Origin of the sequence: Paenibacillus tyrphae (assembly GCF_000722545.1) — a bacterium.
GTDB classification, from domain to species: Bacteria; Bacillota; Bacilli; order Paenibacillales; family NBRC-103111; genus Paenibacillus_G; species Paenibacillus_G tyrfis.
Genome location: NZ_JNVM01000031.1, coordinates 57672 through 148440, shown reverse-complemented (window position 1 = coordinate 148440; position 90769 = coordinate 57672). Strand labels below are relative to the sequence as shown.

The 90769-nt window shown below is 51.6% G+C and carries 117 protein-coding genes and 1 pseudogene (1 of these 118 running past the window's edge); 19 read left to right on the top strand and 99 right to left on the bottom strand.

Translation table 11 applies throughout. The features are described from left to right. Positions 1 to 50: 50 nt before the first annotated feature. From ET33_RS29090 to ET33_RS29075, 4 genes are read right to left on the bottom strand one after another with little or no spacing between them, the layout of a single operon-like run. Positions 51 to 989 (bottom strand): hypothetical protein, encoded by a 939-nt coding sequence (locus tag ET33_RS29090; protein WP_161783577.1) that lies wholly within the window; start codon positions 987 to 989, stop codon positions 51 to 53. Next, positions 959 to 1657, bottom strand: a complete 699-nt coding sequence (locus ET33_RS29085; protein WP_036690298.1) for a glycosyltransferase family 2 protein — start codon at positions 1655 to 1657, stop codon at positions 959 to 961. Before ET33_RS29085 ends, ET33_RS29090 begins: the two co-directional genes overlap by 31 nt. Before the next feature lie 19 nt (positions 1658 to 1676). Then, positions 1677 to 2747 carry a putative cytokinetic ring protein SteA gene (gene steA, locus ET33_RS29080; protein WP_235206845.1) on the bottom strand — a complete coding sequence of 357 codons (1071 nt, stop codon included), beginning with the start codon at positions 2745 to 2747 and terminating at the stop codon, positions 1677 to 1679. Positions 2748 to 2761: 14 nt separating this feature from the next. Beyond that, positions 2762 to 3106 carry a carboxymuconolactone decarboxylase family protein gene (locus ET33_RS29075; RefSeq protein ID WP_036690296.1) on the bottom strand — a complete coding sequence of 115 codons (345 nt, stop codon included), beginning with the start codon at positions 3104 to 3106 and terminating at the stop codon, positions 2762 to 2764. Between the two features lie 181 nt (positions 3107 to 3287). Between ET33_RS29075 and ET33_RS29070 the strand changes: the two genes are divergently transcribed. Together ET33_RS29070 and ET33_RS29065 are read left to right on the top strand one after the other, a co-directional pair. Continuing rightward, positions 3288 to 3608, top strand: a complete 321-nt coding sequence (locus tag ET33_RS29070) for a hypothetical protein (protein WP_036690293.1) — start codon at positions 3288 to 3290, stop codon at positions 3606 to 3608. Between the two features lie 81 nt (positions 3609 to 3689). After that, positions 3690 to 3869 (top strand): hypothetical protein, encoded by a 180-nt coding sequence (locus ET33_RS29065; RefSeq protein WP_036690290.1) that lies wholly within the window; start codon positions 3690 to 3692, stop codon positions 3867 to 3869. A gap of 73 nt (positions 3870 to 3942) precedes the next feature. Here the strand turns inward: ET33_RS29065 and ET33_RS29060 are convergent, their stop codons facing one another. After that, on the bottom strand, positions 3943 to 4257 hold the full coding sequence (locus ET33_RS29060) for a hypothetical protein (RefSeq protein ID WP_036690288.1): 315 nt from the start codon (positions 4255 to 4257) through the stop codon (positions 3943 to 3945). Between the two features lie 198 nt (positions 4258 to 4455). Here ET33_RS29060 and ET33_RS40475 point away from each other — a divergent pair, with 198 nt between their 5' ends. Continuing rightward, positions 4456 to 4815 (top strand): helix-turn-helix domain-containing protein, encoded by a 360-nt coding sequence (locus ET33_RS40475; protein ID WP_327204071.1) that lies wholly within the window; start codon positions 4456 to 4458, stop codon positions 4813 to 4815. A gap of 70 nt (positions 4816 to 4885) precedes the next feature. Here the strand turns inward: ET33_RS40475 and ET33_RS36755 are convergent, their stop codons facing one another. The 21 genes from ET33_RS36755 to ET33_RS28955 form a co-directional block, all read right to left on the bottom strand. Next, on the bottom strand, positions 4886 to 5836 hold the full coding sequence (locus ET33_RS36755; protein WP_051775779.1) for a copper amine oxidase N-terminal domain-containing protein: 951 nt from the start codon (positions 5834 to 5836) through the stop codon (positions 4886 to 4888). A gap of 2 nt (positions 5837 to 5838) precedes the next feature. Beyond that, a complete protein-coding gene (locus ET33_RS39055) occupies positions 5839 to 5997 on the bottom strand; it encodes a hypothetical protein (RefSeq protein ID WP_161783576.1) in 159 nt (52 codons plus the stop codon). A gap of 141 nt (positions 5998 to 6138) precedes the next feature. Continuing rightward, complete coding sequence (spo0A, locus tag ET33_RS29045) at positions 6139 to 6939, bottom strand: sporulation transcription factor Spo0A (protein WP_036690284.1); 801 nt, start codon at positions 6937 to 6939, stop codon at positions 6139 to 6141. A gap of 255 nt (positions 6940 to 7194) precedes the next feature. Further along, positions 7195 to 8532 carry a SpoIVB peptidase gene (spoIVB, locus tag ET33_RS29040; protein ID WP_179223834.1) on the bottom strand — a complete coding sequence of 446 codons (1338 nt, stop codon included), beginning with the start codon at positions 8530 to 8532 and terminating at the stop codon, positions 7195 to 7197. Positions 8533 to 8672: 140 nt separating this feature from the next. After that, positions 8673 to 10373: a DNA repair protein RecN gene (gene recN / locus ET33_RS29035; protein ID WP_036690279.1), complete on the bottom strand. Its 1701-nt coding sequence runs from the start codon at positions 10371 to 10373 to the stop codon at positions 8673 to 8675. Positions 10374 to 10392: 19 nt separating this feature from the next. Further along, positions 10393 to 10842 carry a transcriptional regulator AhrC/ArgR gene (gene ahrC / locus ET33_RS29030; protein WP_036690275.1) on the bottom strand — a complete coding sequence of 150 codons (450 nt, stop codon included), beginning with the start codon at positions 10840 to 10842 and terminating at the stop codon, positions 10393 to 10395. A gap of 14 nt (positions 10843 to 10856) precedes the next feature. Next, the gene (locus ET33_RS29025; protein ID WP_036690272.1) at positions 10857 to 11342 is read right to left on the bottom strand and encodes a hypothetical protein; all 486 of its coding nucleotides are present in this window, start codon (positions 11340 to 11342) and stop codon (positions 10857 to 10859) included. Between the two features lie 70 nt (positions 11343 to 11412). After that, a complete protein-coding gene (locus tag ET33_RS29020) occupies positions 11413 to 12249 on the bottom strand; it encodes a TlyA family RNA methyltransferase (RefSeq protein WP_036690270.1) in 837 nt (278 codons plus the stop codon). A 22-nt stretch (positions 12250 to 12271) separates the two neighbouring features. Then, on the bottom strand, positions 12272 to 14179 hold the full coding sequence (dxs, locus tag ET33_RS29015) for a 1-deoxy-D-xylulose-5-phosphate synthase (protein ID WP_200879242.1): 1908 nt from the start codon (positions 14177 to 14179) through the stop codon (positions 12272 to 12274). A 171-nt stretch (positions 14180 to 14350) separates the two neighbouring features. Beyond that, a complete protein-coding gene (locus tag ET33_RS29010) occupies positions 14351 to 15217 on the bottom strand; it encodes a polyprenyl synthetase family protein (RefSeq protein ID WP_235206848.1) in 867 nt (288 codons plus the stop codon). A 35-nt stretch (positions 15218 to 15252) separates the two neighbouring features. After that, a complete protein-coding gene (xseB, locus tag ET33_RS29005; protein ID WP_036690264.1) occupies positions 15253 to 15510 on the bottom strand; it encodes an exodeoxyribonuclease VII small subunit in 258 nt (85 codons plus the stop codon). Continuing rightward, positions 15485 to 16873: an exodeoxyribonuclease VII large subunit gene (gene xseA, locus ET33_RS29000; protein ID WP_036690262.1), complete on the bottom strand. Its 1389-nt coding sequence runs from the start codon at positions 16871 to 16873 to the stop codon at positions 15485 to 15487. Before xseA ends, xseB begins: the two co-directional genes overlap by 26 nt. Before the next feature lie 17 nt (positions 16874 to 16890). Next, positions 16891 to 17751, bottom strand: coding sequence for a bifunctional methylenetetrahydrofolate dehydrogenase/methenyltetrahydrofolate cyclohydrolase FolD (gene folD / locus ET33_RS28995; protein ID WP_036690259.1), 861 nt, complete (start codon positions 17749 to 17751; stop codon positions 16891 to 16893). Between the two features lie 29 nt (positions 17752 to 17780). Beyond that, entirely contained in the window at positions 17781 to 18239 is a 459-nt protein-coding gene (nusB, locus tag ET33_RS28990) for a transcription antitermination factor NusB (RefSeq protein ID WP_036690257.1), read from the bottom strand. Between the two features lie 128 nt (positions 18240 to 18367). Next, positions 18368 to 18607, bottom strand: a complete 240-nt coding sequence (locus ET33_RS28985; protein WP_036690255.1) for a DUF2273 domain-containing protein — start codon at positions 18605 to 18607, stop codon at positions 18368 to 18370. Between the two features lie 14 nt (positions 18608 to 18621). Further along, on the bottom strand, positions 18622 to 19182 hold the full coding sequence (gene amaP, locus ET33_RS28980) for an alkaline shock response membrane anchor protein AmaP (protein ID WP_036690253.1): 561 nt from the start codon (positions 19180 to 19182) through the stop codon (positions 18622 to 18624). 76 nt (positions 19183 to 19258) lie between these two features. Continuing rightward, on the bottom strand, positions 19259 to 19669 hold the full coding sequence (locus ET33_RS28975; protein ID WP_036690251.1) for an Asp23/Gls24 family envelope stress response protein: 411 nt from the start codon (positions 19667 to 19669) through the stop codon (positions 19259 to 19261). Between the two features lie 95 nt (positions 19670 to 19764). Next, positions 19765 to 21123 carry an acetyl-CoA carboxylase biotin carboxylase subunit gene (accC, locus tag ET33_RS28970; RefSeq protein ID WP_036690249.1) on the bottom strand — a complete coding sequence of 453 codons (1359 nt, stop codon included), beginning with the start codon at positions 21121 to 21123 and terminating at the stop codon, positions 19765 to 19767. Positions 21124 to 21143: 20 nt separating this feature from the next. Further along, on the bottom strand, positions 21144 to 21635 hold the full coding sequence (accB, locus tag ET33_RS28965; protein ID WP_036690372.1) for an acetyl-CoA carboxylase biotin carboxyl carrier protein: 492 nt from the start codon (positions 21633 to 21635) through the stop codon (positions 21144 to 21146). Positions 21636 to 22171: 536 nt separating this feature from the next. Next, positions 22172 to 22429 (bottom strand): LexA family transcriptional regulator, encoded by a 258-nt coding sequence (locus tag ET33_RS28960; RefSeq protein WP_051775777.1) that lies wholly within the window; start codon positions 22427 to 22429, stop codon positions 22172 to 22174. Next, positions 22419 to 22625 (bottom strand): hypothetical protein, encoded by a 207-nt coding sequence (locus tag ET33_RS28955; protein WP_081890555.1) that lies wholly within the window; start codon positions 22623 to 22625, stop codon positions 22419 to 22421. The genes ET33_RS28960 and ET33_RS28955 overlap by 11 nt, the downstream gene beginning before the upstream one ends. Positions 22626 to 22781: 156 nt before the next feature. Between ET33_RS28955 and ET33_RS28950 the strand changes: the two genes are divergently transcribed. Next, entirely contained in the window at positions 22782 to 23336 is a 555-nt protein-coding gene (locus ET33_RS28950; protein WP_051775775.1) for a hypothetical protein, read from the top strand. Between the two features lie 95 nt (positions 23337 to 23431). On the opposite strand, the gene ET33_RS40330 is transcribed toward ET33_RS28950, so the two are convergent. Then, entirely contained in the window at positions 23432 to 23557 is a 126-nt protein-coding gene (locus ET33_RS40330) for a hypothetical protein (RefSeq protein ID WP_255320196.1), read from the bottom strand. Further along, the gene (locus ET33_RS28945) at positions 23554 to 24597 is read right to left on the bottom strand and encodes a DNA-binding protein (RefSeq protein ID WP_235206844.1); all 1044 of its coding nucleotides are present in this window, start codon (positions 24595 to 24597) and stop codon (positions 23554 to 23556) included. Before ET33_RS28945 ends, ET33_RS40330 begins: the two co-directional genes overlap by 4 nt. A 473-nt stretch (positions 24598 to 25070) precedes the next feature. Between ET33_RS28945 and ET33_RS28940 the strand changes: the two genes are divergently transcribed. Next, positions 25071 to 25595, top strand: coding sequence for a hypothetical protein (locus ET33_RS28940; RefSeq protein ID WP_036690245.1), 525 nt, complete (start codon positions 25071 to 25073; stop codon positions 25593 to 25595). Positions 25596 to 25713: 118 nt separating this feature from the next. Then, positions 25714 to 25896 (top strand): hypothetical protein, encoded by a 183-nt coding sequence (locus ET33_RS28935; RefSeq protein ID WP_036690243.1) that lies wholly within the window; start codon positions 25714 to 25716, stop codon positions 25894 to 25896. Positions 25897 to 26026: 130 nt separating this feature from the next. On the opposite strand, the gene ET33_RS28930 is transcribed toward ET33_RS28935, so the two are convergent. From ET33_RS28930 to ET33_RS28700, 48 genes and pseudogenes are all read right to left on the bottom strand, one after another. Next, a complete protein-coding gene (locus ET33_RS28930) occupies positions 26027 to 26665 on the bottom strand; it encodes a M23 family metallopeptidase (protein ID WP_051775773.1) in 639 nt (212 codons plus the stop codon). Positions 26666 to 26680: 15 nt separating this feature from the next. After that, the gene (locus ET33_RS28920) at positions 26681 to 27307 is read right to left on the bottom strand and encodes a glycoside hydrolase family 73 protein (protein WP_051775771.1); all 627 of its coding nucleotides are present in this window, start codon (positions 27305 to 27307) and stop codon (positions 26681 to 26683) included. Continuing rightward, a complete protein-coding gene (locus tag ET33_RS28915; RefSeq protein WP_407668120.1) occupies positions 27304 to 27585 on the bottom strand; it encodes a phage holin family protein in 282 nt (93 codons plus the stop codon). Before ET33_RS28915 ends, ET33_RS28920 begins: the two co-directional genes overlap by 4 nt. 12 nt (positions 27586 to 27597) lie before the next feature. Beyond that, a complete protein-coding gene (locus ET33_RS28910) occupies positions 27598 to 27873 on the bottom strand; it encodes a hemolysin XhlA family protein (protein WP_036690241.1) in 276 nt (91 codons plus the stop codon). 150 nt (positions 27874 to 28023) lie between these two features. Continuing rightward, positions 28024 to 30333 (bottom strand): GBS Bsp-like repeat-containing protein, encoded by a 2310-nt coding sequence (locus tag ET33_RS28905; RefSeq protein WP_036690239.1) that lies wholly within the window; start codon positions 30331 to 30333, stop codon positions 28024 to 28026. A gap of 13 nt (positions 30334 to 30346) precedes the next feature. Then, positions 30347 to 30688 carry a hypothetical protein gene (locus ET33_RS28900; protein ID WP_036690237.1) on the bottom strand — a complete coding sequence of 114 codons (342 nt, stop codon included), beginning with the start codon at positions 30686 to 30688 and terminating at the stop codon, positions 30347 to 30349. Positions 30689 to 30699: 11 nt separating this feature from the next. Then, positions 30700 to 31344 (bottom strand): hypothetical protein, encoded by a 645-nt coding sequence (locus ET33_RS28895; RefSeq protein ID WP_036690235.1) that lies wholly within the window; start codon positions 31342 to 31344, stop codon positions 30700 to 30702. Then, on the bottom strand, positions 31341 to 32513 hold the full coding sequence (locus tag ET33_RS28890; protein WP_036690231.1) for a baseplate J/gp47 family protein: 1173 nt from the start codon (positions 32511 to 32513) through the stop codon (positions 31341 to 31343). Before ET33_RS28890 ends, ET33_RS28895 begins: the two co-directional genes overlap by 4 nt. Further along, entirely contained in the window at positions 32503 to 32862 is a 360-nt protein-coding gene (locus tag ET33_RS28885) for a contractile injection system sheath initiator (RefSeq protein WP_036690229.1), read from the bottom strand. Before ET33_RS28885 ends, ET33_RS28890 begins: the two co-directional genes overlap by 11 nt. Then, positions 32841 to 33227, bottom strand: a complete 387-nt coding sequence (locus ET33_RS28880; RefSeq protein WP_036690227.1) for a hypothetical protein — start codon at positions 33225 to 33227, stop codon at positions 32841 to 32843. The genes ET33_RS28885 and ET33_RS28880 overlap by 22 nt, the downstream gene beginning before the upstream one ends. Continuing rightward, positions 33224 to 34015: a phage protein gene (locus tag ET33_RS28875; protein WP_036690224.1), complete on the bottom strand. Its 792-nt coding sequence runs from the start codon at positions 34013 to 34015 to the stop codon at positions 33224 to 33226. Before ET33_RS28875 ends, ET33_RS28880 begins: the two co-directional genes overlap by 4 nt. Further along, positions 34008 to 34325, bottom strand: a complete 318-nt coding sequence (locus tag ET33_RS28870; protein ID WP_036690221.1) for a phage baseplate plug family protein — start codon at positions 34323 to 34325, stop codon at positions 34008 to 34010. Before ET33_RS28870 ends, ET33_RS28875 begins: the two co-directional genes overlap by 8 nt. Positions 34326 to 34332: 7 nt before the next feature. Next, the gene (locus ET33_RS28865) at positions 34333 to 34830 is read right to left on the bottom strand and encodes a phage baseplate protein (RefSeq protein WP_036690218.1); all 498 of its coding nucleotides are present in this window, start codon (positions 34828 to 34830) and stop codon (positions 34333 to 34335) included. Next, entirely contained in the window at positions 34817 to 36979 is a 2163-nt protein-coding gene (locus ET33_RS36750; protein ID WP_051775769.1) for a phage tail tape measure protein, read from the bottom strand. Before ET33_RS36750 ends, ET33_RS28865 begins: the two co-directional genes overlap by 14 nt. 43 nt (positions 36980 to 37022) lie before the next feature. Further along, a complete protein-coding gene (locus ET33_RS39380; RefSeq protein ID WP_036690216.1) occupies positions 37023 to 37208 on the bottom strand; it encodes a hypothetical protein in 186 nt (61 codons plus the stop codon). Further along, positions 37183 to 37473: a hypothetical protein gene (locus ET33_RS28850; protein ID WP_036690214.1), complete on the bottom strand. Its 291-nt coding sequence runs from the start codon at positions 37471 to 37473 to the stop codon at positions 37183 to 37185. Before ET33_RS28850 ends, ET33_RS39380 begins: the two co-directional genes overlap by 26 nt. A 23-nt stretch (positions 37474 to 37496) precedes the next feature. Next, entirely contained in the window at positions 37497 to 37889 is a 393-nt protein-coding gene (locus tag ET33_RS28845) for a phage structural protein (protein WP_051775767.1), read from the bottom strand. Positions 37890 to 37902: 13 nt separating this feature from the next. Then, positions 37903 to 38904 (bottom strand): DUF3383 family protein, encoded by a 1002-nt coding sequence (locus ET33_RS28840; RefSeq protein WP_036690210.1) that lies wholly within the window; start codon positions 38902 to 38904, stop codon positions 37903 to 37905. Further along, positions 38901 to 39398 (bottom strand): phage neck terminator protein, encoded by a 498-nt coding sequence (locus tag ET33_RS28835; protein ID WP_036690208.1) that lies wholly within the window; start codon positions 39396 to 39398, stop codon positions 38901 to 38903. The genes ET33_RS28840 and ET33_RS28835 overlap by 4 nt, the downstream gene beginning before the upstream one ends. Then, the gene (locus ET33_RS28830; RefSeq protein WP_036690205.1) at positions 39385 to 39732 is read right to left on the bottom strand and encodes a hypothetical protein; all 348 of its coding nucleotides are present in this window, start codon (positions 39730 to 39732) and stop codon (positions 39385 to 39387) included. The genes ET33_RS28835 and ET33_RS28830 overlap by 14 nt, the downstream gene beginning before the upstream one ends. Further along, positions 39729 to 40211, bottom strand: coding sequence for a phage virion morphogenesis protein (locus ET33_RS28825; protein WP_036690201.1), 483 nt, complete (start codon positions 40209 to 40211; stop codon positions 39729 to 39731). The genes ET33_RS28830 and ET33_RS28825 overlap by 4 nt, the downstream gene beginning before the upstream one ends. Beyond that, positions 40208 to 40420 (bottom strand): head-tail connector protein, encoded by a 213-nt coding sequence (locus ET33_RS39985; protein ID WP_235206850.1) that lies wholly within the window; start codon positions 40418 to 40420, stop codon positions 40208 to 40210. Before ET33_RS39985 ends, ET33_RS28825 begins: the two co-directional genes overlap by 4 nt. Positions 40421 to 40489: 69 nt before the next feature. Next, positions 40490 to 40762 (bottom strand): annotated as a pseudogene (locus tag ET33_RS40325) (phage head-tail connector protein); the annotation flags it as partial. A 2-nt stretch (positions 40763 to 40764) separates the two neighbouring features. Continuing rightward, entirely contained in the window at positions 40765 to 40947 is a 183-nt protein-coding gene (locus tag ET33_RS28815; RefSeq protein ID WP_036690195.1) for a hypothetical protein, read from the bottom strand. A gap of 44 nt (positions 40948 to 40991) precedes the next feature. After that, positions 40992 to 42218, bottom strand: coding sequence for a phage major capsid protein (locus tag ET33_RS28810; RefSeq protein ID WP_036690193.1), 1227 nt, complete (start codon positions 42216 to 42218; stop codon positions 40992 to 40994). 15 nt (positions 42219 to 42233) lie between these two features. Next, the gene (locus ET33_RS28805; protein ID WP_051775765.1) at positions 42234 to 42857 is read right to left on the bottom strand and encodes an HK97 family phage prohead protease; all 624 of its coding nucleotides are present in this window, start codon (positions 42855 to 42857) and stop codon (positions 42234 to 42236) included. Beyond that, positions 42772 to 44097 (bottom strand): phage portal protein, encoded by a 1326-nt coding sequence (locus ET33_RS28800; RefSeq protein WP_051775764.1) that lies wholly within the window; start codon positions 44095 to 44097, stop codon positions 42772 to 42774. The genes ET33_RS28805 and ET33_RS28800 overlap by 86 nt, the downstream gene beginning before the upstream one ends. A gap of 27 nt (positions 44098 to 44124) precedes the next feature. Next, positions 44125 to 45822, bottom strand: a complete 1698-nt coding sequence (locus tag ET33_RS28795) for a terminase large subunit (protein WP_235206843.1) — start codon at positions 45820 to 45822, stop codon at positions 44125 to 44127. A 70-nt stretch (positions 45823 to 45892) separates the two neighbouring features. After that, a complete protein-coding gene (locus ET33_RS28790; RefSeq protein ID WP_036690189.1) occupies positions 45893 to 46387 on the bottom strand; it encodes a phage terminase small subunit P27 family in 495 nt (164 codons plus the stop codon). Between the two features lie 370 nt (positions 46388 to 46757). Further along, complete coding sequence (locus tag ET33_RS28780) at positions 46758 to 47114, bottom strand: HNH endonuclease (RefSeq protein ID WP_036690183.1); 357 nt, start codon at positions 47112 to 47114, stop codon at positions 46758 to 46760. Between the two features lie 179 nt (positions 47115 to 47293). Beyond that, positions 47294 to 47836, bottom strand: a complete 543-nt coding sequence (locus ET33_RS28775; protein ID WP_036690180.1) for a site-specific integrase — start codon at positions 47834 to 47836, stop codon at positions 47294 to 47296. Positions 47837 to 48408: 572 nt separating this feature from the next. Beyond that, a complete protein-coding gene (locus ET33_RS28770) occupies positions 48409 to 48768 on the bottom strand; it encodes a hypothetical protein (protein ID WP_235206847.1) in 360 nt (119 codons plus the stop codon). A gap of 112 nt (positions 48769 to 48880) precedes the next feature. Continuing rightward, a complete protein-coding gene (locus ET33_RS39050) occupies positions 48881 to 49045 on the bottom strand; it encodes a hypothetical protein (RefSeq protein WP_161783575.1) in 165 nt (54 codons plus the stop codon). 13 nt (positions 49046 to 49058) lie between these two features. Then, entirely contained in the window at positions 49059 to 49334 is a 276-nt protein-coding gene (locus tag ET33_RS28765; RefSeq protein WP_036690175.1) for a hypothetical protein, read from the bottom strand. Between the two features lie 94 nt (positions 49335 to 49428). Beyond that, complete coding sequence (locus ET33_RS39045; RefSeq protein ID WP_161783574.1) at positions 49429 to 49596, bottom strand: hypothetical protein; 168 nt, start codon at positions 49594 to 49596, stop codon at positions 49429 to 49431. An 89-nt stretch (positions 49597 to 49685) separates the two neighbouring features. Beyond that, the gene (locus ET33_RS28760; protein ID WP_036690173.1) at positions 49686 to 50201 is read right to left on the bottom strand and encodes a hypothetical protein; all 516 of its coding nucleotides are present in this window, start codon (positions 50199 to 50201) and stop codon (positions 49686 to 49688) included. Between the two features lie 62 nt (positions 50202 to 50263). After that, positions 50264 to 51232 carry a DUF3102 domain-containing protein gene (locus ET33_RS28755; protein ID WP_036690171.1) on the bottom strand — a complete coding sequence of 323 codons (969 nt, stop codon included), beginning with the start codon at positions 51230 to 51232 and terminating at the stop codon, positions 50264 to 50266. Continuing rightward, positions 51229 to 52833, bottom strand: coding sequence for a PcfJ domain-containing protein (locus ET33_RS28750; RefSeq protein WP_036690167.1), 1605 nt, complete (start codon positions 52831 to 52833; stop codon positions 51229 to 51231). The genes ET33_RS28755 and ET33_RS28750 overlap by 4 nt, the downstream gene beginning before the upstream one ends. A gap of 12 nt (positions 52834 to 52845) precedes the next feature. Beyond that, positions 52846 to 53193 (bottom strand): hypothetical protein, encoded by a 348-nt coding sequence (locus tag ET33_RS28745; protein ID WP_036690164.1) that lies wholly within the window; start codon positions 53191 to 53193, stop codon positions 52846 to 52848. A gap of 12 nt (positions 53194 to 53205) precedes the next feature. Next, a complete protein-coding gene (locus ET33_RS28740) occupies positions 53206 to 53472 on the bottom strand; it encodes a hypothetical protein (protein WP_036690161.1) in 267 nt (88 codons plus the stop codon). Beyond that, complete coding sequence (dnaB, locus tag ET33_RS28735) at positions 53469 to 54860, bottom strand: replicative DNA helicase (protein ID WP_051775762.1); 1392 nt, start codon at positions 54858 to 54860, stop codon at positions 53469 to 53471. The genes ET33_RS28740 and dnaB overlap by 4 nt, the downstream gene beginning before the upstream one ends. Continuing rightward, complete coding sequence (locus tag ET33_RS28730) at positions 54823 to 55188, bottom strand: replicative helicase loader/inhibitor (protein WP_036690158.1); 366 nt, start codon at positions 55186 to 55188, stop codon at positions 54823 to 54825. Before ET33_RS28730 ends, dnaB begins: the two co-directional genes overlap by 38 nt. Beyond that, positions 55166 to 56164: a hypothetical protein gene (locus tag ET33_RS36745; protein ID WP_051775760.1), complete on the bottom strand. Its 999-nt coding sequence runs from the start codon at positions 56162 to 56164 to the stop codon at positions 55166 to 55168. The genes ET33_RS28730 and ET33_RS36745 overlap by 23 nt, the downstream gene beginning before the upstream one ends. A gap of 39 nt (positions 56165 to 56203) precedes the next feature. Next, complete coding sequence (locus ET33_RS28720; protein WP_036690156.1) at positions 56204 to 56479, bottom strand: hypothetical protein; 276 nt, start codon at positions 56477 to 56479, stop codon at positions 56204 to 56206. Further along, positions 56461 to 56736: a hypothetical protein gene (locus ET33_RS28715; protein ID WP_036690153.1), complete on the bottom strand. Its 276-nt coding sequence runs from the start codon at positions 56734 to 56736 to the stop codon at positions 56461 to 56463. The genes ET33_RS28720 and ET33_RS28715 overlap by 19 nt, the downstream gene beginning before the upstream one ends. Beyond that, positions 56729 to 56959 (bottom strand): helix-turn-helix domain-containing protein, encoded by a 231-nt coding sequence (locus ET33_RS28710; RefSeq protein ID WP_235206842.1) that lies wholly within the window; start codon positions 56957 to 56959, stop codon positions 56729 to 56731. Before ET33_RS28710 ends, ET33_RS28715 begins: the two co-directional genes overlap by 8 nt. A gap of 179 nt (positions 56960 to 57138) precedes the next feature. Beyond that, complete coding sequence (locus ET33_RS28705) at positions 57139 to 57417, bottom strand: hypothetical protein (protein ID WP_036690148.1); 279 nt, start codon at positions 57415 to 57417, stop codon at positions 57139 to 57141. Positions 57418 to 57432: 15 nt separating this feature from the next. After that, positions 57433 to 57660, bottom strand: coding sequence for a helix-turn-helix transcriptional regulator (locus tag ET33_RS28700; RefSeq protein WP_036690145.1), 228 nt, complete (start codon positions 57658 to 57660; stop codon positions 57433 to 57435). A gap of 197 nt (positions 57661 to 57857) precedes the next feature. Between ET33_RS28700 and ET33_RS28695 the strand changes: the two genes are divergently transcribed. The 4 genes from ET33_RS28695 to ET33_RS28680 all read left to right on the top strand — a co-directional run bounded on the left by ET33_RS28695 (position 57858) and on the right by ET33_RS28680 (position 60412). Continuing rightward, positions 57858 to 58220 (top strand): helix-turn-helix domain-containing protein, encoded by a 363-nt coding sequence (locus ET33_RS28695; protein WP_036690143.1) that lies wholly within the window; start codon positions 57858 to 57860, stop codon positions 58218 to 58220. Between the two features lie 113 nt (positions 58221 to 58333). Continuing rightward, complete coding sequence (locus ET33_RS28690; protein ID WP_036690141.1) at positions 58334 to 58942, top strand: ImmA/IrrE family metallo-endopeptidase; 609 nt, start codon at positions 58334 to 58336, stop codon at positions 58940 to 58942. Positions 58943 to 58945: 3 nt separating this feature from the next. After that, complete coding sequence (locus tag ET33_RS28685) at positions 58946 to 59314, top strand: hypothetical protein (protein ID WP_051775758.1); 369 nt, start codon at positions 58946 to 58948, stop codon at positions 59312 to 59314. 18 nt (positions 59315 to 59332) lie between these two features. Then, positions 59333 to 60412 (top strand): tyrosine-type recombinase/integrase, encoded by a 1080-nt coding sequence (locus ET33_RS28680; protein WP_036690137.1) that lies wholly within the window; start codon positions 59333 to 59335, stop codon positions 60410 to 60412. 288 nt (positions 60413 to 60700) lie between these two features. Here the strand turns inward: ET33_RS28680 and ET33_RS28675 are convergent, their stop codons facing one another. The 9 genes from ET33_RS28675 to ET33_RS28635 all read right to left on the bottom strand — a co-directional run bounded on the left by ET33_RS28675 (position 60701) and on the right by ET33_RS28635 (position 66977). Further along, entirely contained in the window at positions 60701 to 61681 is a 981-nt protein-coding gene (locus ET33_RS28675) for a SpoIIIAH-like family protein (RefSeq protein ID WP_036690136.1), read from the bottom strand. A 64-nt stretch (positions 61682 to 61745) separates the two neighbouring features. Further along, positions 61746 to 62378 (bottom strand): stage III sporulation protein AG, encoded by a 633-nt coding sequence (gene spoIIIAG / locus ET33_RS28670; RefSeq protein WP_036690135.1) that lies wholly within the window; start codon positions 62376 to 62378, stop codon positions 61746 to 61748. A 5-nt stretch (positions 62379 to 62383) separates the two neighbouring features. Beyond that, positions 62384 to 63127, bottom strand: a complete 744-nt coding sequence (gene spoIIIAF, locus ET33_RS28665) for a stage III sporulation protein AF (RefSeq protein WP_036690133.1) — start codon at positions 63125 to 63127, stop codon at positions 62384 to 62386. Positions 63128 to 63156: 29 nt separating this feature from the next. Continuing rightward, positions 63157 to 64317: a stage III sporulation protein AE gene (gene spoIIIAE / locus ET33_RS28660; RefSeq protein WP_235206846.1), complete on the bottom strand. Its 1161-nt coding sequence runs from the start codon at positions 64315 to 64317 to the stop codon at positions 63157 to 63159. A gap of 135 nt (positions 64318 to 64452) precedes the next feature. Next, positions 64453 to 64842, bottom strand: a complete 390-nt coding sequence (gene spoIIIAD, locus ET33_RS28655) for a stage III sporulation protein AD (protein ID WP_010499064.1) — start codon at positions 64840 to 64842, stop codon at positions 64453 to 64455. Between the two features lie 15 nt (positions 64843 to 64857). Beyond that, entirely contained in the window at positions 64858 to 65061 is a 204-nt protein-coding gene (gene spoIIIAC, locus ET33_RS28650; RefSeq protein WP_010499062.1) for a stage III sporulation protein AC, read from the bottom strand. A gap of 34 nt (positions 65062 to 65095) precedes the next feature. Continuing rightward, entirely contained in the window at positions 65096 to 65614 is a 519-nt protein-coding gene (spoIIIAB, locus tag ET33_RS28645) for a stage III sporulation protein SpoIIIAB (protein WP_036690129.1), read from the bottom strand. A gap of 34 nt (positions 65615 to 65648) precedes the next feature. Continuing rightward, complete coding sequence (spoIIIAA, locus tag ET33_RS28640; RefSeq protein ID WP_036690125.1) at positions 65649 to 66635, bottom strand: stage III sporulation protein AA; 987 nt, start codon at positions 66633 to 66635, stop codon at positions 65649 to 65651. Between the two features lie 69 nt (positions 66636 to 66704). Next, complete coding sequence (locus tag ET33_RS28635) at positions 66705 to 66977, bottom strand: YqhV family protein (protein WP_036690123.1); 273 nt, start codon at positions 66975 to 66977, stop codon at positions 66705 to 66707. A gap of 137 nt (positions 66978 to 67114) precedes the next feature. On the opposite strand from ET33_RS28635, the gene comA reads away from it, so the two are divergent. Genes comA through ET33_RS28620 form a run of 3 tightly spaced genes read left to right on the top strand, consistent with a single transcriptional unit; the run spans position 67115 to position 69250 of the window. After that, positions 67115 to 67954: a phosphosulfolactate synthase gene (comA, locus tag ET33_RS28630; protein WP_036690120.1), complete on the top strand. Its 840-nt coding sequence runs from the start codon at positions 67115 to 67117 to the stop codon at positions 67952 to 67954. A 21-nt stretch (positions 67955 to 67975) separates the two neighbouring features. Then, positions 67976 to 68725: a 2-phosphosulfolactate phosphatase gene (locus tag ET33_RS28625; protein ID WP_036690117.1), complete on the top strand. Its 750-nt coding sequence runs from the start codon at positions 67976 to 67978 to the stop codon at positions 68723 to 68725. A gap of 60 nt (positions 68726 to 68785) precedes the next feature. Then, positions 68786 to 69250: a DUF441 domain-containing protein gene (locus ET33_RS28620; protein WP_010499056.1), complete on the top strand. Its 465-nt coding sequence runs from the start codon at positions 68786 to 68788 to the stop codon at positions 69248 to 69250. Between the two features lies 1 nt (position 69251). Here ET33_RS28620 and ET33_RS28615 read toward each other — a convergent pair whose 3' ends face one another. From ET33_RS28615 to ET33_RS28600, 4 genes are all read right to left on the bottom strand, one after another. Then, complete coding sequence (locus ET33_RS28615; RefSeq protein WP_036690114.1) at positions 69252 to 70508, bottom strand: aspartate kinase; 1257 nt, start codon at positions 70506 to 70508, stop codon at positions 69252 to 69254. 83 nt (positions 70509 to 70591) lie between these two features. Continuing rightward, positions 70592 to 71191, bottom strand: coding sequence for a histidine phosphatase family protein (locus tag ET33_RS28610; RefSeq protein WP_235206840.1), 600 nt, complete (start codon positions 71189 to 71191; stop codon positions 70592 to 70594). Positions 71192 to 71293: 102 nt separating this feature from the next. Beyond that, on the bottom strand, positions 71294 to 71578 hold the full coding sequence (locus ET33_RS28605; RefSeq protein WP_036690112.1) for a hypothetical protein: 285 nt from the start codon (positions 71576 to 71578) through the stop codon (positions 71294 to 71296). A 26-nt stretch (positions 71579 to 71604) separates the two neighbouring features. Next, a complete protein-coding gene (locus ET33_RS28600) occupies positions 71605 to 72108 on the bottom strand; it encodes a GNAT family N-acetyltransferase (protein ID WP_036690109.1) in 504 nt (167 codons plus the stop codon). Between the two features lie 107 nt (positions 72109 to 72215). On the opposite strand from ET33_RS28600, the gene ET33_RS28595 reads away from it, so the two are divergent. Both ET33_RS28595 and trxA read left to right on the top strand, forming a co-directional pair. After that, positions 72216 to 72605: a MerR family transcriptional regulator gene (locus ET33_RS28595; protein WP_036690336.1), complete on the top strand. Its 390-nt coding sequence runs from the start codon at positions 72216 to 72218 to the stop codon at positions 72603 to 72605. Then, positions 72595 to 72927: a thioredoxin gene (gene trxA, locus ET33_RS28590; protein ID WP_036690107.1), complete on the top strand. Its 333-nt coding sequence runs from the start codon at positions 72595 to 72597 to the stop codon at positions 72925 to 72927. Before ET33_RS28595 ends, trxA begins: the two co-directional genes overlap by 11 nt. 134 nt (positions 72928 to 73061) lie before the next feature. Here the strand turns inward: trxA and ET33_RS28585 are convergent, their stop codons facing one another. Further along, the gene (locus ET33_RS28585) at positions 73062 to 75683 is read right to left on the bottom strand and encodes a glycosyltransferase (protein ID WP_036690105.1); all 2622 of its coding nucleotides are present in this window, start codon (positions 75681 to 75683) and stop codon (positions 73062 to 73064) included. 181 nt (positions 75684 to 75864) lie between these two features. Between ET33_RS28585 and ET33_RS28580 the strand changes: the two genes are divergently transcribed. Together ET33_RS28580 and ET33_RS28575 are read left to right on the top strand one after the other, a co-directional pair. Beyond that, complete coding sequence (locus ET33_RS28580; RefSeq protein ID WP_152570721.1) at positions 75865 to 76377, top strand: hypothetical protein; 513 nt, start codon at positions 75865 to 75867, stop codon at positions 76375 to 76377. 18 nt (positions 76378 to 76395) lie between these two features. After that, positions 76396 to 76599: a hypothetical protein gene (locus ET33_RS28575; protein ID WP_036690101.1), complete on the top strand. Its 204-nt coding sequence runs from the start codon at positions 76396 to 76398 to the stop codon at positions 76597 to 76599. On the opposite strand, the gene ET33_RS28570 is transcribed toward ET33_RS28575, so the two are convergent. Beyond that, complete coding sequence (locus ET33_RS28570) at positions 76596 to 77894, bottom strand: glycosyltransferase family 2 protein (protein ID WP_051775757.1); 1299 nt, start codon at positions 77892 to 77894, stop codon at positions 76596 to 76598. The genes ET33_RS28575 and ET33_RS28570 overlap by 4 nt on opposite strands. A gap of 102 nt (positions 77895 to 77996) precedes the next feature. On the opposite strand from ET33_RS28570, the gene ET33_RS28565 reads away from it, so the two are divergent. Further along, on the top strand, positions 77997 to 79049 hold the full coding sequence (locus tag ET33_RS28565; protein ID WP_051775755.1) for a glycosyltransferase: 1053 nt from the start codon (positions 77997 to 77999) through the stop codon (positions 79047 to 79049). Positions 79050 to 79282: 233 nt separating this feature from the next. After that, positions 79283 to 80602: a hypothetical protein gene (locus ET33_RS28560; protein WP_036690099.1), complete on the top strand. Its 1320-nt coding sequence runs from the start codon at positions 79283 to 79285 to the stop codon at positions 80600 to 80602. 14 nt (positions 80603 to 80616) lie between these two features. On the opposite strand, the gene ET33_RS28555 is transcribed toward ET33_RS28560, so the two are convergent. The 8 genes from ET33_RS28555 to ET33_RS28520 form a co-directional block, all read right to left on the bottom strand. Further along, positions 80617 to 81477: a sugar phosphate isomerase/epimerase family protein gene (locus tag ET33_RS28555; protein ID WP_036690097.1), complete on the bottom strand. Its 861-nt coding sequence runs from the start codon at positions 81475 to 81477 to the stop codon at positions 80617 to 80619. A gap of 31 nt (positions 81478 to 81508) precedes the next feature. Then, positions 81509 to 82321, bottom strand: coding sequence for a carbohydrate ABC transporter permease (locus ET33_RS28550; RefSeq protein WP_036690095.1), 813 nt, complete (start codon positions 82319 to 82321; stop codon positions 81509 to 81511). 36 nt (positions 82322 to 82357) lie between these two features. After that, the gene (locus tag ET33_RS28545; RefSeq protein ID WP_036690092.1) at positions 82358 to 83251 is read right to left on the bottom strand and encodes a carbohydrate ABC transporter permease; all 894 of its coding nucleotides are present in this window, start codon (positions 83249 to 83251) and stop codon (positions 82358 to 82360) included. A gap of 94 nt (positions 83252 to 83345) precedes the next feature. Continuing rightward, positions 83346 to 84668, bottom strand: coding sequence for an ABC transporter substrate-binding protein (locus ET33_RS28540; RefSeq protein ID WP_036690090.1), 1323 nt, complete (start codon positions 84666 to 84668; stop codon positions 83346 to 83348). A 112-nt stretch (positions 84669 to 84780) separates the two neighbouring features. Further along, on the bottom strand, positions 84781 to 85578 hold the full coding sequence (locus tag ET33_RS28535) for an HAD-IIA family hydrolase (protein WP_081890554.1): 798 nt from the start codon (positions 85576 to 85578) through the stop codon (positions 84781 to 84783). Between the two features lie 172 nt (positions 85579 to 85750). Then, the gene (locus ET33_RS28530; protein ID WP_051775753.1) at positions 85751 to 86386 is read right to left on the bottom strand and encodes a glycerol-3-phosphate responsive antiterminator; all 636 of its coding nucleotides are present in this window, start codon (positions 86384 to 86386) and stop codon (positions 85751 to 85753) included. A gap of 595 nt (positions 86387 to 86981) precedes the next feature. Beyond that, complete coding sequence (locus ET33_RS28525; RefSeq protein ID WP_036690088.1) at positions 86982 to 90089, bottom strand: glycoside hydrolase family 2 TIM barrel-domain containing protein; 3108 nt, start codon at positions 90087 to 90089, stop codon at positions 86982 to 86984. A 104-nt stretch (positions 90090 to 90193) separates the two neighbouring features. Beyond that, positions 90194 to 90769, bottom strand: the 3' portion of a protein-coding gene (locus ET33_RS28520) for a carbohydrate ABC transporter permease (RefSeq protein ID WP_036690086.1). The gene runs 234 nt beyond the window's last position; the window shows 576 of its 810 coding nt (coding positions 235-810); the start codon falls outside the window, past its right edge — the gene reads right to left on this strand; it ends in the stop codon at positions 90194 to 90196.

Genomic DNA, 90769 nt, shown 5'->3' with positions numbered 1-90769 from the left:
CTCACGTTACGGGCTCAGTCCCAATCGCAGCCTGTCCCTTTTTTTGTCATTCAGCCTCGTCCGCGGCCGGCTTGATCCAGCCAGCGGAGCAGCGCGTGACGCTCGATGATGACGCTGAGCGATCGACGCCAGGTGATCGCGTGTAGTCCGACAAGCACGGCCAATGCGGCAGCTTGCACCGGAACGGGTGTCAGCACCGAGAACCCGACGCCGAGCGCAAACCCCAGCACATTCGCTCCGGCATCGCCCAGCATGGCTTTGCCACGCAGGTCCGCGCCTGCGAACACTCCCGCTCCGATCGTAAGCGGAACCAGCAGGCGCCATACGTTCCAACCGGCTTCCGTTCCACTCTCCCTCCAAGAGGCAAGCCATACGAGCAAAAGCAGCGAAACAAAAAAGCCCTTCAAGGCCCGTCCGGGCCGAACATCAAGCAGATTGACCGCATTGGTGGCAAGCAGAATAAGAAGCAGCTTGAAGGGCAAATACCACAGCATATGGCTATCCGCCGCGAAGGTTGCCCCGGTCCCGCTTCGAAACATGTCCGCTTCCGGCAGCAGGATAAGCATTCCAGCCACCAAGGTTGTTCCCGCTTTGACGATCCCGGTCGTTATCCTCCGCTGTTCGATCAAAGCCTTCCAATGATTGCACAGCCCCTTAACCTCCCGCTCCCCGAGCAGATCGTCAAGCAGTCCCGCAAAACCGACCATCGTGACCGCCAGCATCCATCGGTCTGTATTGGGCCAAGTGGAAGGCGCTACGCACGCCTCGTACAGATACCACAGCAGAAGCAGCAGCCAAAGAAGCACGCCTCCGGCTGTCGGAACAATACGTCCACAGTAGTTCGTTTCCGAGAGCCCGTGCTCCTGCAAAAAACGCATCGTTCCGGGCAGCAAAACGGCTCCTACAGCGATCAGCAAGCCCGATGGGACCGCCCATGCCCACAACCAACCGGTCACGGTCAGCATGCCGGTTTCCGCCAGCACTGCCACAAGGTGAGCCCAACCTCGCAGAGCTGCTTGCCGCGATGGAGCCATCCCTGCCAAGTCCGCCCGGTCTCCCGGTGCCGGAAAGGAACCTCCAGCTCGACGATCCGAAAGCCGAGCCTGACGGCATCAACCATCATGCCGACCTCGGCGCCAAATCCTTGGTACTTCCTTTCACAGCGCCGCAGCACCTCGCTTCGCATCGCCCGTTGCCCGGATAACGGGGCTCCCGAGGCGTACCCGCTAAGCAGACGAACGCCGCGGCCGGCCAAGCCTCTGACCAGCCCGAAGCCTCCCGGGATGCTTGCCGGCGGAAGCTTCGCCACGGCCAAATCCGCTTCCCCCCGCAGCACAGGCTCAAGAAGCAGAGGGAACTTTTCGGCGGTGCTGCCGAGATCGGCGTCCAGAAATACGACAATCTCCCCTGATGCCGCTTGCCAGCCCGCGAACATCGCCGCTCCTTTGCCCGAATTCACGGGAAAACGCAATACGACGTCAGCCCACGCGCAAGCGACGTCTCCCGTGCCGTCGCGGCTTCCGTCATCCACCACAATGAGCTGCATATCGAATGAAAAATCCGCTGACGCGTGCGCCTTCGAGACCGCTTCCAGCGTCGAAGCCAGCAACCGGGACTCGTTCCACGCAGGAATAATGACGGATATAAGAGGAACCATTGGCGTTCTCTCCCTTCTCTCAGTGCAAAAAACGGACAAAGGATAACCATGCTGCCCCCGGGCTTGCCAGCTTACGCCGTTCGGTTGCCGGGTATAAGCGGCTGATCCCCCGTGCATCGACAAGCCTGCTCCCGATCTTCATCCGCACCAGCCATGTGCTGCCCATGCCTTTGCGTCCTTTTTCCATAAAATCCTGCATATGGCTGTGCAGCCCAACGGTGACAATCTGCTTGCAGCCTTGTTCGTACGCCAGCAGGAGCGCCGCATCCTCGCTCGTTCCTCCCGTCGGCAGCGAAACCGCTGCAAGCCCGAGCCGCCGAAGGCGCTCCATCCCCGGAGCCGCTCCGTTCCGATAGCTATGTACGATGAGTTCAGCCCCGCTGAATAAAGCAAGATCCGATACGCTGTCCATATCCCCTATAATGATATCGGGCTTGTACCCCGCTTCCAAAATAGCGTCAGCCCCTCCGTCCACACCGATCAGCACCGGACGAACTCTCCGTATGTAACGTTTCAGAGCGGCGAAATCTTCCCGGTACCCGCTTCCACGCACCACCACCAGCGCATGCCTTCCGGGCAGCTCGGTCCGCAGCGAAACGGGCGGAAACGGTTCAAGCAGCTGCTCCTTTTCCTCGGCAGCGTATTTCAGTGTATTCTCGATAAACCTGGCGAGCTGCTTCGGCTCGGAAGCTTGTGCGGCCCGGTATCCGGCGAGCCAGCTTTGCCGGGTAAACCGGCGGCAAGGCACCCACGACGTTCCCATATCGATCCCGTGATCGGTCACGGTAACGGTCCGGGAGGTGTTCAGCAGCTCAAAGGCATCCGGAGACGTCTCCACAAGCGGCGTACCCGCCTCCAGAAGCTCCAAAACCGCCCGGGAGGCAATCGTCCCGGTCATCGTCCGGCCCGTGTTCACGACGGCGGACACACGGGCCTGGAGCAAGCCGCGCACAGCCAACTCGTCCATATCATCGTGCGCCAGCACGGCGATACGCCCCGGTCCCAATCGTTGAAGCAGCCGCTTAGTGCTTCGGTCGCTTTCCGTTATGCCGGTAATGGGCAAAAGTCCCGTTTTCGATTTCCATCTCATAGCTTCATCCCCAATCACGTCAAGGAATCCAGCGCCTGCTCCACCCTCGTTACCCCTTGAGACATCGCATGTCCGCTGGTCACTGCCGACGCCATAGCCGTCGCCTCGAGAATTTCTTGCCGGGATGCTTCCTTAGCCAACGCTTCTTGAACGTGATACAGCGTACACACCTCGTTATTCGCAAACAAGCCGATGCCAAGGGCAATCAACTGCTTTTGCTTTTCATTCAGTGCTCCGGGGGCAAAACAAGCGACTGTAAAATGATGGTATGCTTCCACCATCGTCGGCATAAGCTCTTTCATGTGGCCGACACCGACCTTATAAGAGTCGACTTTTTGCAAGCTGTTCGCTTGATGCATCGCGGCGCCTCCTTCCGGTTTTCCTTGGTTTAGCTTCCCCTCGTTCCAAAGGCATATGCAAAAAGAACAAATTCGTGTCCAAAAAAAATCAAAAAATACCGAAACCACTTACAATATTCTACAAAAATCGATTTTATCGTATGGTATAATTAGTTTTATCCTAGGGTAAGGAGTAGATTCAATGCAAAAAACATGTCAGAAAATTGTTCGTGTTCAGAATGGTCTGATTACGGAAATTTATGATGGCTTGGTTTACCGAGACTTCAGTGACAATGAAAGCGCATTGAAGGAATTGCTGATGGACGATATCGGTCTGGATTTTGATTCCGTACTCCATACTTACGAGCAGCTCATTTACGAGTTGGCCTGCTCCAGTTCGGAACTCCGCTCCTCCATCATGAAGCGTCTGCCCGAAGGCTGGCTAGATTGGGCACACGATTTGTATTCCGACAATAACGCCGAAAATAAGGCCATGCTGCCCATCACGCAGTCGATCCTATAATTGCCTGACGTCAGCCGCATACTTGGTTAAGCACGTCCCATACTAAGCTTAAACTCATTTAGGCGGAGGTGCTTCTTTGAAATGGTTGACAATCTCGAAAGCAATTACGACTGCTCCAATGCAGGCGGCGATCTTCAAGAGCTGCAGCAGCAACTGGCCGGGATTCAAAACACCGAGCTGGACGAACAAGCCCAGCAAACGGTCAACCGTCTGGAGAATCAGATTCGGTTCATCAAGAACAAGTGCGATATTCGCCCTTGATCTGAGCTTTTGAAGAGAAAAGCCAGCCCTTCGGATATCCATCCACGGCTGGCTTGCTTGCATTTGTGGGATTTTAGTTTTCGCATAGCAGCCCAATGTCGCTAACATTATGAATGACATGGAAGTTCAATAGTTGATAGGCCGTCATCGCGTTTAGTTTTTCGTGTAAATCGTAAATCGCGACATCACCGCGTGTAGTTTCGCCCAGTTTGATCGACACATGGCATTCCACATAGACAGGTTCAACTTGTGTGCGAGCGGCCATCGTATAGTTGACGATACCATCGGAAACAAAGTAGGCATGGTTCTTATCGGGCGTCAGAAAAGCGTCAACGATTTCGAAGTCACCGTTACCCGAATCAATGACGAGCTTGATTCTTTTTAACACGGTTGCAGCCCCTTTCTTTTTTAAATTCCTCTTCACAAATTCATCTAGTCAACGCACGGCACCGTTTAGGTGACCAGTAGAGTCTAGTTTCAGCAATATAACATACAAAATTTAGATGATAACTCAGAATTAAGAAATGGTGAATGTAACGGCTTTGTTTGTAGGAATGAAGCCCCCCCTATTCGTGAATTGAAAGAGATGAAACTTTTTGTTAAGATGTACTTAAATCATGAAGTCAATATTTCGATATGTCAACATGTTGTGCATGAAATTATAATACTTCTTACTACCCAAAATGTCAACATGTTGTGCAAATATTTTAGGAGGATCCTCATGTCGGTTCGGTGTAAACTTGGAGACATTATGAAGCAGCGCAGGCTTTCAAATAAAGATGTCGTTGCGTTAACAGGAGTTAGCCGGAACACCATTACTTCGTTGGCTGCTAATGCCACAAAGAGAATTGATTACGATACCCTAGAGGGACTTTGCCGTGGACTTGGTGTCACGCCAGGAGATTTGATTGAATATGTACCCGACGATAACACAAAGACCCCGTAGCAGCGATATGCTGCTATGGGATCTTTGTTACGATCACGATATTTCGGAAATCATTAAATTTCATGAAACGTCATACTATCAAGAATCTCTTGAAATTGTTTGCTAGAGCTTTCATAAGTATCCTCGTAGGAGGATTTAGAATGGTATAAAAATGGGAGTCCGACTCAAATACTAGTAGGGTATCTATCCTTTTATCCCAGTCATTCCTATTTACATATTTGATCTGAAGAGCGTCGAAGCCCAGTATCTTTGTCTGCTTTTCCTCGATAATTTCCTTTTTGGCAATATTCCTTCCTTTCTTAACATGTTCCAGATATTCAGATAGCTTCAGATTTTTAATACTATTATCAGCTTTTGAATCCGAATACATAAGTAGCAATGTATATTTGAAATACCGGATAGCAAGCTGAGCACCGGATACGTCCATTTGTCCGGTATCGACTGATTTGGTTATGTCAGCGATATTTTCCCATAGGCCATACACAGTAAAATGGAACTTCCCGTCTTTGCTTGCAAATTGTCTTTTACTCTCGATGATAACTGTACGGCTTTTTTCATCCCAATCGACTTTTGCATCGACGGATTCGGAGATAAAACGAATAGGAACAAATGTATTGCCGTCAACGATAGTTGGGGCAACAGGCAGAACGATTGCTTTGCCGTTTACAATTGCATCAGGGTTGCCAATTTGCAGTTGGATTTTTGTCTCTTCCTTTTGTCCAATTATAGTTTGGTTTTGCTCATCCCAGCGGATTTGAAGTCCCAATCGCTCAAAGATAGGTCTGAATTGGACAAGTGTCGTCGAATTTGTAATCACTGGCGGAGCACTAAAAGAAACCAGATTGGCATCAAGGATTACTTTAATCTCAGTTGCTTCAGATTTGTCTCCTCTTGCTAACAGATTGTTTTCGAAATGAAACAAGATTTCGTTGGCTTTCACGTTCTCCGGAGCAATGAGCAGCATGAGAAAAACGAGGAGGATTAAAATAGGATTAAAAAATGCTACTAGTATAGGTTTCACTTCTACACTCCTTTTAATTGTGCGGTATTTAAATCAAACAGCCAGTCTGCAGGAGTGCTTGATTCATTTGCCGGCGCGACTGCTTCCTTAGCAGTCGCCGCTCCCCAACCACTGATCACAATAATCATAAGCGCCACGATGAAAGTCAGTAAATGTTTCACGCTACTTTTCCAGTATATACCGTAATTCTACACTGGGAATCCGCGGCATACTAGGGAATGTTCGTTCGCATAAGGATAGCACTCCACGAAAAATAAAAACGCCGAGCCCATTAGGGCCCGACGTAGGAAAGCTCACTTATTTCACGATACCTTATGCTCAATCCGCAGCTTATCAGCAACCATCGCGATAAATTCGCTATTCGTCGGCTTCGCCTTGCTGATATTAATCGTATAGCCGAACAAATGCGAGATGCTGTCGATATTGCCTCGTGTCCAAGCGACTTCGATCGCATGGCGGATTGCCCGCTCGACGCGGCTTGGCGTTGTTTTGTACTTTTCGGCAATCGCCGGATACAGCGTCTTCGTAATCGCACCGAGAATTTCGATGTTGTTGTATACCATCGTGATCGCTTCACGCAAATATTGGTAACCTTTAATATGAGCAGGCACGCCGATTTCGTGAATGATGGTTGTGATGTTGGCATCCAGATTTTTGCCTTTCGGCAATTGAACGACGTTCGCTTTCTGCGACGACGAAGAGGACACAGGCACAGCTGGGCTTGTGCCGATCAACTGCCGAATCCGGTTCGTCAAAATTTCCATATCGAACGGTTTCAAAATGTAATACGAGGCGCCAAGCTGAACAGCTTTTTGGGTAATGTTTTCTTGACCGAAAGCGGTGAGCATGATGATTTTCGGCTGCGGATTCAAATCCATCTCCCGCAGCTTCTCAAGCACGCCAAGACCGTCCAGATGAGGCATAATAATGTCCAAAATCAATACGTCCGGCACTCGGGGGCCTTGCTCGATTAGACGAAGCACATCATTTCCATTGTAAGCAACACCGCTCACTTGCATATCGGCCTGATCATCGATGAATTCGGAAAGAAGATTAGTAAACTCTCGGTTGTCGTCTGCTAAAAGAACTTCAATGGTTTGCAACGGTAAGCGCCTCCTTCATTTGCGGCAATTCGCTTTAGCATTATTTACCTGTAATACAATTTCGACATGCACTTTAAAATTCCTTCTGTCGAATATTATTTTTCTGGATTTTTTCTGATTTTTATTTTATAATTAATAATTTACTTCACCATTATACATCATTCGACAAAGAGCGATTAAATGCTACATAACGTATCTACAATCTAAAAAGCGGAGCAAACATTTACGTACTTCACACAAAAAAACCGAAGGCCATTAACTGGCCTTCGGTTCTGTTGTCCCCGTATTGGAAGGACGAAGCATAATGCCTGCATCCTGCAGCATCCATTCGATAAAGCATCCGTAGCCGCTCGTCGGGTCATTGACGAAGACGTGAGTAACTGCTCCGATCACTTTGCCATTCTGGATAATCGGGCTTCCGCTCATGCCCTGCACGATGCCTCCGGTCTTGTCCAACAAGCGGGAGTCGGTAATTTTGATTACCATCCCTTTGGTAGCCGGATATTCCTGCTTCGCCACATGAACGACCTCGATATCGAATTTCTCGACCTTCTGGCCGTTAACCACCGTATAAATCTGCGCAGGACCTTCCTTCACCTCTTCGGCGAAAGCGACGGGCAATGCCTTCTCGCTGTAGCTATGCCCTGGCGTATCAAACATTTTACCGAAAATGCCGAACTGCGTATTTTTCTCAATATTACCAATGGCTCTGCTTTCCTTGGAGAACTGGGCGCGCTTCTCCCCCGGCTCACCATTCTGGCTCTTCGATATCGAAGTGACGTTCGAATGCACGATTTCTCCGTTGCCTACCATGATCGGCACTTGGGTGTCCATATCGGTTATGACGTGGCCCAGCGCTCCGTATACGCGTTGATCGGGGGCATAGAAAGTCAGCGTTCCGACCCCGGCGGCCGAATCGCGAATATACAGCCCAAGCCTGTACGCCTTGTCCACGGTATCATACGCTGGAGTGATCGGAATGTCGAGCGTTTCGTTTCCTCGGCGGATCGTCAGCATAATCGGCTTTTTGTCCTCTCCCGCCGTTTTGACGAGATCCGCTACCCGGCTTACGTCGCTTACGGTTTTACCGTTCATTTTGACGATGAGATCGCCGAGCTGCACCTTGGCCTCTTCGCCCGGAGACGTTTTGCGGTCATCCGCGATCGCAACCAAATGATGCCCGACAATCATAATCCCGGCCGATTTCAGCTTCACGCCGATCGTCTGACCGCCGGGAATCACTTTTAAATCAGGGACGACATTGACTTTCACCGTCTTGAAAGGAATTTTACCGAATAGCTTCAGCTTCATTTCAGCTTGTCCGGCTTGATAAGATTCAAGTGCAATAGGATGATGAAGATCCACTTGGAATGAGTGCCTTGCCGAGCCGTTGACCTTGAGCACTTCCGGATGGTTGACCGTTACCTGCGCGCTGACGGGCATCGCCAGCTTCAATTGGGTTTGCTGTCCGGTGAAAAGCCGGAGCTCCTCGGGGAATGAGGCAAAACTGCGGAAAGGGGTGGTGAGGCTACCCAAACAAACGAAGAGGACGAGCAGTAATCCAATCAATCTTTTTCTATGGTTGGAACCCAATTCGCTCACGCTCCCTTGCTTCCTTTGCTTAGCGGCACGCGGCTTGCGACTTCCGGCTTCAAAGCTGGCTGCACCGCCGTTTGTGTACCTTTAAGGTAACCCCCGCCCTTTTCTTTTATAACTCCAAAATGCTCCCTTGGCTAGCTCATTTTCGCTTTCATGTTATCGGCAAGCGCGATCATTTCCTGCGCGTGCTGGAGCGTTTTGTCAGTCACTTCGACGCCTCCCAGCATCCGGGCCAGCTCGTGAATGCGTTCTTCCGTATTCAAGTCGTCAATATTCGTATAAGTGCGGTCTCCATCCGTCGTTTTATGAATGCGGTAATGCACGTCCGCCATGCAGGCAACCTGCGGCAGATGCGTAATGGAAAAGATTTGACAGCTCCGGGATAGCCTGGACATTTTCTCGGCTATCGCTTGTGCCGCGCGCCCGCTTACTCCGGTATCCACTTCATCGAAGACCATTACCGGAATGCTGTCCACCCGGGCAAAAATCGATTTCAGCGCCAGCATGACGCGGGAGATTTCCCCACCGGAAGCGATTTTGCTGAGCGCACGCATCGGCTCTCCGGGATTGGCCGAAATGAGAAACTCGACCTGATCAGCGCCTTCGCGCGTCAGCTTCTTCTCCCCATCCACGGCAAAATGGACCCGGAACTGCGTCCGCTCCATCTGCAGCTCGCGAAGCTCCGCCACAATTTCCGCCGCGAGCTTGTCCGCTACGATCATACGTTGCTCGGTCAGAACCGAAGCCAGCCGCTGTACCTGTTCGAGGGCCACCGCTTCTTCTTTTTGCAGCTGCTGAAGCTTTTCGTCCTTGTTCTCGATCAGGTCCAGTTCCTTTTCAATCTTTTCAACATAAGCAAGAATATCCGAAACTGATTCTCCATATTTTCTGCGAAGCGACGAAATCGTATCCAGCCTTTGCTCGATAAAATCGAGTCTGGAAGGGTTAAACTCCACTTCGTCGCGGTAATCGCGTACCTGATAAGCCGCGTCTTCCAGCTGATAAAAGGCTCCTTGCACTTGCTCCAGCAGCGGCTGAAGCTTGGCGGGATCGAGTGCGGCGATATCCTGAAGCTTCTGGACGGCGCGGCCGACGGCATCCAATCCCTTGCTTCCCCCATACAGCAGATCGTAAGCGTCGGAGGCGTTCTGGAACAGCCGTTCCGCATTGACCAGCTTTCGTTTCTCATCGGCCAGCGCCTCGTCTTCTCCCGCTTTCAGCTTGGCCGAACGGATCTCCTCCACCTGAAACCGGTACAAATCCATCATTTGCAGCGCTTGTTTGCTTGTTTCCTGCAGCTCCTTAAGCTGCTTGCGGATTCCCTGGTATACATCGTACGCTTCCTGATAAGCAAGCTTGGCAGGCAAAATCTGCGGCTCACCGAACATGTCGAGCCACCGGATATGCTCCTCCACCCGGAACAACGATTGATGCTCGTGCTGTCCGTGAATATTGACCAGATAATCGCCCATTTCCCTAAGCACTGCGCGGTTGACCAATTGTCCGTTCACGCGGCTGGTACTCTTGCCTTGAGCCGTTATTTCTCTGCGAATAATAAGATGCTCCTCCGGGTCGGCTTCTATTCCCACGCCGGACAAAATATTCCAAACGGGATGATCCTTCCCGATCTGATACAGCGCTTCGATCGACGCTTTATCGCTTCCGTAGCGAACCAGATCCGAAGAACTTCGGCCCCCGGCAATCAGACCGAGCGCGTCAATGATAATCGATTTGCCCGCCCCCGTTTCCCCCGTCAAGACGTGGAATCCGGTTTTGCAATGCAATTCGACATGTTCGATAACCGCCAGATGGCGAATGGATAGTTCCAGCAGCATAAGCTACACCTCTCTGACATTAGCTGAGCATTCCCAAGACTTGATTAACGATATGTGAACTGTGATCCTTGGTTCGGCAAATGATCAGAATCGTGTCGTCGCCGCTGATCGTACCCATAATCTCATTCCATTCCAGACTGTCAATGAGCGCCGCAATCGCATTTGCCGTCCCCGGCAAGCTTTTGATCACGACGAGATTCTCGGTATGGTCAATATGCACAAAATGGTCGTTGAGCGCCCGCCGCAAACGCTGCAGTGGATTGTAGCGCTGATCGGCCGGCATGGAATATTTATACCTTCCGTCGTCTAATGGCACTTTGATCAGATGCATTTCCTTTATATCTCTGGAAATGGTCGCCTGCGTGACATGAAAGCCCGCTTTGCGAAGCTGCTCGACTAGCTCATCCTGCGTTTCGATTTCGTTGTTGGTGATGATTTCTCGTATTCTAACATGTCGTTGGCCTTTCATGGCTTCCTCCCTGGTTATGGGGTATCGGTATCGTCGTCATCTTCGGCTTGCAGTTCGAACACATAGCAGTCCACCGTTTGTTCAGGCACATTTACATATAATACTCCTGCCGTTTTCGGGTATAGCAGTTGATACACGAGCAGATGGTCGCGGACGCCGCTTCCGGTCCTCTCCATCAGTTTACGCTCTTTTGCTGTCTTGACGATGTAATACCGGCCGTTTTTCTCCACTGTGTAATCAACGAACAGCCGGCTTTGAAGCGTTTCGCTGCGGTTGACTTTGATGTGTACGGGAATGCGTTTCTTACCGCTAAGGACCGAATAGCCGCGCGCCTCAAGAAGCTCCGTCGCTTCATCCTCCGGCACCTTCGTGTCGGCGAGAAATTCGAACGGAGGCTCGTCCTCCACGGCTTCCTTCAGCTTGCTCCGGGCGTAAAAATACACCCATGCCCCCAGTGCCAGCGCCACCAAAAACACGATCAAGCCGTCCCCGCTTTGCATGGAATCACCTCGAAGGAATATTCGAGAAACCGCATCCAAATTCCTGTATAAAGGCAAAAAAACTCATCCGTCAAGATGAGCTCTGCATGCTTTGCGACTCTTGGGTGACCTCTCGGATCAACCGGTCCAGTTCGGGACCGGACAACCCGGGCTCGTCCGTATGGAGAAGATGTACTAAAAATTCAATGTTGCCCTCGCCGCCCTTGATCGGGGAGTAGGTCAACCCCCGAATGGCATAACCGATATCCTGGGCAAATCGGAGGATGTCTTCCAACACCTCTTGATGGACCCGGGGGTCACGGACGACGCCGGATTTGCCTACCTTCTCCCGGCCCGCCTCGAATTGCGGCTTAATTAAAGCAACGACTTGTCCTTGCGGCGCAAGCAGCTGCTTCAGCGGCGGCAAAATAAGCTTCAAAGAAATGAAGGACACGTCGATCGAAGCAAATGCCGGCTCCGGTCCCTTCAAGTCGCCCGGCTGCATGTAGCGGAAATTGGTCCGCTCCATGACGCTAACCCTAGGGTCCTTGCGCAGCGACCAATCCAGCTGGTTGTAGCCGACATCGACCGCATAGACGTGAACCACCCCGTTCTGCAGCGCGCAATCGGTAAATCCCCCGGTCGAAGCGCCGATATCCAGCATCGTGACGCCTTGCAGATCGATGCCGAACACGTTGAGCGCCTTCTCCAGCTTCAGCCCGCCGCGGCTGACGTAAGGATGCACCGCACCCTTGACAATCAGCCGGGACGTGCGGGCAATCTTCGTCCCGGCCTTGTCGACCGGAACGTCGTCAACCAGCACCAATCCGGCCATAATGGCCGCCTTGGCTTTTTCTCTTGTTTCATAGTAACCCTGCTCGACGAGCAGGACATCGAGTCGTTCTTTTTCCGCTTTATCCCCAGCCATGAATTGCTCCTACTCCATATTGTTAGGCCCGCTGCCGTCTGCGCGGAACGAGCGCCTGCAGTTCCGATACGAGCCGCTCGGCTGTGAATCCGACCTCTTTACGCTGTTCCTTGACGGAGCCGTGCTCGACGAAATAATCCGGCACGCCGATAATTTTGATTCGCAGGCCGTATACATTTTGCTGCGAGTAATGCTCCAGCACGCCGCTGCCGAAGCCTCCGAGCTCCGCCCCTTCTTCCAGGGTCAGGATCGGGATGTCTTCTTTCGCGAGCTGGAGAAGCATTGCCTCGTCCATCGGCTTGATAAACCGCGCGTTGATGACGCGAACTTGAACGCCTTCCTTGCTCATCGCCTCGGCCGCTTCCAGAGCAAGCGGAATCATCGGGCCGACAGCCAGAATCGCCGCATCGCTTCCCGGACGGAGCACTTCCCAGGTGCCGATCGGAATCGGCTGGAGCGTCTCGTCCATCGGCACCCCGAGTCCGCTAATCCGGGGGTAACGGTAAGCAATCGGGCCTTCGTTATACTCAAAAGCCGTCTTCATCATATGACGCAGCTCGTTCTCGTCCTTCGGCATCATCAGTACCATATTCGGGATACTGCGCAAGTACGCCATATCGTATACCCCTTGATGCGTCTCGCCGTCCGGACCGACGAAACCCGCGCGGTCAATCGCGAACACAACGTTCAGGTTGGCGCGGCAAATATCGTGTACGACCTGGTCGTAAGCTCGCTGCAGGAAGGTCGAGTAAACGGCAAATACCGGCTTCAACCCTTCCTCAGCCAGACCGGCGGAAAACGTAGCGGCATGCTGCTCCGCAATCCCTACGTCGAACATCCGGCCGGGAAATTCCTTGGCAAAGCCGAGCAGACCCGAACCGCCGGGCATTGCCGGGGTAATCGCCACAATGCGCTCGTCCTGCTTCGCCAGCTCAATCAGCGTGCTTCCGAACACTTCCGTATACATCGGAGGGCCAACCGTCTTGAGGACTTGGCCGGATTCGATTTTGTATGGGCTGATGCCGTGCCATGTGTGGGAATCCGCCTCGGCCGGCGAATAGCCCTTGCCTTTGGTTGTGATCACATGTACAAGGACAGGCCCGTTTACTTTATCCGCTTGCTTCATGGTTTCAAGCAGCAGCGGCAAGTTGTGGCCGTCCACAGGCCCCAGATACGTAAAGCCGAGCTCTTCGAACCAAACGCCGGGGACAACCAAATATTTGAACGAATCCTTCACCCGTTCCGCCGTCTTCGCCAAGGTACCGCCGATGGCCGGAATCTTTTTGATCAGGTGCTCGAATTCTTCCTTTACCTTCACATAGTGCCGGTCCGAACGAATGCGCGCCAAATAGTGGCTGAGCGCTCCGACGTTGGGGGCGATGGACATTTCGTTGTCGTTCAGAATGACCATCAGCTTCCGCTTCTCGTGGCCGATATGATTCAGAGCTTCCAGAGCCATACCGCCGGTAAGCGCTCCGTCACCGATCATGGCAACGATCCGGTTCTTCTCGCCCTTCAAATCGCGGGCCACAGCCATCCCCATCGCTGCGGACAGCGAAGTGCTGCTGTGGCCGGCTTCCCAGACGTCATGCTCGCTTTCGGAACGTTTCACGAAACCGCACAGGCCTTTATATTTGCGCAATGTATCGAACTTGTCTTTTCGACCGGTCAGAATCTTGTGAACATACGACTGGTGACCGACATCGAAAATAAATTTATCCTTCGGACTGTCGAACAAATAGTGCATAGCAATCGTTAACTCGACAACGCCAAGGTTGGGCGCGAGGTGACCGCCGGTGACCGAAAGCTTCTCGACAAGAAAATGTCTCGTTTCCGCAGCCACTTGCTCCAGCTGTTCCACAGTCAGACGTTTCAAGTCCTCAGGCTGATGAATGTGATCGAGCAGCACGCTTGTTCCCTCGCTTTCCATAGTTGGAGTATGCCTAACGAATGGCAGGTATGAGTCGGTAACGATCCGCTTCATTGCATAGGCTATGTAATGTGTTTGAATACGATGCCATTATAGCACAGGACCGTCACGCGCTCAAACGGGACCGGCGCAAAAGCAGCTGCGCTAAGGGCGGCTGAACCGGTCCAAGCGCTAATGGTCGCGCTTCATTAAATAATCCGCAAGCTCCAGCAGCCGCTCCGGGCGCGGGAAATCCGCCGTCAGGATCGCTTGCTTCGCCTCGCGCGTCAGCTCCCCGGCCTTCGCAATCGACGCTTCAATCCCGATAAAATAAGGGTAGGTCACTTTCTGCTGTTTGACGTCGCTCTGCACGGGCTTGCCAAGCTTGCTTTCGTCCCCGATCAGATCGAGCACGTCGTCCTGGATTTGAAACGCCAGCCCGATGCACGTGCCGAACCGCTCCAATGCGGCAAGCTGGGTTTCAGTCGCCCCGGCGATCCGGCCGCCGGCCTTCAAGGAAAAGACGATCAAGTCGCTCGTCTTGTGCAGATGGATATACTCCAGCTCTTCCAGCTTCGTGACTCCCTGCTCTCCCAGCATGTCCGCCGCTTGACCTCCAACCATGCCGGGGGCACCGGAAAGCCGGGACAGCTCTTCGACGATGTCGACCACACGGTCGGCCGGAATGTTATGCTTCTTTGCAGATTGAACGACCGAATAGAACGCATGGGTCAGCAAAGCGTCCCCGGCCAGAATCGCCATCGCTTCGCCGTAAACCTTATGGTTCGTCGGTTTGCCCCGCCGAAAATCGTCGTTGTCCATGGCGGGAAGATCGTCATGAATAAGCGAATACGTGTGGATCATCTCAACGGCCAGCGCTGCGGGAACAGCCGCTTCCGGGCTGCCGCCCAGCGATTCTGCCGCTGCCAGCACCAGAATCGGCCGCAGCCGCTTGCCGCCGGCCATTAAGGAGTACATCATCGACTCGCGAAGCGGGGCGGGAATCGCCCACGGCGACGGAATCGACAGCTGCAGCTCCCGCTCTATGAGCGAAGCCATGTCTCGAATGTATTCTCGGATGCCGGATGACTCGTTCATCGGTTATCCCCTTTATCGGTTTCCTGTGGCTGAAACGGTTTTTTCGTCAGACCGCCCTCTTCTTCCAGCAAAATTTCAATTTTGCGTTCCACCTGTTCCAGCTTCTGCCCACACAATTGAGACAGCTTCATGCCTTCTTGAAACAGCTCTATCGCCTGCTCAAGCGGAATATCGCCGCTTTCGAGCTGGGCCACAATGCGCTCAAGCTGGTCCATCGCCTGCTCGAAGCTAGGCGTCGCTTCCTGATTTGACATCGCTTTTCTCCTCCGTCTTCTCCTCCATAGACCAAACATGACAATCGATCCGTCCGTCCATCAGGCGCAGCTTCAAAATATCCCCAATCTGCACCTGTTGGATCGATTTCACGAGCTGTTTCTCTTTCTCGTCGTATACGAGGCCGTACCCCCGCTGCATGATCTTCAGCGGGCTGAGCGCATCCAGCTGGCGCATGGACGATACGAGCTCCTGCTGCTTGCGCCTCAGCACCGCCTGCATCGTCTGGCGAAGCAAACGGGCGGACGAGTCCAGCCGTTTCCGGGAGTAAACGACCTGCTCCTTCGGATTAAACGAAGCGAGCTGCCGGTCGGCCTTCATCAGCCGCTCGTGACTTTTCGTCAGGCGGCTGCGCATCTTGTAGCCGAGCTGCTCGCGCATGCGGTCGAGACGTTCCGCGGGCTGCAAAAGCAGCTGCCTGCGGGGATTCGTAAGGTATGGCGAGCGCTGGAGGCGCTTCAACCGTTCTTTGCTTCGTTCAAGCTGCTGAGTTAACCCGCCGTACAATTGCTGGCGCAAGTAACCGATCTGCTGCTTCAGCTCCTGATGATGCGGAACGGCCAGCTCAGCAGCCGCCGTCGGCGTCGGAGCGCGCAGGTCAGCGACGAAATCTGCGATCGTGAAATCCGTTTCATGGCCGACCGCCGAAATGATCGGCAGGCTCGAAGCGAAGATCGCCCGGGCCACGACCTCTTCGTTGAAGGCCCACAACTCCTCAAGCGATCCGCCCCCGCGGCCGACGATCAGCACATCGACTTCGTTTCTTGCATTCATTTCCTCGATCGCTCTCACAATCGAAGGAGCCGCCTGTTTGCCCTGCACAAGCGCAGGATACAGCAAGATGGGAACAGTCGGATGACGGCGCTGCAGCGTGATGATAATATCGCGAACCGCCGCGCCCGTCGGCGACGTAATGACCCCGATTGCGCGCGGGAAACGCGGAATCGGCTTTTTTCTCGCCGGAGCGAACAACCCTTCGGATTCCAGCTTTTTCTTCAACTGCTCGAACGCCAGATACAAGCTCCCGATGCCGTCCGGCTGCATTTGCGTGACATAGAATTGATACTGTCCGTCCCGTTCGTACACCGAGATGTTTCCGCAGGCGATCACCTTCGTTCCTTCCCGAGGAATGAACGGAAGCCGCTGGTTGTAGGAGGCGAACATAATGCTTTTTAACCGGCTGTCCGCATCTTTTAACGTAAAATACATATGTCCGCTGGAGTGATGGGTAAAATTAGAAATTTCACCTCGCACCCAAACGTCCTGCAGCCGGTCCGTGCCCTCAAGCAGCATTTTAATGTATCGATTCAGCTCTTTGATCGATAAAATTTGTTTTTCCTTCATAACTACGCCCGTTACCGCTAATTGGTTGCAGAAGCCGCACGCTGTGCCGCTTCAAGCGTATTGCGAAGCAGGATCGTAATCGTCATCGGACCGACGCAGCCCGGCACCGGCGTTACATAGCTTGCCGTCTCCAGAACGTCGTCAAAATCGACGTCTCCCGCCAGCTTGCCGGTATCGAGCCGGTTGATGCCTACGTCGACGACAACGGCTCCCGGCTTGATGTGGCTGCGGTTGATCATCTTCGCTTTGCCGACCGCCGCGATCAAAATATCTGCCTGCCGCGTAATTTGTTCCATATTTTTCGTGCGCGAGTGGCACACCGTAACGGTCGCATTCTCGCGAAGCAGCAAAATGGCCATCGGCTTGCCGACGATGTTGCTGCGACCGATCACGACGGCATGCTTGCCGGCGATTTCGACGCCGACTTTCTTGAGAATCTCAATGACGCCCGCTGGCGTGCAGGGAGCCGGTCCTTCCTTGCCGATCATCAGGTTGCCCACATTGACCGGATGGAAGCAGTCGACGTCCTTTTCGATCGCGATCGCTTCGACTACCCGTTCCTCCGAAATATGTCCCGGCAGCGGCGACTGAACAAGAATGCCGTGAATCGCCTCATCGCCGTTCAGCTTGGAGATGAGCGCCAGCACATCGGCCTCCGGCGTATTTTCCGGAAGCTTGTACACTTCGGAATGCATGCCCGCTTCTTCACAGGCTTTCGCTTTATTGCGCACGTAGACGTGCGAAGCCGGGTCGTCTCCGACGATGACCACCGCAAGTCCTGGCTGTACCCCTTGCTGCTTCAACTGCTCGACTTGCTGCTTAATATCGGCGCGGTAAGCGCTGACGATTTCTTTGCCGTTAATGATTTGCGCGGACATGCTTGTTTTCCCCTTTCGCTAGGTCGCTTCTACGCTTCGGACGAACGGCTGCGGATCGTCTCCAGGTCTTTGATCATTTTGCCGAGTACGCCGTTGACGAATTTCCCCGATTCCTCCGTGCCAAAATTTTTGGCCATTTCGATCGCTTCGTTCACAACGACCTTCGGCGGCACATCTTCCCGAAACACCATTTCATACGTGGCCAGCCGCATAATTTCTCGGTCTACCTTGGACAGCCTGTCCATCTGCCAGCCCTTCAAATAATCGGAAAGCAGGCCGTCGATTTGCCGCTTGTGCTGCATCGTGCCTTCTACGAGCTCAACCACCTCATGAGGCGCAATCTGATCGCGCTCCCTCGTAAGCTGCGCCTCGTCCTCCGTCCGCGCTTCTTCAATTACGTGCGCGATGGCATCGGCCGCTGTCGCTTCGTTCATTTCGATCTGATATAAGCTTTGCACCGCAAGCTCCCTTGCCAATCTTCGTCTCATCCGATCAAATCCTCCTGTGGGTTTGCACTTGCTTCACCGGAATAAACCGGCTGCGTCTTCCTTGTCTTAAGGTGAAGACTTATAAATTTTTATTAACCGAAAAAATCCTTGGGCGTCATCCAAGGATTTTAGCGGAACAGTCTCCATTTGTCCATTAGCCGGCGCCAAGTGTCTTCTGCGGGAAACACCGACTCGTTCCGGTCCAACCTTTTCCCTATGTAGTATCCAGTATATACGATCAGGATAAAGATTAACATACGCCAGAAGCCGAAGAACAAATAAATGAGGCCAAGGGCACTCCCGGCCAGGACGCCGACCGTCTTACCCCTGTGCTGTTCCCACAGTTGCTCCCAAATTCGCATCCACATCCGGGGGCTCACCTCTATTCCACTCGACTTTTGAAGGTCGGGGACGATTGTTGAATATTCGCGATAAATACCGTGACGAAAGCTACGGGAATCCCCGTAATTTCCTCAATATGCCGCTTCACGTTCGCCTGCATCTCTTCGGTCATCGCCGGAATGGAATTTTCGCCGTCCACGATGGCGCGAATGACGATTTCGAGTCCGGATTGATTCACTTTGACACGGGCGCGCAAATCTTGAACCCCGCGCGTTCGGCCTGCCGCTTTCAACGACAAATTCTCCACCGTATCGAGCGAAATGCGGATGTCCCCGAATTCGGTACGCTGATCGATCGATGGCGACGAAGATTTGCCGCGCCTTACGGACAAATACAGGAAGCGAAGGCTTAACAGAGCCGCCACCGCCGTGGAGCTGATGAAAATAATCGCCGTTCTTAAATCGTAATACACGTCGTGAACGAAGTTACCCGCCGTGTTGAAGGAAATCAGGCCGAATGCAGCGCAGAGCAGAATTAATGTTGCGATCAGCATGGCCAAGCTGAAAATAAAGAGCAGCAGTCTGTCGAGAACTTTTACCACGAATCCTGACTCCTTCCTAAGATGGAGGAAACCCCCAAACGGTGAAGGATGGGGGTTCAACCGGGGTATTTATTAATTATTTTACGCGCTGAGCGGGCGTTTCCGGCTCTTCGACTTTGTCCGCACCTTTGAAAATAACGTCATGAATGTGAACGTTCACTTGAACGACGCTAAGTCCGGTCATCGATTCGATGGCCTGCTTGACATTATGCTGAACCGCGCTTGCAACCTCCGGAATCCGCGTACCGAATTCGATGACGACAGACACGTCAATTGCCGCTTCGCGCTGACCCACTTCGACTTTTACGCCTTTGGACATATTTTTGCGTCCGAGAAACTCGGCGATATCTCCGGCAAATCCGCCGCTCATGCCTGCAACGCCAGGCACTTCCACGGTTGCCATACCGGCGATGATCTCGATCACCTCCGGAGCGATCTGAATCGTGCCCATCTCGGTCTTCTCATAATCCGCTGCCAGTGTACTCATGGTCAGGACCTCCTAAACATTTGGCTTGCCCATACCTAGACTTATTGTATACTATACCATTCCCTTAAAAAGATGACAACGAAGCGAACGGGCTCTTAAGAGTCCGGATCATTCACGTCATGCTCTTCCAAAAACTTGATATCGAAGTCGCCGGCCAAAAACTTTTTATGCTCCAACAGCTTCAGATGGAATGGAATCGTCGAATGAATGCCTTCGATCGTAAATTCGGCCAAAGCGCGCTTCATTCGCTGGATCGCATCGTTGCGGTTTTCTCCCCACACGATCAGCTTCGCAATCATCGAATCGTAGTGAGGCGGAATCGTGTAGCCCGGGTATGCGGCGCTGTCGACACGGACGCCGAAGCCGCCGGGCGGCAAATAAAATTTGATTTGACCCGCGGACGGCATGAAGTTGCGCTCCGGGTCTTCCGCGTTAATCCGGCATTCGATCGCCCAGCCGTTGATGCGGACCTCGTCCTGAGTGAACGAAAGCGGCTCGCCTTCCGCGACACGGATCATTTCTTTAATTATATCGATGCCCGTGATGAGCTCCGTAACCGGATGCTCTACCTGAATCCGGGTGTTCATTTCCATAAAGTAAAACTGTCCGTCCGGTCCAAGCAAAAACTCGAGCGTACCGGCGCCAGAATAATCGACGGCTTGGGCCGCGCGAACGGCCGCTTCGCCCATTCGTTCGCGAATTTCCTCGGTCAGAATCGGACAAGGGGCTTCCTCCACCAGCTTCTGGCGGCGGCGCTGTACCGAACAGTCACGCTCGCCCAGATGCACTACGTTGCCGTGGTTGTCGGCCAGCACCTGAATTTCGACGTGCTTCATCCCCGTCAAATATTTCTCCAAATATACTCCCGCATTGCCGAAAGCTTTTTGCGCTTCCTGCTGGGCGGTCGTAATTTGCTGAATCAGCATCTCTTCGTTGTCGGCAAGACGAATGCCTTTGCCTCCGCCTCCGGCCGTCGCTTTAATAATGATCGGATAGCCGATCTCGCGGCCCATCCGGATCGCTTCGTCCATATCCTCGACAAGGCCGTCGGAGCCGGGGATAACGGGAACGCCCGCTTCCTTCATCGTCTGCTTCGCGACGGCTTTGTCACCCATCTTGCTGATCGCTTCCGGCGAAGGGCCGATGAACGTAATGTTGCAGCTCTCGCAAATTTCGGCGAAGTCGGCGTTCTCCGCCAAAAAGCCGTATCCCGGATGAATCGCGTCGGTTTCCGTCAACGTCGCGACGCTCATCAGATTCGTGTAATTCAAATAGCTGTCTTTGGAAGCTGTAGGTCCGATACAATAGGCTTCGTCCGCCAAACGAACATGCAGCGCTTCGCGGTCCGCTTCCGAGTAGACCGCGACCGTAGAAATTCCGAGCTCACGGCATGCGCGAATAATGCGCACGGCGATTTCCCCACGGTTGGCGATCAATACTTTTTGAAACTTCAATGGGTTCTCCTCCTAGCGGATTATTCCGGTTTCACCAGGAACAACGGTTGGCCGTACTCGACCAACTGGCCGTTCTCGACAAGCACTTCGACGATCTGGCCTTTCACTTCGGCTTCGATCTCGTTCATCAGCTTCATCGCTTCGATGATGCAGACGATCGTCGTTTCCTTCACGCTGCTGCCCTTGGAAACGAATGGCGCCGCTCCAGGTGCCGGAGCTTCGTAGAAAGTGCCGACCATAGGGGAAACAATCGTATGTAAATTGGATTGGGCTGCTGCCGGAGGTTCGGCTGCAGGTATGTTGACTGCCGCGGACGTCTGAACGACGGCTTGAGGAGCGGACTGCTGGGCGACGACGCCGGCTGCAGGCTGCACGGAGGTGACGACGACTTGCTCGGTTTTATTCGGTTTACGGATTAAAAGGCGGGAGCCTTCGTTTTCGATCTCAAGTTCTTGCAAAGATGTTTGATCCACCAGCTTGATCAATTCTTTAATTTCGCTTAACTTAAACACGGAATTCACTCCTTTGGGCATCTTGTTGACGGTCGCTCCGCAAGCCGCGGCATGCTCCCGGCCAAACGGCAGTCACACCGACGGCTTGTCCCGCGGCAGCGGGTCAACACCGTAAAACAAACGACGTTGTTATTATATCACAATATATTTTGATTGGAAGAATTTCTTCATACCTTGTTATATTACTTGTTTTACATATTTCTACTACTTATATTTCGTTATTTTCCATGTGCTTAAACTGATTTTGTGAGCGAATTTGTGAGCAAAAAAATAAGCTAAACTAAAAGTCTCCCTGACTAGTTCGATAATTCTGGACCACAAAAAATGCTCTTTCATTTCCGTCCCTCGCCTGCTTAAATTCACAGTAAACACCAAACACTCCCTTCCGACTAATACCATAATATTACATTCAGGAGATTTAGGGCGCAATATATAACTTGTGTAGCCGGGGGTAAATAAGAATCCTGTGCTTATCAAAGATGGTCAAAAAAATGCCCTGGGAGACAAGATCCCCCGGGGCTATTTTCTAACTATTATTACCTTGCACCGTATGCTTTCCACCCGTTGACCTCGCCGCACTTCCGCTCCCAAGCCTGTATCAGAATTATCCGTTCTGGATCGGCGGAAGACCATAAAATATAGCCTTCCTTTCCCAACACGCCCAGAACGTTCAAAAGTCCTTCACGGCTCTTTCCTGTCTTTCTCCCCAGTTCCATTAAAGAAGGCATTCTTTTACGACCAGCCGAATAATTCGCAATAATCCGCAGCACTTTCCGTTCAGCATCAGCCAGCATGACGAACCACCGGCTGAACTGCAAGGACATTTTCGATCCTAAACACTCGTAGCGCACGCCTTTGATAGCAAAATGCTTTAACAATATGGTTTTCTACTGCTTGGACCTCAATACGCCGCTGTGTAATACTGCCCCCATTTCCACAGTAAATGATTTCAACAGTTTTTCCAACATATTTCAGCATTTGCTTTTCCAAAGTGTTCGCCTCCAATAAGAACATTTGTTTGCATTAATTATATGCGAACAAAATACGAACGCGCAACCGGAAAATATCTTGACCCAATCAATACCAAATCTTATTATCAAACATGTAAGCATTTACGAAAATACCAAGTTAAAGGAGACACAAAAAATGAGGAAATTGGGTCTTTACTGTTTAATGGCTGCAATGACAATATCCATAACAGCTTGCGGGAAATCTCAACCGGCAAGCACGGCACCTGCTCCAATAACCCAATCTGAACCAAAAAAAGAGCCTGAACAAAAAGCCCCAGTACCGCAAAAGGAGCCCGAGCAAAAAGCTCCAGATTGGAAAAGCAGCATTGACGAAATTGCAAAGTCTGACAAGACCCCAACGGAAAAATTTGACGCCGTTTCTTCTCTAGCCAAAAACTACAAACCGACGGATAAAGAGCTTAAGGATTTTGAATCGTATATCATAAGTGAATACAAGAACAAAAAATACTTAAGTGACGTTAAAAATCATGTTTATATGTTGTCTAATATTTTTCAGGCCACAGTGGTCGAAAGGCATTATGATGACAAAGACAAAAAGCCGATCGATGCATTCGCTCTCGACTTCATCCAAAACTCAAAATATACATACCGGGGAGCTGAAAAGATAGATAGCGACTCTGTAAAGAAAAATGAGAAGCAAATGAACAAGGCACTCACACAAATAAAATAGCCAATAGCTAATGGATAGTTACACGAATAGCCAGTAACATCTTAAAAAGCAAACAAAAGAGTCCCTGACCACTGGCCGGGACTCTTTTGCTTATATTAAACTCCCCAACCATGGTCTTCAAGGGCCGACATATTTGTTTGTTGTGTCGGTTGTGTTGGCTGTACAATAATACCACTTAACAAAATCAACCCCATCATAATCGATAATAAGAAGTTTTTCATAAATCAAACACTCCTTCTATAATATGTTTGTACCCCAACTTCTGTTGTTCCGTCGCATAATCACCATGCTTCCGGAATAAAGTTGTACATTTCTCGAACCCCATATAATACTTCATGACTCGTGCCATAAAAAGGGCATATAACAATTCGTCGATTCCCGCAATAAGCCTATTTTTCTTGAAGCTGTAGACTGCTTTCTCGTACCAAAAATGAAATAATTGGGTGCCGTCCACAAAGCTAACCTCAGAGTCTACAGATGGAAGCTTTTGTACAAGCGTCTCCATGATATCATCAACATTAAAGCTAAATTTATTTGCTGCTTCAATGATGGTTTTTGCACCACCAAGAAATTCAGTAGGATGCCTTTGCAGAAAATCGATATACTCATGGAGTGCCTTTTCGTTTCCAGTTTTCAACTCAAGCGCATACATGTTTCCCTGACTCCAAGTACGAAACCTCTCTACCTCCTTTTTCCCCGTTTCGTCAAGGAATTCAACCCACCCAAGGTCTGAATACGCTGCCACGTATTTTTTTGCTTCTTCGTATCGCCCTTGCATAGTAAGTACGAAGCCCTTGATGCGTAACCCATGACCTAAATATACCACTAAATCCCGCTCAGTATGTAGATTTTTAACATATTTTTCTTTTTTTAATTTTTCATACACATTTTGAGCTAAATCATGAAGTTCGTTTCCATACCGTTCTACCTTGTTCCAATCACCTAACGAATAATAAACATTCGCCATCCAAAAAATCGCCTCTAGTCGTAACCCTTCATGCAGGCGGCTGTACGACGGTTCAAACCGTTCAAGCGCTTCCTTGTTACCTTCCGAACTCACACCAACAAGACATTGAAACAACCGAAATTCACATAGAAGACATCTTTGATCGTTATGATCTGTTTCCCGATCAATGATATAGCGGTACAAGGGTGCCGCCTCTGCTTTTTTCTCCTCCTCGAAAAGATGCTCCGCTGCATAAAAGAGATGATCTTTGATTTCTGCCCCAAGCCCGCCGCCTACATTTACCATTTGTCCCATACACTCCCTTCGACTAATACCATAATATTACATCTGGGAGTTTTCGATGGCAATATAGAGCATTTGGAGGAGATTAAACGTTCATCAGCAAAAAACAGAAAAAAACGAGACTAAAACAACGAAATTTGACATCAAACGTCAATTTATGACATGTTTTTACAATCAATTTTAGAAAAAGCCTATCAATATCGCTTAATCTAGTACTACTAAATGCTCATAAAAAAGTAGTTTTGTCCCATATGAATTATATTGGAATCCATGGTATTTTTTAGGTGTACATTATGTCGGCCGACCATTGTTCAAAATCACTCAATTTGGAGGGATGTTGCCCGAGAAGTTTTTACGCGTGCGCCTATTTTCCCTCAGATTAAACAAAATGAAACAAAAGAACCATATTATAGGCAATGGTTTATGGTATACTGAATCATGTAATTTATTTGATTTTAATACAAATATTAGGAGGTAATTTGAAGATGTTGAAGAAAAAAATTCTCCCTGCTGTAATGACTTTGGCTGTAGCAGGAGTCACGACTCTAACTGGCTTTTCGGATGTCCCTAGCGCTATCGCAGCTCCATCCGGGAAAAAAATCAAGCCGTTCTCGGATGAAACGGACGGAGGAAGCTTTACTTTAATGAACGAAACGAGAAAGGTGTATGACAATTCTTACGACTATAGCGCTATTTATGGTAGTCTGGGCACCCTGGTTTCGGGCTTGGTTTTGCCTTCGGCTTTAGGATGGCAGGTAGCAGGCGGAGGAGCAACAAGTGTCGGTGCTACGTGGATCAACAATAAATTGGGTATTAGGAACGTAGTTTACGTTAAAGTGAGGGTAGGCATCAGCTTCAATACGTACTACAACTATTACGAGTACGTAGAGTCGGTTACCCACTACAACGATGGAAGTTTCTCGACTCCTATTGATACCTGGTATGGTCAGACAGGTGTAAGGGTTCCGGATGATATTCTTGCGCGGTATGGTTTGAAAAATCCTCGCTAATGCACAAAGAAAACCGTTCGGAAGTTTAGAACGGTTTTCTTTGTTTTTAATAGTATAATGCTATATTCTGGATAATGGTTTATAATATTTAACTAAAACGTTAAAGGATGTGATATTTATGTCTAAACAAAAAGTTATCATTAACGCTGCAGCTGGGGGGGTATCGTTTACGGTTTTTTGGATGGTCGTGCATTATTTCACAGATAAAGACGTTTCGATTGGACCCGGTCTTATAGGTGGTGTTTGTTGGTTCTTAGGGGCTTTGATTATTTCATCTTTTAAAAAAAATAATTATCATTAATAGCTCGTTTTTTAGCCTTGAGTGGCGATTATGATTACGTGTAATAATGCAAAAAACGGCTCGATCCAGGGAACCAACGTCCTTAACAAAAACAGCGTACATCCCTCATTAAGGTTGTACGCTGTTTTTGTTAAACCTCAATTTGTTGCCCCGAAGCTTTCCGCAGCTCATTCGCCAGCCAATGAATGTAATCGGCCTGCTCTTCATACGCTGCGGCCGCGGTGCCGCCCCCTGCCTGTTCTGCCTCCTGCCGTTTTGCGTCCAGTTCCTTCCATGCCGGACTCAGCCAAGTGTCAATGATCGTATCTTTCACTCCTACGTCAAGCATAGGTTCCTCCGCCTCCTTTAGATATGTTGCCAAGTATTCGCCCGGATCAATGTGCGATCCGTAGCCGTAGCTCGGCGCGTCCTTGGCTCGGACCTCATAGTGCAGGTGCGATCCTGTGCTCCGGCCGGTCGTCCCTTGGTTTCCGATGATATCGCCTTTTGGAAGCTTCTGCCCCTTCCGGACAGCGACCGAATCAAGGTGGCAATAACAATGAACATACCCGGCGTCATCCCGCAGCGCGACCACGTTACCATAGCCGCCGAATCCCGTGCCGGGGCTCCCAGCTCCCGCAAAAAGAACAATCCCACCTACAAAGGCGGGGATTGGGTACAAGTGGTATTTGATGAGGTCGACGCCAGTATGAAATACTCGGCTTCCGGTGAACGGATCGGACCGATATCCATACGGGCTTGTCACTTTCCAGCCTTCGAAAACACTCATATGCCCCGTCCCTCCCTATTGCTCCGGCTGGCCGGACGCTATCCGAAGTTGATTTGCGAGCCAAATCATGTACGTTTTACCGTTCTCATCCCCGGCTTCATCCGCCTTCTTCCATGCTGGAGAAATCCATGTTTTGATGACCGTATTTGCTACGCCTGCATCAAGCAGTGGTTCCGCCGCCTCCTTGTCGTATTGTTCAAGCGCATAACTCGCAATAAGCCCGCGCAACTTCTTTGTATATTCGGGGTCCGTTGCATAGCCGCAGACACGAAGCATTTCCGTCTGCTCCTGCGGCGTCTGGGCAGCACGCACGCGGTCGTAATGGCTCCATTGGAAAAGTAGGTCCTGATCCCTGAAACAATCCTCGACGCAATCGTAGGCCCGCCAGTGAGCCTTAACGCCATCCACGCGCACGCCGTCGTAAACCTCCCATGTCTTTGTGCTGACGGATCGGCCTTTCCAGAATTGATTGGGCTGGCCGCTGCCGACTTTATACCCGACGAGGTTGTTCCACTCGTGGATCCTGCCGCCGGTCTCGAGCATAGCTTGGGCAATCCGCACGGAAGGAAAGATCGGGGACCCTTCCTTCCGCAGCTGCACGGTGATCGACGCGACTGTGGCAATGAATTCTTCTCGTGTCACTGTTCGTCATCTCCATTCACTTTCTTCGCCTGCTTGAGCAACTGGTTCCCATATACAGCAACGGCTCCGCACAGAATACCCTGCAGTACAGATACAGCCGAGAATCCGATGAGAAGCGAGGCGAAGACAGCCGCGACCACGGTAACGATATAGATGATGCTCCAGTCTGGGACTCGCGGTGTTTGCTTTAGGATGTAACCCAAAATCCAACAAGCAACGACTACAATAATGAGCTTCGGATCAATCATAGTCATTACATTTGTCCAATTCATTTCCATTGAAATCAGCTCCTAAATTTTAGTGTTAAAGCCGCCGCGCAATGCATAGCCAATGATGGCCAAAATGATTGCGCCTATCACTGTCGTTGCCAACCAGAACGTCAGCTTATCGATTTTATCTAGTCGGTGATGTGCCGACTCCGTCCTTTCCATTGCCTTTTTTGCAATATCTTCCACGTCTTCGACTTTCTTGGTAAGATCCTTCAAGCCCTCTACTTTTGTTGAAAGCTCTCTGATGTCTAACCTTACGTTGGTGATCTGATCCGTAATTTTTTGCATTTCATCCATTCATCAATCATCCTCTCAATCGGAGTTGGATAATCACTCTCTCAAATTCCCAAGCGCTTGGGAAAGTCAAATAGCCCCGATTACTCGGAGCATAAATAAATCATTTCTGAATTACATTCGGCTCGATATTTTCGCAGCCACCTCCAGTGATTAATTTTTGGCGATTGCCCTAATGCCCTGCGATGTTTGTGCCTTGACTTTACTTGCAGAAGGGTCCCGAATTTGGACAGTTTCAAAACACCCAATGACCCCGTTGGATATTGTACTTCGGATTTCCTTCGATCCAAGGACACCGGATTGTGGATCATAGAGAGGAAGAATTATAAATTTTATTGGGCTTAGTGGTACATAAATTTCACCGATTTTTTTCTTTGTAACAAACTCTCTCCACGTATACGCACTTTCGTTTCCAGCCTTATCGAAGTGCTTGACTGTATATCGGTATCTCACACCCGGATTGAGATTGGAAAAATACTTTTCAAGTGTATTCGCGTCGGTTGTAACGACCCCCATATGCCGGTTCGGGAATCCTCCGGCCCATGCCGACCCGTCCCACTCGCCAAAAGTCAACTCCGTCCTTTCATACTCGGAGGACGGGAACGGGTCCGAGAATCGCAGCCAAGTGAATGTTACTGTAGTTTCTCCGTAGGTCACGGAACCATTCGGATCGTTGGGCCGCTGGCTATCTACGAGAAATTCTACCTTGTAGTAACCAGTATTCCCCGCCCTATCATGCAAACGAAATTCAGCTTTGTATCGATCATCCCCGACATATATCGGGACATCATAATAATAGTCGTTTCCGGATTGTCCGGCCGGAAAAGGCCCTCGAAAGGTCAATCCTGTTGCATAATATATGACTTCTACCGATGCAATGCCGCTGACCGCATCAGCAGCGCCATATATCCATACGCGCCGCGTTCCTCCGGTCTGGTTCGTGTAGCTGAGTCCTTGGACGCTGGCGACCGTTGGCGGCGTCCGGTCAACATACGTAACGATACGTACACTTGGGGCTTGGTTTCCAACGTTATCGTATGCGTAAACATCTGAAAAATAGGTGCCTTCCGCGTTAGCAAATTCCCCCATTTGAATGTCGCAGTACCAGTTGTTGCTTCCCCCATCTCTAACTCCGGGGTACCATTTCCAAACACTTGTATTAGACGTGTGACATGTTGGAAACGAGACCCTGTTCACCCCTGAACTATCCGTCACATTGTACGCCCAAACCCTAAAAGTCCCCCCAGCTTGGTTCGTATAGTGTGGCCCTGACACGCTTCCAACATTAGGTGGGGTACGGTCTATATAGGTATCTATGACTCTGATGTTCGCGCTATTTCCGGCAAAGTCCCAAGCGTAGACATGGCAGTTATATTTCCCCTCTGCATTGCCATGATTCGCTAACGGAACATCGTAATACCAAGTGCCGCCGCCCGCATTCACTCCATCGTACCACCGAATGTCGTCCTGACCACCTGCTTCCGTCCATGTCGCGAACTGCACTTTCTGAACGCCGGACCAGTTGTCCGAAACGCCTGTAACCTCTACCCGAAAGCTCCCGCCCGGATCAACTTTCAAATATCGCGGGCTCGGCGTTCCTCCGGTACATGTTGGCGGCTGATTTTCGATACCAAACCATGGCACCCACGACCAAGGACTTACGGCATCGTATCGGTCCCATGTACGAATGCGGTAAAAATATTGATTATCGCCAAAGTTATAGAACGTCCATTGGTTCGTGGCCGTCGTATTTTTTCCGGAATCCATATAAATGTTTGTGAACGCGCCGCCATCGCCAGCACTAACTTGTATCTGCCAAGCGGTCTGGTAATCACCTCCGTCCTGATCGGAAAACGTCCAATTGAAGACTGGGTTACGATTATTGGTAATACTTCCGTGCCCCGGAGTATTTAGACCGGGAGCGTTCGGCGCATGGTTCGGTTCATAATCGATTACCAACGTCGGAGGCATGTAACCGTATGCCGCGGCACCTTCTCGTGAACCAAATATCCTATTTCCATTCGGAGATGTCAGCGCAAACCCATAATTCGGCGATTGTCCAGAAATCCATTCACGAACCATTGCAGTTGCATCAAAACTTGCAATTTCAGGATCGGGTGGGTTGAAATTTGGCGAGAATATTGATCCATAAACCTCATTTGAGATACTGGGCTTATTATTATACGTGACTGCATATTCTTGCCAACCACTCGTCACCTTTCTCATATCTACAGTGATATTGAAGTATCCACCGCCCCTAAGTGCCAATTCAAAGGTAGCTGAATTTATCTTTGAGGCTGACGGTATAGACGAGAGGTCAAAAAGAACATACACCTCGGCATACTCACTTGACGTATTAAGCGCCGCAAGACCAGTATCGCCTCCGTAATTCATACCATCGCCCGTCCCGCGATACCTTTTCACATAAGTATCAGCTACGGTTGTTAACGAAACAACAGCCATATATACCTACCTCCTACAGATCGCTCCGCAGCCAAATACGTCCAATCTCCGGGTTAACCGGGTCAGACGTTCGGACCTCGATGATAAGTGGTTTTGTATGGTCTGCTCGGACTGCGGCCATATCTCCTTGAAGCCTCTCTATTTCTTTAGAAATTAAATCGCGAATGGCTTGCGTTTCAGACTTTTCAGCCGCATTTTTCTGTAGTTCCTCGGCTACTTTCGACAAGCGAGTGAATAGCCAGTTAAAAAAATCTGCTGGCGGCTTTTCACCCGGAATAAATCCGTTACTCTTTTTGGATGCAGGTGGTTCGGTTCCTGTAGCCTTCCAGCCGGGTAACTGCTCATTAAATGGCATGGTATTTCCTCCTATATTGGTAAGTCGTCGTCCTTATCTGGGCTATACGCGGCCCCCAAATACCCTCCGATTGTGCCTTCTATATTCCCAAAACCTGCGTTGTTATCCATCTCGCTTTGATCCGGAACAGACGAAAACGAAAATGTTCCAGATAATTCGATCACGCCCACCCGAACGCCAGCCGCAACGGTGCGTTGTACAATCCGCGCAAAAGTAAGGGGAGACATACCCGATTCATTTATGGCCTTTAACGGAAGCTTTATGACCGAAATTGCTGCAGGTTCAGGAGATATCGGATCACTGTATAACTCTCTGATTTCAATTTCACTTGGTTTCGTGTTCAACGCTGTCGACAGCACCCGAATTATCGTATTAATATCACCCGTTGAGAGATTCCGTGCTATCTTGGATTTGATCAGAATTCGATATACTTCATCCCTCGCAGCTCCACGAGGCTGTACCACATTTTGTCCGACATGATCGAGTGTTGTGCCTTCCGCTAGGTCGATATTTCGCCATTCTCGCGTTCTATTCTGAGATTCTTCAAGCGCACGGAACTGATCGGCCATAATCGAAATCAACTTACCTATGTTACTATTAGGATCTTTTGTGAATACGTCCGTCAGTCGCTTCAGAATGTCCGAACGAGTAATCATATTTTGCTCACGATGATGATTTTATGATTTGTTTGGGCCACCTCATTTGGCGCAATGGAAAGATTATCCTTGGCCCAGTTCGACCCATCTTTGCCGATTTCAACCGTCATATCTGTAATCCCCTCCACTCGATCCATAGCAGCCATTAGTTTTTGATGAATCACATCTGCCCCCATATTTAGTCCAACGTACAATGTACCGTCTTCATCCTCGCCGCCAATATACCGAATGGCTGCTGATTTCATTTGAGATATACCATCTCTGGGAAACCGATTATCGACCTTTACTTTAACCAATACATGTACCTTTACTTCAATTGCGTAGCTGAACTTCATCACATGTTCAAACCCTGCATCGTCTTTCACAATGACGCTTTGGGTGCCCCATGGTTCAATCCCTGCGGCCTTCGTATCAAGAATTGTTTGACCTATTGCTTCCGGCGTCCCGCCAAGCACATAGGCTTCGAATGATTTCGGATTCCGACCGGCGCGATCAGGGGTATTCATGAAATTTTCAACAACTGTTGCCGCCCTAACTCCCGGCGTTCTCAGGAGACCCGAGCGAATGGCTCGAATCGTTGCAGCTCCACGTCCTTCTGCCGAAAGGGAATATCGATCCCGAAATTCCTTGTCTGTTTCCTTGTCCCTGCCCCCAAAAGTCCCCTCTTGATTCGTCACGGCTTTAATATTTGCATCTGGATTTATGATGGTGGTTATTGTTCCGCCAGCAACGTTTCCGCTTCTGCCGGGAACGAGTGCGCGAATCCTCGCTTTAGCCGCACCTGTACTATCAAGGGTAACATCATTGGTTGTTTCAAAGACTGTTGATCCACTTGAAACGCGGAAACCGGATCTAACGAAATAATTTGGCCTTCCAGTAATCAGTATTTCCCCTATTGCCGCTTGGGCTTGGATGCGTTTAATCCCTCCATACGGGCCTAACCGGTCCAGATTAACGCCCTCTGCTGTGTTCACAAATCCGCTTTGGTACACGTCTTCCGAATTTTGCCACGCCCGCGCCAAAAACCATGCAAACAATCGCAAAATGATTCCAAGTGGGGACCGCTCCGATGTGTTTATCTGTTGCCCGAAAACTTCTTTTGCCTTAGTTTCTATTTCGGTAAATAAGTCATCAAAGCGCCTTCGTTTGAAGCCCTTGCTATCCAACACCAGGAATCACCCCCATGTTAATACGCTCCCCATCTGTGCTATAGGCAACAAACGAAACATCGCATGTCCGCCTTTTATCATCTGGCCGGACAATAATTTCATCAACAGAACTTATTCGCGACTCTTGTCGTAACCCTTCCCGGATTTGCTGCTTGGCGGCTTCTAAGCTGATATGTTTTCCAGTAACTTTTTTGAAGTCAATGCCCATCGATGGATTCAAAAACCATTCCCCGCGATTTGTGCCAAGAACGATCTCACAGCATTGTGCCAGCTCTTCGACTTCTTCGACCATGACAAGCTCGTAATTTTCGAATACCAAATCACCGTTTATGAGTTTGGGAGACTGCACGGAAACACCCCCACAATCACAGCGTCGTTTGCATCATGGACCCTTCGGCTGCTGCCCGCTTCGCCTGTTTCGCCCTTGATATGCCTATCTGAGCAAACGACATAAACAATATCGCCGGGACGAAGAGAAGGGAAAAAGGTTTGCTCTATGCCCTCGCTAGTTTTTAATCGCTGTCCGAGAACCGGAACATTTTGAACGGGGGCCGCTCTGCCTCCACCTTGTAAAGGCTGAACAACGGCCAAACCATTTCCGGAACTGAATGAAACCACACGGCACGGAAACGCGACGTTTGTTTCGGCCAGTCGCTTCTGTATAGCGGCATCAAGGAGCTTTGCCAGCTCTCCAGCCGGATCAACCTTACTCATGGTAAAATCGCCTCCACTTCCGTCATAAAATCCCCGGTAGCGCTGAATTTGTGACTGCCCTTGCGAACATGAACCCTACCGTTAAATCTTCTACAATTCAAGTCGATCACCGATGCCGTTGTGATACGATATTGAAGCTGTGACTTAAGGTTAAAGCCCTTAAAATCTTCGTCCTCGAATGGTTCTGGAGAACCGATTAAACCGGTGCCGGAAGAAAGCATGAATACATCATCAGCGCCATAACGAAGATTGCGAATATATAGCTTTCCTTTGTTCACATAGGCGCTCGTTCCACAATCTGCCGCTACGTCGCTAATGATCTTTGTCACCTCTCCGTTGGCTGTATAACCATCCTCATACTTGAAATCTTGATTTAATTCGAATTGCTCAACAGGCAATCCGAGCTGCGCGGCCATGTCCCGGAGAATATAGCTCGCAAGCGTTCCTTCGGCATACGCGATATCGGTCACTTTCCGTTTTGAAATGTCATCAGTGTCAAGCACATATACCGTCGTGATCTTGTCGGTCCCGTCCCATTTCGTCAATACCTTCGAGACGAACCCATGAAGAATTAATCCAACATCGCCGCGATATCCTGCATTAATGGCAACAATGCTGCCGCGTTTGATACGATCTATTGTTTCAGGCGAGAGATTCCAAATTTTGATTTCACTTTCGTTTGGTATTGGATCGTTATCGAACGGTATTGTGCCCTCAATGGCATACGTCCCCATTTTAAAGATCATGTCATCAATGGTTAGTTCAATGACACGGCCAAAGTTAGCCATCTTCTACACCCCCGATGAACAGAAAAACATTCTCACTCATTGAGTCCCATGTCACACGGTCGCTGTTTCCAGATTCGTCAAAGGGTATGATCATGACTTTCGGAAAACGTTCATCTGCGCTGTCCACAAAAAGCGGAACGCCGTAAATTAATTTCTCCCCCGTAACAAGAACCTCGCCATCACGTTCCAAGTCAACAGTGAAAAAATCGAACTCGCTATTATAGTGGACCTCAAACGTAAATACCGTACCGGAGAGCGAAATTTCGAACCGATACGGTATTAATTGCTTTTCAATATCGATATATTCCACATCGCACCTACTCCGCCCACGGGCTTCCGGCCTTAAATTTTACCTTCTGAACCTCTTCTTTTTCCTTCCCCTTCCCCTTTCCTTTCCCTTTTGTCTGTTTTCGCCCGGAGCTGATTACAGGGGCTACTTGCGCCTTAATCGGCAGGGGAAGCGTCTCGACATATGATGCTTCTGCAATGCTAATTTCTTTTAGCGTCATCGAAAACGAAAATCCATTAGCGACTCTGTGGTCATGCTTGGTTGAAATACTGGTGATTAGCCCAACGAACAGATTTCGGCCATCGTATTCAACAATGCTCCCAGCCTTCATTGCGTCGATTAAGTATTGTTTTATCTGGGCCGCATCATCACCGATGATATAGCCGCTAATGCTCATGGAACTTGCTTTGAGTTGAACATGATCCGTCAGATTAACATTGTCCTCGACAGGCTGCTCCGTCACATTAACTTCATGACTTGGATCTTCGACTTCAACCAAGATATAACGACCGTCAAGCGTTGCCATAGTTAACGCCTCCCGCAAGCCCCATGCGCCGCATCGCACTTTCAATTGCTTCTTGCATGATTCGTTTAAACTGCTCTTCCGATTCGTTTACAATAGGAGTTCCGTTTGTTGAACCATTCACATCTACGGTTAAATGGACATCGATCCGCATAGCCCCATCCGTTGCTCCACCGCCTACACTTGCCGGAGCTGCAGCCGGAGCTAAAGCATTGCCCGGATTAAGGTACGGCGATGTGATTTCTTGCGCCAGATTTGTAGATGTTTGGGAAACGCGCTGCTCGGTTCCCTCAAGCCCTTGGGCCAGTCCTTCACCGGCGAAATAACCGACCTCCATCATCACACGTGAGGGTGAATGAATTCCTAGAAAATCCTTGACTCCGTCAGTTATCCCGCTGGCAATGTCTTTTACTTTTTCAACAACGGCTTGGTGCATGTCCATAACGCCGTTGATCAACCCTTGAATGATGTCTTTCCCTGTGTCAAAGAGGTTGATTCCCTGAAAAAAGGTCATGATATTGTTCCAAATGTTTGTTATCTCTGTCCAGATGCCCGTTACAGAGCTAGTGACCCCCGTGACGATGCTGTTCCAAATGTTCGTGAAAAAGCTTGCGACCGCTGTAAAAACACTAATCGTAAATGTTTTTATTTCATCCCAATACGTAATGATAAGCATTACGGTAGGAGCTAAAGGGCCGGTCAACAAAGCCAATGCATAGGGCCAATATTCAGAAAAAAAGCTTCCTATTGCTTGAAAAATGTTTATTACCCATGCTTTAAACTGGTTCCATTTCTCGATTAACCAAGTGCTTATAGAACCCCAGTTTTTGAATATCAGAATAACCCCAGTAATGGCAGCTCCAATGCCCAGTACAATTGCGATAAATGGGAGAAGTGGTGCCGTTGCTGCCCAAGCTGCTGCAGCCATGTTCCATAACGAAAATGTCAAGACGCCGCCAATCACAACAGCTAACGAGGCAAGAATAGGACTAAGCACATCAAAATTTTTAATTGCCCAGTCAACAGCAGTAGATACTGAACCCATCAAAGGCAAGAGTTTCTGCCCGAAAGGTATCAGCAACCCTGTTTCGATTTGACGACCTATAGACTCAAGCGCTTGACCCATGTTCTCAAACTTCGTTTTATTCAACTCATCCATGGTATTTCTTGTCATATCAAATTGACTTGTTGCCGTCCCCATAGATGCAATTACCGTCGCTTCTAAGTCTTCGAACTGGGTCCCCATCAATCCGACACCAACCGTGTTCCGTTGTACCGGGTCTTCAATGTCCGCTATCATCTGCATAACTTGAGAAAATGCCTGTCTTGCCTTCGGCCCACCTGATGCAAAGGTCTTCATCATTTCTTCTACATCTAGCCCAAGCATTTGAAAGGCTTCTGTCGAAGACTTCGAACCATCTTTTGCCCGGATATTGAATTCTTTCAGCGCATCCCCGACTTTGTCGAGGTTGAACGCACCGGCTTCGAGTCCGGCGGAAAAAATATCAAACATCTCATTCGCCGTAAATCCTAGTGCTTTAAACTGTGGGGCATATTCGTTTGCGCTATCAAGAAGTTCACCTGACTTGTCTAACCCATTCTGTGTCCCTTGGGCCAGCAAATTAAATGCTTCTGTGCTGCTGATTCCAAAGTTCTTCATCATGGTATCAGCCGTTTTGATTGATTCAGTGATATCGAATTCGAATGTATCGCGCAGCAACAAAGCATTTTTGGTTGTTTTCTCTAATTCTGTCCCTTGCTGCTTGGTAATTTGCCTAGCGACAGATAATGACTTTGCAAGATCGCCCCAGTTTTCACCAAAATTTTGGTTGTATAGGCTCTGGGCAATCCCTTTTATTTCTTCCAACTGTGCCCCGGTTGCTCCCGTTGCGCCTTTGATTTTCGACGTGGCATTTTCGAAATCTTGTGCGGCGCTTATTGCACTATGCCCAAGCGCAGCAAATGACAACCCGCCTAAAGCTGCAGCTCCAGCAGTCGCCAACGTACCAAAGCCGGAACTTAGTTTACTGATAGATTTGTCAGCCCGGTAAGCGCCGCCCTTCAAGTTATCGAGACTTTTTTCGGCCTTCTTTACAGCACCGTCCGTTACCTTGAACCCAACGGCAAACATCAGGTTACCAATTACACCCATTCTTCACCGCCCCTCGAAAAGAGCAAAGCCCCCGGTGCGGGGGCTATTTCTTGTAGGTTTTATTCAAATTCTCTAAATGAATATCAAGAGCTGCATTTGCTTCCGCAATATCATCCTGATCCATCCGGTCCAAGTCGCCATAAGTGATATTCATATCGGAGAGCAAAAGCCTCCAGATCGGCCAGTTTTCTTCGGCTCTTCGCCTAGCTTCCTGCTTGCTGATCGTCATCTTCTTCGTCCTCTAGGCCATTCATAAACCGGATTGCCGCCCCGATTACCTCGTTAAATTCGTTGATATCATCCCCGAAGTCTTCCATCTTCATTTTTGGTTCAACAATGACATGTGCAAGAATTTCGTCGGCTGCTTTTTCGTCCTGAGCGATTCCGTACTTATTTTTCACCCGATCTTTGATTCTTGTTACAGCTCGGATGCCGGGGAATTGAAAAACGTATTTTTTACCGCTTTCGGAAGTGAATTCTTTTTGTTTGAACATTGTACATTACTCCTTTATGAATATTATTCCATTTTCAAATCAAGGCATTGAAATTCATATTCCCGATCTTCTGTTTCTTTGCTGTATTTTCTTCCTGCTGGCTTTGTTACGTATGCTTCGGTCGCGGAAGACGTTTCTTTCGGTGTGCCCGAGTAAATGACTGAAACAGGAACGAGCTTGCCGCTGTTTGCAAGGCGATCAAGATACGAAATCTGCGGACTGAGCTGCTGGAGGGTGACTTTGATAGTCCCAAGGTTGTTATGGACTTGTGCCCGCACCACATCTCCCTGCGCTCCTACTTTTGGCTCGAAATTCGATTCGCTCTTTTCGACCTCAACCATGGATTCACCAAAGCCGGTTAGGTATACCCCGTCTACGATAACGCTGACATCTTTCGCGCTATAGGTTTTTGCCAAGAGAATTCCTCCTCTACACTTTAATCAAACCGCGAATAGTGGTTTGATGAATCGCACCAGCAAGATCAAACCAAAATTCGCCTCCACTATATTTGCGTGCGGTTCTGTCAGCCGGGTCCACCTCGGCCCGGTTTTTGAATCGGGTTCCGTACATGCCAATACCGTCGGCATCACGTGCAATCATCCCTTGATTAAAGGCCCGCTGCAGCACGGTTTTAACTGCGGATTCGATTTGTGCAATGCCTGTATCGTCGTAGCTGATCTTTGGCGAGCTATTAAGTAGTTTTTGCACCGCATATTCAATTGAAAATTTGATATAATCCTTCGCGTGAACGATATCAATATATTCGCCGCTGACAACTTTTCCTTCGCTTGTTACATCGTCCCCGGCTTTTGTAACGTAGGTATTCGCTCCAAGCTCATGGACTTCGTTTAATTCGGTCGCTGTAATGTTCATTGCCTGAATACCTGTCAATGTCTTAAACTTCCATGTGACGCTACCGACTTCTGCCGACCCAGCCCTACCGATCCATGCCGCTTCTGGATAGCTTGAGGTATCAGCATGATAAACGGCGGTTGTCCGCGTGTATTTTTTGGCTTTGATTGCAGTTAAATCCGTTTTCTTTGAGGTCACAAAAAAGAACTGCCTCGAATTGTCCTGCTCTACTGCATCAGCAATGGCCGTAACATCGGCCAGCGTGTCGCTTGTGGTGACAAGAAAATACCAATCCTTGGTAAAAGCCTTTGCCAACACGTCAGTCAGCGTTTCCGGAGGGTCTGCGGTCTTTCGACACATAACCGCAACTTCACGCGGGGACTGGTCCCCCTGATTAAAGAGTGCGAAAGCGGCTTTGTACACCTCCGTATTCGTTGCAAAGTCAGCCTTCACCGCATCGATATCCAGATAGGTTTTATACTCATGCCCCGTCGTGCTAGAGCCTAGAATCAGAGGTTTCCCAAACCCGATTTTTGGCGTAGGTTTCTGAATATCAATAACCACGTTGACATCTTTCATGTATTCATCTCCTTAACAATGGCCGTTTCAATGAACTCGGCCGTATCGGTGCCTTTTGGCGTTTTGATGGTGTTTAGGGTTCGGAGTTCTACGTCAAAACCGTTTCTTCGCTCCCACTCTAAACCAACTTTGACATCGCGATTTTGAACCTCTCCAACCTCGATAATGGCAACGTTGACCGTATCCATTAAGAGGGTAACGCCGTCCGCTAGAAACCAATCTCGGGCCTTTAAAGCATTCTCGACACTTTCGAATTTGGAACTAGCATAAGACAAAAAAGAGACGGATATATTTACCGTCTCCATCGTTTTTTTCTTGTCGCCTTCAATGACCACCACGGGCAGTCCGCCCGATCCTCCGATGTCTGGGAATTCGTAGGTTATAAACGGATATTCGGGCATGTCACCCGCAACATTCATTTCGATGACCTTACAGCCTACAAACCCAGCCATACCGCGCACCAGCGCACTGCGAATTGCCTTAAACGGAATCATGCGTGCTCACCCGCTTCATCGTGTATTTCTGGGCGTCGCTGTACTCTCGCGGCTCCGCAGAATCGATCGTATAATAATGGCCGGCACACTCGATCCTATCGCCTTCCTGGTGCGTCGCGATCGTATACAGAATCCGGTCGTCCATCGTGTACCGACCGCCCTCCAGTTGCATCAGCTTGATCCCGATCGGCTGGATGACCCCGCGATACTGGACCCGCTCCGGCTGTGCCGGTTGATACACGCCATCCTCGTCCCATTTTCCTGAGCCGGTCCGCACCACCGCATAACCTGTTGCGTAACGGGCCAAGGTGGAGGCAAATCGGAATCGTGTCATCGGCTCGACCTCCTCGGGACGATGATGTAAGTGATTGAATCCCGCAACTGCTGCTCCTCAATCAGCAGCTTGTTGCTGCCCTTACGCCTCGCATAGATCGGGGACAAAGGCGGCGTCCGCAGTTTATCAAAGTTTTTCAGCACCCTTGCCTTCGCCAGCTCGCCGAGTTCCCCCAGCAGCTGCTCGGGCTGCTTGTTTCCTTCGACAACAGCCGTGAGTCCGGTCCGAGCAAGTTTGGATACCGCAGCAGCAGCCTTGTTTCGACCGGAACGGATGAAGCTCCGAGGCGGTATGCCGGCCTTTTGGGAGCCATATTCATGGATGCCAGCGATCATAGCGAGCTCTGCATTTCCCGACGCCCCGATGTGTGTCTCACTGGCCGTCAAGCGCTTGAGCTTCTTCAAGATATCCGGCAGGTAGGTCGTCTCGTCTATTTCGATGTTAGCCCGCCTTGTGCGAGTGCGTTTGGCCTTGCTCATAGCGGTCTCTCATAGGGTCGAATCAGGGCAAGCACCGCTGATGGGAACCCGCCGCCGTCGCCTGACTCGTATGTCACGGAGATGTCTCCCACCCGCTCCGCCGTTACCCCGGCCGTGCGCTGCAGATGAGGAGCAAGCAGGACACAAGCATGCTCCAGGGATGTCGGCAATGTGCTGGCCGGGGCTTGCGGGTCATCGTGTGGCAGCACGTATCCAGCGATGTAGGTCGCGCTGACAGCTCGCGGCCCGCATGGCCACCCAGCGGACCGGTACAACATGCCGCGTTGACTGTCGATTTGGTAGCCCTCTATTTCTTGCCCAGACGAGCTGACTGCATGGACGGCGTGGATCGGGTAGTTAGTGAGAGGCAGATACGACCCACTCGCACCGTCCACCACTTCCGTCCAGGTAGCCATGCCGAAACTCCGCCGGCATCGCGCCTCGATCGCGCTGGACGCTGCGGAGATCAACAGCTCCAGCATCGCATCCTGGCTAGTATCGTCTTCCGGTATGCCGGAAAATCGTTTATACCGCTGCAGGGTCGTCAGCATGACTACTCCTCGGCGTTCTTAGAAGCGGCAATTTCTTCCTCTGTCGCCTCTTTACCAATCACATCAGCAGCGCGCAGAGCCTGCTCCCGATCGGTGTCCGCTTCAAAGATCGAGCCCGTGATAATGGTATCTCCTGACTCGCGATCTACAAAATCATTGGTTACGTGATAATGCTTCTTAGACATGTTGATTCACCTTTTCCTTTCAGGGGGGCAAAATGCCCCGCTTTTTAAGTTGTTGGCAAGCCCAATTTGATGAATGGCGAAACGGTGTACCCGTTTTTCAGCGTAAATGGCGCCGTCACCCACGGTTTCCCGTCAACGTTCCAAAACGCCTTGATGATCGTTTTGTTTTGCTTGAACAGCGGGTGCTCGGAAGCCGAAATGAAGATACCCGCTCCATCCTTGATGATGTAATATTGCAAATCGACGAGAACGAGATCGCCAACAGCGCCGAGGATAGGGGCGTTCTCCTGAAAGCGAATCGGATATCCCAACAAGACACCAGTCATTTTGTCTGCGATGTTTGGCTGGAAGATAAGATGTCCAGCTTCGTCCTTCATCGTCAGAAGTTGCGGGAGGATGGATTGGGAAGCAGACCATACCAACGCGCCACCGAGTTTCGCTTTTGCGATCATATTGACGATATCCTGGTATTTGATTAAGTTGGCCGTCTGGCGTGGAACCGCGACGGCAGCAGCCGAGTTAATCGCTCCGAATGGTTTGGCCGTGCCATTGCCATACAGGAAAGCGTCGTCTTCTGCCGCTGCAATCGCACCGCGAAACAGTCGATTCACGATAGTATTGATTGCCGGAGCATTCCGGATCAACTTGTCCGTGACAACGATATGACCTGCAACCTCAAAGGGCGTGAGCGATAAGTCCTTGAACTTCGCGTTCGTTTCGGGCTTCTCATCCCCCTCTCCGATCCAGTTGACCTCAACGCCACCGTACATGTTACTGCCCGCTCCTTGATCCAGCGCCGGAAATGTCATGCTGGCATCTGGCGATGCTTCATCCACAGGCACGACAATAGCACGAGGGCGAACCAATGCATCCTGCGGGGTAATTTCAAATAACTTGGACGAGAACTGCGGGGGCACAAACACGCCGCCTGATGTCTTCGTTCCCATCGCCATTTCCCGATATTCAGAAAGACGAGCATCATATGGATTGAAGCGAACCGTGTTTACGAAATCCCCCAGGTTGCGAAACTCTGTTTCATGCTGAGGATCTTCCGGTGTACGCTTCGTACCAGCACCTGACATGGCAAGCTGCTCTGCCCGCTCCTCGACTTTAATTTGTCCAGCCAGCGCCTCCGCCTGTCCTTCCAGCTCCGTGAATTTCGTATCCTCATCCGCGGTCATGCCGCGCTTCTCCCCTTGGGCCAGTTCGACCAAGGTGCGCATTTGGTCTTTCAGTTGTGCAAGCTTCTTTCTCAATTCTACGAGGTTCATAGGAACGGTCTCCTTTTACATGGTTCGGATTTTTTTAAGCTTCAAATCAAGATCCCGCAGGTTGCGGGCTTCTTCTGCGACTCTCTCCGCCTCAGCTGCTTGCATGGACTGTGGTCTTCCTTGGAAAGTTTCCTGAGCGGACCGAACTCCTACACTGGATTGTGGATAGGCTGGTGTGGTCACTGGACTGACTTCGAACAGGTCTGCTTCTTTCACGCTGCGGATCGGCATTTCTGGGTCCGACTCGTCCCACTCCTCCACGACTGCGCGGAAAATAAAAGACGATCCCCGCACGTCGCCGCGATCGATCGTCTCCACATGTTTAGCTGCCCAGTTTGGCGGCGTGATCTCGTACCGCAATCCGACTTCATCCTCAAACAGCTGGAGTGTGTTCGGGGTTCTCCCAAGAATTTCACTGCTATCATGCTGCCAAGAAGCGTAAACATCTGGATTTTGCAGCGTCTTGGTGAATGCTCCCCGAGCAAATTTTTCCTGAAACATGCCCCAAATCGGACGTGATAACTGATCCCACCGGACGGCGTAGCCGATAATCTTAGCTGGTTCCCCCTCCGCTTTCCGGATCTCCAACTTGCTCTCCGGCAACAGGATCTCCCGTTGCTCCTTGTTCTCCGTTTTCATTGTGGTTATCACCTCCCTTCGGATTCAATTTTCCTTCGTAATACTGGTCCAGCATATCAACCGGGATCATGTTCAGCGGTACGTAGTAACGGTCACCGCCCGGTATAGGGTTGTCGTTCTCCTTTTCGCGAATGTCATTCTGGGAGTACACCCCGATATTGAACATCTCTTTGTAGAAGGCGGATCTCGCTTGGGAGTCCCCTCGCAGCAAGCCCTCCATCAGGTGCTCCACGAATAGCCTTTTCTGCTCGTTCGAATCGAAGAGGCGAATATTGATTGCCTGCTCAATACGAATAGCCCATGGCCGAAGCGTATGGGTGACAAAGTCGATGCCCTGCTGCTCGATGTTACTGAACGTGGCCCGCTCCAAATCGGCCAGCATGTGAGGCGGCACCCGGAAGATGCGCGCGATCTCGCTGACCTGGAATTTACGGGTCTCCAGGAATTGCGCGTCGTTCGGTGGTATGGTGTTCTTGGTAAACGTCATCCCCTCTTCCAGAAGCATGAGCCGATGAGATTTTCCTAACCCCTCATATTTTTCTCTCAGCGAGTTTTGCAGCCGTTTGAACGCTTCCTCACTCAACGATGCAGGATGTGTGGCCACAGCTCCCACATTGGTCCCATTGGCGAAAAACTCCGCTCCGAACTGCTCGGTAGCTTGGGCAAGCTCGATAGCCTGGCGTGCCCAAGCTATGACGGATATGCCCTTGCGTCCATCAAAGCTCAGACCAGGTATGTGCAGCATGGCATAGAAGGGTACATTGTGTTGTTGTCCATCCTTGGTGCTCACTCGGTAAAATGGATCTCCTTTTGCCGTTTCCATATGCTCGACACGGTACGGGGGTATCGGCCAGAGGGCTACGATGTCGCCCCGTTCGTTGTGTTCGATCTCCGCATAGGCGTTCCCCCACAGCAAAATATGAGCCATCAGCGTTTCCCTGAATGTGAACGCCGTCATGCGTGGGTTGGGCTGGAGCTGCAGCAACGGCCCAACCGGGTGGTTGGTACGTTCTTTCCCCCTCGGCTTGAGACGGCGATAAACCGGCAGCGGAAGAGAGGCGATACTTTCCGCCAAGATGCGGACGCATCCCAAGACGGCCGTAGACCTCATCGCCGTTCCCGGCGTCACGACGATGCCGCGCCCGAAGGGAACGCCAAATGCTTCATACACGCCGCGAGAAGGATTATCCAGCGTGCTCGACTCGCTTACTGCCGATCGTTTATCCAGCCACTTGCTCAATAATGGTATCCTCAGTTTAGTCACCCCCTAAATCGCTCTGACATCCTCGGTTTCATACCTGGACTTTTTCGGTCCGGTATCAAGCATGGCCCGGGCCAACGCGTTTATGATCGCTGCAATCAAATCAATACGCTGACTGTCATCCTTATGTTTCTTGCTGAGTTTGATATTGCCGTTGTTATCGATGAGCTCAACAGCATTGGATAAGCACCAGGTCAGCAAAGGACTACCGTCATGGACGATATTCCCTGTCAAAACCAGTTCACGGAAGAATTTCGTTGGCTCCGAGAGCGTCTGTACCCCTTGCCTGATCTCGACCAGCTGATAACCCTCGGCCTCCAGTTCTTGCGCAAAGTGAGTAGCGTTATAAGGATCATAGTCGATCTCGACAATCTTCCATTTCTCGGAAATCTCTTGATCGTGAATGTGAGTCTTGATGAATCGGTAGTCCGTGACGGCACCCTCCGTGAGCGTACACCAGCCATCTGCTGCCCAGGATCGGTAAGGTACGCGGTCGGTATGTTCATGCTTCTTGGCCGTTTCCTCCGGCATGAAACCGTGAGCGGTTACGGCATATCTGCCGTCTGGAAGCTTGAAAACAAATCCGTCTCCCGTAAGGTCAATCCGTTTGGACAAGTCAAGACCACACCAAACATCAAGACCACGCACAAGCGCTAAAAAAGCCTCCCGCGAAACCGCAAGGGCTTTCCATTTGTCCATGATGCCTGCCATGAATTTATTCTCGCTGTCAGCCTGCCAGCGGTTGACTCGCTTGATCAACCATTCCCGAATCTTATCCGGGTCGCCGCTGCTATAGGCCTCGTCATGTTCCGTTCGAATCTGCTTTCGCAGCTCCTCCGAATACGCATTGTCCTCCTGCAGAACGGGATTGGGCTTCGGCCACAGCGACTCGTCATGAGGATCGTCACCATCATCAAGCTCGCGTATCATGACAAAATACGTGTCCTGCATCGGCGTTTCGCCGCGCATCATCTTGCGAAGGATATCATATTCCTTCTTGCACGGGCTATTCTCGGCATCTTTGCCGGCCGTGCTGATGATCTGCATGAGGGATTGGAGTCGTTTCCCGAAACCCGAATAAGATACGTCCAAGATCTCCGAAGTCGGATGTGCGTGGTACTCGTCGATGACGACCAGACACGGCGCGCCAGAGTCCTTGTTTTTTGTGTCCTTGGACAAAGGCTTGAGGAGTCCGCCGCGCGTCTCGTGCTCGATGTACCCTCTCTTGATCCGCAGACGCTTGGATATTTCCGGGCTTTTCAACCCCATTTCCCGCGCGTCACCCCACACCCGTTTAGCCTGACCTTTGTCAACCGCTGCGCAATCCACCTCGGGGCTGTGTTCGAATTGACGCTTGCTCGGGTCGCCAGGCGGATAGATCGCATCCGCACACATACCATAAAGCGCAAGCCCGGACATCTCTGTCGACTTAACGTTCCCGCGCGCTCGCAGATGGAACGCTTTTCTGAAGCGGCGCTGTCCCGTCTCCATGTGGACCCAGCCATACACGCAGCCCAAGTCAAATTTTTGCCAGGGCAGCAACTCTATGAGCTGGCCGCTGAATACTCCCCGCACATGCCGGCAGCACTTTTCGAACCAGTCGAAAACCCGATCAGCCCGCGACTCATCGAAAACATAGGGGAAGTCCTCCGTCGCTTGCCGCTTGAGGTCGTCCAGATGGCGTTTGCATGCCCGGATCTCCATTTCGCAGCACTCTCGCATGCCAGTCGCGACCTCGGCGGCATATCGGTGTGTTGGATGAACGTCCCCCCAATCAGTCAAAGAGGTCGTCATTCGAATCACCTTGATCGTTATCGGCTATCTTCTTCGCCAGACGTGCCCGAGAGTCAGCGTTAAGACCGAGCTTATTGGAATAGGCAAGGATCATCCGACTATAACTCTGAGCCAGTTTGACATGAGCGCTTACGACCTTGTTACCCTGAGCATTGACCTCCGTATACCCATGCTCATCAATGAGGTCATTGGCATGCTGATACTTGGCAACAGCATCGCAGTATGCACCAAGCACATCCTCGTCCACTTTATCCAGGACATCGAACTCTTCCATGTCTCTGATCGTCTTTCGCCAGACTTTTCGAGCATCATCAGACAACCATTCCGGAATTTTTAATTTTTTCTTCTTTTTTCGATCGAATTTCTTAGCAGCTGCTTCCCGGCTTTCAACTTCTTTTTGAGTCCAATGCTTACCGCCGCCTTTTTTTCCAACCCGCATATGGTCAAACTGAATGACCTCGTTCACTGTTTTCATCCTCCTTCCCTCTAAAACCTTCCTCGGGGACTTTTTTTCACGTTAGAGGGGCACGCGGTCTATTGGGCAAAGGTCCGCAGAGATTTTGCCCCCTACCCCCTGTACCAAGGCGGTCGAGTACGACTGTTCTCTTGACGGGCAATGACCGTCTTGTACTCCAAACAGTATCGACAAAAGAATGTGTCGCGCTGCTCGTAGCTGTCGTTATACGTCCCTGCTTCTCTGCTGAAGTCAGAATAAAGGAATACAAAGTCATGGTTACATTTCTTTGCTTCTGGTTTCCAGTCCTTAGGTGGAGCTGGTATCGCTGGTCTATCCATCACCAAAATCTCCTCTGCATGGAAAATCCCAAACGCTTGTGATTATTCGATCATCTACCGAAGCCGCCGTCTTCCCTTACAGTCTTAACATCATGATGATGTTTGCAGAGCGGCTGCCAATTACCGCGGTCCCAGAACAGCGCCTTATCTCCCTTGTGCGGCTTGATATGGTCAACAACCATGGCCGCTTTGATAACACCCACTCGCTGACACTCTACGCATAGAGGATGCTTAGCCAGATAGCCAGCTCGCGCCGTTCTCCATTTGCTATCATATCCTCGCTGCGCTGCCGTGCCTCGTTCCCGGTCCTTCTGCTGTGTCAGCTGTGCATGATCGGGGCAGTATCGCTCTCTTGTCAGGTTGCTACAACCAGGTCTACTACATGGTTTCTTGGCAACCGATGGCATGATTCACCCCTCCAAATATAGCCTTTTTAACTCATCTCCAAAGCCCTCCAGACAGCCCCTGAGTTACCTTTATGTATAGGGGAATGTAACTCAAGGAAAGCGTGGAAAAGCGCGTCATACAGGCATTCCGGGTCCCTGGTATCAAACCAATTCCCGGTATGCTCAATATAATGAATTGATCACACTTTGAATCGTTTTAGGTGAACGTCCATCGTGTCTTGTTCGACCCCGATATAACGCAAAGTCACCTTCTCTGACGAATGGTTGAACAGCCTCATTAACAACGCGATGTCGTTATACTGTTTGTAGAAGAAGTAGCCAAACGTTTTCCTGAGGCTGTGGCAACCAATTTCTTTTAAAGCAAACTCTTCAGCAATAGAACGCATAATCTTGTAAGCCATGCTTGGAGTAATTGCTCGGTTATGCCCTTCCCTGCTTTTGATGAGAAATTCAATACCTGGTTTGTCACGAATATGCTCCTGAAGTTCACGTTTGAGGTCACCAGTTATTAAAATGCGCTTTGTCTTCCCGGTTTTGAGTTCCTTAATTACAATATGGGTTCCAACGACATCCCTGACTCGGAGCTTCAATATATCTGATATTCTCAGGCCGGTGTTTATGCCAATCATGACCATGATGTAATTGCGATAATTCGTATCTTTCAAATGATACTTGATATCCGCCAGAATCTCAGGATCACGAATCGGCTGAACGAATTGCATGGCGTCACCATCCCATCAATCGCTGCAGCAAACCAATACCAGCGATCCATAAGACCAAACTGAGTGCTCCGCCGATCAGGGCACCCGCAAATAAATTATTGCTCATCTCGACGCTCCTTCCGGCAGTGAGGCAGGCTGCAAAATTGCTTGGTATCTGCCCAGCGTCCCCAAATGCAACCTCTGCATTTCTGGGGTTGTACCACGATGGGTGGCCCCTTTGTCCTCTTTTTCTTCACGCATTGCCCTCCCCTGGCGTGTTTTTCCCTGCGCAAAAAGAGCCGCCGAAGGCGACTCTCTACACGTTGCCATCTTCATTCTTTCCGAGCTGGCCGACACCTGGCCGGACAGCTGTGCAAAGAACGAAAATTTAGGGGCATCTAACCCCGCCTCTCACCACACCCTTGACGACTAGCGTCTAAGGTGACTACACCCACAGCATGGCCGAGTGCCTACAGTGATAAAGGTACAGTAGACATTACCCGGAGCCTCTTCTGCTTGGCTCTCTGGTTCTACTGTACCCCGTATCCTTGGACACTTTGTGGACAGGCTTTAGACATGAAATGGACATTTTTTTACTCCAAATAAAGTAATGTATTTGCGACGGACGTAATCCCTTCCGTTATTTTACGGTCAATGGTTTTATCGCAATAATCCCATCCGCTAAATTTAATTATAGTCGCCGCTCGGGAATTACCCTTGATAAAGCGATATTCAATAACTGCTTTAACATCACTTTGAAGGATCTCGCCAACTGCCCTTTCAACAAGACTTGTAAACTTAATCAATACCGCTTGACGGCTCTTTTGTTTATCTGTCTCCGGCGGATTTCTTTCAAAGAAGGCAACCTTCTGTTTCTTCTCCTTGTATTGCTCCAGATACGCTTTAGTACGCTTTATTTCTACTGGCGACGCCTCAGGAAATAATTCTTCCATGCACAAAACAGACATTCTCCTCACCCGTCCTTTATGTTATAATGTGGGTGAGAGAACATACATTCCCCAGCGCCTCCGACCAAAGATGCCGCTGGGGAATTTCTATTTTATTTTAATCGCCGATGACCCTGAATCTGGTATCATTCGTAATTTCCTCGTCAACTGGATCGACGTAATCTTCCGGAGTCTGCTCCGACATCCCGACGATAACCCCGTTGGCATCACGTTTGATAAAGATAAGTTCCTGCTTCCATTTACCGACTGTTTTTTTCTCCAAAGTAAACACCGCCCTATTCGTTTGAATGTAATTGAAAACCTTCTCGTCCGAGTATTTCCCAAATTTCGTCTACTGTCATAGAAGAGTAATCTAGTTCGTAACCTTCATTCAAAGCACGCTCCAGATCTTCATAAGGTAGGCCGTTCAGTGCCGAAAGTGAAGGACCCCACGGGTCAAGGAGCGTCGAAGCGTGTTGGGCTAAGAATTTTTCTTTGTCCCCTCGAAAGTAAGCGTGACCCAAAGCTTTTTCGATGGCATCAGCAACCGGCTTGCTTATGGTTATTTTCATACAGTGCTTCCTCCCTTCATGTTCTTCAATATTCAGACCTTCGGAAAATAAAAATGCCGCAGGCTGTCTATTGAACAGTGCGGCATTTTGTTTCCTATTTGAATTCTACTGTCAGATGAGACAAGTTCATTTCGTCGATTTGGTTCAGTAAATCATCCCTGCCTTTTTCGGTTCTAACTAACTCACGTTCGTTTCCGTTATCCTCTACAAGTACAGCTATAAGTTTGCTTTTGCTACCATTTTCATAGACATCAATTTTCATTTTTTCACACGCTCCCTATTCATTAATTATGAAAATCGTACAATAAAATGCCACACTATTCAATTTTCAAAGATCATGTATTTCCGCATTTAGACCTGTCCGTCAGCAGCTCTTGAGACAATGGACTTTATCATGTGCCCGTTGCCTTTCTGAACTTGTCCGTCAGAAATCCGCTTTACTGTATAGCGATAACTCGATGCTATGATCTCTTTCTTTGTAATGACAGCCTCTACTAATTTGTGACCGTCGCGGATATATCCACCAAGAAGAGGATTATCCTTGTATTTAGGGACGCGGACGACATCCCCCACATCTGCCGATTCACGAACATAAAGAATTTCTTTTACTTTTTCCTGCACTTCTTTTTTTAGCTTGGATTTTTGCTTAACTGGCATCTTGGACGCATAATAAGCAAATTGGGAGATCCTAATCGAATTGAATACAGTTTCAAACTTTCTACCGCTATCAGCACATTCTTGAGCTAATACATCAACTAAGCCAATGCGGTCCTTCCATTTGAATTTTTTTGCTGTAGGCAACTCCTCTTGTTCTTCCATCGCCTCTACAAATATTTCTTTTGAATCTTCCGTTACAGCTGCTTGCATAGAATTCGCCTCACCCTTCCGTATTTCTATTCAGAATTCCCGGAACGCCAATTCCAAACATGTCAAGCGTTCTGATCCTCTCCTTTCAATCTTGTTGTCATCTTATCCATTAGGCCGAGAATCGCACTTTGATATTTCTCGTGCTCTTCTGGCTTAAACTGTTTGATTTCGTCCAACGAAGAAAGCAGGTCTTTGAAATTAGATACAAGGGTCTCGAAGCATATAGCGAATTTGATAGCAGGCTTATTATCATTCTTGATGACTTTTTCCCGAAGCTCGGCGAGTTCGCGTTCGACTTCTTCGGGCACTTTCTCAATGATCGTCGTTGCTGGAACATCAATCGGCTTCTTCTTAAGTTCCGTCTCCAGTTCTTTGACGCGTTTTTTAGAAGCATCAAGATCGGCCTTTGATTTTTCTAGAGATTCCTTCAATTTTTCAGCAGATTTTGTATCCCCCGACGACTTTGCTTTCTCCAGCTCGGCATTCAGCCTCTGCACCAGTTCGTCATGTTCCTTGATCTTCTTTTCCATATTTCCATGCTGCTCAGCAATCTTTTGCCGTTCTTGACGCTCTTTTTCGGCTTTGGCCTCTGCATCCCGAAGCTTCTTTTCGAGCTGTTGCTTCTCTTTCACGAGTTTTTGCAGCTCTCTTGTGGAAAGGTTCTCTACATCGTGCTCTTGGACAAACTGCTCTCGCTCCTCTGCAGGAACCCCGAGAAGTGCAACTGCTTGGGTATAACCCAAATTCCCAAGCGCTTGGGATTTCACTTGAGAGCCGAAAAGTGCGATTTGATCAGTACCATACTCTTCATAAATTTTCATCAGATTGTTGGCCGTACTTTGAGAGTAATCAACCGATTCTTCAAGCCACTTTCCCCACTCGCCATGCGCTACCATAGCCTTCGCTTCGACCAAACGTCGGCCGATTTCAATACTATTTTGGAGGACCATCATTTTGGTCTGCTCTTTGATGCTGCATATCTCGGCAGCGATGATATGAGGAGTTCTTTGGATTTCAATTTGCGTCGTCATACTGCAACCTCCATCTTTTGTTTCGTTCTTCTTGGCTTCGATTCGGTAGACAAATATTTCATATACTCATCCATAAAGATCTTCACCTCTGGGGTCATGGGGTCGTTCCCGTCGGTTCTGCACTGCATGAGACGGTCCTTAACAATTTCTGCCGTATAGAACGGCTCGTCAGGAATGTCTTTCCGGCGTACACAAAGAATAATGCAGTCTCCGGTTGCGTATCTTTTCGCGTAACTTCCAACGCAATGATTTAAAGAAGCTCCCTCCGCAAACAACTCGCCAACATCCTGAATCGGACGAATCAAGAAATTCCCATGCTCGAAACAATACCGCATAAGTGCTTTTTGCTTATCAACGATCATCTGATTCGTCTTAGGGTCCTGTTTCAACTTAACTTTAGAAATCGTCTTCGCATGAGCTGCACGCAAGTTGTTTGGATATAACGTCGCTTCATCCAACATATCCATTTCTAATTCTTTGGCGTCCCTTAAATAATCTCGATATGTCGTCATCACATCTCGAATTTCCCTGTAGTGCTTTCGATTTTTTTGGTACTGGTTCCACGAATATCGGATCAAGCATTCAGCAGGAACGTATTGAAGGATTTGTTTCATAGAATCGAAGCTATACTTTGGTGCTATTACATCGCCGAATGCTTCAGCCTGCGCCCAAGAGATGCGTGCGCCTCGGTCACGGCACCATTTGTAAGCTTTCAGTGTTTCCGCCTTCATTTTTGGGCAAGTCGCCTTCCACTCTCGGAATTCCTGCCGATTGAGTCCAAGAATTTTAGATGGAGATTTCCCGCGAAGATTGATTGCTCCATACGTTGGATTTCTACGGACGATATCAATAGCAATCTTCCGTAATCCGGTTTTAACCAAATATTCAATAAACGGATACTTGGCGATTGCGGAAAAGATGTAGGCGGCATCCAGATCATCCGCCCAAAATTGCTGCCATTCGCTACGCTCGAATGGCGTTCCTTTGACAGCTTCACGGACGCTGTCCTTGGATTGACAACTCCGGCGAGTAAAATAATACTTACCAACGATGGTAGACGGACGTTTTGTAAATGACCATCCATTTCCAAACTCAATCTGTTTGTTCATATAATATCCAGTCGTCCAATGATCCCGTACAGCCATTTGTGCACTGTGTCCATGCCGGAACAGATATCGTGTAACCGGCACGAACTCAATTTCTGGGGTCATCACTTTGCGATAATCAAGTGTCACCTTGTAACCCGTTGAGACTATAACGTTTGAGTCAATTGCAGACTTTTCATACCAGACTGCATAAGCGCGATCAACCATCTTCCCCCGCCCTCGCCCAGCAGCTTTCAACTGCACAGACTCTCCACACTTTTCACAGCGCCACCAGGTATTATGCTTAAAAACCGTGCAATCCCGAACGGAGTATTCTTCTTTGCAATACGTACATACGCCTTTATAAATAGAGCTTCGAGGCATGCGCTGATAAAAGAAGAAAGAGCTATGATTTAGCACGTCGTCCCTAACAAACTTTACGAGTTTTTTATCAATCGCAAGGCGGAAGTGCTGCATTAACTCCGCCATATCAGCTGCTTCGCGAATTTTACTCACATCGTTCCCCTCCTACAATCCGAAGTCTTCGAGCTTCACGTCGAAATCAGAAGCATGATTCTTGTGCGTAATAGTCGAAGTTGTCACGGCGATCGGTGCGGTGCCGAAATACTTAAGCACGATCGCGAGGCCTTCGTCCGGCGTCAGCATTGCCATGCCGTTCTTCTGCTTCTTCTTGGCCTCGCTCTTCATCGCCTCAAGGCTTTTCGCAATCGTTTTGTCTTTGCTTGCCAGCTTTGCAGCGTCGTCCGGATTCGCCTCGATGCGCTGCAAGAGGAACTGGCCGATGTACTGGATATACGCATTATCCTTATTCGCTTCCATTTCGGACTTGATTTTTACAATTGCTTCCGCCTGCATTGATATACCTCCTTATTTGGCGTTCTTTTTGGAAACCCAAGCAAAGGACCGCTTTGGTTTGCCCGGTTTTTCCATAAGATACGAGTACCCTTTCGGTATCATATGGATCGGCCGGATCTTGAGACGTCCATGCTTAGTATCGATAAATTCGCACTGCGCCAGCTTCGATTCGCAAGAGACGTGCAATTCGATCCGGTTGATATCTCTCCGTTTGCCAACGATGATCGGACCTAATGCCTGTTCAATCATGGATATTGCAACCGGTGATATCTGAATCATTCGTCATCATCCTCTTGGGCCCGGCGATTATTCTTCCGCTTATCCTCGCTTGGCTGAACTGAATCATGATGGCTACGGTCCAGACTTACAAATTTGTTGAAGTTCTTGAGAAATGCCAGTTCCACTGTCCCGACTGGACCGTTTCGCTGCTTAGCGATGATAATTTCGATGATGTTTTTCTTTTCCGATTCCTTGTCGTAATAATCGTCCCGGTATAGGAAAGCGACGATATCCGCATCCTGTTCCAGCGCCCCAGACTCCCGGAGGTCAGACAACATCGGGCGCTTGTCCTGCCGCTGCTCGACGTTCCGGCTAAGCTGTGAGAGCGCGATGACCGGAACGTCCAGTTCACGAGCCATTTGCTTCAGCACACGCGAAATCTCGGATACCTCTTGCTGCCGGTTGTCGCGCTTGCTGGTGCTCGAAATGAGTTGCAAATAGTCAATCAGTACAAGCCCAAGTCCGTGTTTCTTTTTCAGCCTGCGGCATTTTGCGCGGATATCATGAACCGTCACGACCGGGCTATCATCGATCATGATGTTCGAATTTGACATCGTTCCGATGCTCATCGTGATTCGCTGCCAATCATCGCCATCAAGAAATCCGGTTCGTACTCGCCCGGCGTCAATGTTTCCTTCGGCACAAATCATGCGCTGTACAAGTTGGGCCGCGCCCATTTCGAGCGAGAATATGGCGACCGTCTCTTTTCCCCGAATTCCCACATTCTGCGCGATATTCAGCGCGAAGGCAGTTTTCCCGACGGATGGTCGTGCTGCAACGATGATGAGGTCTGAACGTTGGAACCCTGATGTCATACGGTCCAAGTCATCGAAACCCGAGGCTACCCCTGTAATTCCGTTCGTAGGGGAGTAATACCGCTGCTCCATTTGCTCGAAGCTTTGAATAGCGACATCCCGGAGGACGTGAAACTCCCGGCCTTGGACGGCTCGTTCCGAAATCTCCGCCGCCGTCTCTTCCATGGCAGCAATCATGCTAGCCGAGTCGGTCCGCTCGGTAATCTGCTTGAACATGGCGCGAATCGCTTGCCTTTGAAGTGACAGCTCGCGCACAATACCGGCGTAATGATCGATATTTGCTGCCGTTGGTGCTGCCCCTGCTAGTTCAGATAAATACGCAACGCTGCCGCATTTTTCAAGTTCATTTTGACTTTGCAGTTGGCCCCCCAATGTGATCAAGTCCACCGGACTACTTTGGTCAGCCAGCCGAATCATCGCCCGAAATATGATTCGATTTCCGGGATGAAAAAAGTCTTCGGGTATAAGTTTCTCTTGGGCCGATATCAACGCCTCATTCGAAAGAAATACTGCACCTAACACCGCTCTCTCGGCCTCAAGGCTGCAAGGGAGCTCGATATGTTCCGGATGCAATTTGCCTCATCCTTTCTTTTACGTCGTCCGGCGGCGGAACTGCCTTTTCCCGCCAAGCTTCGATCTCGTTCAGCTTTGAAGCTGCTGATTCTTTCATGTGTTGGTGATAAACATCAATCGTGCTTTCAACCGGCTTAACGAGCTCGGCAATCGTCGGAGGGAATTTTTCACGAGCGATATAACGATCCAAATTTGCGTTCACGTCGCCAGCAGGAACGTCCTTCAAAAAACGATGCCACTCGTCAATTTTTTGAACATCCATCACGTCAAAGCTGGCATAGTGACGCTTGATCTTCATGAAGAGCTCAATGACCTCCACTCTGTCCACGTTTCTCCACCTCCAGCAGCTTATTCAAAAATTCCATCTGCTTGTTCTTTCCAGTTTTAGCCTCGGTGCTTGGATTACTTTCGTGTTTGGTGTTCTCGTTCTTCCACGCATCCCGAATCCCATCCACGAAATACAAGAAGCTTGATGGCAGTTTGAAGTCCTCTTTCTCGCGTTTTTGTTTTTCCGCATAAAGTAATCCCATGGCACGGATTGTGAAAGGGGCTGGAATTCCATCCGTAATCAGCTTATTCATGGCATGCCGTTCCTTCGGCTTCACATGAATGTCGAATCGCTGATGCAATTTGCAGTATGCATTCAGGATTTGAATATATGGATCTTCCCCTTCGTCATCCTTGGGTGCCAAATTAGTAGGAGTAATAGCAATAAAATCTTTAAAGTCTTTTAGAGATGCCACATTTGGCATATCATTTGAATCTGACGCGCCATTTTTGGCGTATCCTTCGAACTGATGTTCCATTTTTGGCGTATCATTAGGCGCATGGTGTTCCATATTTGGCATATCATTTAGGTCATGATAAGACAGTTTTGTCGTATCATCATCTTTGTGATCTGCCATTTTTGGCATAGCAGTTTGTACATGATACGCCACTTTTGACGTATCGCTTTCGAGTGATGCGCCACATTTGGCGTATCTCTTGTCCTTTATTGGTTTCTTATTATTCCTTACTTTGATGATTTCGCCACGAGCTACCCTAAGCGAAGTTATGTAGCCTTCCTTTTTCAGAAGAGCTAAATTCCGCTGCACGGTTCGGGAGCTCGTCCGAATTTCGGCCGCGATCGTTTCATGCTTAACGGGCGCGCCTCCGTGCACAAGTCCCCAGCGTTCTCCGCTGTCATCAACCGTTTCTGAGGTCACGGCATCGATACACCACAGGAACTCCCATATAGCAGGCCCGATCCTTTCTTTGTGTTCGAAAAGACCGTTCGAGATAGGGATTATGTTGTTATGAGCCATTCCGAAAGAATCCCTCCCGGTCTTTTCGAAAATGATGATTTAATATTTCTGTGGGAAAAGGCGAAAGTTGTCATACAATACAGATTCCGCTATTTCCAAAGCCAGATCTATTTCAAAGATTCTTGTTAAAATATCCGCTGGCGAACCTTCGAAGCAGTAATAAAATTGACGTGCACCGCTTGCTGCGGCTCGAACATGGCTTTTGGCTGATAGTAAACCCATTCCGCTCTTCATTTCGCTAATTCCTAAGGATACATAATCATTAATCCAATTTTGAACACGTTCCTGATTTAGCTTTAATTTCTTACGGCGCACTCGGATACCTCCTTGTCAACATACTTCAAAGCAGGTATACTATATGAGAACATACTTTCTGTTTTTACGAACAAGTCGCCCGGCATGGCGGCTTTTTCGTTTTCTGCAAGAATCCTGGCTGTCATCGGCCTGATCGTTTCCTGTGCTCGAAATTCAGCAGCACTACGGACTATCTCGCGAGCCTTCATGATTCCGCTGGCATAGACCACTCCAGACTGTAGCCCCGCTAATTCGAGCATTTTGGCCAATTCACGCATGCTGTCCTCTCCTCCTGTCATAATAAAATTCATAACGTTGCGGTTGATTCTGACACCGCCAAAGCCAATTTTCGTATGTCACAGCATCAGGGATTTTTCTCCCATTTTCAATTTTGCTTACATCCGATTGGGTCATGTCCAAATATGCCGCGAGTTGCTCTTGTGTATAGCCTGCTTTGATCCTTTGTTCGCGTAATGATTGGCTGATATGATCCGCTGTCATAAACAAACGAACCTCCTCCTTTCCGAATATTCCAAATTGGAATGGAAGCGAATGGGAAAAGAGGCTATGATGTTTTTAAGAAAAAAATTCCCCGCAATTCCCCTCGCAACCTACTCCAAAAGTAATGTAGTTTTATAGTCCCCCTGATTGCCCGCTGTTCCCAGCAGCGGGCACACTCCTCAAGGAACTTCTCGCTCAAGCCACCTGATGAAGTCACGTTTAAAAACGCAGTATGGTTTTTCCCCTCCGTTTGCGAGTGGGAAGTTCGGCCGTTTCATTACAGAGTAGGTGTGACTCGATGACCAACGGGTAATGTTAATAACGTCCTCCGCGTACAACAAATCCGGATATTCCGCGAATGGTTCTTTCGGCTGCTCTTTTTTCAAAAGCATTTCCGCTAAGCTCCCAAGCAATTCCATCACTCTGTTTTCGTATATACCAGGTTGATTTTGGGCCATTTTTTTCTCCTTTCGTTAAGAAGTTTTAATCGAAAGTATCGTTTCGTTACCATTTTGATCAAAAAAAATCACCCAATTAAATCCTATAACTGATGCGATCTTTTGGGCAACTTCAACACTAGGTCTGCGCTTTCCAGTTTCAATCATCGTATAGTATGGTCTCTTTATACCGCAAAGATCAGCAACATGTTCTTGCGTAAAACCTAGTTTTATTCGTAATTCTATTAACCAAGTTCGCTCCAAAAAGTAAAACCTCCCTCCTTTTTATGTAGCGATTCGTTACTTCATGTATTCATTATATGTAACGTTTCGATACTCGTCAACACATTTTTGTGTCGTATTGTTACATTTATTTTTATGTAGCGTATTGTTACAATTAAGCTAAGTTAAATTAAGTTAAATTAACTTAATTTAAAATTAATTATTAGCTGGTGATACAGATGATATCGAGTAGGTTGACGGCATTTCGAAACAAACTAAATAAGACTCAACAGGATATGGCAGATTATTTGGGCATAACTCGGCCCGCGTATACTGCATATGAAAGTGGAAGTAGAAACCCTGATTATAAAACCTTAGAAAAAATTGCTGACCTATTTGATACTTCAATTGATTATCTTCTAGGTAGAACAGATGACCCATCACCGCCATCAAAAGAAAAGATTAATCCGAACATTAACATTGCTTATTTAGATGGGGTCAAACACGAATTGACTCCTGAAGTAGCGAAACGCCTGAAAGAAGATATTGAATTGTTTGAAAAACTAAAAGAACAGTGGAAGAAAGAGCAAGAGAAAAAATAGTTAAGATGTAAAGAAATAAGTGCTAACTAAGCGCTTTTTCTTTTACACATATAAACGAACATACATTCCCGTAAATATTCGTTATTGAGAACATATTCCAGAGGGGTGTCATCATGAATCTCAATTTATCAATGTACAAACAATCAGATCTTGAAAAATGGATCAATAAGTCGTATCGAGACAACTGTATACACTATGCTTCGGATATGGATATTGAACGTATTGCCAACATTTTCAATGTTGCAATCTGTAAAACAAAAGAGGAAAGCAGAGCTATGTGGGATGATGAATTTGCGGTTATTATGTTAAATTCAAACTTTGACGAACCAGAACGACGTGAAGCATTCTTTCATGAGTTATGTCATCCGTTAAGACATGTCGGGTCTCAGCATCATATCCCCAAGTCACTAATGGAGCTTCAAGAAATCCAAGCGGCACATTTTCAACTTTATGCAGCCATGCCGGTGTACATGTTGGTGGAATTCAAAGATATTAATCACCGGCCAACATACATAAAAGTCTTGGCTGAAGAGTTTAAATTGCCGATCCCCTTTGTACAGAAACGAATTGATCAAGTTGAGCGGCGCATTAATCAGGAACGTTCACACCAGAACTTTATCGCGCATATTACTCCAGTACAAATCAGATTTGAATACATGCCTGAAACACTCCACATTTTAGAAAAGCTACGGACCATACAGGCAAAAAAGAGGATGGTGTAAAGATTGGCTAAAATTACGGTTTATTATGACTATCATGAAGGCCATCAGTTGCCTTTTTGGATGTTTATATCATTTAAGCGTGGTGAAATTCAATGGGATAAAAGATATCTTCACATCCCTATCACAGCTCCTTTCAATCGAAAGGAACTGAATGATATCCCCGAGACTATGGCAAGTGCCACCGTTCAATTGGATGACATCACTATCCCTACACATCGCCCAGATTTTTTCGGAATTGACATTCAACGTATAAACAAACGCATCCTTCAAGAAGGATGTATCGATTTGAATAATATTGAACAGTTGGTCATTCAAATGTGTGACATTGAAGAAGTTCTCAAATTAGATGCCGTAAGATATTATTTGCCTTGATTGGGGGTTTTTTAATTCATGGCAGTAAAATTAAAGGGAAGCGTTCGTCCGCGCGGGGATAAATTCGAATATGTTATTGATGTTGGTAAAAACCCTATTACTAAAAAACGAATCCAAGAAACAGGAACTTGTGATACTCAAGAGGAAGCAGAACAAGCCTTGTTTGAAATTAATCGGAATCTTCGACTAGGGCACAAAAGTGCAGGGAGAACATTCAAAGATTTTATTATGTCCTATTACGAAAGTGTTGTGAGGCATAAAGTAAGGGCCACTACTTATGAAAAACAAATGGAATACGTTTTGCGTATCATTAAATATCTGGGCAATAAAAAAATCGACAAAATCACATATGATGATATCGAGGACTTTTACAGTCAGCTTCTCAATGTTGATAAACAAGGAAAAGGTGTCATTAGAAATATCTCCGCTGTTCTTAGAAAAACATTTAAATACGCAATGAAAAAAAAAGCTATAATATATGATGTATCAAAAGATGTGGCACCATATAGTTACAAACCAAAAAAAATGACTGTTTGGCAACCAGAACAAGTCAGCCATTTCTTAAAGACTATGCGCGGTACAGATCGGTATGCATTTTATGCATTAGTTTTTTCAACTGGTATGAGAATAGGTGAAATACTTGCTCTATACAAAACTGATATTTTAAAGAAAACAAATCAAATAAAAATTGAAAAAGCCTTAAAAAGATTAGGTAAAGGCTTTGTGATTGATGACACTAAAACTCCAAACTCAATTAGGACGTTGAGATTACCAAAGCACGTTGTAGATGAATTATTGACGCATTCAAACTCAAACACTTTGTATTTATTCGAGCTTAATGGAAAACATTTCAATCCAAGAACAATTAGAAATCGATTTTACGCCGATACCAAGATTGCTGGATTACCTCGAATCCGATTCCATGACATTAGACATACAGTTGCTTCAATACTGCTCATGAATCGACATCCAATTGTAGCTGTAGCAGAGCTTTTGGGTGATACAGTTCAGACGGTCAATTCAACCTACTCGCATTTCATTCCCAAGATGGAATCCGAATTAGTTGAAACTATTACGAGTGAGTTTTTTAAACATTGAACTGTGGATAACTTGGAAATGTGAGCAAATTTGTGAGCGACACTATTTATTATCGCCAAATTGCCTACATTTATTAACGATATCAAGATGTGTTGTTATTATATCACAATCTTTCGGTAAGAAAAGAGTTTCCTTGCTCCGGGAATAGCGCGAACTGTTCAACGCCATCGGCTGTCCAAAAAAGCTAAAAAAAATAATTTGGCGAAAATCGTCGAACGGTGCCGCAAAAAAAAAGGAGAGCCGGGTTTTCCGGACTCTCCTTACCTGCATTTTGTTCACGATGCTGGCTTAAGGAATCATTTGTACCGATACGCTGTCAGGGCCGACGCTCAATTCTTTGATCGTTTTGTCGAGGATGCTGAGCGCTTGGCTTTTCTCCAGCTTGTTTGCTTGGACGGTAACCTTCCATTTGTTGGAATCTTGTGTTACAACGGCTTGCGGGAAATCTTTCGTCAAGGTTTCTTCGAGATTCGTGACCTTGGCTTCCATATCTTCGATTTTCCGCAGCTCTTCCTGGGCCTTAACGGCAGCTTCGGTCGTTTGTTTCGGGTCCGCGATAATCGTCAGGAGCTGCTCGGCCTTCTTAGCCATCTCCTCGTTGCGCTTAAGCTGAAGATTTACAAAATAGTCTTTCCCCGATTGGACCTGCGCCTGCGCTTGCACCTGCTGCAGCACTTTGGCGTCCGTTTCGTTTTTGGAGACCGGCTGTGCGGCGATCGACGACGTCTCCGCTCCCGTGCTGCTGGGTTTTTCGCCCTTTCCAGGCTTTTGCTCCGGCTTGCCTTCCGGCTTTTGTTCCGGCTTCATCTCGGGCTTCTTCTCAGGCTTCATTTCCGGTTTTTGCTCAGGCTTCATTTCCGGTTTTTGCTCCGGTTTCATCTCAGGCTTTTGTTCGGGCTTCATTTCCGGTTTTTGCTCCGGTTTCATCTCGGGCTTTTGTTCGGGCTTCATTTCCGGTTTTTGCTCGGGTTTGATCTCGGGCTTTTGCTCCGGCTTTATTTCCGGTTTTTGCTCCGGTTTCACCTCAGGCTTCTGCTCGGGCTTTATTTCCGGTTTTTGCCCCGGCTTTTGCTCGCCTCGCGGACCGGCCGCATCCGTCGATACGGGATGCTTTGCGTCCGTTTGCCCGGCATTGATCGTCATTTCCTTCGGCGTCGTCCCCGTCACTTCCACATTGCCCACGTCTTCCGTAAACAAGTAGTAAGCGGACAGCACCACCATCAAACTAAGCATGGATACAAGCCAAATGGTTTGTCTTTTCGAATTCATTGCATATCCTCCTTAACGTTTATCCTTGTTTAATATTGAATGTATCGCACCGGCCCCGTACGGCTTACTGCTTGCGAGGCTGGATCGATATCCGGTGGGCAGGAACGTCCAGCCCTCGTTCTACCGCTTCGGTAATCATTTTTTTCACCGTCAAGTTCTCCGCGCCCTTGGCGACGACGAGCACGCCGCGGATTTTCGGCTTAATCGTCTTGACGACGAGCGGCTGCTTGCCGCCCGAAATCTCGTAGAGCACAACTTCGCCGTTACGGGTCACGTCGGTGATATGTCTCGTGGCCCCCTGCGGATCTTTCTCATTGGTAATTTGCTGCGTTTCCTTGGTGTTGCGCTCGACGTTCAGTTCCTCCGTCGACTCAATGGTCACCAGCACTTCCACATCGCCTACTCCGACAATTTTCGACAAGATGTCTCTGAGCTCGGTTTCATACGCTTCCTCATAATCTTTGAATAGGCTACGCTCTTTGCTTCCCTGACCGAAGGCCGGCTTGGTCTGATCGGGAGGAGACGCCCGTCCCGTGCCGATGGGATCCACCTCCTTCACGGTGATAAACGAGTTCAGAATCATAAGCGCAGCGCCTACGAGCCCGAGCAGCAGCACCCATCGAAACGTCTGCACCCGCTTGGGGCCGCCCGGGCCGCCGCCAAGCCAAGATTGCATCCTCTTTCGCATCTCTCCCATCCGCATCACCTCCCCACCGCCAGCTCCAACCGGATTTGGTCTCCGCCTATCTGCCAATCCTGCTCCAACATCAGTAATATTTGCGTCTTTTTCTGCAACCATTCAGGCGATAGCTTATTTTCATCCGATTCCCTGCCGCTTATTCGGGAAACGGGCCTGGATTGCGGCTCTCCGATACGGATATCGACACCTGCAACGGGTTCCACCGGTTTGACCGGCTCGATTCCTCTACCCGGCTTTGAAGCCGTATCCGTGACGGGCATAATCGGCGGCTGCGGTTCCAAGGCGAGAGAGACGCTGCGGATGACAAGCTGGCCTTCGCGATCGGCGGCGGTCTCCACCTGAATGCTTCGCACCTTCACTCCAGCCTTCTGCTCGATGCTTCGCTTCATCAGATCGGCAGCTTGCGTTTCGACCAGCTTCCGCGACTGTTCCTGCTGCTTGGCTTTCAGCGCTTCGGCCCGCTGCAGGGTGACGGGCAGCGATTCGACCTCTCCGCTTGCCCCGCCCGCCATCCGTTCCGGGCTCGCCGCTCCGCTTTTGAACAACGCGTCCTTGACACGCTCATCCAATTGCGACCGTTGGCCAAGCAGCGAGAAAAGCGGCTGCAGCAGCGTAAGCAGCAGGAACAGGCCGATCACGGTTTTGACGTAGCGCTGCATCGATTGGTTCGGCAGCAGCAGGTCGACGAAGGTGGCGAGCAAGATGACCATGACGATCGACTTGAGCCACCCGCTCAGGAAGTCCAATCGTCATCCTCTCCTTCGCGGGACGCGGTTCAGCGCATCATGACAGATACGTTCCCAGCGGCAATCACAATGGTGATCGCCAGGAAAAACATCAGCCCGACGACGGCAAGCGCCGCAAATACGAAAATCAAGCTTTTCCCAATTGTTTCCAAGCACGTGATCATCGGGTTATCTCCCAAGGGCTGCATCACCGCAGCCGACACATTATAGATGAAGGCAAGCGCCAATATTTTGAGCGCCGGGAAGGCACAGAGCACCAGAAGAATGACGACCCCCGCCAGTCCTACTGCGTTTTTCACCAGCAGCGATGCGCCGATCACGGTCTCCGAGGCGTCGGAGAACAGCCGCCCGACCACCGGCACGAAGTTGCCGGCAATGTACTTGGCCGTCCGGATCGTCACCCCGTCCGCCGCGGCGCTGCCGATGCCTTGTACCGAAACGACCCCCAAAAATACCGTAACAAAAACCCCAAGGCACCCGACACTGACGTTCCGCAGTAAATTCGCAAGCTGGGTCACCTTGTATTTGTCCGACAGCGAGCTGACAATATGCAGCACCGCCGAGAAAAACAGCAGCGGAAATACGATGAAGTAGATCGCCGTCCCGACGGCGTGGATCATGAACACGATCAGCGGGTGCATGACGGTAACCGTCACCACATTGCCCATGGAGGCGAGCAGCGTAAGCAGCAGCGGCACGACGGCGATCATGAAGTGGATCATATCCGTTATCGCCGATTTCGCATAGCCGATCGCTACGCTGAAGCTGTTGACCGCCATAATCATCAGGACCAGAAACGAAATGGCGTAGGCGATTTTGCTGACGTTATTTTTCTCGAAGGAGCTTTGCAGCGTTTCCAGCAGCATGCTGAACACGGTAAGAATGACGATGGAAACGAGCAGCTTGCCATTGTAGAGAAGCTCGTGAAACAAGTATTTGAACAGTCCCGAGAAAACCGAACCGAGGCCGAAATCCTTGGCTCCGAGCAGCAGCTCCATGAAGCTCGGGGCCCGGCTGTCCGGAAAATATCCGCCGTACTGCCGGGTCAGCCGGCTCCAGAATTGCTCGACCTGATCGAGCGGCAGCCGCTGCGCTTGCTCCCGGATCAGCTCTTCCGCCGGTACGGCGGCATATGCGGTGCCACAGCAGCCCGCTCCCCCTTCCGGCAGGAGCCCCGCGAAGAACGCCATGCCAAGCAGCAACCCGAGCCGGAGCGCGCCGCCGGCAGCCAATCTCCTGCACGAATGTCGTAACCCTTGCATCCAGCGCCGCCTCATCGTTTCGCCTCCACCCGCTTTTTCATGCCGAGCTGCCCATCTCCGGAGCTATGCGGGAAGCAGCTTGACGACCGTTTCGATAATGGCGGAGACGATCGGAATCGCCATCACCATAATGAGAACTTTGCCGGACAGTTCGATTTTGGAGGCGATCGCTTCCTGACCGGCGTCCCGGACGATCTGGGCGCCGAATTCGGCAATGTAGGCGATGCCGATGATTTTCAGAATCGTTTTCAGAAAAATCAGGTTGATGTTCGCCTTGTTAGCCAGCTCCTCCAACACTCCGATCACGGCGGTTATTTTGCCGATCAGAAAGAGAAAGATCGTAATGCCGGTGAAGGCCGTCAGCAGGAAGGCGAACATCGGCTTTTGTTCCTTAATGATCAGCACCAGCACGGTCGTCACCAATCCGAGCCCTACGATTTGAATGATTTCCACGGGCTTCACCTGCTTTTATTGGAAGAGAAAAATCGTCTTGATCTCTTTAAACAAGCTATCCAGCAGCCGGACCACCATAAACAGCACGACGACGAAGCCGATCACGGTAACCCAATGCGCCATATCTTCTTTGCCCATCTGCTTCAGCACGGTATGAATCATTGCGATAATGATGCCGATGCCGGCGATCTGGAATATCGCGTTTACGTCCACGTTCATTGGCGGCACCTCACCCTTAAGCCTGGCTCTGCTTCTAATACATTAAAATGACGACTAACGCGCCCATCAGCAGGCCGAGGCTTTTCCACATCCGCTCGTACCGCTCCCGCTCGTCCCGCGCAATATCCGCTTCCCCTTGCAAGCTGCTGACGGTGAGCCTCAGGTGCTTCACCTGGTCATCGCGGTCCGTCAGCCCCAGCGTCGAGCCAAGCTGCAGCAAAATGTCCCGCTCCGCCGCCTTCATCGACGTCGTTTTCCATCCCCGGCTCACCGCCTGCTCCCAAACGGCCTGTACGGAACGGCCGCCGGGCTTGCCGAGTTCCTCCGCTGCGGCCGCAAACAAAGCGCCCGCCGGGGAGTCATCCGCTCTTGCGGCGCGTCGGAGCGCGTCCGGCAGCGGCGTGAAGCCGTAGACGATTTCCGTTTCCAGCCGCTGCAGCATGCGGATCAGATCGGCGATTTGCCTCGGTCGGCGCGACAATTGGGAAGCTTGGTAAAAACCGAACAGCGTGCCTGCCAGCAAAATCAGCATGGCGCCAAGCAGCTTCAGCATGCGGGTTCCTCATCCTCTTCATCGGTTCGTTTCATCAGCTCAGCCCCCCTCTCCAAGCCAGCCTGTCGTCCAGCCGTTTGCCCTGCTTGTCATAGACGGCCGTTTCCGGGCCCGCTCCCGGCGGTCTGGCCAGCACCACGAAGCGGTCGAACACGCCGTCTTCGAGCAGCTCGCGCAGGATCGGACGGCGCCTGAGCTCCGCGGCGTCCCGGCCGTGGGCCGTAGCGATGACGCCGACGCCTGCGTGCAGCGCTTCGTGGATCGCAAGCGCGTCCTCGGCCCGGCCGATCTCGTCGGCAATCAGCACCTCCGGCGACATGGAGCGGATCATCATCATCATGCCTTCCGCCTTCGGGCAGCCGTCCAGCACGTCCGTCCGGTACCCGACATCGAAGCGGGGCACCCCTTTGACGCAAGCTGCAATCTCGGACCGTTCGTCGACGATGCCGATCTTGAAGGATCGGCGCAAGCCGTTGTCCGCTCCTCCCGTGCCTAGCAATCGGGCCAGATCGCGGACCAGCGTCGTCTTTCCCTGCTGCGGTGGAGAGACGATCAGCGTGCGGTACACCCGCTCGCCGCCCGGTTCGAGCAGATAGGGAAGAACCGGTTTGGCGGCATTTTTCCATTCCCGCGCCAGCCGGACGTTGAAGCCGCTGACATCTTTGATGTACTTTACTTTTCCTTGTTCCAGGACGGTTCGTCCGGACAGGCCGATCCGGTGTCCGCCGGAAACGGTAATGAATCCCCGCTTCAGCTCCTCCTCGAACGTGTACATCGAATGCTGCGTCAGCTGCTCCAGCAGCTCCGCGCAGTCCCGGCGCGTCGGCCGATAAGCTTGCCCGGGATCGGCGCACAAGCCGCCCTTGTCCGATACGAAGCCGCAGCCCGAGGCCCAGACGACTTCCAGAGGCCTCTCTTCGCGGATCCGGATTTCTTGCAGATCGGCGGCAATGCGGGTTGGTAGAGTTGCTAGGATCTGCTGCATATCGGCAGAGAAGAACGGCAGCAGTGACCGGATCATGGCTATCCCTCCCAAGCTGTCCATCTTTTACAATCATATGTATGATGCAATCTACTGAACTATGACCGATTACTTTTTTAAGATTCCAATAAAAATACAGCTCACGCCGACAAGCACCCATAGCATTTTACCCGCCGACAGCTTATCCGCCATCCCCACGAGTCCGATCGTCGTTGTCGTAAGCAGCACGAAAGGCCCGACCAGCGCCAGCCCCGAATTGACCAGAAGCGCTTTCTCAATCTGGTTATAGCGCAGCATAAGCAGCCCCGCCATAATCTCGATGCTCCCCGAGAAGATTCGGATCAGCGCCATACTGAGGACGATTTTATTAATGACCGACATGCGTTTCCCCCCTTCGCATTCCTTATGTAATGTTATGCGGGCTCGTCTTATTTTAGGCTTGCGGGGCACACCATTCGCCCAAAATGCATATGATGACACCGTAATTCAACTTTAAAGTTACTGCGAGGCGATACAAGATGGAGGTTACATCAGCGCTGCAGTGGAACACCCTGCTCAGCGATCCGACCGGGCGTCGTACGGAGAAGCCGCGAGCCTTAGGCAAAACGATGGTGATTGACAAAGGCCTTGGGCTTCATGCGCTTGAGGATTTGCTGCAAACGGCAGGCGTCTATATCGACATGCTGAAAATCGGGTTCGGCACCTCGCCGCTTTACAGGACGGAGTTGCTTAAGCGAAAAATCGATATGGCCAAAGCCCACGACATTATCGTCTACCCCGGAGGCACGTTTCTGGAGGTGGCGATCCGGCAGGATGCGGTCGAACATTACTTTGATATGGCAGCTTACATGGGCTTCAGCGGTGTGGAAGTGTCGGACGGAACCATCGAGGTGCCCCGGAGTCTGCGCAGCGAGCTGATCTCCCGAGGCGTGGAAGCGGGGCTCACGGTTATTACCGAATACGGGAAAAAAGGGTGGGGCTCCACCATCGAATTGGACGAATTGATCGAGACGGTGATTGTGGATACCGGGCTTGGTGCCGCGCTTGTCACGATCGAAGGCCGGGAATCCGGCAAAGGCGTCGGCATCTACGACGCTCAAGGCGCTTGCAAGGATAAGGAAATCGCGCAGGTGCTAAGCCAAGTGCCGAGTCCGGGCGTCCTGCTCTGGGAAGCGCCGCAAAAGGAGCAGCAGGTGCATCTGATGCAAATGCTGGGAGCCGACGTTCATCTGGGCAACGTCGCTCCTTCGGACGTCATCTCGCTCGAAGCGCTCCGTCGGGGGCTCCGTTCGGATACGATGCTTCCCGAAGGGCTGCAATCCGCTGCCGTCGGCCATTCGTGGGATTGGCAAATTTGAAGCGGGGGAGGTCCGGTTTCCATGAATATTCAAGTGATCGCATGCATTAACGAAGCGAGGTCCGACGATCTTCAGCACAAAACCGTTATCGTCATCGATGTGCTTCGTGCAACCTCCACGATGCTGACAGCGCTTGCCGGAGGATGCCGGACACTTGTCCCGGTCGAAACGGTGAGCCAGGCGAAAAGCTTGCAGAGCCCGGGGACTTTGCTGGGGGGCGAGCGTTCGTGCAAAAAAATTCCCGGCTTCGACTTCGGCAATTCTCCGCTCGAGTACACGCCTGAAGCCGTGTCCGGAAAAACGTTAATCATGACGACGACAAACGGCACCCGGGCGATTCATAAGGCCAGGAAGGCGGATCACGTGCTGATCGGCGCTTTCCTGAACGCCGGGGCCTGCGCCCGTAAGGCGGTCTTGCTGGACCAGGAAATCGCGCTGGTCTGCTCGGGAGCCCAGGACGTGTTCTCGCTGGAAGACGGCCTATGCGCCGGTCTGCTTGTGCACGAATTGCTCCGGTTATCCGGCTGCGATCCGGACAGTCCGGCGGCCGCACAGGCGGTCGGCGATTTCGGCTTGGCTATGCTCCATGCCTACCGGCAAGTACAGGACCGTCTGACCGAAATGCTGCTCTCCTGCGCAGGCGGACGACGGCTGACCAAGCTCGGCTTCCGTGACGATGTGACGTACTGCTCGCAAATCGATCTATTGTCCTTGGCTCCTGTCGTGCGTGCCGGAAAGCTGGAGCCGGAACCCGCCTCGGCCTCGCTCTAGTTCTAAACCAAGCCCTCGTTCATACACTGGAAAAGAAACCAATGGACAAGGGGCCTGACCATGAACGGAGACATTTTGCTGGTGGCGCTGATTATCATCGGTCTGATCGGTCGCTCCCATATTATTACAACGGCGGCGTGCGTGCTGTTAATTATTAAGCTCATCAGTTTGGAACGGTATTTGCCTACCATCGAACGGAGAGGGCTGGAGCTCGGACTGTTGTTTTTGACGATGGGGGTATTGGTTCCGTTCGCCAGCGAACGGATTTCCATTAAAGACGTGACGTCGATGTTCACCACTTGGCCGGGGATCTTGGCCTTGGTCGGAGGCGCAATCGCAACGTACATGAACGGCAAAGGCTTGGAGTTATTAAAAATAGACCCACAATTGATTGTGGGTCTTGTCATTGGGTCCATTTTCGGGATTATTTTCTTGAAAGGCATCCCGGTCGGGCCGCTGATGGCCGCCGGAATTACCGCTTTTCTGTTTAAGCTGTTTACGTTCGTCTTCGATAAGCTGCGTTAAATTATCTTCTATCAGAAGGGCCGCCCACAAATACGGTCTGATCCGTATCGAGGCCATAAGCGCTGTGCAGCGCCGCGATCACTTCGTTCAGACGGCCGTTTTCAATGACGCAGGATGTCTTGATTTCGGACGTGCTCACCAGCAGAATGCTGATGCCAAGCTCGGAGATGACCTCGAACATTTTCGCAGCCACGCCCGGCGTACTGACCATGCCCGCGCCAACGATGGATACTTTAACCAGATTGGTTTCGGAGGTCACTTGACGGAAGCCGACTTCCGGACGAATTCCTTCGATAACTTGAAGCGCCTTCTCTTGATCGGACAGCGATACGGTGCAGGAGAAATCGGCGAGACCATTCTGTACGCCGCTTTGGACGATGATATCCACATCGATTTGCGCGTTGGCCAAGGCAGTGAAAACTTTAGCCAGCTGCCCCGGCTTTTCTTCCACTCCCAAAATACTGATTCTCGCCACATTTTTGTCGTAAGCAATGCCGCGTACTACGATGCCTTGTTCCATCGCCGCTTCCTCCTTCACATTCGTGCCCTCATTATGATTGAAGCTGGATCTGACGACCAGCCGTACGTTGTAATTTTTGGCGTATTCCACGGCTCGCGGATGCAGAACCGCCGCTCCGAGATTGGCAAGCTCCAGCATTTCGTCGTACGAAATTTCGTTCAGCTTGCGCGCGCACTTCACGATCCGCGGATCGGTGGAATAAATGCCGTCCACATCGGTGAAGATTTCGCAGACGTCCGCTTCAATGGCTGCCGCCAACGCCACGGCCGTCGTATCCGACCCGCCGCGTCCGAGCGTCGTAATTTCGCCTTCCTCCGTCATGCCTTGGAAACCCGCAACGATAACGATTTTGCCGGCTGCGACCGCATTGCGGATACGATCCGGACGGATATCGGTAATGCGCGCCTTACCATGAAGCGCTTCCGTGTACATGCCGGCTTGCCAGCCCGTAAACGAAACGGCTTCGTGCCCGAGGCTGTGGATCGTCATCGCCAGCAGCGCAACCGAAACCTGCTCGCCCGTTGTCAGCAGCATGTCCATTTCTCGCGCCGGCGGTGTGCCGGGGCACAGTTGTTTGGACAAATCGATCAAATCGTCCGTTGTATCTCCCATGGCCGAAACGACGACGACACAACCGTGGCCTTCAAGCTTTCTTTCCACGATGCGGTTCGCCACCCGCTTCATCCGCTCCGCGTCACCTACGGAGCTCCCGCCGAATTTCATCACTATCAGAGACAAAGCTGCTCACTCCCTACGCAAACTTTTACATAACTAGTGAGTTATTATATCATATGCCCTGTCTCTCTTGAAATAGTAAAATATCAACCCGAGCAGACGGATAACGCGAAGCTTCCGTCTTCTTCCAACCTTGTCATCAGTTCCCTTGCGCCGCTGCAGCGCGCTTCAGCCAGATGGGCCTGATAGGCTCGGCTCGTACCCGCTTCGGTCACCACATAGACCCGTTCTTTGCCTAGATTGCGGCACCATGCAAGAAAGCGGTCCGCCTGTTGGGCGAAGAGCAGGCCCGGCAGCGTATGAATGCCCTGCAGCCACAAATATTCGGGCAAGTCGGCAGGCAGCTGCCACTTGGGGAACCGGCCCGCAAGCCGGCCAGGCTCAAGCGGCATATCACAAGGCATCGTATGAAAATCGTAACGGAAAGGATATTGACGCGGACCTGCGAGCGGATGCACAAACCGGGCGACAGGCATCCCTTCGCACCAGAGCTCCGCTGTTTGAAGCATTCGCAGCGTCGGACCGGCGATGACCGCATCCGCATCCGAGAGCGGCTTCAAGCTTCGAAGCCGAAGCGCGTCCGTTCTGCCTCGTTCCGTGAGCTGCGGGTCCTTCATTTCCCGGCTTCCGGGCAAACCGAGCGAATGCTGCGATTCACCGTGAATGACGAATACCAAATCCATCATGCTCCCCCCAGTCCATCGTTTGCTGTAGGCAAACTGCTCCTGTTCATTTATACGAAACGGGCGTATCCTCCATGCTACCTATCGTTAGCGCCGCCCGAGAAGCTACAGCCGGTTCCGTCGATCGGCCCATCTCCGCAACAGCGGCTGTAGGGCAAAAGCATACAAGGCGGCGCTGCCGGCGAAGGTCAGTGCGTAAAGCCATCCGGACGGGCTTGCCGTCAGCCCGAAGGAAACCTGCGATTCCAGCGCCTGCTTGCTCGAATAAGCGTCGACGATCTTCGGCACATGCCGCATGGTGAGAAGCATCCCCGAAACGACTTGCACGATAACATACAGAATATGAACCACCGCTGCGAACAAAATGGCGTTCCTTATTGTTTTAACCATCCGGTTCTCTCCTTGAATCCCGTCATCTATAGTTTGCATACCATCCAATATTCATCGTACGATTCGCCGCCGATTTTCAACGCGTTCGGTTCGGTGCCGAAAATTTCGAATCCGGCCGAACGGTACAATCGAACCGCCGGTTCGTTGACGGTCACCACAGCCAAATAAACCTGCTCCAGCCCGTCCAGCGAGCGCACCTCCTCCATCACATGCCGAAGCAGCGCGGTGGCGATCCCTTTCCCCTGGTGGGCGCTATCCACGTACACTCCCCACAGCATGCCCTTATGAGCCAGGTTGCGCGAAGACTCCCGGCGAAAGCCGATCATGCCCATCAATTCGTTGTTCTCTCCGAACGCTCCCAGAAGAAACTGGTCCGCCGAATTCGGAAAACGGCGGCGAACCTCGTCCATACCGGTAAGCGACGCGTCCTCGTAGTTCGATCCGAACGATTCCGGATGCTCTTTCAGTGATTTTAACCGCAAGCTCCAAAATGCCTCCACGTCTTGAGGCTCCAGTTTACGAAGTATCATGACTTATCCTCCTTTTTAATAGATGCAAAAAAACGATTGACTCTGACATTAATGTCACGGTCTATAATAAAACTACGATCCGCAATTCACCTGAAGGAGGGATGGCCCTGAAAATCGGCGAGCTATCCAAGGCGACCGGAGCCAGCATCCGATCGCTCCGCTATTACGAGAAGCAAGGGCTTATCGCGCCGGCCCGCACCGAAAGCGGCTACCGGGAATATCACAAATTCGCCGTAGAGCAGGTCAAAACGATCCGGTTGTATCTGAATCTGGGCTTGTCTACCGAGCAGATTGCCGGTTTTCTGCACTGTGTGCTCATGAACAAAGAAGCATTCTGCAATGAGGTATTGCCCGTTTACCAGCAGAAGCTGAAGGAAATCGACGAGCAAATCCAGACGCTGGTCCGGATCAGGTCCAATCTGAAGGAGCGCATACAATCTATTCTATCGGAACGAACCGATAACGAATCTATGGAGGGAACGAACGATGAGTCTTAAAACAAGCAACGATGCTGAATTTTCCGGAGATATCCGCAAATCCGAACTGACGCTGGTCGATTTTACCGCTGCGTGGTGCCCGCCGTGCAAAAGGCTGATCCCGCTGCTGGAGGAGCTCGGGCAAGAGCTGGGAGAGCGCGTGACGATTCTGAAGGTGGACGTCGACGCGTCACCACAAATTGCGGCCCGATTCGGGGTGATGTCGATGCCGACGGTCATCCTGCTCAAGGACGGCGAACCTGTCGAAAGGCTGGTCGGCTTGAGGCCGAAAGAGACATACCGCGGCTTGATTGCCAAGTACTCGGCCGTGGCCGCCCGCTAACCAGCCAGGCACTGGTCGTACCGCCAGCCGTACCTCTTCCTGTTCATCGTACCATATTTTGGCGTATGGTGGAATTCCCTGTATGTCGGATGATTTTAACGGAAACTTTGCCTAATTAAAAAAAGGCTGGCACCTTAGCTGCCAGCCTCCATGCTCCATTCCCCCTGTTCAATCGCCAAGGTTCGGACCGGACGCCCGAACTCCCGATCGATTCCCCGCTCTACAATAAGCTCATCCGGTTCGTCGTGCTGCGGATCGTCCCAGTCCAGCCATTGCAAGCGGCCGAAGCTATAGGATCGGTACGCCTTCCCATCCTTCACCCGAACATAGACCAAATCGCCTCCAGCCAAATAGCTCACGATCACTTGACCTGCGCTCCGTTCTGCCGGGAACTTGGTCAGCCAAATCTCGATCAGCCGGCTGCGGCCGGGGGAGGCGGACAAGTCGGCACGGCTGCGCCAATGAGAAGCGATGATGTCGGTCCACTGCCGGTTCCAACGCTTCTTGGTGAACACCTCGGCGACCTCGGTCGCTTTTTGCTTGAAGGAAACGAGCTTCGCCGGATCGTCCAGCAACCTGCCGATGGCTTGCCTCAAGGCATGGGCGTTAGGCTCGATGAGCAGCCCGTTGTACCCGTCGACGACGAGGTCCGTCAAGCCGCCGACCCGGGTGGCGATGACCGCATTCCCGGAAGCCATCGCCTCCAGACAGGACAAGCTCGTGCCTTCGCTGTACAGCGTCGGGATCAGCGAGATATCCGCCTGCCGGTAAGCCTGCGGCATGTCGTCAAGCTTAAGCGAGTACCGTTTAATGCGACCGGGCCACCGTTTGATTTTGAAATCCACCTGCCGAAGGTCGTCATCGAGTCCTTGCCCGACGAAATGAAAATCGACATTGGGATATTTAAGCAAAATTTGATCGATCACTTCCAGCACCAGGTACAGCCCTCTCGCATGGTACAATCTCCGGGGATACAAGATAACGATGCGGCCGCCCGGCTTGTCGTAATCGGCTCTTGGCGTAAATTCGTCCGTATCGACATAGTTCGGAATCACTTTGATCGCGTGGCCCAAAGCATAATCGACTGTCTGCAGCCAGTTCGCCGAATTCGTATCTACCGACACCAGCGTTCCACACAGCCGGGCCCCTTCGATAAAACGGCGGTTCGTTTCCCAGAAAACCGTCCCGTCCGTATAGCCGCAATCCGGGTTATCCCAGCTCACGCCGTGAATGATACCGATGCCCGAACCGCTCGTTTCATAAGGCCACGCGTTGAAAAAGGCGGAATAGACCGTCAGTCCCGAACGCTCGACCGTTTGCTCCTGAAACAACCGGCTGTATGTTTTGACGGTAGGAATCGTATATTGCTTCGCGTGCTGCCCGCCTCTGGATAAGGACACGACGTCGATGCCCCGAACCCGTCGCAGCCACGCATCATGGCCGTACTGATAGATGGTAAGCGGTATCCCCTGCTGCTCCATCAGCCGATGTAAATCCGTCAAATACCGCTCCGCTCCACCGTTATAGAACTTCTCCCCTTCATAATCCAGAAAGGTAACCGTCATCACCGCCGCCTTGCCGGCCGGATCGTAATTGGCATACGCCTTCCAGGCTCCCAGCCGCTCCTCCAACAGACACTCCGCTTGATCCGTCCGCTCCGACCATTGGTGTCCTGCGGCGAAACGGACCCCTTCCCGGGCCGCTATCGCAGCGAATTCCGGAGCTAGGACCGATTCGAGCGCCGCTTCGAATTCGTCAGCGCCTTCCGCCAGACGCAGGATATCGGTCCGGTACGCCGTCAACTCCAGCAGCGGCGTAGACACGACCGGAAGGCCGAGCGCTGCATATTCGAAAAATTTGACGGGAGACACGCCGTTGGTCGTTTCGTTGACGCGGAATGGAATGATGGCCGCATGAAACCATTTTCCATAGTGTACCAGTTGATGGTACGGCTTCATCCCAAGCAAGCGGACGTTGGGCGCATCGAGTTTATCCTTGGGAATGCCCGTTTTGCCGATAATGATGAACTGCCACTCCGGCTTTCTGCGAGCCAGTTCCAGCACCAGCTCGTCGTCGAACCATTCCTCCACCGCTCCGAAATATCCGATGACCGGGGAGTCTGCTGCGACAAACGGGGCCATATCCCCGGGAGTAAAGCCCAGTGGCATTTCGAAATCTTCGATTCTCGCAGCGTTTGGCAAATAATAGGCGTCGGGCCGTTCCGTCACATACCTCTGCAGCGATTTCGCGGAATAGGTCACGATATCCGCTTGGACCGTCGTTTGACGGTGCTTTTCGAGCATGTTCTCATCGTATAACGAAAAAAATTCAAGACAGTCGAGCACATCGTACCAAAGCACCTTATGCGGCAATAAGTCCGCCCAAGCCATCTGCATCAGCCAAGTACACAGCACAATAACGGATTGGCTGCGCAGCGCAGGAAGCAAATACGCTTCGCCGCTCACGACGAAAAGGTTCGGCTCGGCTTCGCGAAGCTGAAATGGCTCGCCGGTAGGATCGCAGAAGAAACAAAGATAACCTCGGCGGGCAAATTCTTTCAGCAGCTGCTGCGGACGCTGGAGCGGCTCCCAGGGAACGGCTTCGGGGAATACGACGATCGCTTTGTATGCTTTGTTCCCCATCATCTTCATCACTTCCGCTGCATGCGGATCGATCGGACCATGCAGGAAGCTGGTATAATACTGCTGCCTGTAATGGTATTCCGAACGAAAGTGCGGTTTGGTCTCTGCCGTCACCTTCCTCTACCTCCCCTTCGTTGCCAAATCAACTGCGGTCTGCGTTCGTTTCCTTCCATAAATAGGTTGATTCATCAATTTAGACCTGACAAGTTCCTATCCACATTTGACCAACATATGGTACAACGTATCTACTAGGAAGGAGTGTGTAATGACCGTGTCCTTACGGCGAATCCTTTTGGTGAAAAGCAAATGTATTCCGGCACGCAAAAAGAAGGCTCCCCGAAAGAAACGCCCGACCTTGTTAGACATCGTCAACAGGCTCCGTCACCGTTTGCTCAGGCTGTTTACCAGCTTAAACCGGCGCCTTCATCGAATCTCGCGCGACGTAAGCCGGCTCGCCGGGCAGGTGAACGCCGTCTCCGCGCAAGAGAAGCAATTGGCCGTACAGTTGGCGCTAACGAACCAGTCGCTGAAAGGCCTAAGCGGGAAAGTCGCCGCGCTTGCAGCCCAAACGGAGCCGTTCGCCACACAGATTAGCAACTTGCAAGCGGAAGTAGCGAGCCTCACCGCCCCGAGCCGTGCCGTTCGAACGCTGTTGCAAGAACGTGTCGGTACGACGGTATCTATCGATTCGAACGCAGGCTCCATCTCCGGTACGCTGACTACAGTCGGCGATGATTTTGTCCAAATCAAAGAGCCTACCGGCGACATTGTCTTAATCCCTCTCGTCAACGTAAATTCCGTAACTTGAGAAAGGAGGCTGCAGGACATGAATTTCTCACAGGCTCTGGCCGCCTTCATCGGCAGAAAGATCGAAGCGTTTTTGACGAATCAATTCGTGCAAGGTACGCTGCTCGGCGTAGGAGACGGCTTTTTTACGGTACAGGTCCCCAATCCTTCTTACACTTCTCCGACGATTCAAGTGACGGTATTTATCCAAAATGTAGAATTCGTGCGCATTCTTGCGGCTTAATCTTGCGACGGGCTTACATCCTGCAGCGTCTCCCTCATCCACTTCAGCCACTTGGCATAACGGCCCGGGTGGCGATGGGTTATGCTGGACATTCGCAGTCTTCGATGGTACACGACCTCGGGCACTTCCTCCGGCGGCCCGAACGATAGAAGACGCGCCAGAAGCTGAAGATCTTCGTACAAACGCCCCTCGAACGGGTCCGTGGTCAGCCAACCGCCCAACTGCTTCACCCTTTGGACGCTGTACATGCGGGGAGCCAGCGGAAATCCTTCTTTCAGCAGCGAATCGACCGTCATCTCTTTCGGACGCTCGCCGCTCCGCCCCATGATCAAGCTTTTGTTCCGGCGCTCATGCCAAAGCCTGTGCCTCCCGTAGAGGAAGGCCGCTCTGCTTCCTTGCGCAGCCCGGCCGGCGAGTAATCGCAAGCAGTCCGGCGTCAGCCAATCGTCGGCGTCAATTTCAAGCAGCCAGCGGCCCCGGGCCATCGATAACGCCCGATTCAAGGCATGGGACTTCCCCATGTTCCGCTCGCAGCGCACGAACCGTATACGGGGGTCCGCCGAAAAAGGGCAGGCTTTCAGCGTCTCCTCGGCGCCGTCGGTCGATCCGTCGTCCATGATGAGCAGTTCCCAGTGCGGGTACGATTGTACGCAGACGCTTCGGATCGCCCAAACCAAATATTCCGCATCATTGAATATGCAAAGGACTACCGTTACAAACGGAGACTTGCCGGGAACGGCGGCGCTATACCGTCCTTTAAGGATCGGGGCAACCTCGCGCCATTCGTCCGCCGCTCTCTTGGAACCGGGAACTCCCGACACAGCGGGCAGCCACCCCAAGGACCGCCGCTCCGGCCAATGCCATGCCTCGCTTAACTGGAATTGCTTTTCCACCAGGGCATACCGTTCGAACGGAAGCAGCTCAGTCCCGGCAAATCCCGGAGACAGGCCGCTGCTCCACGCTTTCGTTCGCCAGAGCACAGGCCCTCTAGGCACGCTTGCGGCAGGTAGACGATGGCCGTCCGCAGCCGCCGGGAACAGCAGTACACCGGCCACGCTCTCCTCCAACGATCGGACCCAAGTCTCGATCTCGCGGCGAAACGCCGGGAGCAGCCGCTCGCCCGCATACAGCACGGCAAACCAAGGCCCGTCATCATCGGCAAGAGCTTCATTCATGCCGCCCGCAGCATGCGATTCCAGCATTACGCACCGGCTATCCGGGAAGACGGCCCGGACGGATGCTTGCGTTTGCTCCGCAGGTCCGCTTTGACGCGAGTCCAGCACGATAAACAGCATCTCGGGAACGGCCTCCTGTCATCTGCACTTTCGGATTCACTGTTTACTATATGATAAACACCTAAAATTTGTTATCGATTTTTTCCAAGGAGGGACTGTCCGGTGAGCATCGTTATTTATCCGCCGACCCTCGACTGGGCATGGATGAAGCAACGCCCGCAGCAGCTGATGACCCAGCTGGCAAGACTGGGCTACACGGTTTTTTTCTGCAACCGAACGAGATCCGTTCCGCGGGTGGAGCGCATCGAGCCGAATCTGTTCATCGTCCATCATCATGAGCATTGGCTTCAAACGGCTTGGCCCAAAATCCGCAAAACCGCCCCGGTTCTCGTCTGGTGCTCGCTGCCCTTCGCCTACTTGTCCATTGCCGCTACCTACTCCCCCAATCGGATCGTTTACGACTGTTCGGACGAGCTCGGCGAGTGGTTCCGGGCCGAAAAACAGCTGGCCGTCCGGGCGGACGCTATCGTATGCTCATCGCAGCGGCTGTACGACCGAATCCGACGATGCTATCCGGAGCAGCGAGCCGCCTTGATCCGCAATGCTTACGATCCAAGCATGATGCTTCACTTGCCGGATGAAGAAGCCGCTGCCAGAAGCGGGTCATCGAAGCGACAACAGATCGGCTACGTCGGAGCATGGGCGCCTTGGATCGACGAAGGGCTGATCGGCCAATGCTCGCAGCTGTCCGGGGCCGAAGTGACGGTAATCGGGCCCCCGTTCGACAGAAGGCATCGGCCCGACGCTTACGGCGGCAGGGTACGGTTCTTGGGGCTCAAGCAGCATGAGGAGCTGCGGGACTATATTCAAAGCTTTAGCGTCTGTGTCATTCCTTTTCGCATAACGCCCGTCGCGGTCGCAGCTAACCCGATCAAAGCGTATGAATACCTGGCCGCCGGCAAACCCGTAATATCCACCGCGCTTCCCGAATGTCAAAGGATGGCTCCGCATGTGGATATTGCCGCATCCCGCGGGGATTTTATTCGGAAGGTTGCGGAACGGCTTGACGAGCCGGGCGACGGGGCGGCCCGTATCTCCTATGCCTTGGAGCATACTTGGGAGCGCCGCGCCCGGGAGATCGATGCCTTCCTTCGCTCGCTGCCGGAACGAAAAGAGAAAACCCGACCCCATGGAAGCGATCGAATTCTCTCCTGATAATTCCATTTGTCCCGATTTCCTCCACCCGAACATGGCCCCTTGGCGAAACTTCAAGCTTCACGATTTCTTCGTTGCTTGCACGCAGCGCTTCCAATCCATCGGCTGAACACCCTGTCCGCTTTTATGCTTCCTTGCCATAGCTCCTGCAAAAAATTGATGCAAATTGCCTCATATCCTGTGTAAAATAGGATTTAAATGGTAGTATCCACCAAATGCGGGGAAGTGAAGGCATGCGAAAAAAAGCCGGGGTTTTATTAAGCTTCGGATTGTTGGCAGGGGCGTTGGCCGGCCTAACGTGGACACCATCCGCTCTAGCCGGAGACGCTCAGAGTCTGGCGGAATCAGCCGAAACCTTGACGCTGTTCGAGCCGACGGAGCTCTATGACGACCGTTATCAGCAAGTCGGAGTGATTGCGCCCCAGCAAGTTCATGTACTGCAAACGTCAAGCATCCGAAGAGGACATGGAGAAGGCTATCGGGCACCCAGATATTTGATTTCCACCTGGATGGGCAAGGCCTGGATCGTTCCCGACAACGCGTTGAGAGGAAAAGAAGAGCCGATGGACATGTACATCGAGCTCTCCCACGAAGAAACCTTATACAGCGATCCGGGGTTATTATCGCCTAAAGGGAAAATCGGTAAACAAACCGTCCAAGCGATTGCCGGGTGGGGCAAACGTTACAAGATCGCAACTCCCGAGGGAGAAGCATGGATCGCACCGAATTGGGCGGCGGTTGGCGTAAAATTGGTTCAGACGGAGGTTCAACTGACGGCGCCAACGAAATTGTTTCGTGTTCCACACGAATATGTTTCCGAAGCGGGCGTGAATCCTCAGCCGATGCAAGTTACTGCCGTATGGCGCGATTGGTACCGGGCCGATTCGTGGCTGGGGCCGGTCTGGTTCCGGCTTCATGAACTGGATGCAGCGGATGCAGACCACCGGATGGAGGTTGGTCTGAACCAACGTTATTTCGACGGGAATCAGACGCGAATTCGTGCCTCGGCACAGCTCGGACCTAAGTGGCGGAATACTACGGAGACGATTCCGGTCGGCTTCGCCGTTCTGTTTTATAACGAAAAGGGCGAACGGATCGGCGCTTCCTCGGGAGCGACAGTCCGGCTTAAAGGCGGAGAATCATCTACTATTGAGCTGACGGCGGATCGGGATATCCAGATGTTTGCGTATGCTACCGTTCAAGTCGGGATGTTCAATGATCAACCCATAAGTAACATTCAACCGGACGACCCGATAACCCTCGCCGATGCGGCATATCCGGAGCTACGCTTGGGCGCGATTCAAGTGAGGCGGGATGGCGTGTTCAGCATCGTGACCGGTCAATACAGCTCCAAACATGCCGGCGAACGCCATGTAAAGGCGGAGCTGTCGTTCCTGAACGCTGACGGTGCGGCGATAGCCAAGGCTCCGCTGGAATTGTCGTTCGATTCGTCCTATCCTGGGGACGGCCTCCTTCAACCATTCGAAGCCGTCGTGCCGGAGGATGTAACGAACTATGCATCCATAGCGCTGCAAGTGACGGATGTGAAGTAGAGGCGAAACGCGCTCTACTCCGCCTGCCGCAGCCCGTCCGCCCGAGAAGACCGCCGCATCCGGGCCAGCGCTTCCGCCGAGGCGACCGCGTCCGGCACGCTGCGCAGTTCCAGCACCCAAGAGCCCGCAAAGCCGTGATCCTGCGCCAGCACCGTCACGGCTTCGAGCGGAACCGAACCCGCGCCGAACGCCCAGTGATCGTCGCGCACGCCTCCATTGTCGCTCAAATGCAGCCCGACGACATATGGCATGATGCGCTTGAGCGACAGCAGGCAGAGTCCCGTGCCGGTCATGTGCGCGTGTCCCGCATCGAAAACGACCCGCAGACGCGGCGAATCGATCGAGCGGACGATCCGCTCCAGAAACCTCACGTCCGTGCCTAGCAGGTTCGGATACGGCGGTACGTTTTCCAGCCCGATCACGACTCCCGAACCGGCTGTTGTGCGCAGCGCTTCCCGGACAAAATCCGCCACCCGCTCCGCAAGCTCCGACTCCAAGTCGGAATCGGCCTGAAGTTCCTCCGCTTCGTCCGCTTCCCCGGGATGCAGCACGACATAAGCGCATTCCAGCCGCTCCGCAATCCGAAGCGTAGTTAACAGAAGCTCCATCGATACTTTTCTGGCTTCCTCCTCATACGCTGCCGGGTTCAGACCTGTGATCGGAGCATGGACCGTCCAGCGAACGCCATGCTCCTTCCCAAGCTGCCGGAGCCAGTCGAGCTTCTCCTCCGGCCATTCCAGCAGCTCGATGTGCGGTCCTTCGCCCATGATCTCGATTTCCTTCCACCCGTCCCGGATCAAACGAACGACCGCCGCCTCCAAAGACTCCTCCAGCAGCGCATAAGTCGAAACGGCGCATTGACGCAGCGTTTCCATGACTTTCACCCTCCTCTTCTTCGTGTGCAAGTTACTTGATTCCCGACTGAATAAAGCTGTTCATAAACTGGCGCTGGAAGAGCAGAAACCCAGCCAGCAGCGGAGCGATGACCATCAGCGTTGCGGCGCTCACTTCCGTCCACTGCGCACCCGTTTCGAACGATTGGGCGAAAATGGCGAGTCCTACCGTAAGCGGCCGGTTTTCGACGGAATTGGTAATGATGAGCGGCCACAAAAAATTGTTCCAATGGTAGCTGACGGACACGAGCCCGAAGGCGATGTAAGACGGACGAGCCAGCGGAAAATAAATTTTCCACAGCACCTGCCACTTGGAGCAGCCTTCCATGACGGCGGCTTCGTCCAGCTCCGGCGGGATCGTCTTGAACATCTGGCGCAGCAGAAAAATGCCGAAGGCCGACGCGAAGTAAGGCAGCATAATGCCGAGCTTCGTATCGAGCAGCGACAATTCCTTCAGGACGTTATAGTTCGGAAAAATGAGCACGTCCGCCGGAATCATAATCTGCACCAGAAACAGCAGAAAGACGAGATTTTGGCCGCGAAAACGGACCCGGGCAAAAGCAAACGCCGCCATCGTCGCCGTGACCATCTGCACGGCAAACACGCAGGCAACGATCAGCAGCGTATTGACATAGTACTGCGCAAACGGCGCAGCCGCCCAGACCCGGGCGAAGTTATCCAGCGTGAACTCCAGAGACAAGCCCGGCTGCAGCGCAAGCTGCTTCGGACGAAAGGCCGTGCTAATCACCCAGACGAGCGGAACCAGCCAGACCAAAGCGAGCATATATATGAACGCATGATTTATTTTCAATTTGTTACGCAGCATGTAACCGCCAACCTTCTTTCACAGGGCATTTCCGCATTAATGGTAATGTATTTTTTTATCCAGCCCGAAAAATTGCAGTGCCGCCACCAGCAGAAGGACGGCAATCATGACGACCGTCAAGGTCGAGGCCATGCCTTGATCCCAGAAGCTGAAAGCCGTTTCGTAAATATAATAAAGCAGCAGATTGCTCGCGTTATTCGGTCCGCCTTTCGTCATGATCAGCAGATGATCGACGAGCTTGAACGCGTTGGTCAGCGCCACGATGGCGACGAACAAAGTCGTCGGCATGAGCAGCGGAAACGTAATTTTGCGGAACACGGTCCAGCGCCCGACGCCGTCCACCTCCGCCGACTCGTACAAGTCCCGGGAAATATTTTGCAGCCCGGCCAAATAAAAAATCATAAAATACCCGGCTTCCTTCCAAATCATCATGACGATCATCGCATACATGACCAGCTCCGGCGTGCCGAGCCAGTTGATGTCGCCCTGCCCGATCCATTGGGTCAGTCTGCTCAGCAGCCCGTACTGCGGCGTATAAATGAACAGCCATACGTTGGCGATGGCGATCATCGGGATCATAGTCGGATAAAAGAACGCGGTCCGCACGAAGCCTTTGCCGCGAATCGCCTTGTTGGCGAACACCGCCATCAGCAGCGCCAGCGCCATGGACGTCGGCACCGTGCCGAGCGCAAACCACAGATTGTTGGACATGACCTGCCAAAATATATCGTCCTTCATCAGATGAGCGTAATTGTCCAAGCCGATGAATACCGGTACCGGGCTCGCCAGATCCGCCTGATAAAAGCTGAGCCGGATCGTCTTGGCGATCGGATAAAACGTAAACAGGAACAAGAACACGAGCGAAGGCAAAAGCAAAAGCCATGCGAATGCGTCCGTTTTCCATTGTAAGTTGAAGTTTTTGCCGCCCAAAAGGAAGCCTCCCCGCGATCGTTAAAATAAAGCCGTGCCGGAGCCCCGGGGCGGCTGCCTGAATTAGCGCATGCCGCCGCCTTCGGTATCCGGATTACTTATTGAAAGGAGCGAGCGCCTTGTCCGCTTCCTCCTGCGCTTTCTTCAAGGCATCCGCCGGCGTCATCGCGCCTGTCAGCGCCGCCTGCACCTGGTCGCTGAGCGCCTTCATCACTTTGCCGTTGTTGTGCGTGGACAGCTCGGCGGCCGCATACTGCAACTGGTCGCGCGCCACGACGGCGGCCGGGAATTCGGCGGCGTATTTTTTCATCCGCTCGGTTTCGTAGGCGGATTTGCGGACGGCGACATAGCCGGTGTCGATGCTCCATTGGGCCGCACGTTCGGATTCGGTCATGAACTTCACGAACTTCCAAGCCGCTTCCTGCTTTTTCTTGTCGATGTCTTTAAAGATGTAGAAGTTGCCGCCGCCCGTCGGGCTGCCGAAGCTCTTCTGTTTCGGCAGGAAGCTGACGCCGAAGTCAAACTTGGCGTTTTTCTTCACGTTGGACAGGTTGCCGGTCGTATGGTACATCATGGCCGTTTTCCCTTCCAGAAAGTCCGAAGGCACGGTGCCCCACTCGGTTACGCCTTCCGGCATCGCTTTTTCCTTTTTCGCCAAATCCACCCAATACTGCAAGCCTTCCACGTTTTCCGGCGTATTGAACATGACCTTTTTGCCGTCCTCGGTCATGATGTTTTTGCCGTTTTGCAGCGCGAACGTCTGGAACATCCAGTAGGCGAAGCCGGTGACCGGAATTTCGAGGCCCCACTTGCCGTCTTTGGTCAGCTTCTTGGCGTAGTCCTTCATCTCGTCCCACGTTTGCGGCGGTTTGTTCGGATCGAGACCGGCCGCTTTGAACAGGTCCTTGTTGTAATACAGCACGATGGTGCTGCGCTGGAACGGGATGCTGTACGTCTTGCCGCCGGTTTGCGAGTTCGCCAGAAATGCGGGATAAAAGTCCGACAAATACTTGTCGCCGCCTTCTTTGGCGATGAACTCGTCGAGCGGAACGATGGCGTTCATATCGAGCAGGCTGAACAACTCGGTCGATTGCAGCACGGCCACATCCGGCGGATTTTTGCCCTGGACGCCCGCTTGCGTCTTGACGGCGGTATCCGCATAGCTGCCCGTATAGACCGGCTTGACGGTAATGTTCGGATTCTGCTTCGTAAATTCCTGAGCCATCCCTTCGATGGTAGCAGTCAGCGGCCCCCCGACGGCAATCGGGAAATAAAACGTGAGCTCGACTTTCTCGTCCTTCGTCTCCGCCTTATTCGAAGCGGAGGTAGCGGCAGGCGATTCGGTTTTGGCGCCGCACCCGGCGATCATCGAAATACACAGACCCAGACTTACCATTTTTGCAGTTACGGAACGCATCGTGTTCTCTCCTTTGGTTGTTGTATGTAGTGTACGTGTGCCGGGATCGTCCCTATGGCTTCACTGTAGCAAACGTGTGTGATGCCCTCGTTAGAGCAATGTAAAGCAAATGTTAAAAATCGGAACGGAGTGCTTCCAGCAAATCTCCTAGGGAATTCCAGACGTAGTCGGGCCGAATCGGAGACGCGCCGAGATCGGAGCTCACCGTTACTCCCGTCAGCACCAGCGCCGTGCGCATGCCGCTGCCGAGTCCTAGCAGGATGTCCGTATCCAGCCGGTCGCCTACCATCAGACAGCGCTTTGCCGGAAGGCCGCTCCATTCGAGCGCCTTGCGGGCGTAATAGTCCGACGGCTTGCCGATGACGACCTGCGTTTCGGCGCAGCTCGCCGCTTCGATCGCTTTCACCATCGCCCACGTGTCGGGGATGACGTCGCCGTCAACCGGACAATACGGGTCGGGATTGGCTGCGATCAACGTAGCACCGCTGCGTACAGCCTTCATCGCTTGATGCAGCCGACCGTAGTCGAAATGCATGTCCATTCCGACTAGCACGTGCGTCGCGCAGAGCGGGTCCTCCGTTCGCCGGACGCCCAGCTCGTCCAATTCGCGGATCAGTGCCGGTTCCCCGACGGAGTACACGACCGGATCGCGCAGCTCCGTGAAATATACCGCAGCGGCGTAGGCGGCGGTCACCACTTCGTGCACGTGCGCTTCCAGCCCGAACGCCTGCAGACGGGCTTGGCAGTCGCTCCTCGTCCGCGTCGTCGTATTGCTCAGAAACAAAATGCTCTTTCCTTTTCCCCGCAGGACGGAGAACGTTTCGGCAGCCGCCGGAAGCAGCCTGTTCCCGAGCATAATCGTTCCGTCCAAATCGAAAAAGAAACCGTCCACTTCCCTCAAATCCGGCAAAATCCTGCGCAGCTCCCTTCGTGATGAAAACACAAAAAAACCCTTTATCCAGCAGAAAGAAGCGGCGCGTCGTCAATCAGGCGCTTCCTGCAGCTGCATAAGGGTTTTCTCCTCGTCTCATACCCTTGAATATGCAATTCAAACTTCCGACTCTTACTCTAGCAGCATTTTGTCATCGGGATGTTAACGGTTTGTGTAGTTTTTGTAAAGGTGCGGCTTCCGGCAGGTCGGCGGCTCCCGAACCCGGTCCCCACAGCTTCCGGCTGCCCATCGATACGGCGCTTGCCCCTGCCTGCAGCGCCATGTCGATCTCCACATGATCGTGAATCAGCCCGCCGGCGATGATCGGCATGGAGATGCTTCGGCGCAGCTGGGTAATGACCCGGGGAATCAGTCCGGGCATAATCTCCACGGCGTCCGGCTCGCTCTGCCCGATATTGTGGATGCCGTGCTCCAGCGCCGACGTATCGATCAGAAACAACCGCTGGATTGCGGCAAGGCCGTTCTTTTTCGCCTGCTTGACCAAATGGCTCTTCGTCGAAATAATGCCGGTCGGTCGCCAGCGCTCCGCGACGTACTTCATGACGATCGGGTCGCTGCCGAGCCCCGCGATAAAATCGACGTGCAGGAACACGTTTTTGCCTGCCTTGAGCGCCGTCTCTACATACTCCCCCGCCGTGACCAGATCGCCGATCAGCAAAAAGACGACGGGCCACTCGCTGGCGCACGCCGCCTGCAAATCCTCGGCTTTGCGCACCGCGGGAATGATGCGCTTGTCCCCCATGTACTCGTATAATGCCTGCTTCACGTTCCCTGCCCCTTTCCAAGCGTCCATTCTGCGCCATACGCTGACAAGCTCTGCGCAGCTCGAGTTCATCTTAGCAGACATTTGTCAGGGCAGTGTTAACAGGAAGGGGCGATGGATGGGTAAAGGGGATGTGACTGGCAAGTGAGAGGTTTTTTCTTGACCGTTGGCCGGATCGTTTAACGAGTTAACCCTGCGCTCGCACTCTCTCAGAATGTGTTTCAGGGACATGCGATAAAAATAGAGGAAATGAGGTGCGTTAATGTGTCTAAATTGGTTCGCCTGAGCAAAATAGAGGAACTGCGATGACTTAACAGCCTCATCCCAGGGGAAATGAACATTTTTCGACACGAATAAGTCATCCTGCTTCCGCTATGTTCTGAGGAACGTCTGTAATCTTTGCTTAGCGCATCCTCGTTCCTTTATTTTCAAGTCAAGTCGAGTAGAGGTTGGCAGCCATCATTCGCGCTTCCCGCGTCGATAGTACGTACGCCACTTTGGTTCTGCTATTGCGAGAAAAACGCGGGGCGGTTAAGCCCCACGTTGAGATTTTCTCTTGCCTTCGCTTGGCACGCGTTGATCTCGCTTAAAGCGCCGCTCAGGTACGGAGTCGCCGTGCTGCGGCGTCCAAGGATGCGCCCTGTTCGTTGACCGGCATCAGCCGGACCTCGAACGTAAAATCATGCGCCTCCAGCCGGTAAGGCGGAAGCTGTCCCTGCCCGCAGCTTGCGCTCCCTAGGCCGTTGTGCCGGTAGTCGAGGTGCACGGTAATGAAATCCCGTTTGACCAAATCGGTCGTATGCTTCGCTTGCTCGATGTCTTCCGGCGTATGCCAGTGCGCGCCGAAATCGAACTTTGGCATCCCGACAGCCAGCAGCCCCGAGCCGCTGCCGCTCAGAAAAGCGGCCCACCGGACATCCGAGCGATTGCCGTTCTCTTGAGGATACACGTACGGGAAGCCGAGCCCGGCAACGGAGCCGTCATACCGGCCGAACCGCGCCGCCTGTTTGCTGTCCGGGTACGATTCCCCCGGCCCCCGGCCGTACCAGACGACGCGGTCATAGTCGCCCGGCAGCTCCATCCGCAGCCCGATGCGCGGAAGCATCTCCGGCGGCTTGCCGTACGGCGTTCCCTGCACTTGGAGCTCGACAAGTCCGCTGCTGTGGACCGTATACGTCCATACGGACTCGTAGCCCCAGTCGTAGACGGGCGGAGCCGTGCGTATGCGGCGGATGCATCGCACCGTGCCGGAGTCGAGCCGCTCCCACGCGAACGAGCGGGTGTCGTCGCGCACCAAATGAAGGCACGCTTTGCGCCAGTCCGCCACGACGTACATGTCGTTGTCGATCGGCGGCCGCCATAGCGCAAGCGTGGGGCTTCGGCGGAGCAGCGGACGGCCCGCGCCGGTCCACGAGCGGATATCGCCACGCGCGAGATCGAAGCGGAGCGCGAAGTCCGCGCCGTGCAGGACGAGCTCGCCTGCGCGCTCTTCCGCGAGCAGCGGGTGCGGCGCCGACGCAACCGGAGGAGCGTCCGGCCCAGCCGCCCAGCCCGGCAGCTCAAGCTGCGCCCAGGCCACTTCGTGGCCGTGTGGCGCCCAGCTTGTGTCCGAGGCGAGCACAAAGCGCAGCTCGAGCCGGTACTCCGCGCGGGGCAGCAGGCGCACCGGTCTTTGCAGCGGAAGCGACACTGGCGCTGTACCGCCCGGCGGCACGTCTGGTAGCGGAGCGCTGCCGCTCGCAAGCGGTGTCCCGTCCGCCGAGACGGTCCAGACGAGCTGCAGATGGCTCAGATCGCGGAAATCGTACCGGTTCCGGATCGTGACCGTCCCTTGTTCGGCATCGAACGTTTCCACGGTGACCGGTTCGATGATCTTTTTGTACTCCAGCAGTCCGGGCGAAGGGGTGCGGTCCGGCGTGATCAGCCCGTCGATAACGAAGTTGCCGTTATTCGGCTCATCGCCGTAATCGCCTCCATAGGCGTAGTACGTCCGCCCATCCGCCGCTTTGCGGCTGAGGCCGTGGTCGATCCACTCCCATACGAAGCCGCCGGCGAGCCGAGGATAGGTGCGGAACGCTTCCTCGTATTCGAGCAGCCCGCCGGGACCGTTGCCCATCGCATGCGCGTATTCGCACAGCACATGCGGCTTCTCCTCGTTTTCGCGCTGCCCGAAGCCGATCATTTTCTCCACGGTCGAGTACATCGTACTGAATACGTCACATACCTTCGCTTCGCGGTCGCCTTCGTAATGAATGAGCCGCGTCGGATCGGTGCTGCGGCACCAGGCGGTCATCGCCTCGTGATTGCAGCCGAAGCCGGATTCGTTGCCGAGCGACCAGAACAGGATGCTCGGATGATTTTTGTCCCGCTCGACCATCCGACGCATCCGCTCGACATAAGCTTCCTCCCACGCGGGATCGTTGCTCAGCCGGTCGGCATCCCCTACAAGCTCGAAGCCGTGCGTTTCCAGGTCGGTCTCGTCCATGACGTACAGCCCGTACCGGTCGCATAAGTCGTAAAATCGCGGATCGTTCGGGTAATGCGCCGTCCGCACCGCGTTGATGTTGTGCCGTTTCATCAGGACGACGTCCTGCTCCATCGTCTCCACCGTGACCGCCCGGCCGCGCTCCGGATGATGATCGTGGCGGTTCACGCCACGAAGCCGGATCGGCTTTCCGTTGACGAGCAGCCTGCCGCCCCGCACTTCCACCCGGCGGAAGCCGATGCGCGTCGGCACGACTTCGAGGGTGTCGCCGTCCGACGTCTTGAGCGTGAGCAGCAGATCGTACAGAGCCGGCGTTTCTGCCGTCCACGGGCGGACGTCGCTCAGCTGCGCCCGGAAGTGCGCCGCCGCTTCAGCGCCCCCTTGGTTCCAGCCGTCCACCGGACAAACGCCGGAAGCCGCCTCCGTCCCTTGTTCCCCGTCCGTCAGCCGCCACTCCAGCACGACATTTCCCGTCATCGTCCGATCTTTAGCGACCTGCGCCCGCACATGGAGCAATCCGGTGCGGCCGTCTGCGTCCAGATCGGCGACGACCGTGTAATCTCTGAGATACGTCTTCGGCTGAGCAACCAAGGCGACATCACGAAAAATGCCGCTTAGCCACCACATATCCTGATCCTCCAAATAGCTGCCGTCCGACCATTGGTAAACCTGCACCGCCAGCACGTTCTCGCCCTCGCACACAAACGGGGCAATCCCAAACTCCGACGGCAGGCGGCTGCCTTGACTGTAGCCGACATAACTGCCGTTCAGCCAGACGTGAAAAGCGCTGTCCACGCCTTGAAACTGTAAGAAAACGTTCCGAGATAACCAGTCCTCCGGCAGCGTAAACGTTCGCCGATACGTTCCGGTCGGATTGTCTGCCGGCACCTCGGGCGGACAGACCGGAAACGGATAATACAAATCCGTATAATGCGGCGCGCCGTACCCGTGAAGCTGCCAGTGGCTCGGCACGACGAGCCGATCCCAGCCGCTGTCGTCGAACTCCGGCATGTAGAACGAGGCCGGAGCCTCCTCGGGACGTCCGGCGTAATGGAACGCCCACTCGCCGTTCAGCAGCATGAACCGGTCCGAGCTGCCCCGATCGTACGTCAGCGCCGACTCCGCAGCGCCGTACGGAACGAACGAGGCCCGGGCAGGCAGCCGGTTCCGCTCCAGCACACTCAAATTTTGCCAATCCCTTCTTGCCAGATGTTCGCTCATGATAAACCTCCTAGTATATGCATCTGATTACCCTGTTTTATAGATGTTGTACGGCATAGAACGTAGCTGTTTCCTTTACTGTCGCATGACCCGCAACCGTCCCGCTATTTTATCCCCGTCTGCGCAATCCCTTCCACGATGTACCGCTGCGCGCCGAAAAATACGAGCAGCGGCGGCAGGCAGATAATCGACGTCACCGCCATCACGGATGTCATATCGACACCGTGTACCCCTTTGAACTGGGCGAGCCCGAGCGTCAACGTATATTTGCTGGAGTCGTTCAGGAAAATCAGCGGCCCGAGGTAATCGTTCCACGTATCGAGCATGTTGAACACACTCACAAGAATCAAGGCGGGCAGCATCAGCGGGACGATCACCCGGATAAATATGCCGAAATCGCTGGCCCCATCGATTTTCGCCGCCTCCTCCAGCTCCGTCGGAATGGTCATAATAAACTGCCGCAGCAGAAAAATATAGAAGGCCGATCCGAACCAGGCCGGGACGATCAAAGGCTTGAGCGTATTGATCCAGCCGAGAAAGTTGAATTCCATATAAAGTGGAATCATCGTCACGTCCCACGGGATCATCATCGTCGCCAGCACGATCAGAAACAGCGCGTCGCGTCCCGGAAACCGGTAACGTGCAAAGCCGTACGCCACCAGCGAAGAGGAAATCAGTTG

Bases quoted from the DNA above. Each gene is read 5' to 3' on its own strand.
- ET33_RS29085 (WP_036690298.1), bottom strand. From the start codon at position 1,657: ATGGTTCCTCTTATATCCGTCATTATTCCTGCGTGGAACGAGTCCCGG.
- steA (WP_235206845.1), bottom strand. From the start codon at position 2,747: ATGAGATGGAAATCGAAAACGGGACTTTTGCCCATTACCGGCATAACG.
- ET33_RS29075 (WP_036690296.1), bottom strand. From the start codon at position 3,106: ATGCATCAAGCGAACAGCTTGCAAAAAGTCGACTCTTATAAGGTCGGT.
- ET33_RS29070 (WP_036690293.1), top strand. From the start codon at position 3,288: ATGCAAAAAACATGTCAGAAAATTGTTCGTGTTCAGAATGGTCTGATT.
- ET33_RS29065 (WP_036690290.1), top strand. From the start codon at position 3,690: ATGGTTGACAATCTCGAAAGCAATTACGACTGCTCCAATGCAGGCGGC.
- ET33_RS40475 (WP_327204071.1), top strand. From the start codon at position 4,456: ATGAAACTTTTTGTTAAGATGTACTTAAATCATGAAGTCAATATTTCG.
- recN (WP_036690279.1), bottom strand. From the start codon at position 10,373: ATGCTGCTGGAACTATCCATTCGCCATCTGGCGGTTATCGAACATGTC.
- ahrC (WP_036690275.1), bottom strand. From the start codon at position 10,842: ATGAAAGGCCAACGACATGTTAGAATACGAGAAATCATCACCAACAAC.
- ET33_RS29025 (WP_036690272.1), bottom strand. From the start codon at position 11,342: ATGCAAAGCGGGGACGGCTTGATCGTGTTTTTGGTGGCGCTGGCACTG.
- ET33_RS29020 (WP_036690270.1), bottom strand. From the start codon at position 12,249: ATGGCTGGGGATAAAGCGGAAAAAGAACGACTCGATGTCCTGCTCGTC.
- dxs (WP_200879242.1), bottom strand. From the start codon at position 14,179: ATGGAAAGCGAGGGAACAAGCGTGCTGCTCGATCACATTCATCAGCCT.
- ET33_RS29010 (WP_235206848.1), bottom strand. From the start codon at position 15,217: ATGGCTTCGCTCATAGAGCGGGAGCTGCAGCTGTCGATTCCGTCGCCG.
- xseB (WP_036690264.1), bottom strand. From the start codon at position 15,510: ATGTCAAATCAGGAAGCGACGCCTAGCTTCGAGCAGGCGATGGACCAG.
- xseA (WP_036690262.1), bottom strand. From the start codon at position 16,873: ATGAAGGAAAAACAAATTTTATCGATCAAAGAGCTGAATCGATACATT.
- folD (WP_036690259.1), bottom strand. From the start codon at position 17,751: ATGTCCGCGCAAATCATTAACGGCAAAGAAATCGTCAGCGCTTACCGC.
- nusB (WP_036690257.1), bottom strand. From the start codon at position 18,239: ATGAGACGAAGATTGGCAAGGGAGCTTGCGGTGCAAAGCTTATATCAG.
- ET33_RS28985 (WP_036690255.1), bottom strand. From the start codon at position 18,607: ATGTGGATGCGAATTTGGGAGCAACTGTGGGAACAGCACAGGGGTAAG.
- ET33_RS28975 (WP_036690251.1), bottom strand. From the start codon at position 19,669: ATGAGTACACTGGCAGCGGATTATGAGAAGACCGAGATGGGCACGATT.
- ET33_RS28960 (WP_051775777.1), bottom strand. From the start codon at position 22,429: ATGCTGGCTGATGCTGAACGGAAAGTGCTGCGGATTATTGCGAATTAT.
- ET33_RS28950 (WP_051775775.1), top strand. From the start codon at position 22,782: ATGAGGAAATTGGGTCTTTACTGTTTAATGGCTGCAATGACAATATCC.
- ET33_RS40330 (WP_255320196.1), bottom strand. From the start codon at position 23,557: ATGAAAAACTTCTTATTATCGATTATGATGGGGTTGATTTTGTTAAGT.
- ET33_RS28945 (WP_235206844.1), bottom strand. From the start codon at position 24,597: ATGGGACAAATGGTAAATGTAGGCGGCGGGCTTGGGGCAGAAATCAAA.
- ET33_RS28940 (WP_036690245.1), top strand. From the start codon at position 25,071: ATGTTGAAGAAAAAAATTCTCCCTGCTGTAATGACTTTGGCTGTAGCA.
- ET33_RS28935 (WP_036690243.1), top strand. From the start codon at position 25,714: ATGTCTAAACAAAAAGTTATCATTAACGCTGCAGCTGGGGGGGTATCG.
- ET33_RS28930 (WP_051775773.1), bottom strand. From the start codon at position 26,665: ATGAGTGTTTTCGAAGGCTGGAAAGTGACAAGCCCGTATGGATATCGG.
- ET33_RS28915 (WP_407668120.1), bottom strand. From the start codon at position 27,585: ATGGAAATGAATTGGACAAATGTAATGACTATGATTGATCCGAAGCTC.
- ET33_RS28910 (WP_036690241.1), bottom strand. From the start codon at position 27,873: ATGGATGAAATGCAAAAAATTACGGATCAGATCACCAACGTAAGGTTA.
- ET33_RS28905 (WP_036690239.1), bottom strand. From the start codon at position 30,333: ATGGCTGTTGTTTCGTTAACAACCGTAGCTGATACTTATGTGAAAAGG.
- ET33_RS28900 (WP_036690237.1), bottom strand. From the start codon at position 30,688: ATGCCATTTAATGAGCAGTTACCCGGCTGGAAGGCTACAGGAACCGAA.
- ET33_RS28895 (WP_036690235.1), bottom strand. From the start codon at position 31,344: ATGATTACTCGTTCGGACATTCTGAAGCGACTGACGGACGTATTCACA.
- ET33_RS28880 (WP_036690227.1), bottom strand. From the start codon at position 33,227: ATGAGTAAGGTTGATCCGGCTGGAGAGCTGGCAAAGCTCCTTGATGCC.
- ET33_RS28875 (WP_036690224.1), bottom strand. From the start codon at position 34,015: ATGGCTAACTTTGGCCGTGTCATTGAACTAACCATTGATGACATGATC.
- ET33_RS28865 (WP_036690218.1), bottom strand. From the start codon at position 34,830: ATGGCAACGCTTGACGGTCGTTATATCTTGGTTGAAGTCGAAGATCCA.
- ET33_RS36750 (WP_051775769.1), bottom strand. From the start codon at position 36,979: ATGGGTGTAATTGGTAACCTGATGTTTGCCGTTGGGTTCAAGGTAACG.
- ET33_RS39380 (WP_036690216.1), bottom strand. From the start codon at position 37,208: ATGACGATCAGCAAGCAGGAAGCTAGGCGAAGAGCCGAAGAAAACTGG.
- ET33_RS28850 (WP_036690214.1), bottom strand. From the start codon at position 37,473: ATGTTCAAACAAAAAGAATTCACTTCCGAAAGCGGTAAAAAATACGTT.
- ET33_RS28840 (WP_036690210.1), bottom strand. From the start codon at position 38,904: ATGAAAGATGTCAACGTGGTTATTGATATTCAGAAACCTACGCCAAAA.
- ET33_RS28835 (WP_036690208.1), bottom strand. From the start codon at position 39,398: ATGATTCCGTTTAAGGCAATTCGCAGTGCGCTGGTGCGCGGTATGGCT.
- ET33_RS28830 (WP_036690205.1), bottom strand. From the start codon at position 39,732: ATGACACGATTCCGATTTGCCTCCACCTTGGCCCGTTACGCAACAGGT.
- ET33_RS28825 (WP_036690201.1), bottom strand. From the start codon at position 40,211: ATGAGCAAGGCCAAACGCACTCGCACAAGGCGGGCTAACATCGAAATA.
- ET33_RS28815 (WP_036690195.1), bottom strand. From the start codon at position 40,947: ATGTCTAAGAAGCATTATCACGTAACCAATGATTTTGTAGATCGCGAG.
- ET33_RS28810 (WP_036690193.1), bottom strand. From the start codon at position 42,218: ATGAACCTCGTAGAATTGAGAAAGAAGCTTGCACAACTGAAAGACCAA.
- ET33_RS28805 (WP_051775765.1), bottom strand. From the start codon at position 42,857: ATGAAAACGGAGAACAAGGAGCAACGGGAGATCCTGTTGCCGGAGAGC.
- ET33_RS28795 (WP_235206843.1), bottom strand. From the start codon at position 45,822: ATGGAGATCCGGGCATGCAAACGCCATCTGGACGACCTCAAGCGGCAA.
- ET33_RS28790 (WP_036690189.1), bottom strand. From the start codon at position 46,387: ATGAAAACAGTGAACGAGGTCATTCAGTTTGACCATATGCGGGTTGGA.
- ET33_RS28780 (WP_036690183.1), bottom strand. From the start codon at position 47,114: ATGCCATCGGTTGCCAAGAAACCATGTAGTAGACCTGGTTGTAGCAAC.
- ET33_RS28775 (WP_036690180.1), bottom strand. From the start codon at position 47,836: ATGCAATTCGTTCAGCCGATTCGTGATCCTGAGATTCTGGCGGATATC.
- ET33_RS28770 (WP_235206847.1), bottom strand. From the start codon at position 48,768: ATGGAAGAATTATTTCCTGAGGCGTCGCCAGTAGAAATAAAGCGTACT.
- ET33_RS28765 (WP_036690175.1), bottom strand. From the start codon at position 49,334: ATGAAAATAACCATAAGCAAGCCGGTTGCTGATGCCATCGAAAAAGCT.
- ET33_RS39045 (WP_161783574.1), bottom strand. From the start codon at position 49,596: ATGAAAATTGATGTCTATGAAAATGGTAGCAAAAGCAAACTTATAGCT.
- ET33_RS28760 (WP_036690173.1), bottom strand. From the start codon at position 50,201: ATGCAAGCAGCTGTAACGGAAGATTCAAAAGAAATATTTGTAGAGGCG.
- ET33_RS28755 (WP_036690171.1), bottom strand. From the start codon at position 51,232: ATGACGACGCAAATTGAAATCCAAAGAACTCCTCATATCATCGCTGCC.
- ET33_RS28745 (WP_036690164.1), bottom strand. From the start codon at position 53,193: ATGCAGGCGGAAGCAATTGTAAAAATCAAGTCCGAAATGGAAGCGAAT.
- ET33_RS28740 (WP_036690161.1), bottom strand. From the start codon at position 53,472: ATGATTCAGATATCACCGGTTGCAATATCCATGATTGAACAGGCATTA.
- ET33_RS36745 (WP_051775760.1), bottom strand. From the start codon at position 56,164: ATGGCTCATAACAACATAATCCCTATCTCGAACGGTCTTTTCGAACAC.
- ET33_RS28715 (WP_036690153.1), bottom strand. From the start codon at position 56,736: ATGCGTGAATTGGCCAAAATGCTCGAATTAGCGGGGCTACAGTCTGGA.
- ET33_RS28710 (WP_235206842.1), bottom strand. From the start codon at position 56,959: ATGACAGCGGATCATATCAGCCAATCATTACGCGAACAAAGGATCAAA.
- ET33_RS28705 (WP_036690148.1), bottom strand. From the start codon at position 57,417: ATGGCCCAAAATCAACCTGGTATATACGAAAACAGAGTGATGGAATTG.
- ET33_RS28695 (WP_036690143.1), top strand. From the start codon at position 57,858: ATGATATCGAGTAGGTTGACGGCATTTCGAAACAAACTAAATAAGACT.
- ET33_RS28690 (WP_036690141.1), top strand. From the start codon at position 58,334: ATGAATCTCAATTTATCAATGTACAAACAATCAGATCTTGAAAAATGG.
- ET33_RS28680 (WP_036690137.1), top strand. From the start codon at position 59,333: ATGGCAGTAAAATTAAAGGGAAGCGTTCGTCCGCGCGGGGATAAATTC.
- ET33_RS28675 (WP_036690136.1), bottom strand. From the start codon at position 61,681: ATGAATTCGAAAAGACAAACCATTTGGCTTGTATCCATGCTTAGTTTG.
- spoIIIAG (WP_036690135.1), bottom strand. From the start codon at position 62,378: ATGGGAGAGATGCGAAAGAGGATGCAATCTTGGCTTGGCGGCGGCCCG.
- spoIIIAE (WP_235206846.1), bottom strand. From the start codon at position 64,317: ATGGCGTTCTTCGCGGGGCTCCTGCCGGAAGGGGGAGCGGGCTGCTGT.
- spoIIIAC (WP_010499062.1), bottom strand. From the start codon at position 65,061: ATGAACGTGGACGTAAACGCGATATTCCAGATCGCCGGCATCGGCATC.
- spoIIIAB (WP_036690129.1), bottom strand. From the start codon at position 65,614: ATGCTGAAGCTGCTTGGCGCCATGCTGATTTTGCTGGCAGGCACGCTG.
- spoIIIAA (WP_036690125.1), bottom strand. From the start codon at position 66,635: ATGATCCGGTCACTGCTGCCGTTCTTCTCTGCCGATATGCAGCAGATC.
- ET33_RS28635 (WP_036690123.1), bottom strand. From the start codon at position 66,977: ATGTCGGTCATTAATAAAATCGTCCTCAGTATGGCGCTGATCCGAATC.
- comA (WP_036690120.1), top strand. From the start codon at position 67,115: ATGGAGGTTACATCAGCGCTGCAGTGGAACACCCTGCTCAGCGATCCG.
- ET33_RS28625 (WP_036690117.1), top strand. From the start codon at position 67,976: ATGAATATTCAAGTGATCGCATGCATTAACGAAGCGAGGTCCGACGAT.
- ET33_RS28620 (WP_010499056.1), top strand. From the start codon at position 68,786: ATGAACGGAGACATTTTGCTGGTGGCGCTGATTATCATCGGTCTGATC.
- ET33_RS28610 (WP_235206840.1), bottom strand. From the start codon at position 71,191: ATGATGGATTTGGTATTCGTCATTCACGGTGAATCGCAGCATTCGCTC.
- ET33_RS28605 (WP_036690112.1), bottom strand. From the start codon at position 71,578: ATGGTTAAAACAATAAGGAACGCCATTTTGTTCGCAGCGGTGGTTCAT.
- ET33_RS28600 (WP_036690109.1), bottom strand. From the start codon at position 72,108: ATGATACTTCGTAAACTGGAGCCTCAAGACGTGGAGGCATTTTGGAGC.
- trxA (WP_036690107.1), top strand. From the start codon at position 72,595: ATGAGTCTTAAAACAAGCAACGATGCTGAATTTTCCGGAGATATCCGC.
- ET33_RS28575 (WP_036690101.1), top strand. From the start codon at position 76,396: ATGAATTTCTCACAGGCTCTGGCCGCCTTCATCGGCAGAAAGATCGAA.
- ET33_RS28570 (WP_051775757.1), bottom strand. From the start codon at position 77,894: ATGCTGTTTATCGTGCTGGACTCGCGTCAAAGCGGACCTGCGGAGCAA.
- ET33_RS28560 (WP_036690099.1), top strand. From the start codon at position 79,283: ATGCGAAAAAAAGCCGGGGTTTTATTAAGCTTCGGATTGTTGGCAGGG.
- ET33_RS28555 (WP_036690097.1), bottom strand. From the start codon at position 81,477: ATGGAAACGCTGCGTCAATGCGCCGTTTCGACTTATGCGCTGCTGGAG.
- ET33_RS28550 (WP_036690095.1), bottom strand. From the start codon at position 82,321: ATGCTGCGTAACAAATTGAAAATAAATCATGCGTTCATATATATGCTC.
- ET33_RS28540 (WP_036690090.1), bottom strand. From the start codon at position 84,668: ATGCGTTCCGTAACTGCAAAAATGGTAAGTCTGGGTCTGTGTATTTCG.
- ET33_RS28525 (WP_036690088.1), bottom strand. From the start codon at position 90,089: ATGAGCGAACATCTGGCAAGAAGGGATTGGCAAAATTTGAGTGTGCTG.